Consider the following 115343-nt stretch of genomic DNA (forward strand, 5'->3'; position numbering starts at 1 on the left):
TGAAACGCAAACGCGCCGATGGTAGTGTGGGGTCTCCCCATGTGAGAGTAGGTCATCGCCAAGCGCCTAATTATCTCATTGAGATGCAACGAAGCCAGCTGAATAAGCTGGATTTTTTGCGTCTGTAATTTGTGAAATCCAGCCTAGTGTCTATTTAATTAGTCAGTTTTCCTCCCATTTTTCTCTCCTTAACACTCTCTTTCACTCTTCATGACATCAATAGTAAGTAATGGTTGTCGATTATTTGTTCGGTTATTTTGTCAATGCTCCGATTTTGCTACAGCTATCTTAGTTCTCGATCGAGCCTAGCTATTGCTATTAGTTAAGCGGTTACTTACCTTATGTTTTAATTTATTGGGGTAGATAAGGATCTGAGATGAAGTTAGAGATGATTTGCACTGGGGAAGAGGTGTTGGCGGGACAGATTGTTGATACCAACGCCGCTTGGTTTGCCAGTACTATGATGGAGCATGGTGTCGAGATCCAGCGTCGAGTAACCGTAGGCGATCGTCTTGAGGATCTGATTGCGGTTTTCCAAGAACGTAGCCTACATGCCGATGTGATTCTCGTTAATGGTGGTCTCGGGCCGACGAGTGATGATATGTCTGCTTTAGCGATGGCTAAGGCAAAGGGCGAACCATTGGTTGAGAATGCGGAGTGGCGTGAGCGTTTAGAGGAGTGGTTTACCCGTAATAACCGTGAAATGCCTTTAAGTAATCTCAAGCAAGCTATGCTACCAGCCTCAGCTGTGATGGTTGATAACCCAGTGGGAACCGCTTGTGGTTTTAGAGTTAAGCTTAACCGCGCTTGGTTATTCTTTACGCCTGGTGTGCCTTTTGAGCTGAAGCACATGGTTACAGAGCAGTTTGTGCCCTTTATTCGCGAAGAGTTTAACCTTGATGCTAAGGTCGCATTAAAGAAACTATTGACCATAGGTCAAGGTGAGTCCGCTTTGGCAGATAAGTTAGAACCGCTAGAGCTGCCAGAAGACATTACTATTGGTTACCGCTCTTCTATGCCGCATATTGAGATTAAGATTTTCGCCCGTGGCGATAAAGCGATTGCAGTATTACCTCGCGTCGCTGGGCACATCAAAATGGTGCTGGGTACTGCGGTTGTCGCGGAAGATAAAGCCACTCTTGCCGAAGAAATTCATTATAAGCTACTTAACTCAGGCTTGACCTTAAGCGTTGCCGAGTCTTGCACTGGCGGCATGATCACTAGCCAGTTAGTTGATTTCCCAGGCAGTTCATCTTACTTACAGCACGGATTAGTGACTTACAGTAATGAATCTAAAGTGCGTGTGTTAGGTGTTAATCCTTCAACCTTAGATGATCATGGTGCAGTCTCCATTGCAACTGTGGAAGAAATGGCTAAGGGGGCAAGGCAAATTTTAGACAGTGATTATGCGCTGGCAACCAGTGGAATTGCGGGGCCCGATGGTGGCACAGATGAGAAACCTGTGGGAACTGTGGCGATCGCTTTAGCAACTCGCGGCGGTGTTTATAGTCAGATGATTAAACTACCGAGACGTTCACGGGATCTGGTACGCAGTTTAAGTGCTGCTGTGGCTTACGATATGCTAAGACGTGAGCTTTTAGCTGAAGCTGTGATCGTCGATTATCAGTCTATTGGGCGATTCAGTAAGTAACTCTTATACGGGTATATATCCGTTTATGCCCGCCAACAAAAATGCTCCCGAGGGAGCATTTTAACTTCTACAGAGATACAAAAATGGCAGATTATTTAGTGAACTTAAGCACTAATTTGCCTGGGGCAACTTGAATGCTTTCGGTCATTTTTGCCATTAATGCTTGGTTACTGTCCTTGGTATCCAGCACATAGACTGGCTGGCTTTCTAAGAATTGCCTTAGATAACTCATCACCTGAGGTGTGGCACTGCTAATCGCTTTTTCAATATCCTTGGGCGTTGATTCCACTTTGACTAATTCGAGCTGACGCAGATAGACACTGTGCGTTGCGCTGTCATACCAAGGCTTAGCTTCGAAAGTCGTAGTGAGTTTGGCACTCAATGGAAAGATCGGATTCTTAATTGATACTTGAGTTGCGGCACTTACACTCATAGTGTCAGGTTTTACACCTAGCTTGACACTGATGTCGTTAATGCGCACTTCTGCGCCAACTAATTGATTGCCTTGTTTAATCTCAAAATGGATCTCTTTACTGAGGTACTGCTCCATTTCGTGCTCGCTGATACTGTACTGCGAGACGCAGCCGCCAAGCAGTACAGTCAGTCCCAAGCAAATCGTGCGGGAAAGTTTTTTCATTAACCAGTGTTTCTCATACCCGCTGCCACACCTGCAATGGTCAGCATTAGCGCTAACTGTACATGTTCAGACGCAGGAGTTTCGGTTGTTTCCTTACGTGTCCGCGCTAATAGCTCGGTTTGTAAGAAGTTTAATGGATCGATATACGGATTTCGCAGTTTAACTGATTCGCGATTCCACGGTGTATGCGCCATTAAACTATCTGATTTTGTCAGTTCAAGCACGACTTTAATACCCAGATCCAAGCGTTGGCGCAAGGTTTCGCCTAAGTGATGCAAGTCTTTCGGTACTAAACAGGTTTCGTAGTAGCGTGCTAAATTAGGTTCCGCCTTGGCGTAGACCATTTCCAGCATTGAAATGCGAGTGCTGAAGAAAGGCCATTCCCGTTCCATCTCTTGCAGTAAGCCCATTTCACCGCGTTCACAGGCGGCTTGAAGTGCTTCACCGGCGCCAAGCCATGCAGGTAACATCAAGCGGTTTTGCGACCAAGCAAAAATCCACGGAATTGCCCGTAGGCTTTCAATCCCGCCATCGACACGACGTTTAGCTGGGCGGCTGCCGAGTGGCAGTTTTCCTAATTCCACTTCTGGCGTTGCCGCGCGGAAATAAGCCACAAAATCAGGTTCATCACGCACTATGCCACGGTATGCACCCACTGATTCTTCAGCGATACGTTGCATGCAATTGCGCCATTCTTGTTTAGGCTCTGGCGGTGGTAGTAGGGTTGCTTCCAATACGGCAGAGGTATACAAGGCTAAGCTTTGAACCGCGAGTTTTGGCAAGCCAAACTTGAAGCGGATCATTTCGCCCTGCTCAGTCACACGAATGCGGCCATCTACCGAACCTGGTGGTTGCGATAGGATTGCTTTGTGTGCAGGACCACCCCCGCGACCAATGCTGCCACCACGGCCATGGAATAGCGTAAGCTTGACGCCTGCTTGTTTACAGACCGCCACTAACTGCTCTTGAGCGTGATACTGAGCCCAAGCCGCCGCCATGACTCCGGCATCTTTGGCAGAGTCAGAGTAACCAATCATGACCTCTTGCATGCCTTTGGTATAGCCACGATACCAGTCGATATCGAGCAAATCGGTAATACAGGCCGCGGCGTTGTTTAAGTCGCTTAAGGTTTCAAATAGCGGTACCACGCGCATTGGGTGCGAACAGCCCGTTTCTTTGAGCAAGAGTAAAACCGTTAAGACATCCGATGGCTTACCCGCCATCGAAATCACATAGGATCCAAGTGCTTTAGCCGGATGTTTAGCAATCAAACGACAGGTATTAAGCACTTCGGCCACATCGGCTGAGGGTTGCCAGTTACCTGGGATCAGTGGACGACGGTTGCTGAGTTCGCGTAATAAGAAGGCTTGTTTCTCGGTTTCATCCCAATGGTTGAAATCACCCATGCCGAGATAGCGAGTTAATTCGGCGAGCACATCGCTGTGACGGCTGGCGTCTTGGCGAATGTCGAGTCTGAGCATGTGAATGCCAAAACAGGCGAGGCGACGGAGAATATCAAGCAATAAACCGTTGGCGATTAAGCGCATACCGCAGTCGGTCAAACTCTTATAAAGCATTTCTAACGGCGCTTTGAGATCGCTTTCTTGCCAAATCAGGCTCGACTTATCGACTTCAGGATTGTGGCCTTCGATGCGCGCATTTAAATAATCTATGGTATCGCGCAGTCTTTGACGAATGGAGCGCAACACGTGGCGGTAGGGTTCGCAGCTGTTATTGGTATAAGCCTTTAACTCATCATTGGCTTCTTCCATCGACAGTTCGCCGACCAGCAGCACGATATCTTTTAAGAATAATCTGGCGGCAGCATGGCGGTTACGGTCGAGCACCTCTTGGGTGACTTTTGCGGTAACAAACGGGTTGCCATCGCGATCGCCGCCCATCCAGCTTGAAAAGCGCACTGGCGCGATATCAATCGGTAATTGCTGCCCTGTGCGTTGCTGCACTCGGTCGTTAAGTTGTCTTAAGAAGTCAGGCACTGCATGCCAGAGTGACTCTTCAATGGTGGATAATCCCCAACGAGCCTCATCTACTGGAGTTGGGCGCTCGCGGCGGATCTCATTGGTGTGCCATATTTGCGCGATTAATTGGCGCAGGCGCAGATTGATCTGTTGACGTTCTCTATCCGACAGTTGGTCGTTTTCTTGCTCTGTTAAGCAGTCGACAATGGCGGCGTATTTTTGGATCAGGGTGCGACGGGAAATTTCAGTGGGGTGCGCTGTTAGTACCAGATCGATATCCAGTGTTTTTAGACAGTCGAGCATTTTAGCTTGGTCGACACGACCATTGAGCATGCGGCCTAGGAGTTGTTCTACTGGGTCTGGTACGCAGACAAGTTCGTCACAATTACGACTGATAGTATGAAATTGCTCGGATAAGTTAGCTAAGTTAAGAAATTGGTTAAAAGCTTTTGCAAAAGGGACTAATTCTTCGTCTGGCAAAGCTGTCAGTAACTCGAGCATTTGCTCTCTGGCGGCTTGATCGCCTCGGCGTGAGTCTTTGGCAAGCTTACGGATCTGTTCAACCTTCTCAAGAAAAGAGTCCCCAAGATGGGTACGCATAGTATCGCCAAGGATTTGGCCTAACATACTCACGTTCGATCTTAATGACGCATACATATCTGTCATATTGTCTGCCATGGTTACTGACATAGTTACTCCGAATAGAAAAACATGAAAATTCCGCTGTGCATTTAGCCCGTTAGCACAATACCTATCACTTGGGGCTATGGTCAACAGCAGAACTTATAACTTATACGACTGGCTTATCCGATATGCAACCAATCACGGTATTTGATGAAGAATATTCAATAGAAATGCGAAGTCACGCAATATTTTTTGATGATTAGTGCAAGTGAATATGAAGTGCATCATTTTATGCTTTGCAGACATGTATCTTAGCTGTTAATGAAAAGGACTGATTTTGACTCATGTTGACCCTGGATAACTGTGTTATTAACGAGTTAGCTGAATGGGAACTGTGTCTTCGATATCCTAATTTGAGCTTAAAAGATGAAAATAAATTAAAAATATATATTCACATATATTGCATAAGTAGATCTTTGTGGTAGTCTAGCCATCAGTTGAGATGAGTCACCCCCTGTGACCTGTAGAGTGAATATCATGATGCACAGTATTAGCCTGACAGTGAATAAAATAACAACCTATTACGATTTCCTGCGACGATAGTCTTGTCATCATAGATATGCGCGGTTGCGTGTAAGCTATTCATCTACTCTTTAAGTTTCTTTGATTCGGTTAATAAGACAAAAAACATGAAAAATATCGCCATTATTGGTGCCAGTGGTTACACAGGCGCGCAACTGACCGCTTTAATCCATGCAGAAGCAGATCTGACGATTCAGGGTTTGTATGTTTCTGAAAACAGTTTAGATAAAGGTAAACCTTTAGCGGATTTGTATCCTAGCTATAGCCATATTGCATTAACGCTGTCGCCATTGTCCGATGAAGCTAAGGCAAAAATCGTTGCCGAAGCCGATGCTGTGGTGCTCGCGACTGAGCACTCGGTGAGCCTGCATTTAGCGGCTTGGTTTTATAGCCAAGGGTTAGCGGTATTCGATTTAAGCGGTGCCTATCGTTTCAGTGATGTGGCGCAATATCCGAAGTGGTATGGCTTTGAGCATGAATATCCTGAAGTTTTAGCCAAAGCCGTGTATGGCCTTGCCGAATGGAATGCTAAAGAAATCGCTGCGACTAAGATGATTGCCGTGCCAGGTTGTTACCCGACCGCATCATTGACAGCGTTAAAACCGCTAGCGAGTTTACTGACATCGGCTTATCCGGTGATCAATGCCGTGAGCGGCGTAACAGGTGCGGGCCGTAAAGCGCAGTTACACACCAGTTTTTGTGAAGTGAGCCTGACACCTTACGGCGTATTAGGCCACAGACATCAACCCGAGATCGCCACTCAGCTTGGTCAAGAAGTGATATTTACCCCGCACCTTGGCAACTTTAAGCGTGGCATTTTAGCGACCATTACCGTGCAGCTAAAACCAGGCACTACGACTGCCGATGTGGCAGCGGCCTATAGCGTATATGACCAGGCGCCATTGGTCACCGTGAAGCATAATCAGTTCCCTAAAGTGGACGATGTGGTACTGACACCTAACTGCCACTTAGGTTGGAAGTTTGATGAGAATAGCGGTTACTTAGTGGTAGCCAGTGCCATCGATAACTTGATGAAAGGTGCTGCCAGCCAAGCGCTGCAATGCATAAAGATTCATTTTAACCTTTAATTGTTCATCCTTATTTAAGAGAGTCGTCAAGATGTCTACAAACAACTCAGTATTAGTGCTTAAAGTGGGCGGCGCGCTGCTGCAATGTGAAATGGGGATGGCGCGATTGATGGATACGGCTGCGGCTATGTTAGCCAATGGTCAGAAAGTGTTGATGGTACATGGCGGCGGCTGTCTGGTGGATGAGCAGTTAGCAGCAAACGGTATGGAAACCGTCAAGTTAGAAGGTTTGCGTGTGACTCCGCCTGAGCAAATGCCGATTATTGCCGGCGCATTGGCGGGCACTTCGAACAAAATTCTTCAAGGCGCAGCGACTAAGGCTGGCATTGTGAGTGTGGGCATGAGCCTTGCCGATGGCAATACTGTTTCGGCTAAGATTAAAGATGAGCGTTTAGGCTTAGTGGGCGAAGTCACACCAAACGATGGCACTTATCTTAAGTTTATCCTCGAGCAAGGTTGGATGCCGATTTGTAGCTCCATCGCCATGATGGACGATGGCCAAATGCTTAACGTCAATGCAGACCAAGCGGCAACGGCATTAGCCAAATTAGTGGGCGGCAAGTTAGTGCTACTGTCGGATGTTTCTGGGGTGCTTGATGGTAAAGGCCAGCTCATCCACAGTTTAAATGGCAAGCAGATAGCAGACCTTGTTAAGCAAGGTGTGATCGAAAAAGGAATGAAGGTCAAAGTTGAAGCTGCGCTCGAAGTAGCACAGTGGATGGGGCAGGCGGTACAAGTTGCCTCGTGGCGTGATGCAAGCCAATTAATCGCATTAGCAAAAGGTGAAGCAGTAGGAACACAAATCCAACCATAAGTGGAGTAGGTTATGAAGCATTTACTATCGATAAAAGACTTAACCCAGCAGCAGTTACTGGATCTAATTGCCTTGGCAAAAACGATCAAAGCCAATCCGGCTGAGTATCGTCATGCGCTGGATGGCAAGAGTGTGGTGATGTTATTTGAAAAGCCCTCACTCAGAACACGCGTTAGCTTTGATATCGGTATTAATAAGCTCGGTGGCCACTGTTTATACCTAGACCAGCAAAATGGTGAACTGGGAAAGCGGGAATCGGTTGCTGACTTTGCTTCTAACCTGTCCTGTTGGGCCGACGCAATTGTGGCGAGAACCTATTCACACACCACTATCGAACAATTAGCCGAGTTCGGCTCAGTGCCCGTGATCAATGCGCTGTCGGATCTTTATCATCCTTGCCAAGCCTTAGCTGACTTTTTAACTCTGGCAGAGCAGTTTGAGGATGTCAGTAAAGCTAAATTAGCTTATGTTGGTGATGGTAATAATGTCACTAACTCGCTGATGTACTGTGCGGCTATTCTCGGTGCCACCATGACAGTGATCTGCCCAGCGGGTCACTTTCCTGATGGCTACGTAGTGGCAGAAGTGCAAGAGCTCGCCAAACGATATGGCGGCAAGATAGTGCTGACCTCAGATATCGATGCGATTGAAGGTCACGACGCTATTTATACTGATACTTGGATTTCAATGGGCGATCCAACGCCTTTGTCGGATATCAAAGCGAAGTTTGCACCATACCAAGTAAACAAAGCTTTGATGGCGAAAGCGGGCGCTAACTTCTTTATGCATTGTTTGCCCGCCCACCGTGGTGTAGAAGTAACAGATGAAGTGATGGACGGTGCAGGATCCTTAATTCTGCAACAAGCCGAAAATCGGATGCATGCCCAAAATGCGGTACTGGTAACCTTATTTAGTTAAATTAACCCTGTTTAGCAGCCTGTTTTCTCCCTGAGAGAAACGAGTCATAGGAATTTAAGATGTCTATCGAGATAAAAAATACTGGCGTGAAAAAAGTGGTTTTAGCCTATTCAGGTGGTCTAGATACCTCGGCCATTATTCCTTGGTTAAAAGAAAACTACGATAACTGTGAAATCATCGCATTCTGCGCCGACGTTGGCCAAGGCGAAGAAGAGCTGGTTGGCTTGACTGAAAAAGCCTTAGCTTCAGGTGCTTCTGAATGTCATATCGTCGATCTAAAGGAAGAATTCGTTAAAGACTATATCTACCCAACGATTGCGAGCGGTGCGATTTACGAAGGCACTTATTTACTCGGTACGTCAATGGCGCGTCCTATTATTGCTAAAGCGCAGGTTGAAGTGGCCCGTAAAGTGGGCGCCGATGCTCTGTGTCACGGTTGTACCGGTAAAGGTAACGACCAAGTGCGTTTCGAAGGTTGTTTCGCGGCATTAGCACCTGATTTAAAAGTGATTGCCCCATGGCGTGAATGGACTATGCAGAGCCGTGAAGATCTACTGGCCTATTTAGCTGAACGTGACATCAAGACGTCAGCGTCAGCGACTAAAATCTATAGCCGTGATGCCAACGCTTTCCATATTTCCCATGAAGGTGGTGAGTTAGAAGATCCATGGAACGAGCCAAGCAAAGGCGTATGGACACTGACTGCCGATCCTGAAGATGCACCGAACAAGCCTGAATATGTGTCGCTAGAAGTAGAACATGGCCGTATCACTAAAGTGAATGGTGAAGCCCTAACGCCTTATGCTGCACTGATGACATTAAACGCCATTGCTGCGCCACACGGTGTGGGTCGTATCGACATTACCGAAAACCGTTTAGTCGGCATGAAGTCCCGTGGCTGTTACGAAACACCCGGCGGCACTGTGATGTTTGCAGCACTACGTGCGATTGAAGAGCTCGTACTTGACAAAACCAGCCGTAACTGGCGTGAGCAAGTTGCCGCACAAATGGCGCATTTAGTGTATGACGGCCGTTGGTTCACGCCACTGTGTAAGTCACTGTTGGCAGCATCTGAGTCATTGGCTGAGTCAGTTAACGGTGAAGTAGTGGTTAAACTCTACAAAGGTCAAGCGAGCGCAGTGAAGAAACGTTCACCTAACAGCTTGTACTCTGAAGCGTTTGCCACCTTTGGTGAAGATCAAGTGTACGATCAAAAACATGCAGAAGGCTTTATCCGCCTGTACTCATTAGCGAGCCGCATCCGCGCACTCAACGCTAATGATGTAAAGGGTAAGTAATAGGTCGTTTAAAAGGGCGCCTCGCGCCCTTTTTTGTTTTTAGGTTTTGATTTAGTTTTTGATTCAGATGAGTCGATTTCAAATAAGCAGCGAGTAAGGGGAGTTAGCATGGCTTTATGGGGTGGGAGATTTCAGGGCGAAACGAGCGCGCTATTCAAATTATTCAACGATTCGTTGCCTGTGGATTATCGCTTGTTCGAACAGGATGTGGTCGGCTCCATTGCTTGGGCGGATGCGATTGCCAGCGTGGGAATTATCTCGGCAACTGAATGCCGCGACTTGAAAAAAGCGCTTAATGACTTGCTGGTGGAAGTGCAGGGCGATCCGGCGATTATTCTCGCCTCGGGCGCCGAAGATATTCACAGTTTCGTCGAGTCGGCTTTGATTGCCAAAGTGGGCGATCTCGGTAAGAAATTGCACACTGGCCGTAGCCGTAACGATCAAGTTGCCACCGATTTAAAGCTTTGGTGTCAATCCGAAGGCAAAGCATTACTCGCGCGCCTTCACAGCTTACATGCTGAATTACTGGCGTTGGCTGAGCGTGAATTTGATGCGGTAATGCCGGGTTATACTCACTTGCAGCGCGCGCAACCTGTGACATTTGGCCACTGGTGTTTAGCGTATGTGGAAATGACTGAGCGGGATATCAGCCGTTTAAGCGATGCGTTAACCCGCGCTAATACCTGTCCTTTAGGTTCTGGAGCATTAGCAGGCACAGCTTATAAGATGGATCGACATTCTCTGGCCGCGGCGCTGAATTTTGCCTCGCCAACGCTGAATAGCTTAGATAGCGTATCAGACAGAGATCACGTGGTAGAGCTTTGTTCAACCGCATCGATCAGCATGATGCACTTAAGCCGTATGGCTGAAGATTTGATTTTCTTTAACTCAGGTGAAGCGAACTTTATTTCCCTGAGTGATGAAGTAACTTCGGGTTCATCCCTGATGCCACAGAAGAAAAATCCAGACGCATTAGAGCTTATCCGTGGCAAAACTGGCCGGGTTTATGGCAGCTTAGTGGGCATTCTCACTACGATGAAAGCACTGCCTTTGGCGTACAACAAAGATATGCAGGAAGATAAAGAAGGCCTGTTTGACGTGGTCGATAGCTGGGCCATTTGCCTCGATATGGCGGCGTTAGTGTTGTCAGGTTTGAAGGTCAATCGCCCTAATGCGCTGTTAGCGGCACAGCAAGGTTATGCAAATTCTACTGAGCTTGCGGATTATCTCGTGTCTAAAGGCATGCCGTTCCGTGAGGCGCACCATGTTGTGGGTGAAGTCGTGGTTGCTGCGATAGCGAAGCAAATTCCGCTGGAGGAATTCTCTTTGGCCGAATTAAAAACTTTTGCCGCTATCATTGAAGATGATGTCTATCCAAATCTGACTATTGAAGCTTGTTTAGCGAAACGTGACGTGCTCGGTGGTACTGCATTGCCACAAATTCAGCAGGCGATTGCTGCTAAGAAAGCACGTTAAGCGAGTTATTCAAATCCACAATACAAGCTAATAAAAAACGCGACGTTAGGTCGCGTTTTTTATTGGGCCACAATTAGTGGTAATGACTTTTTAGCATTTGTTTATTGGAATAAATCATCGGTTGGTGCATCGATGAATAAATTGTTTTCATCCTGAGTTTCGCTGATGTATTCCTTCGGCTCTGTACCTGAAATAAAGTACTCGAACGCACTGGTATAGTCGGTTTTACGGGTAAGTTTACCCGTCGCTAAATCGATGCGTACCGAAACTATGCCTTCTGGCGGAATCGAGGTTGTCTCAGGTGTGCCTTGTAAGACACTGTTCATAAACTCGTTCCAGCCCGGACCAGCTGTTTTCGCACCCGCTTCGGCGCCAGTTATCTGATCTTTTTCGCCGTTTGCATTCCATGCGGTTCTGCCCAGTTGGCGACCGTGATCGTCGAAACCGACCCAGAACGTACTGGTGATGACTGGGCTAAAACCACTGAACCAAGTGTCGCGCGATTCGTTGGTAGTACCCGTTTTACCTGCAATATCATGGCGCTTAATCAATTTTGCTGCGCGCCAAGCCGTACCTTGCCAACCCGTGCCTTTACTCCAATCGCCGCCACCCCAGATCACGCTCTTCAGTGCTTCGGTAATGAGGAATGCCGTTTGCTCTGAAATAATTTGCGGAGCGTAGCGACCGGTTTGATTGAAACACTGCGCAACAGGTGCACTAGGCTCAGCACCAGAGTCTCCACTTACGCTGAACGCTATAGAGTCGCTCGGTGTAACTGGTTGGCTAGGCTTACAGGCCAATGTAGGGTTCGCTTTTTCGATAACATTGCCGTAAGCATCTTCTACGCGATCAATATAGAAAGGTTCGAGTAAGAAACCGCCGTTAGCAAATACGTTAAATGCAGTAACTACTTGCAATGGCGTGACGGAAGACGAACCTAATGCAATCGATTCGTTGCGAGGTAAGTCGTTAGGATCAAAACCAAATTCAACGAGTTGAGCAATGGTTTCGTCGAGTCCGACATGTCGCATTGCACGCACAGACATAACGTTAATAGATTGCGCTAAACCCACACGTAAACGAGTGGGGCCGCCATAGATATCGGGTGAGTTTTTAGGGCGCCATGCAGTGCCTTGGCTGATATCGGGTTTATTAATTGGCGCATTATCTATGAGGGTCGCTAAGGTAAAGCCTTTCTCTAATGCTGCGGCATAGATGAAAGGTTTAATATTCGAACCTAATTGACGCTTCGCTTGAGTCACTCGGTTGTATTGGCTTTGGCTAAAGCTATAACCACCAACTAAAGTGCGAATAGCACCATTTTTGGGGTCGAGTGATACTGTTGCGCTGGCGACTTCTGGTACTTGCGATAGTTGCAAATATTGGCCGTTATCACGGATCCAAATACGTTCGCCTACCTTGAGTATGTCAGAAGCTGATTTCGGTACACTGCCTTGACGCTTATCAGTAATAAACTTACGTGCCCACTTCAATCCATCCCAAGTAATGACTTTAGTTTCGCCTTTGGCGGTCATTATACTTGCTTGCTGATCTGCAATGCTGATGACTGCGGCGGGTTGCAATTCTTGTACTGAAGCAATCTTGGCTAGTTCAGTTTTGATTTGAGCAGGTTCAGGTTTTTCGTCCGTCCACAACACGGCAGCAGGACCACGGTAGCCATGGCGTTCATCATAGGCATAGACGTTATTACGCAGTGCCTGTTGAGCTTTAAGTTGTAGATCCGATGAGATAGTCGTATAGACGTTGTAGCCATTGGTATAGGCCTCTTCTTCACCGTACTTCTGTACCATGTAATCCCGAGCCATTTCAGAAATATAAGGGGCATAGAGATCAATTTCAGCGCCATGATATCTGGCCACCAATGGCTCTTGTAGTGCCGCTTGGTATTCGGTTTGGCTGATGTAGCCGACTTCATTCATCCGCATGAGGACGACATTACGGCGAGCCAATGCACGCGAAGGTGATGTGATTGGATTGAGTGTAGAGGGCGCCTTGGGTAGGCCTGCAATAACGGCCAGTTCAGATAAGCTGAGTTCCTGCACGTTTTTACCGAAATACACTTGCGCAGCAGCCCCAACACCGTAGGCCCGTTGGCCTAAGTAAATGCGGTTTACGTAGAGCTCTAAAATTTCATCTTTGGTGAGTAACTCTTCAATATGATAGGAGATAAAAATCTCCTTCACTTTACGAATAATAGTCTTATCTCGGGTTAAGAAGAAGTTACGTGCGACCTGCATGGTAATCGTACTCGCACCTTGCTTTTTCTCACCAGTGGTCAACATCACTAATGCGGCGCGAAGCACGCCAACAGGGTCTATACCACCATGTTCATAAAAGCGGGCATCTTCGGTTGCGATAAACGCCTGTAGCAGAGGTTTTGGCACTTCGTCTAACGTTAGTGGAATGCGACGTTTCTCACCGAATTGAGAAATAAGTTTGCCGTCACTACTGTAAATACGTAAAGGTGTTTGAAGTTGCACATTTTTTAGTGTTGAAACATCCGGTAAATCCGGCAAAACATAAAAGTATGCTGCCACAATGGCGCCTACGCCCAAAAGGGCTAGACTGAATAGTGCTATAACAATACGTTTTAACCACTTCACCAAAATTTATCCTAATGTTCTGTTAAGTGCGACAGTATATAAGGCGCACACGTCTTGGTGAAGTAAAAACGTGAGACTCACAAAATAGCATTTGTAAAATGATGAAACATTCGATACAAGTAAGTATAACAAGTTGATTTTGTGCTAATCTCTTTTACTGAAATATAAATAAAAAAGTGACAATGGATATGCTTTCAAATTTATGGAAGCGTCAGGCTCCGCAGATGGTGGGAATCGATATCGGTTCCCATGAAGTTAAGGCCATTTTGTTGAGTAAGACTGCTGACGGATACAAAATATTGAGTCATGCCGCGGTACCCATTAAGAAGGGAGCCGTTAACGATCATGATATTCGTGATGCTGATGCCGTTGTTGAATGCCTTAAGCAAATAAAACGTAGCCTGCCTAAATCCGTTAAATATGCCGCTGTTTCTGTTTCGGGTTCTGCTGTGATGACGAAAGTGATCTACATGGATGCCTCCCTTAGTGAGGAAGAAATGGAGGCACAGATAGAAATTGAAGCCGATAATCTTATTCCGTATTCACTCGATGAAGTTAGCATAGATTTTGAAACGCTAAACGTAAACAGTACCGATCCTACTAAAGTTGATGTGCTGTTGAGCGCATGCCGCACTGACAATATTGATGTCAGAGTCGATGCGCTGGATAGCGTGGAACTTGAGGCTAAAGTGGTGGATGTTGAAGGTTACGCTTTAGGTCGAGCTGCCGAGTTAATTCTGGCTCAGCTTCCAGAAGGAGCGAAACATAAAGCCGTCGCTATGGTTGATATCGGCGCGAATATGACGACTTTCTCTGTGGTTGAGTCGGGTGAGACGACTTTTATTCGTGAGCAAGCTTTCGGTGGTGAGCAATTTACTCAGTCAATATTATCCTTCTATGGCATGTCTTATGATCAAGCTGAGAAAGCAAAGATTGAAGGCGACTTACCACGAAATTATATGTTTGAAGTTTTGTCACCTTTTCAAACTCAGCTATTACAACAAATAAAACGTACGCTACAGATTTATTGCACTTCCAGCGGTAAAGATAAAGTCGACTACCTCGTATTATGCGGTGGGACATCTAAATTAGAAGGTATGGCTAATTTACTGACAAATGAATTGGGTGTTCACACTATTATCGCCGATCCTTTTCAAGGGTGTTTGCATGCCGATGAGTCGGTTAAAAGTGCGCTGCAACCTACAATCAGCAAATATATGGTTGCTTGTGGCTTAGCATTGAGGAGTTACGGTCAATGGCGAACATAAACCTACTCCCTTGGCGAGAAGAGGCGAGAGAAAAACAAAAGCGCGACTATATTGGTATTTTAGCGGCAGTATTTTTAGCGTCGGCGATTTTAGTCTATGTCGCAGTCTCTTTATTAGATGTTATGACCGATGAGCAAAAAGCACGTAACGCTTATTTGCAATCGGAAATCAGTCTGCTTGAAACACAAATTTCTGAGATCAAGAAAATTACAGAACGTAAGAAAGACATTGAGCGGCGTACAGAAATTATTCTTAATCTACAGCAATCCCGTAATTTGCCTACTCACGTGTTAGATGAGCTTGTTCGAATTGTACCTCCAGGAATATATCTGTCTAGCCTAGAGAAAAAGGGCAGTTTGTTGCTGATTGAAGGGCGTAGTGAATCGAACAATAACGTCGCCAACATGATGCGAAAAGTGAAAACTTCCGAATGGTTAACCGATCCTAATATGCAATCGATCGTGACCCAAAATGAAGAGTTACGGCAATTACAGCGTTTTAGTTTGAGAGTCACTATTAAAGGCGCGAGTGTAGATGAGCCTGAGAAAATGACAAAAGGAGCGAGTAAATGAAACTCGATCTAAGTCAATTTAATGATATCGACTTTGAAAATATTGGTGGTTGGCCAAATCAAGTTAAAACCTTTTTCGCGATCCTTTTAGCACTCTGTGTTTTTGCTGCGGGATATTTATTGGTCGTCTCCGATTCGGTAGATATTTATACCGCAGAGCAAGATAAAGAAGTGCAGCTTAGAGATGATTTCAAGAATAAGTATCAACTTGCGGCAAATTTAAAACTCTACCGAGAGCAGCTAGCGACGATGGAAGTGCAGTTTGCAGAGTTACTGAAGATGCTGCCATCTGAAAATGAAATGCCAGGTTTGCTAGACGATTTAACTTTTGTTGCAACGGATGCAGGACTCAAAATTAATAGTTTGAATTGGGAGGCCGAAATTCAGCGGGATTTCTATATTGAGTTTCCAATTAAAATGTCTGTGACGGGAGATTACCATCAGCTAGGTAGTATGGTGAGTGGTGTCGCTAAGCTGCCGCGTATCGTCAGCCTCCATGATTTCACCATTAAGCGAGATGAAGCCGGCAACTTAGCAATGGATATCTTAGCCAAGACATATCGCTTTAAAGAAGGGGCTGAATTACCGCCTGAAAAACCTGCTAATAAGGGGAAGAAATAATGAAATTCTTACCTTTGTTGGCCTTGAGTCTTTTTTTAATGGGTTGTGTTGGCGATCGTAGTGATTTAGAGCTATTTGTTACTACAACCAAAGCGCAACACGTTGCTCATATCCCGCCCTTGAAAGAGCCGCCAAGATTTGAGCACTTTGCCTATCAAGCCGAGTTAATGCGTAGCCCTTTTGTACCACCTTCGCGTGAGTTAACGGAAGAAGTTGTTGATACCAGCAAAGATTGTTTACAACCGGACTTAAAGCGTCGAAAAGGACGATTAGAAACTTATCCTTTAGATAATTTAAAAATGCGTGGCACCTTAAGTGAAGCCGATACAACTTGGGCGTTAGTTGAAACAAATGACGGCAGTGTTTATCGGATGGGCGTTGGTGAGTATTTAGGTCTGTTTAATGGACGCATTTCTAAAGTTACTTCACAAAATGTCGAAGTAGTAGAATTAATTCCAGATGGTTCAGGTTGTTGGTCCGAAAGGACGAGCAATTTAGAACTTTCTGGAGAATAACGAGCGAAGGATGAGGGAATAATGAAATCTTCTGCCGCGATAAAAGTCCCGTTAATTTCTTCAGGCTTAATCAAGTCTGTTATTGGGATCGCATTGGTATTTGGAATTTTGCCATCGAGTTATGCTGCAAACCGATTAATGGATGTTAAGTACCATGCCTTGGTTGACCATCAGTTAGAGCTAGAGTTGGTATTTGAAGAAGCGGTCACTCCGCCAGTTATTGACTCTAATGCATCGCCTGCAGAGCTCGTATTAACCTTTGATAATAGTATTTCTGGTTTATCTAAGGATCGCTTACCCATTAATCAAGTCGGTGTAACTGACATGATGACTGAGCAGCAAGATACTCGTCTTAAAGTCACCTTAGGTATGTCCAAAGTGAAACCTTACCAAGGTTCAGTCATGGGCAACTCATATCGACTCACTATTAATGATGAGGTTGCAGGCGCTCAGACTCAGGCAGAAAATCCCTTCGTTAACAGCATTAAAAATATCGATTTTCGTCGTAATGAAAATGGTGGCGGTGAGTTATTAGTCTATTTGAATAACCGCTCGGTTGCCGTTAACGTTGAGCAAGTGGGCGCTAAACTCGAAGTTAAGTTATATAACACTGATATTAATAGTGATCTGCTTTATGTTATGGATGTGAAAGATTTTTCAACACCAGTAAAAAGCTTCGAGACATTTAAAGAAGATCTAACAACGCGCATTTTAGTTGATATTGCTGGGGAATATGAGTTCAGTTACAAGCAAGAGGATAATCTCTTTAGACTCTCGATGAATAAAGTTGAGAGAGTTGCCGCCAAGAAAGATGTTAAAAAATACAATGGCCGTACTTTGTCGCTTAACTTTCAAAATATCCCTGTACGTACTGTTTTGCAGATCATTGCTGACTATAACAATTTTAACTTAGTCACGAGTGATACTGTTGAAGGCAACATCACCTTGAGATTGGATGATGTGCCCTGGGACCAAGCATTAGATTTGATTCTACAAACCAAAGGCCTAGATAAGCGTATCGAAGGCAACATCTTAATGGTGGCACCGAGCGAAGAGTTGGCTATTCGTGAAAGCCAAAATCTCAAAAATAGGCAAGAAGTTAAAGAGCTAGCACCTTTGTATTCTGAGTACTTGCAAATTAACTATGCCAAAGCGATCGATATTGCTGAGCTGCTTAAAAGCGCAGATTCTAGTTTACTCTCGCCACGCGGCTCAGTTGCGGTCGATGAACGTACCAACACTGTACTTGTGAAAGATACGGCAGAAACGATTGAGAACATCCATCGTTTAGTCGAAGTACTCGATATCCCTATTCGTCAAGTGCTGATCGAGTCACGTATGGTAACAGTCAAAGATGATGTCTCTGAAGACTTAGGCATACGTTGGGGCGTAACGGATCAGCAGGGCAGTAAGGGAACCTCTGGTACATTAGAAGGTGCTCAGAGTATTGCCAACGGCATCATTCCAACTCCTGACCAGCGTTTGAACGTTAATTTGCCTGCGGCAGTGACCAATCCAACAAGTATCGCATTCCACGTTGCTAAGTTGGCAGATGGTACTATTCTTGATTTGGAATTGAGTGCGTTAGAGCAAGAAAATAAAGGTGAAATTATCGCCAGCCCTCGTATTACTACCTCTAACCAAAAGGCGGCTTATATTGAGCAGGGTGTGGAGATCCCTTATGTGCAGTCGACTTCAAGTGGTGCAACCTCGGTCACTTTTAAGAAAGCCGTGTTGTCCTTGCGTGTTACTCCACAAATTACACCTGATAACCGCGTTATTTTAGATTTGGAAATCACCCAAGACTCTCAGGGCAAGACGGTTGACACACCAACGGGTCCCGCAGTCGCCATCGATACCCAACGTATTGGCACTCAAGTGCTAGTTGATAACGGTGAAACCATAGTCCTTGGTGGTATTTATCAGCAAAACTTGATCAGCCGGGTGAGTAAAGTCCCTATTCTCGGTGACATTCCCTTAGTCGGTTTCCTGTTTAGGAACACAACAGACAAAAATGAGCGTCAAGAGCTACTTATTTTCGTAACCCCCAAAATAGTCGGTGAGAAGATCTAAGCACTTGCTATGTATCGACTAAAGCCAGCAGTGATTGCTGGCTTTATTATTACTGGAATACAATTCTTTGCATAAATAGCGCACATGGCTTGCCATAGTAGACCCTAAGCTGAGATAATCCTCGGTCAAGTCTCATAAGAGCAAGGTAACATATAGGTCGGCTTGATGTTGAGTCGATATAGGCATACTTTTCAATAAGATTCAGACGTACAAGAAATGGCTGAAAAACGTAATATTTTTCTGGTAGGCCCTATGGGCGCAGGTAAAAGCACAATTGGTCGCCATCTGGCGCAAATGCTGCATTTAGAATTCCACGATTCGGATCAAGAGATTGAACAACGCACAGGCGCTGATATTGCTTGGGTGTTTGACGTCGAAGGTGAAGAAGGCTTCCGTCGTCGTGAAGCTCAGGTTATTGCTGATTTGTCTGAGAAACAAGGTATCGTCCTTGCCACCGGTGGTGGTTCAGTACAAAGCAAAGATATCCGTAATCATCTGTCTGCTCGTGGCATTGTGGTTTACCTGGAAACCACTATCGACAAACAGGTTGCTCGTACTCAAAGAGACAAGCGACGCCCATTATTGCAAGTGGATGATCCTCGAGAAGTGTTGGAGAATCTTGCAGAGATCCGTAATCCATTGTACGAAGAAATTGCCGATGTGATTGTCAAAACCGATGATCAAAGCGCAAAGATCGTCGCAAATCAGATCATTGAGCAATTAGGTTTTTAGGCAGAATTTATGAAGCAAATTCAGGTTGATTTAGGTGTACGTAGTTATCCCATTTACATTGGCCAGAATTTGATGAGTGATGGCGAGACCTTGTCTCGCTACCTGCTTAAAAAACGTATTCTTATCGTCACCAATGAAACTGTCGCGCCTTTGTATCTTAAACAGATACAAGAGACGATGGCTTCGTTTGGTGAGGTAGAGAGTGTTATCCTTCCCGATGGTGAACAATTCAAAGACTTAGCACATCTAGATACTATTTTTACTGCATTGCTGCAGCAAAACTATGGTCGAGATTCTGTGCTGGTGGCTTTGGGTGGCGGCGTGATTGGTGATATGACGGGCTTTGCCGCGGCATGTTATCAACGTGGGATCGATTTTATTCAAATTCCGACAACTTTATTGTCGCAGGTGGATTCTTCCGTCGGCGGTAAAACGGCTGTTAACCATCCTCTTGGTAAAAACATGATTGGGGCCTTTTATCAGCCACAAATCGTGCTTATCGATACTTTATGTTTACATACGCTTCCAGCGCGCGAGTTTGCGGCGGGAATGGCGGAAGTCATCAAGTATGGCATCATGTGGGATGCTGATTTTTTTCAATGGCTTGAAGATAATGTAACGGCGCTAAAAACCTTAGATGCCGAAGCATTAGTTTATGCTATCTCTCGTTGCTGTGAGATTAAAGCCGATGTGGTTAGCCAAGATGAAACTGAGCAGGGCGTGCGTGCTTTGTTGAATCTGGGTCATACCTTTGGTCACGCGATTGAAGCCGAAATGGGCTACGGTAATTGGCTGCATGGTGAAGCCGTGTCAGCTGGCACAGTCCTTGCTGCTAAAACAGCTAAGGCACTGGGGCTTATCGATGAGTCAATAGTTTGTCGTATCATACAGTTACTACAAGCTTTTGATCTTCCAGTGAGTGCGCCGGAATCTATGGATTTCGACAGTTTCATTCAACATATGCGACGCGATAAAAAAGTTTTAGGCGGTCAGATTCGACTGGTGCTCCCAACGGCAATAGGCCGCGCGGATGTGTTTAGTCAAGTCACAGAATCTACCCTTGAACAGGTTATTCGCTGCGCATAAAAACTGTGTGGTGGGCGAGTGACGTTTCAGGGTTCTGTCTTGCTTCCTTCTCAGGAAGCCCTCATACAAAGAATGCATCATGTTGCCAGTTATAGCGATCAGCTGCTGGTGCTTTCTGGTGTCAGCGGTTCAGGAAAAACGACCTTAGTTACCGGATTAGCGACCGATTTTGACGAGTCAAATGCGGCATTTGTGATTTGTCCTATGCATGCCGATAACGCTGAGATACGCCGCAAAATTCTAGTCCAGCTAATTTCATCCCCTATTTTTGACGACGACATTCCCCTCGCCGATACTCTGTTGCGGCTTGCGAGTACGCAAACTAAACCTTTACATATTATTATCGATGATGCGCATTTATTACCTAAGGCGCTCTGGGCTGAGTGTATTATTCTCAATCAGATCCAGTGTGCGGGTAAGAATATTGCCGTCACGCTCACGGTTCCACCGGCATTCTTAGCGGACCTATTGCCACAATTACCCGAGCCATTGCGGCGGCAAATATTGCCTATCAGTATTGAGCCGTTAACCATGCCAGAGCGTGAAGCTTTGTATCAAACATTGCTGAGATACAGCGATCAAAACCCTTTTACGCCAAGGGAAATCGTACGCAGTCAGCTTGAGAAGCAAACGGGTACGCCGCAAGAAGTGGTCAATCTGTTAGATAAAGCCTTGCATAGCCCGCAAGAGAAAACATCTTCTTGGATGAAATATAAAGCTGTGATGGTGACAGCTGTGAGCATGTTGTTAGCGCTAGGTATTTGGCTTGGTGTTACTCAACCATTTTCTGAAGAGCAAGCCCTAGAGACTGCGACTTTTCCTGCGATAGATTCCCCCGTTTTCTTGTCCTATGGGCAAAAAATCTTAGCCCCCTATTTTGCTCTGCGCGCTGATCAATTAAAGTTTGCCGCCGTACCCGTGACAGTTAACGAAATAGAAACATCCAAAGCCAAAACAGAACCGGCTGTCGATCCATTAAGTGAATTCCATGGTGAGGCACCACATCCTGAGCCTGATGATGCAGCCTTAGTGAGTGTTGGTGAAGTGAGTAGCAAGTCTTTTGGTGGTGATGAGCCAACTGTGGATGCAGAGCCTCAAGCTAAAACGGTAGGTGTTCAGTCCCCAGCGCCAGAGGTGGCAAAGGTTGATAAAACAGTTTTGGAACCGCAAAAGCCACTCAAAGGTTATACCGTACAAATAGCGAGTGTTGCTCAGCTAGATACCCTGCGTTCGACATTAAAGAGTCTTGAGAATGTCGAGGGCGTTCGAGTCGCAAAGTATAAACAGCGATGGGTTGTCCTCGTTGGTCACTATAGCAGTAGCAAATTGGCTTCGAATGCGGCGGCGCAATTGGTTAAGGAGTATCGTTTTGAGCAACCTTGGGTCAGAAAATGGGCCGATTTGAAAGATTATCAAGTAGAAGAAAGTCTCTCAAATCGTGAAATTTCAGAATAAACAGAGTACAATCATGGCCTTTATTTTTGTCGGCATTCATCAAGTTAAATGATAAAAAAACACAGAGCCTTCCTTAAGTGGGCTGGCGGTAAATTTAAATTGGTGGATGATTTAGCCAGTTATTTACCCGCAGGAGACCGTTTGGTCGAGCCGTTTGTGGGTGCAGGATCCGTTTTCTTGAATACGGATTATCCTAGCTACCTGCTCTGTGACATTAATCAGGACTTGATCGAGTTATATCAGATAGTGAAGCATCAACCGGAAGCATACATTGCCGCAGCTAAAGCATTGTTTGTCGATGAGATGAATCAAAAGGAAGCTTACTATCAGGTGCGTACCGACTTTAATAAATGTCGCGACCCTTTCCAGCGTTCTGTGTATTTTCTTTATTTAAATCGCCATGGTTTTAATGGCTTATGCCGTTATAACCGTAAGGGTGGCTTCAATGTGCCCTTTGGCTCCTATAAAAAACCTTATTTCCCCGAAAAGGAAATCTGGGCCTTTTCTGAAAAAGCGCAACGTGCTGAGTTTAAATGCATTGGTTACGAAAAAGCCTTTGAGCAGACACGCAGTGGCGATGTTATCTATTGCGATCCACCTTACGCACCGTTATCTACTACATCCAGTTTCACGACATATGTTGGTGCCGGTTTTAGTTTAGACGATCAAGCACTACTGGCTCGTCATTCGCGCCATACCGCGTTAGAGCGTGGTATTCCGGTATTGATTAGTAATCACGATATTCCATTAACTCGCGAGTTATATCGCGGCGCGCATTTAGCGAAAATTCAAGTGCAACGCAACATTAGCCAAAACGGCAGTGGTCGTAATAAAGTGGATGAGTTGATGGCGCTATATGATGAAAACTACGATCCAAAAGACGACTAGTTTCAACATAAATAACGTTTAGCTAAGCACTTGTCCTACGAGAAACATCAGACTTGCCACTAAGATGACAGCTAATACTATGCCCATCACTATGTAGGGCAATGGGGAACTGGTTTGAAAATCTTTTTTACGATTTTCGCTAGTTTGTACCCCGAAAAAGGCGGCAACGGTACTGTGGAATACTTGCCAAATGCGGCTAAGCATTAATAGGCGAGATGCGACGTAGTGGGCTTGAGATCATCCATAGGTTTATCTTGATGACCATGTAATAGCTCAAGTAGATCGACAAAGTGGAACTGACTTGAACGGTTTTTACCTGTAAGCCACGTTTTCCAGCTTAAGGTTTGTGCTTGATCGGCGCAGCGATTATTAGGGTGGCTACTGGGCAGCGCATTGTTGTAACGAGTGTCATTGCTACAAGCGCAAGATGCAGTTTCGGTATTTTGCGTAAGTTTTTCAACGCCAAAAGCTAGCGTGGCCACTACAACTGCAGTAAATGCCAACATCATAGATGACTTAAATGTCGCCGACCTAACATAGTGTGAAAACTGACTAAACCGCTCCATCATAACGCTTCCTTTGGAATGAACCAGCACTGCGCCTCGAGTATAACAAACTCGCTTAGTTTATGAACAAAAAATTATCAATTCCAGCCAAAATGCTCGGAAATATTAGCTTATTTTACCGAATCTAAGCCCCAATTTACTGCGATAGCTGCAGAGTGTGCTGCTTTGCTGACATAGGCATAGCGGATCAATTGCCAGAAATGTGGCTTTAGCTATAGAGGCTTAGCTTGGCTCAGGGTAAAATAAGGCACTTTTTATCCAAATAGCAGCGAGTGTTTTATGCGTCCATTCTTGATTGCTCCATCAATTTTATCTGCCGATTTTGCCCGTTTGGGTGACGATGTAAAAGCTGTGTTAGATGCGGGAACCGACGTAGTACATTTTGATGTGATGGATAATCACTATGTTCCTAACTTAACGATTGGCCCTATGGTGTGCCAAGCACTGCGTAACTATGGGATTACCGCTGATATTGATGTGCATTTGATGGTTAAGCCAGTTGATCGTATCGTGCCTGATTTTGCTAAAGCGGGCGCGTCTATTATTACTTTCCACCCAGAAGCTTCTGAGCACGTCGATCGCACACTTCAGCTCATCAAAGAGTGCGGTTGTAAGGCAGGTCTCGTGTTTAATCCTGCGACACCACTGCATTATCTTGACCATGTGATGGATAAGCTCGACGTGATCCTATTGATGTCAGTGAATCCTGGTTTTGGTGGTCAATCCTTTATTCCATCAACCTTAGATAAGCTGCGCCAAGTGCGTGCGCGTATTGATGCCAGTGGTTTTGATATTCGCTTAGAAGTCGATGGCGGCGTTAAGGTCGACAATATCGCCGAAATCGCGGCCGCCGGTGCGGACATGTTTGTTGCGGGCTCGGCTATTTTCGGCAAGCCCGATTATAAGGCCGTTGTTGATGAGATGCGTGCCGAACTTGCTAAAGTTGGGGCATAGCCATGTGGGATAAGATTAAAGCGATTGCGTTTGATCTAGATGGCACGCTGATTGACAGTGTGCCTGACCTAACCGTTGCCACGCAGGAAGCCTTAGCCGAGTTAGGTTTGAAGAGCTGCTCTGAGGCGCAAGTTCGTACTTGGGTCGGTAACGGTGCAGAGATGTTGATGCGCCGTGCTATGAGTCATACTTTGGGTACGGATGTTGAGCAAACAACCCTTGATGCGGCTATGCCGATTTTTATGCATCATTATCAAGAAAATCTTGAAAAGCACAGTGCGCTGTATAGCGACGTGCATCAAGTGCTGCAAACTTTGTTTGATGCAGGCTTTAAGTTAGCGGTTGTCACCAATAAACCCTATCGTTTTACCATGCCATTACTCAATGCTTTTGGGATTAACGACTTTTTCAGCTTAGTGTTAGGTGGCGATACCTTAGCTAAGATGAAGCCCGACCCTTTGCCGCTGCAGCATTTATTGCATGAGTGGCAATTGGAGAAAACTGAGTTATTGATGGTCGGCGATTCTAAAAACGACATTTTAGCGGCGAAAGCGGCTGGGATAGCGTCAATCGGCTTGACCTACGGCTACAACTACGGTGAAGATATTGGGCTCAGTGGCCCAGATGCCGTATGTGGGCAATTTAGTGAGATTCTGAACTGGGTAAAACCTACCAAGTAATGGGGGTTACCTGTTCTTTAGTCGATTTTTTAGTCTTTTTATATATAGATAGTGGAGCAATGACGTAATGACCAAACCCATAGTACTCAGCGGTGCACAGCCGTCCGGCGAATTAACCATAGGTAACTACATGGGTGCATTGCGTCAATGGGTTGCGATGCAAGATAGCCACGACTGCCTGTATTGTGTAGTTGATTTGCATGCCATTACCGTGCGCCAAGATCCTAAAGCGTTGCGCGAAGCGTGTTTAGATACCTTAGCCCTGTATTTGGCCTGTGGCGTCGATCCTAAAAAGAGTACAGTGTTTATCCAGTCACAGGTGCCACAACATACGCAATTGGGTTGGGCATTAAACTGCTATACCCAAATGGGTGAGTTGAGCCGCATGACTCAGTTTAAAGATAAATCACAAAAGCACGCTAACAACATCAACGTGGGTTTATTTGGCTACCCAGTGTTGATGGCGGCGGATATTCTGATTTATCAAGCGAACGAAATCCCTGTTGGCCAAGATCAGAAACAACACCTTGAGTTAACACGTGATATCGCTACTCGTTTTAACAATGCCTATGGTGATACTTTCACCATTCCTGAGCCGTTTATTCCTGAACTTGGCGCTAAAGTCATGTCGCTGCAGGAGCCGCTAAAGAAGATGTCTAAGTCAGACGATAACCGTAATAACGTTATCGGCCTGCTAGAAGATCCGAAATCAGTGCTGAAGAAGCTGAAAAAAGCCATGACAGACAGTGATGAGCCGCCAGTCGTGCGTTTTGATGTGGATAATAAACCGGGTGTTTCTAACCTGCTGAGTCTTATGTCGGGTGTGACAGGGCAAAGCATTGCGAGCCTAGAAGCCGAGTTTGAAGGCAAGATGTATGGCCATTTGAAAGGTGCAGCAGGTGAAGCGGTTGTGAGCATGTTAGAGCCACTGCAAGAGCGTTACCGCGCGATTCGTGCCGACCGTGCTTACTTAGACCAAGTGATGAAAGCTGGTGCACAGAGTGCGCAGGCGCGCGCCGAAGTGACCCTGAAGAAAGTGTATGAGAAGATTGGTTTGTTAGTGTAATCAATCGATCGATAAATTAAGCCGACGTTCGCGTCGGCTTTTTTGTGCCTGTAAATTCATCCTAAGCCTGTGATTTTAGCCAAGATGAGAAAGCGGCAATCGCAGGTTCTGATAAACGGCGTTGCTTACAAAAGAAGGTAAATTCAAATCCGGTATGCACATCGGGCAGATTCAAGGCGACTAAACGCCCTGTGGTGATATCGCCAGCCACCATAAAGTCCGGCGCTAGGGCTAAGCCTTGGCCAGCAATCGCCGCTTCAATCGCCATCACAATATGACTAAACACATGCTGTTGTTCGTTATCGAGTGGTATTTGGTGCGCCGATGACCACTTGTGCCAGTCGAGCCCTAATGGTCCTTCATCAACCACAAGCAGAGCTTGTTGCTGGAAATTACTCAGGCTTATGTCGCGCCATTTAAGGTAAAAACTGGGGCTGCATACAGGAATTAAACGCTCTTTGTGCAGTAACTGTTGCCAATAGCCACGTTGATTTAGCTTACCGGCGATGAAGATATCCGCGGTGCTGGTGCTTAGATCAGGATCTTGGGTGATCATCTCGAGGCGGATTTTCACGCTCGGATATTGGCGGCGAAAATCGGTGAGTCTGGGGATCAACCATTTCACCGAGAAGGAGCTATAAACGGCTAAGCACAGCTGCTGATTGGGCGTGTCGCGAACCTTCAAATTAAGGTCGCTTAACTCGTTGAATATCCGCTCTAACTCTAGAAATAGTCCGTGCCCCTTAGGCGTTAACTGCAGTTTACGCCCCTGACGGTCGAACAGTTGCTCGCCAAAATACTCTTCTAATACTCGCACTTGGTGAGACACTGCACTTTGGGTGATGCACAGTTCATCGGCGGCCTTAGAAAAATGCTGCTGTCTGGCGGCAGCTTCAAACACTTGTAGAGCGCGTAATGGCGGGAGCTTTCTCATGATTTTCAATATCTAAAGGCTTTAGTATGAATTTAATTCATCTAGCATGAGAAAGCATCATTTCAGCTTAAGTTTTGCGAGGATTATCATGCCGCCATTGAGATTTATGGATGTTAAAAAATGCAACGCCCAGTAGTTATTGGTTTGATTTTATTGATAGTAGGTAACCTATTCAGTGCCTTCTATGATGTGTCGATCAAGTGGTTACCGGACGATGCGAGTGCCTCGACTTTCCTCCTTGTCAGGCAAATATCTTCAGTATTTATGTTGTTGCCAGTGTGGCTGTATTCGCAGCGCCCGATGACGACACATATCTCAGTTCACCTTTGGCGTGCCAACATAGGCTCAGTTGGCGCGCTTTTTTTAATTATTGGCTTAATGGCATTGCCGCTCGCGACAGTTAGCTCATTGTTTTATTCCGCACCGCTAATGATTATTTTGATGGGGTATTTCTTCCTGAGCGAGAGGATCACCGCTGCTCAGACAATCTGTACTGGCTTAGGTTTTGTCGGCATCTTGATTATCCTGCGACCGAGTGAAATGAACTGGTACGGCATTGCTGTACTGTTTTCTGCTTTTACTTTTGCAGTGAATCAGTTAGCACTTAAAAAAGTGCCCCATGCTGAGCATCCTGTGCTAACGCTAATGCTATATAACTTACTGGGTATTCCGGCAACGTTAGTGATTGCAGCGTTTCAGGGTATTGAGGGTTTGAGTTGGGAGCTGGTGGGCGTGGCCTTGCTGAGCAACGCATTTTTATTGGTTTATCACTGGTTTTGTGTGCTGGCTTACCGCAAGGCACAGGCGAGTGATATCGCGATTGCGGAATACACAGGCTTGTTGTTTATTGTCTTTTTAGGCTGGTTGTTGTTCGATGAATGGTTGGATAACTTAAGTTGGCTCGGTGCAGCCTTAATCGTATTGCCTTCATTGTTTTTACCTTGGCTAGGTTCGCTCCTATCAAAATCGACACCTAAGATAGCAGATACACTCACGGGAAAATAACAGCGAGGGTTTAAGCCTAAGTGGGCGAGTTGGCTCACCACTTAGGCTTAAGTTTTAAATAGGTAAACTGCAAAATTACTTAGCATACTCAAATACTTTCACCACTTTACGCACGCCAGCAGTATTACGGGCGATATCAACAGCTAAGTCTGCTTGTGAGCGATGAATAACCCCCAGCAGGAAGACTTCACCATTTTCAGTGATGACTTTAATGCGAGTCACATCCAAATCTTTTTCGTTCAGCATGCGGCCCTTCACTTTGGTTGTAACCCAAGTGTCATTGCTGCGGGTGGTGAAAGAGGTTGGATTGCCAATGCGGATTTGATTATGTATTTTGCCGCCGAGCTTAAGATCTTGTACGACCTTGATGGCTTTATCCCTTAACGTAGAGTTAGGGGCTTGGCCTATCATAAGTACATTGCCATTGACGGATACACCTGTGATATTCGTTTGTTTTTTAAGATCTTCTTGCTCTAGCAGTGCGCTGGTGATCTTAAAATCGGTATTGGTATCATCAAGCTGAGTCTTAACAGTACGTTCGTCGTTGGCCATCATAGCGCCACTGACTGCGCCCACCATAACGGCACCGGCGCAGCCTTGAAGCAGCAAGCAAACCATTAACAGCGGGGCAGCGTGTCTCATTGCTGCTCGTCCTGTGGGAAGAGGGTGCGGTCAATATTGTCACACAGGCAATGGATCACCAGTAGGTGCACTTCTTGGATACGTGCAGTGACATTTGAAGGTACGCGGATTTCCACATCGTTCACGCTCAGTAGGCCAGCCATAGCGCCGCCATCTTTACCTGTTAGCGCTACGATAGTCATGTCGCGGCTTAATGCGGCTTCAATGGCTTTAATCACGTTACCTGAGTTACCACTGGTCGAGATTGCTAGCAGAATGTCGCCCGGTTGACCTAAGGCAAAAATCTGTTTTGAGAAAATCTCATCATAGCTATAGTCGTTGGCGATAGCTGTGATGGTTGAAGTATCGGTAGACAGAGCGATGGCTGGTAAGGGTGGACGCTCAATCTCGTAGCGGTTTAGCAGTTCTGCTGAGAAATGTTGCGCATCACCAGCACTGCCGCCGTTACCGCAAGCAAGGATTTTATTGCCACCCAAAAGACAGTGCACCATCATCTCGGCCGCTTTGGCGATGGATTCTGGCAGTGCTTCGGCTGCATCGATTTTTGTCTGGATAGATTCAGTAAAGCTGTCTTTAATGCGTTCTAACATGGATAAATCCTTTCAGGATAAAGTGTTGCTATCATGCCATATTTCCACAAGCGTGTTGAGGCACAGACGTTAAAATAATTTGTGTAGTCACTCTTTCACTATTGGCGCTTAAAAGGCATCGACCAGCCAATGAATTTGATCGGCTTCCATGGCGATGACATCGAAACGACAGGGCACATCGAGTCTATTGAGTTGTAAATAGTGGCTAGCCGCTTTGCGAATTCGCGAAATCTGCGCGCTGCTTAAGGCCTGTAATGCGCCGCCATATTGATTTGCCGAACGATACTTCACTTCGACAAATACCCAATGGTTTTTATGGCGCATGATTAAATCAATTTCCCCAAACGGATAGCGGACATTACGTTCGACAAAAGTTAAGCCTTGTTGTTCAAGGTAACGTTGGGCGTGCGATTCTGCCTGCTGTCCGAGTGTCATAACTGGCGGAAGCTACCTCTTTCATAACGTCCCCAGCTTAATTGGCGGTTGACTATGCCATCTGGACTGACAGATAAAGCACCACTGCGACCATTGAATTGATAACCCGTGAATGAGCGCATTTGCGCCAAACGGCCGATCAAATCCATTGCATCATAACCCATAACAAACAAACGTTTCTGACTGTTATTCCAGCCCGAAAATAGTGTGTTGACCATCAGATTTTCTTCGCCGTTTTGCATTAGCCAAGGTGCGTCGCTTAGGGTCAGGTTATTTAAATCCTGCGCCGTTTGTGTGCTTTCATTTTCAACTCGGCTGCGGCTTGAGGTATATAAAGGCACAGGTTGTGTGAAAACGCTAAAGTTGACGTCGATAAAGGCCTTGAGCAGGGTTAGATCCTGTGGCGTTGAAATCATATAAATGGCATCAATATCTTGGCGTGAACGGAAGTCGGCTTGTACTGAATTGCCTAACAGCTCTTTAATACGGGCGATCCGCTCTTGGCTATCGCGCACGCCAAGGGCATCTTGTACTGTGGTGCGCATTTTATCACCGCCATCGAAGTAGTGAACTTCGACAGGGTTATCGCTCTTCTTTTTCCATGCTTGAATAAAGCTTTCGGCCATGCGTTTGCCAAGGGCATCGTTACTGGCGAGCAGTAACGGCATAGTTACGCCATCTTGATATAAATGCTCCGCCGCATCGGCCGCCTCTTGTGCGGGAGATAATGCAAAGTAGAACCTATTCGGATCGGGGGTGAACTTATCAACTTGATTTAAGAATAGTTGTGGTACAGGCGCAGCAGGTGCTGTTGCTGTATTGGCCGTTTTGTCTGGGTTAGCAGTATTAGTCACCGTATTAGTGACGGCTGTGTTTGCCGCATTGATCACTTGCAGTTGTTCAATTTCAGTAGGCAATAATGGGCCAATAATAAATTCGGCTCCCGCAGTTAGCGCCTGTTGGTAAGCGCTGGCAGCATCGTTTGCCGTGTCATAAAAGTTGACTGCGACTTGGTCATTTTGCTTGGCCATGTAACTGGCTAATATGCCTTGGCGAATTGCATTGGCAGCGTTAGCTCTTGGACCCGTCAGCGGCAACAGCACAGCAATGTTTTTTGGCGTAAATGGCTTAGCGTTTAAGGCTCTGTCAAGATCGGCGGGCAGCTTAGCCGCTGCAGGATGATAAGGATTTTGTTTCTGCCATTCGCCTAAGTAGCGTACTAACTGTGTCGGATCGACAGCATAATGTTTCGCGATATAAGCCAATTGCAACCAACCCGTAAACACAGGAGTCTTAGCATCTTGGGTAAAGGCTTTTAAGGTTTGTTCGTGCATTGGTTGCAGAACTTGCCAAATCGCGTTATTCACCTCGTTGGCTTGGGCGGGGGGCAAGTAAGTCGTCAGTAAACTCAGTTCACGCACTTGCTCAATAGGCTGTTTATTCAATTGATATAAATGCGCCTTGAATTGGTGATAAGCCGTCATCTGCCAGCTTGGCAAACTCCAATTGCTTGGATAATTCAGAACTTTAAGTGCATCACTATAGGTGGACGTGTGTTCAAGCACGCGTGCGGTCAAGTATTTATGTTCGGCCAGAAATGTTGGGCTCTGATTCAAGCTTGGCTGTATTGATTTTAGTAGCTTCTGCGCCGCTGCGTAGTCGTTGGCATTGATGTAGGCATGGGCTGCGAGCAGCAGATTAGTATCGCGCTGCTGCGGATCTTTGCTATTGGCGGCTTGTGCCAAATACACATTGGCCGACAAAGGTGCGGATGCTAAAGAGGTGGCCACTGTGGGTGCAGTTCCGGTCGAGGTGGGCGTTGAAGTGCCACAACCCGCCAAGATTACCGATAAAATGGCCACGGAAACGAACTTAGTTGTATTCAGGCTTTTTAACACTGGGCTTCACTCTGGTAAGATGCAGCCTCTAGTTTAACCTTCTCTCGCGCTTGACGAAAGTCTTGGCACTGTCATTACAGAGGTATATATGGACCAAAGCGTCGCACTCTACATAGTTCCTACTCCCATAGGTAATTTGGGCGATATGAGCTCACGGGCAATAGAGGTGCTGAATCAGGTTTCATTGATCGCCTGTGAAGATACTCGCCACAGCGGTAAGTTATTGAGCCACTTTGGTATTACTACAAAAACTACGGCGCTGCATGACCATAACGAGCGTGCTCGTGCCCAGTGGATTGTCGATCAGCTTGCAGCTGGGCTGTCGATTGCATTAATTTCAGATGCGGGTACCCCGTTGATTTCCGATCCGGGTTATCACTTGGTTTCCCATGTGCGCCAATCTGGGTTTAATGTGATCCCCTTACCCGGCCCTTGCGCGGCAATTACCGCACTGAGCGCCTCGGGTTTGCCATCGGACCGTTTTTCTTTCGAAGGTTTTCTGCCCTCTAAAGAAAAAGCCCGCGCTGATAAGTTATTGGCATTGAAAGAAGATCCGCGCACGCTGATATTTTATGAATCACCACACCGCATTGAGCACAGTCTAACGACTATGGTTGAAGTGCTTGGTGGCGAACGCCATGTCGTCATGGCGCGTGAAGTGACCAAAACCTTCGAAACTTTTTTATCTGGCCCTGTCTCAGAGGTGCTTGCCACTGTTAGTACTGACCCGAATCAGCAGAAGGGTGAAATCGTGCTTATGGTGCATGGCTACCATTTGAGTGATGACGAAGCAATTCCCACCGTCGCCATTAATACGCTCAAACTCTTATGTGAGGAATTGCCATTGAAGAAAGCTGCAGCAATTGCCGCGCAAATTCATGGACTTAAAAAGAACGCTCTGTACAAATACGGCCTAGAGTCTGATTTATAAGCGCTAAAACGGTTACGAGCGGATTATCTGTGGTGCATCAGGGTGGCTTAGGCTATAATCCGCGCCGAGTTGGCCAGACAGTCGCCGCGTTCGCAAGAACGGGGAGGAAAGTCCGGGCTCCAAAGAGCGGGGTGCCAGGTAACGCCTGGGCGGTGCGAACCGACGACAAGTGCAACAGAGAGTAGACCGCCTGCCTGATTTATCAGGTCGGTAAGGGTGAAAGGGTGCGGTAAGAGCGCACCGTGCGGCTAGCAATAGTTCGTAGCAAGGTAAACTCCACCCGGAGCAAGACCAAATAGGGTTCCGTATGGCGTGGCTCGCGTTGGAACCGGGTAGGTCGCTTGAGCCTGTGAGCGATTGCAGGCCTAGATGAATGACTGTCCAAGACAGGACCCGGCTTATCGGCCAACTCACCTCATTCAACAAAAAGCCCGTTTGTCGTAATGACAAACGGGCTTTTTGTTTTTTAATTTATACGGTAATGATAAATTTTATTTGATTAACTCATTAAAAAATCAGAGTTATCTTGTTCTCCCGTACATTCAGTCTATCGCTTATTTAGCTTTCAGTTTAGCCGCCATTACAGCCATTTCTCGCCTTTCTTCGTCGCAGGTAAAAATTACTCAATGCAGGTAACATCTACCGTTAACTGAGAGGGTTAATAGAAATAATGTAACTCTAACATTTTGTTTTTATGCGTTTATATTGTTTGGTATAGCCATTGCATTGGTTTGTACGCAAAGTGCAGCATCTTGTTGCATTGCACAGTGTCCACCAAGGAGGCTTTCTATGGCCAGTTCAAAAAGCGTAGCAGAACAAACTAACAGTAAAGATAGCGGTGCTTTAAATTCACCCACAACAGCGAAAGCAACTGAAGTGACGCACCATGCCGTTGATGCAGTAGCAGAGAAAGCCGCAGTTGCAGAAGACACTTTGCGTAAAACGGCGGCTAGCTCACAGGAAACTCTGGCGCTCAAGCAGGAGGAAATCAAATTACAACTGCAAAGTTCTTATAGCAAAACCCGTGAGTTGGCAGCGCAAAATCCATTGGCCACAGCTGGGATTGCCTTTGCCGCTGGTGTGGTATTAACGGCTTTATTGCGCCGTCGCTAAGGTGGATTTATGCAAAACCGTGCAAGGTCAGAGGCGCCAGAACAAAGGCCCGTCCAGCATAGTGCGCAAACCGCCAAAACTGGGCAGACAGCATCAGCTGCTGCCCAGCATAAAGTTATTGATCAGGCAATGGAGCAACTGGCTGAAATAGCTGTTCTTAGCAGTTCAGTGAAGCAAGCCTATCTCGAGCAGTTGAAGTTGGCCGGGAAAATAGCAACGGCAGAATGGCGGTTAACAGGGCGTAGCCTGATTATCGCTGCGGCTTTAGTCGTCTGTTTTGGTACTGGCATTACGTTATTCTGGGGCAGTATTTTATTGCTGTTGGGCTATATGCTGTTTCAATTGAGCGGTTCGTTATTGGCCACAGTGAGCGCTTTGGTGGTGCTACAGTTTGTTTTATTGCTTTGGTGTTGGCGTAGTCTTGGCTATGTGCTGTCACAAACTGGCTTTTCGAAGACTTGGCAGCAATTACAGCTTTTGCTCTCGACTCGAGAGTCGTAACATCAAAAATAGGGGGCGCGAGTATGCTAATTCAACAGTTACTTAAAAAACAGCAGTTGAAGCTGACTGTGCTGACGGAACAAGGCCAGTTGCAGCATGATTTGTTACTGATGAGGAAACGACAATTAGCACAAAGCAGTCGTGATTTTATAGGGTCGACACCAGGTTTAATCGTCAGTTTTAGCCTTGGCTGCCTGTTTCAAATGCGCCACAACAGCACTGTAAAACTACTGCGTAGCACTTTTGGTTTGCGTTGGATTACCAAACTCATCGCTTGAGAATGTGTAAATGCTGTGATTTTTACCTTAATGATTTCCATTGGTGCAGGTATGGGTTTCGCTGCTATTAGTTGTCGTCAATGCTGCTACAATCATGCCTCGAGTCAGTAAGTGTAAGTATTTTGCTTGTTGTGTAGGACAAGGTGTGGGACTGGCGATAAGTTGTTGAATTTGGCTTAAATAAAGAGCTGCTATGCTATGGGCTAGTGTGTAGCTTGGAATAATAAATTCGTCAGTGTTGAAGGTGTTGATCAATTTATTTTCAATATGTTGCACAAGTTTAGTTTGTAATTGTTTAGTTGCTGCATCGAGGTCGCTACCTAGTCTAAATGACATGGAACGGCGAAACATGCTGTTTCGGCTAAAAGTAATAAGCAGTTTTTCCAATGAGGGTGGTGTGTTGGTTGAAAGCCAGTCTTCGGTTGACCGTAGATCTTCAAAGATATTTTCAAAAATATTTTGATGTAGTGCAATAAGAATATCCAGCTTACGTTTGAAGTAGCGATAAAACGTCGTGCGCCCGACATCGGCTTTGTGCGCAATATCTGCCACTGCAATATCACGATAATCTTGCTGTTTAAGCATTTCCTTGAAAACGTGGAGAACCTTGAGCATCGCTCGCGGGCTTTGTTCTATGCGCATGTGGGGCTTGGTGTGCATACTGGATTTTGCTCCAAATTCAATTCAGGCGTTTGATTATACATTAGCCTCAATGGCTCTTGTGTTGTGATTTTTGCTTAAGTGGAACAGATAGGCTCAGGTGTACCATTTGAAACATTCGGGCGAGTTTGTGCCTGATGGTTAGGAATAATGGGCTTTATAGTGATGATCATAGGGTTAACTGCAACGACAGTGTTACCTGAAATATGAAATTGTCACTACCGATGGAGAATCTGTGATGAGTGAAAATATTGAAACGGCCCAAAGTGATAAAACAAATAATCCAATCAAACACAAATTAAGAGTAGGTATTTTTCTTTATCCCGGCATGACGATGCTCGATGCCTATGGGCCACTACAGTTTTTAGCCTTTGTGCCATCTTTTGAAACCTTCACTTTTGCGAAAACCAGCATGCTATTACCCTGTGATGCGGGCGTTAACTTACAACCTAATTACGATTTCGATAATTGTCCGCCGATAGATATCCTGTTAGTGCCTGGGAGCGCAAATCCTTTGGCGCAAATACAGGATGAGCAAGTCATTTCTTTCTTAAAACGCAAGGGGGAGCAAGCGCAATACATTACATCTGTATGCACTGGAGCCTTGATTCTTGCGGCAACAGGTTTACTTAATGGTTATCGCACGACCACTCACTGGGCTTATGCTTCAGTATTGGCACAATATCCTCAAATTACTTTTGAAAATAAACGTATTGTGATTGACCGTAATCGGATCAGTGGCGGCGGTATTACTGCAGGGCTCGATTTTGCTTTGGCACTCATTGCCAATATAGAGGGTGAACAACAGGCTAAAACTCTGCAGTTATTGTTTGAATATGATCCTAAACCGCCCTTTAATTGCGGTTCTCCCATATTGGCAGACGCTTCTCTGGTACAGAGGGTTGAGCAGGAGGTTAGGCTGATAGCGTCAGGATTATTTTAGGCCACAAGGCGCCAAAGATTGTCTTAAAAAGTACATAGTTCATACGATTGTTATGTACCTTAGGTTTAAAAACTGCTTTTCACTAGGAATCGCCATTCCCAGCTGTTTACTGACTCGCCGCCCGTGTAAGGGAGTGAAAAATCGATATGGGCTACGTTGCCATAGCTGGATCGAGAGGAATAAATCCGTGCGCCTATACCTATGCTACCCAGTGGACCGCTGACTTCGTTATTCTCGGCGAGTTGGCCGCCGGAGGCTTGACCCAGATCGGCAAAGACTGCCCAGCCTAATTCAGCCAGTTGGTATAAGTTGATATTGGGGTAGTTGCGTATCTCGGCGGTCAGTAACCACTGATTATCCCCTTGCTGGTATTCGTTTGGATAACCGCGCACGCCAGTTTCATCCCCTAATCCTTTTGTTAGATCCAGATAAGTGTTCTGTGAAAGGCTAGCCCAAGCTTTGCCATAAGCCGTCCACTTAGGATGAATTTGATAGAAGTATTCGGCTTGAATATCAACCTTATAAGTATCTTTTTGGGTGGTGCCGATAGTGCTTGTTCCCCCCATTTCTAACAGCCACAGTTGATCGTTAAACTTATACCCGCCAGTGCTTTGCCAGTTAACGTGGTAGCCTAAGGGATTATTATCACCTATATCATTGGTTTCTATTCCGAATTTTACATAGTGATGCCAACCTAAGTTAAAGTCTTCATTGTTGGTGATCAGGTGAACATTATTCAGTACGTGGAAATCATCTTCGATAAACTCGTAGGCGACCCAAGGGTACATAAAGTCCCTGTCTTGAGGGAGCATGGAAGTAGGATAGCGCTCAGAATGGGCAAACTCGTGCTTGTCTTGGGTGACACCAGTAATAAAGCGAGAAAGGTGCTGACTGTTTTTATTAATTAACCAGCCGTATTGCAGATTGAGATAGTCGACTGTGTGTGTGAACTCATTCACCTCTTGCCCATTTTGTCTGAGGGTATCTGTACGGTTATCGTCTAAAAACTCCGCCGAATACATAGTACTCGTATTGAGGGAATAGAAGGGCTTACTCACATAAACGTGTTTAGCTTGGCCGTCGCTATTGTCGTAGAACTCAGCGGCAACTGTGCCGTGTTCAATAATGCTGAGCGGCGCTTCGAAAGCAAATTTATAGCCATTCCGGGATTCATTAGATTGATATTTAAGTCGAGTGCGGATCCCCGTTCCAAGCAAGTTGTCTTCTTTGAGCCCGAAGGAGTAACGGGTGTCGCCACCTGAACTACTCAAACTCGCTGTCGGTAATAATGACCAATTATCCCAGGTCTCCACCACCACGGACTCAACGGATGGATCGACATCGGCTTGGGGATCTTTTTCTGCGATATAAATTTTGGCGTCGCGAATGTAAGGCACTGCGCGTAACAGGCGTTGGGATTCGTCGAGATCTTTCTGGGTGACAGTATCATTTTCGCTGAAAGTTAAATTATCGAGAACCACATATTCTTTGGTATTGATATGCAGGGCGTTAGCCCAGCGGTGAATGAAAAAAGCATCGGGATCTGACTCATCAAAAATAGGGTTGTTGACCACCACAATCTTGCTGACTTTTTGTTTTGTTTGATCTTGGTTTGCGGGATCGGCGAGCTTAGCCTCTTCTGCTTGGGCAACTCTGATTAGGTTGCCAACACAACAAGATAGGATGCATGCATACTGAAAAAATTTCTGCATAAAAGGCCACTCCCATGAAATCGACGACTGCAGCGAAAACAATTTCACGTTGCAATTCACAATTTAATAACACATGGAAAGCGAGTGTTAGTCAAGGAAACATTTTAATAAGTTTCTTATTTTACTTAAGGTTAGCTTAAGATTATCTTGAGGTGGCGGCTGGGCGCGGGCTCCAGCCGGATTAGCGATTGTTACAGTGTACGCCTAGGTGGGACTGCGACGTTAGCAAAGATGAGCCCCGCAATTAGCGACATAAAAATCAAAAAGATTTGCGAGCCTATGTGCGACTGATTGAGCATGGTCTCACCTGAGATCAGTGCATTGAGTCCGATATAGGTTTTACTGCCGGGGACTAAGATCACTATTCCCTGCAACAAGGCGATGGAGGCAGGCGCCTTCATCCAGCGGGCGAAGAGGTTAGAATAAATTCCTACTGCCAAGGCACCAAAGAAGATCCCCACCGAATCACCAAAATAATGTCCGCCGAGCATGGCTGAGAAAAACGCCACTATCCCAGCCAATACGCCCCAAGGCGAATCTTGCATCCTTGCTTTGAAGATAAAAACCAGCGCCATAGATAGAATCGGAACCGCCGACCAAATTGCCCAGCGAGGTAAACCCTCTGGTTCAATATGAATCGCTTCGCCGAACATAGCTTTACCGATTGCCATGCCGAGCACTGCGCCAAAGTACAGCTTAAATAATTGCATGCTCGCATCCATGATGCGCGCCGTGCCAGAAATTAAATCCCGTGCGGCGAGTTCGGCTAAACCTAAGGTTAAGGCTAAGCCGGGAATAAAAATAATAATGGAGGAGAGGATCACTACTGGGATATTAATATTTGGATCGATACGCGCTATGCCACAGGCTGCGATGGCGCAAAGGATAGTGGCGAAGGGTTCGAGCACTTCGGCCATGCGGGCCGAGCGTTCGGCACGGTATACCAAGCCATAGACGAATAAGCCTAATAATCCTGACCAAAATACATCGTTCCAACCCGTGCCCATCAGCATAGCGAAAGCGGCGGCAGAAGTTCCAAAAGAAAAGCAAGTTAATACAGGGCCATAGGGATTGGGTTTATTGGCAATTTCTTCTAAGCGATCTAAGGCCTCGGCCAAAGTGCGTTTGCCTGAGGTTAACTCATCGACCAATTCATCGGTGCGGGCGAGTGAGCCTAAATCGAGTTCACCAGGCTTAACGCGAGCGGCATGGTTATATTCTTGATCGGTATCATGTTGCAAAACGAAGGTCATCGACGTCGGAGAAATAAGGAAATAGCCTTCGATACCTAAGGTGCGAGCAACGGTTTGTAAGTGGGTTTCTAGACGATAAGCGGGTGTGCCAAACTTATGCAAGGCTTTGCCTAGCTTTATGATAAATCTACGTTTTTCGATAAACTCGTCGTTATCCAATCGGGGTATTCACTGTATAAAAAGTTGTAGGGAATGACGCGCGCATATTAACCTATCTTGTCTATAAAAGGTTAATGGCTTTTAACCTTAATACAAATAAATTGCTGATTTTTTGCAGCTCGGGCTATAGTCAGCTTTTTGATAAGGGGAAATAGGCATGTCTTTGATGGTAACGGGTCTTTACGCTAGCCTCACAGGGCTATTAATTGTCGCTTTGGCTTATCGAGTAGTGAAATTAAGGCGAGGTCAGAAAATCGGCCTAGGGGATGGTGGTAACAGCGCCTTAGCTTTGGCTAATCGAGTGCATGTTAACCTGATCGAAAATGCGCCTATCGTATTGATTTTAATGCTGGTGGCCGAAGCGGGTGGCTTGTCTGCATTTTATTTACACTGTTTTGGGACTGTGTGGATAGTGGCGCGCTTACTTCATGCTATTGGCTTAACTCAAGGCCAAGGTGGTTACCATTTTGGTCGTTTTTGGGGCGTATTGCTCACTTGGCTAGTGATTATCAGTTTGGCGTTGGTGAATTTGCTGCATTTTGCTCAAGGTTTAGGAAAGGGTCTCTAGGCCCGCAGGTTTGGGCGGTCAATTCCGCCCTAAGCCATATCCATAGCGGATTTAGGGGTATTACGCTTCCGGCTCAAATACCCCTGAAAATGCCTCGAGTGGTGTTTTTTTAATCGCATCTATCCTCCATTCCCTGCTATACTCCGCGTCCCTAAATTGGCGTAACTTATTTTCGTGGCGCCTTTATTTGACATTACGTTTTCGGGTCACAATCCATGCAAGTTGAATCCACACTCTTTAGTCATCCCAAGTATTGGGCCACGGGCGACAGCACTGCGCCTTTCTTACCTATGTCTCGCAAGGAGATGGATAAGCTTGGTTGGGATAGCTGTGACATCATCATAGTCACAGGCGACGCTTATGTGGATCACCCAAGCTTTGGCATGGCGGTGATCGGCCGTATGTTAGAGGCTCAGGGTTACCGAGTTGGGATTATTTCCCAGCCAGATTGGTCGAGCAAAGACGCCTTTATGCAATTGGGCCGCCCGAATCTGTTTTTTGGCGTCACCGCCGGTAACATGGATTCGATGATCAACCGTTACACTGCCGACCGTCGTTTACGCTCCGACGATGCTTATACTGCGGGGGATATTGGTGGTAAGCGCCCAGATCGCGCCGTGACTGTGTACACCCAGCGTTGTAAAGAAGCCTTTAAAGATGTGCCTGTGATTATTGGTGGTATCGAAGCCAGTTTACGCCGCATCGCCCATTACGATTATTGGTCGGACAAAGTGCGTCGCAGTGTGATTTTCGATGCCAAGGCCGACATTTTGATGTACGGCAACGCCGAGCGTCCTTTAGTCGAAGTGGCACGCCGCTTAGCTGCCGGTGAACCGATAAGCTCGTTGCACGATGTGCGTGGCACAGCCGTTATCCGTAAAGAGCCGCTGCCCGAATGGCGCGGTATGGACTCGCGCAAGATTGACCAACTGCACAAGATAGAGCCGCTGCCGAATCCTTACGGCGCCGATGATGTGGGTTGTGCTAACTTGTCCGGCCCGTCGGATGTGAAGATATTCGATAACGAAGCCCCTAAGCCTATTAGCGTTCAACCGCCTAAACCTAAGCCATGGGATAAAACCTATGTGCTGCTGCCAGCGTTTGAAAAAGTGTCCGAAGACAAATATTTATATGCCCATGCTTCACGGATTTTGCACCAAGAGCAAAACCCAGGTTGTGCCCGTGCGTTATTTCAACCCCATGGCGACCGCGCCGTTTGGGTGAATCCGCCCGCATGGCCGCTCAATACCGATGAGATGGATGCGGTATTCGATTTACCCTATCAGCGCATTCCTCATCCTATCTATGGCAAGGAAAAAATCCCTGCCTACGACATGATCAAGACGTCTATCAACATCATGCGTGGTTGCTTTGGTGGCTGTTCTTTCTGCTCGATTACCGAGCATGAAGGCCGAATCATTCAGAGTCGTTCACAAGAGTCGATTGTTAAAGAAATCAAAGATATTCAGGAAAAAGTGCCAGGCTTTACTGGGGTTATTTCCGATTTAGGCGGCCCAACCGCCAACATGTATCGTTTAGGTTGTACCAGCGAAAAGGCTGAAAAAACCTGTCGTCGTTTATCCTGTGTGTTTCCATCGATTTGCGGCCACTTAGGCACAGATCATAAACATACAATCGACTTGTATCGCGCTGCGCGTGCGGTACCTGGCATCAAGAAAGTATTGATTGCCTCTGGCGTGCGTTACGACTTGGCGATCGAAGATCCAGCTTATGTGAAAGAGTTAGTGCAGCATCACGTTGGTGGCTACTTAAAAATCGCCCCTGAGCATACCGAAGAAGGTCCGCTCAGCAAGATGATGAAGCCCGGCATGGGCGCCTATGATAAGTTTAAAGAATTGTTCGACAAGTTTTCTAAGGAAGCGGGCAAAGAGCAGTTCCTGATCCCTTACTTTATTTCGGCGCATCCAGGCACGACCGACGAAGACATGGTGAACTTAGCGTTGTGGTTGAAGGAGCGTAAGTTCAAGCTCGACCAAGTACAGAACTTTTATCCGTCACCGATGGCGAATGCGACTACGATTTATCATACCGAGTTAAACTCGCTGAAAAACGTCAAGCACACCAGCGAAGTGGTATCTGTGCCGAAGAAAGGGCGTCAACGTCGCTTGCACAAGGCATTGCTGCGTTATCACGATCCTGCAGGTTGGCCATTGATCCGTGAAGGCTTAACCGCCATGGGGCGTGAAGACTTGATTGGTAATAGTCCGCATCAGTTAGTGCCGCCAGAAGGTCGAAATGAGCGCGGACCTAAGTGGATGAAAGATGCTAACCAAGGCCAAAAAGCCTTTACGCGCTTCTCGGGTAATCAATTTGATGACCGCAAGGGCGATGGCAAATCTAAAAGTCCGGCTAAAGGCGGTGCGCAAGCTCAGGCTGGTGCTGAGTCAAAACCAGCCGCTAAAGGCGGAAAACCCGCAGCGAATGGCGCTAAACTAACTGGTGCTAAGCCAACTGACTCTAAACCAACTGGCTCTAAACCTAGTGGAGCCCATTCGAGCCGTCCGGGAGCGAAAGCGCCCTTCGGCCAGTCTGGTTTTAAGGCCGGAGGCTCTCAGGCTAAAGGTGGAAACCCATCAAAAACGGGTGGTAAACCTGCAGGAAAGCCCTCTCAGGGTCGCCAACAGGCTAAGTAACACTTTTCGCCATCACAAATAATGTTCAAAGGCCGCTCCAGATATGAGTTTGGAGTGGCCTAGCTAGCATGGTCATGCCGCTAAAATAGTCCTCAACTGGTATCGCTGGGCGAACTATTATAAGATCCCTGTCTGATGTTTATGTCTACTATTTGTTTATATTCGATATTTTAGCTATACATCTCACCCATATCCGCGGTTCGTTAACTAACATTAGATACTATGAATAAAAAGCGTAGACCCAGTCTTCAAGACGTTGCCGATCAAGTTGGGGTCACCAAAATGACGGTGAGTCGCTATTTAAAAAATCCAACAAGGGTGGCGCAAAGCACTCAAGAGAAGATTGCTGTTGCACTAGAAACCTTAGGTTATATTCCTAATCGCGCGCCGGAAATTTTAGCGCAAGCAACCAGTCGCGCTATTGGCGTGTTAGTGCCTTCGTTAACCAACCAAGTATTTGCTGAAGTGCTGCGCGGTATCGAGAATGTGACCGGCAAACGCGGTTATCAAACCATGCTGGCTCACTACGGGTATCAGGCCGAATTAGAAGAAGAGCGGGTGGCATCACTGCTCTCTTACAATATCGATGGCTTACTCTTGTCCGAAAGTTACCACACGCCGCGTACCGTGCGAATGATTGAAACGGCGGGCATTCCGGTCATCGAAATGATGGATAGCGTGTCGCCTTCGATTCAACAGTGTGTGGGTTTCGATAATACAGCGGCCGCATGTGAAATGGTTAAGGCCATGATTGCACAAGGCTATCGCCACATTGCTTACCTAGGTGCGCGCATGGATATTCGCACTCAGCTTAAGATGCGAGGCTACGAGTTAGCGATGCAGCAAGCTCAGCTTACACCTTTGGCGATGACCACAAATGAGGCATCGTCGTTTTCCTTGGGGGCGTCGTTATTGCAACAAACATTAGCGAAATATCCCTATGTGGATAGCTTTTTTTGCACCAACGATGATTTAGCGGCGGGGGTGATATTTGAGTGTCAAAGACAAGGCATCAAGATCCCTGAACAAATTGGCGTTGCAGGGTTTCATGGCCATGATATTGGCCAATCTATGACGCCAAAATTGGCGAGCATTATTACGCCAAGAAAAGAGATTGGTCGAATTGCTGCCACTGAGCTATTAGACAGGCTAAATGGCAAAGAGATAGCAGAATCGGTTATCGACCTGGGCTATCGTATTGATTTAGGGGAAACACTCTAGACTTCCCCTCGTTCTTTCGCTTAACGGCTAATGCCTAATGTTTGTCATCACAGGTTATCGTTAGAGAAACGCAGAGATGATGACTGCGACTATGCCGCCCGTCGTACCGATAATGGTCTCCATTACAGTCCAAGTTTGCAGTGTTTGTTTTTCTGACAATCCAAGAAAACGGTTAGCGAGCCAGAAGCCTGAGTCATTGACGTGCGAGAGCACAATCGAACCACCACCAATGGCAATCGTAATTGCCGCCAATTGAGCACCATCTAAGTTTAGTGGTTCAAGTATTGGGATGATAAGGCCGCAAGCCGTTAACATGGCCACGGTTGCCGACCCCTGGATCACGCGCACCGAAGCCGACAAAATAAATGCTAGTATTACAATCGGTAATCCCGAACCTGCCAACATATTGCCTAATGCATCGCCGACACCTGAGTCAATCAGCACTTGCTTAAACACGCCGCCAGCACCGGTGACGAGAATAATGATCCCAGCAGGTTGGAGCGCACTGCTACAGATTTCCATGATGCGCTCATTTGGAATATTGCGTCTAACGCCCAGTACATAGAATGCGATTAAACAGGCTAGCAAAATGGCGGTGAATGGATGACCTATCAAGGCGAGCCAATTATGCAGATCGGATTTTTCATCAATAAAGCGTGACACAACTGTCTTTAAACCGATAAGCAGCAGTGGGAACACCACAATACTGATTGATAGCGCGAATGAGGGGATCGGTCCGCCTTCTCGTTCACCTTTTTCCTGCTGCTCGTGGGCAGGCAGCTCAACATGGACTTTTTGGGAGATAAGGCTGGCAAAGAGTGGACCGCCTAGAATCATCGCCGGAATCGATGCCAATAAACCGAAAACTATCATGTAGCCAAAGTCGGCATTGAGCTGGGAAGCGACCAAAATAGGCCCTGGTGCAGGGATGAGAAATGCCTGACAGGTGGCAATACCCGCGAGCAGTGAAATACCAATTTTAACGACGCTGCCGCCCCCTTTACGAACCACGGCAAAGGCGATGCCAATCAGCAGTACCACAGCAACGTCGAAGAAGAGGGGGAGCGCACAGATAAAGCCTGTAAAGGTCATGGCCCAGTGAGCTTTGTCGTTACCAAATTTATTCAGCAGTGTATGGGCTATCTGATCTAGCGCGCCAGTCTCTTCCATTACCCGGCCAAACATGGCTCCCAAAGCGACCACCACCGCCACAAAGCCCAGTGTTCCCCCCATACCTTGTTGAATTGTATTGGTAATATCAGCTGGGTTCATACCAGAGAAAAGGCCGGCAATGATCGACACCAGTATCAGTGATACTACTGCATGTAATCTCACTTTCATCACTAAGAACAGTAGCAGGGCAATTGAACCCAGCGCTGTCAGAATCAATGACATATCAGACATAAGAGGACTTTTCCTTGTTAGTTAAGTTGTCCACATTTTTGTAGGTTACCGGTAACATGTTACCCGTAATATGGTAGAGTGGGAAGTGACTAAATTCGAGAATTGGCATGAGGTTAACAAAGTGACTGAGAGAAAAAAAGGCAATAGCTATGTGTTCATGGGCGTCTCTAGTTGTGGCAAATCTTCGATTGGTGCCGCGGTCGCAAAGGCGTTAGAGACGAAATTTATCGATGGTGATGACCTGCATCCTAGATCCAATATTATCAAGATGAAATCTGGCTCACCGCTTAACGACAGCGATCGCGCTCCTTGGCTTGAGCGCATCAACGATGCTGTGTATAGCATTGAGCAAAAGGGGGAGCAGGGGGTTATTGTCTGCTCTGCACTGCGTCGTCAGTATCGTGACTTAATCCGTCAGAACAACAGCAAGCTGGTGTTCATTCATCTATACGGAGATTTTGAATTAGTCAAAGAACGCATGTTTGCCAGAAAAGCCCACTTTATGCCGATTGAGCTACTCAAGAGTCAGTTCGACACGCTGGAAATGCCCGCGACCGATGAAGCTGACGTTATCCAAGTGAGCATAGATGGCACTTTCGAAGAAGTCGTACAACGCTGTATTAATGCGATAAATGGCGAAGGGTAGGGTAAACGTTGGCCATTGAAGTCAAGCGCAAAGTCGTAATGCACATCGGCTTAAACCGCTCAATTTTTTAGAAAAAAAGCCACTCCAGAAACTAACTTGGAGTGGCGTAGAGATAATGGTAAGCCAGCGGTACCATCCAATGAGTGTTACGGCGAGCGTTTGTAGACGGAACGTGCGCCGCACCTCAGTCTCAAATAAGCTCACGCATATGAGCGATGACGCGAGCTGCCTATCCTGCTAAACATGATTTAACTCAACATGTGATTAGAACGGTCACTGAAGACTGTTACTCAAAATTGTCCTGCTTCATGCGACTAAGCAATGCCAAAGTAGAATGAGCGCTTTAGAAACCTTAGCTAACATCTCCTTTAGTCCTAAAAGAAGTAGTTGATCCCCACTGCGAAGCTGTTGTCTTCCTGTGCTTCGAGTGCAGGATCATCCATATCACTGAAATCTAGCTTCATCTCGGCAAACATCACAGTGTCGTTACTGTAGCGATAATGCAGCCCCAGCATGGCAAATTGGCGAGTCCATTGACCTTGAATCGGCGTAGCTGCATCTGTGTCTAAATCTAAATAACTGAGTACAACCATGGGCACAAAACCGTTGTCGAATTGATAGGCCGTCATCAACTCGGCACCTGTGGCGTCGTAGAGATCGCCGTTGACCAGTTCATTATTTTTACTTTTGTGAGCGTTAAAGCCCACATAGAGACCGTTGGCCTCACGTCCTTCGGCATAGTGATAGTAGTCACCATACATGGCACCAATGCCGACAATTTCATTGGTTTCATCGACTTGAGTATTGCCTAAGTGGCCTTCAAAATCACCGCGGTTAAAACCTGCGAGTAGCTTAAATTTATCGGTTACCGCATAAGTGATACTGGCGCCGTAGCTGCTGTCAAAACTCAGTTCTGAGTTGGTCATCTCGCTACCGTCATCGTTTTTTAGGCTGACATCACCATTGGTTTTGGCTGCATATTGCAGGGCGATTTGTACTGGGCCTAAATGATTACGGTAAATGAAGGCGGAATCGGCACGGCCTGTACCTGTGAGACTGCCATCACCGAAGGTGTAAGCGCCAACGCTGTAACCTGCAAATACGTTCGGTAAATCTGTAGTGCCTGCGACATCGTAATAGGCGCCCCATTGTTTACCGAAACTCAGGTTGCCCCATGTATCATGGGACATGCCAACATAACCTAAGCGGTTATAGAGAAAATCATCGGTTTTTTCGGCGGCGAGTTTGCCCCCTTGCATCACTAGCCCATCGTCGCTGGAGACCATGTTGATCCCCCATTCTGTGGTAGCAAAAGCGGTCCAGCCATTTTTCTCGCTGCGCTCGAAGCTGAATCTTAGGCGTGATGAGTCGTCGATAACTGAAGTATCGTGGCTGTCATTTAATGCTGCAAACCCTAACCAACCCGTTAAATCTAAAGTGTTTTTTTGATCTTTATAGAGTTCAACCGCCTGACTGCTGGTGGCCGTTAATAGCATAGGTAACACTAAAGCGAGACAAGTCTTATTCATAAATCCCCCGATAATGAGCAAGTATTCTCCAGGGGATCATAGGCTTGGCCTATGATCCCAGAGTTATCGTTAGTCTTGATGTGGATGTTGGTATTAATTGTTTCCGATCATGCGTTAGCCGTATTTAGGCTGGACGTGTGTCGGCAACAGGCGCTTGGTTTGAGATCACGCCGAAAATAGTCCAACCGAAGAAGGTGGCTATGGCGCCAAGCATCACTGCGGTTTCGCCAGAGCTGTACAGAGCATAGAAGCTATACAACGCACCGATTACGGCGATCACGTTGGCAACGCGGGCTTTATTGATAGGCACTTTTTGCTGTCTTTGCATTATGCCAAGCGCGGCCATAGATAAGATATAAGGCACAATGTTGGTGACGACGGCGAGGTTAACGAGTGCTTCGAACTGCTTACTCAGTGATGGGCTAATGGTCATCAGCGATAATGCTGTCTGGATCGAGACGATAATAGTCATGCCCCAAATTGGCGCATCGGCTTTACTGACTTTAGAGAATATTTTAGGAAAAAATCCTTCATCAGCAGAGGCTTTAAACACTTGGGCAATAGTGAACTGCCAACCTAAGAGTGATCCAGTACAGGAGATAATGGCGCAGGCCATCACGATTTTACCGACTACTGGATTAAACATTTGTGCAAAGGCTAAACCGAATGGCGCATTCGACATGGCAAGCTCGGCATTTGGCACAATACCGGCAATGACGTTAGTGGAAACGATATAAATCACTGCTGCACCTAAGGTACCGCCCATCACGGCGATAGGTACGTTTTTTTCTGGGTTATCGACGGCTTCTGAGTTTGCACAGGCCGATTCTAAACCGAGGAACGCCCACAAAGTCATAGCGATAGAACCGCCTAACGCTTTGAAGAATGGCATATCATGCGGGTTCCATGCACCTTTATAGAGGTCGATGTCAAACCAGAACCAACCAATTAAAGATACGCCAATCACAGGCAGAATAATCCCCCACACAGTCACGCTACTGACGCGACCCGTGATGCGGGCACCACCGAAGTTAGCAATGGTTGCCAACCAAAGTACGCCAATGGTCGCAAGACAAATTGCCATCGGGCTTAAGTTAACTTCCAGCAACACGGCAGCGTAACCCACGGCAGAGATAGCAATCGCGACGTTGGCGATTAACAGCGAGACGGCATAGGTGTAGTTGGCCATAAAGTTGCCAGAACGGCCGAAGGCATACTCGGCATAACCGCCCATACCACCGGATTTTTTACTGAACATACCGCACTTAGCAAAGGCGAAGGCGAGGGCCGTTGACCCTGCAGCTGTTACTAACCAAGATAAAATGGAGATAGTACCGACTTGAGCTAATTGGGTTGGCAGCATAATAATGCCCGAACCCATCATGTTGACTATGGTGATAATAGTTAATTGGACGACGCCAATTTTATTTTCTGATTTACTCATACTAATAACCTAATTTAGGTGACTTATTATAGGAGGCATGAATTTGACTGCAGAGTGGGGTTAATAAACTCTGCAGTCAGTCTTCATTATTTATTTAGTACATAGCCCATTGCTTGAATTTTGCCGTCTGCGGTATTTTCGAGATAAACACCTTGCAGTTCTGGTGAGAATCCAGGCAATAGGTTGATACCTTCTTCAAGGGCAAGGAAATAACGCTGAACAGAACCGCCCCATATTTCACCTGGCACCATACATAACACGCCTGGTGGGTAAGGGAGTGCGCCTTCTGCTGCAATTCTTCCTTCAATTTGCGAGAGTGGGACTAATTCTACTTTGCCACGAATAAACTCTAGGTTTGCTTCCTGCGGGTCCATCACTTTTGTAGGGAAATGCGCTTTACGGAACATTTCTTTCTGCAGTTGTTTTACGTCATGGCTGACATAAAGATTGTGCATTTCTTGGCAGAGTTGACGGATAGAATAGTCTTTATAACGGGCTTTATTGGCGTTATAAACGTTAGGTAATACTTCAGATAATGGCGCATCTTCATCGACTAATTTCTCGAAACGAGATATTTGTGATACCAGATGTTGCATCTTGGCCATATCTTCCGCAGGTGTCATCAGGAATAAAATCGAATTTAAGTCGCACTTCTCTGGAATAATATTATTTTCCCGTAAGAAGTTAGCCAGAATAGTCGCTGGAATACCAAATTCGGTATATTTGCCAGTTTCAGCATCTATGCCCGGTGTTGTTAATAAGAACTTACAAGGGTCAACAAAGTATTGGCCTTTTTCATAACCTTCGAAGGAGTGCCATTTCTGACCAGGTTCGAATTCGAAGAAGCGTAAGTCATCGGCCATTTGTTCGGTTTCATAGTCTTGCCATAGGCGGCCGTCGATCATTGTTGGCACGAATGGTTTGATATATTTACACTTTTTGAGCAATAGCTTACGTGCTTCGATACCCGCTTTTACCGCTTCGCGCCACAGATAACGACCACTTGCGCCTTCATGCATTTTCGCGTTTACATCTAGCGCCGCAAATAAAGGATAGAAGGGACTGGTAGAGGCATGCATCATAAAGGCGTTGTTGAAGCGTTTATGGTTGCAATATCTATCTTGGCCTTTGATATGTTTATCTTTTTTATGGATTTGTGAGGTTTGTGAGAAACCCGCCTGTTGTTTATGCACCGACTGAGTCACGATAATGCCTGGATCTTCAGCAGTCAGTTCGAGTAAGAGTGGTGAGCAGTCATTCATCATAGGGATGAACTGTTCATAACCCACCCAAGCCGAGTCGAATAAGACGTAGTCACAAAGATGGCCAATTTTATCAATCACTTGGCGAGCATTGTAGATAGTGCCGTCATAGGTGCCGAGTTGGATTATCGCCAAGCGGAACGGGCGTTTTTCATCGGCTCTTTCTGGCGCGACTTCACGAATTTGCTCTCTTAAATAGGACTCTTGAAAACAGTGGGCATCAATGCCACCAATAAATCCGAAGGGATTACGTGCCGTTTCTAAATAAACAGGTGTAGCACCTGCTTGAATTAATGCGCCATGGTGGTTTGATTTGTGGTTATTGCGGTCGAATAACACGAGGTCGCCTTTCGCTAACAGCGCATTAGTCGCGACTTTATTTGATGACGAAGTGCCGTTAAGTACGAAATAGGTTTTATCGGCATTAAAAACTTTGGCAGCGTATTTCTGTGCTTCCAGTGGAGCGCCTTCATGGATCAGTAAATCACCCAGTTTCACGTCGGCATTACACATATCTGCGCGGAAAATTGTTTCGCCAAAAAAGTCGAAGAATTGGCGGCCCACAGGGTGTTTACGGAAGAATTGTCCGCCTTGGTGACCAGGACAGGCAAAGGTAGAGTTACCCATTTCGACGTATTTTTTTAACGTACCGAAGAAAGGTGGCAATAGCGCTTGTTCATATTTACTTATTGCAGTCTCAACCTGTTTTCCGTAGAAGTCAGTGTTATCACCGCAGAGTTCAAATACCCCTGTAATCGATGAGCAAACATCATCAGGGAAGGTTTCTTCACAGCAAACTGAAACGAAAATGGGCAGTTTCAATCCGGTGTTTTTAATCTTTTCAACAATACCATTTCTAACATCATCAACAGAGACGACAGCCGCGCCCACATCGCAAAAATCTGTGGTTAATACATTGACAACTTCTCTGTCGATATCGAAACAAGATCTAACAGATAAGCTAGCGGCTACTTTTAATGATTTCATAGTTAATTTCCCTTTTACTTTATAAAAAATAGATACAAGTGTGCCTATACCTAATTAAAAACATTAATGGTATGAAAATTAGATATAGCTATTCCGTGCGCAGATTAAATGTGGTTATGCCAAAGTTACGAAATAAATATAAGTAGAAATATATTTATTGAGCGTATGAATAGCTTAGCCGCAGTAAAACTGCACTGATAAAAGAATGCTTTGATTAAGGTGTTAGATAATAAACCAAATAAAAACAGTACGATAAGTGTTTGCACCTATTAGGGCAATAGCACTTTAGACCTGTTAATTGGCCTACTACCTACGCTAAGGTTAGCGGAGGAAGATAAAGGAGTGATCGAAATAGTCACGTTGACTAGGCATCATGATATGCCGTGTGCGCCTGATATGCGCCATAATTTTAGATTTCCTCTTCATATACGACTCCATTATGACTTAGAGAAAATGGTTAGGTTTTTATTACGTAATGAAGTTTATATGCGAGTTATAAATAAAATCATGACCTATGTCTTATTTTTAAATAATTAGCACGTCAATTTAACTTAATTTATCGATATTAAATGGAGTCAATCATGCTTAAGTATCTTTATCTAAATTATGAAAGTAAATATTGTCAGAATTATTTAAATAATATTATTTGCATAAAATATCTTATTTCAAATATCTAATCTTAATTTAAAGGCTGCTGTAATCATCATTCTGATTTATACCGCATTTCATATTTGCATTGTTATGCAGATATTTTCGTTACAAAATCATTTTCCCGCTTGAAAAATGCAAAAATGATAACTTTTTTCTCACATTTGAGCATTTGGGGCAGAAAGTTGTCGTTTTAGGGCAGATGTTATTTTTTTGATTGACGTAAAGTGAGTCAGGTCGAACATGAATAGGAGATAGACATGAATAAAGGGTGGTTAGGGACGAGTTTAGTGCTTGGGTTATTCGTTGGACAAGCAAGTGCTATGACATTAACGAGCAAAGATATGAGCGAGGGCAATAAACTGACATCGCAATTAGTGTTTAATGGCTTTGGTTGCCAAGGGGAAAATATTTCGCCGCAACTGACTTGGACTGAGGTGCCCACAGGAACTAAAGCATTTGCAGTGACAGCTTATGATCCTGATGCGCCAACGGGCAGCGGTTGGTGGCACTGGGCCGTATATAACTTACCCGTAGCGCAAACTTCGCTCGCACAAGGTGCGGGCTCGCATGTTGATGCACTACCAAAAGGTGCTATTGCCTTGAAGAACGATTTTGGCACTACAAATTTTGGTGGCGCATGCCCGCCCCAAGGTCATGGTGTTCACAGGTACGAATTTACTGTGTGGGCATTACCCAGTGCTTTAGAATTGCCAAAGGATGCTAGCCCTGCCTTATTGGGCTTTATGCTCAGGGCACAAGCGCTCGGCAACGCCAAGTTGACTGCGGTATATAATCGATAATCCATTGATAATTAGGCTGGTGTCATGATCCGTATGTTTGAATATGATTCGAAGCAGGCACAATCTTTATCTCAAGTCCCTGTACATCAGCCGTCGATTATTCGGGTTATCTATGGTGAAAAGTCTCTGCTCTGGCAAGATGAATCTGTTTCAGTAGGCCAAGGGCAGTTACTGTTAATTCCTGCTGGTTCGCATATTAGCTTTGTTAATCGACCTTTTCTTGGGCGTTATCGGGCGGTGCAGTTATTACTCCCCCATGATTTACCCCAAGGTATTTTATCAAGTGCAACCGATTGGCGTGACCCTATGCCAGTCCAAAATATATCACGCGCTGTGGACTTAGCTTGGAATGCGCTATTACAGAGTTTGATCTTGTCTCTGGCCGATCCTGTTCAACTACATTATTTGGCCGCGTTACTGTTAAGTTTGCCGGATAAACGCAGTGTGAACTGGTTGTATGGACACACCCAACGCAGCGTGACTCAAGCGGCCTTGGCCTTGATGAGTGTGAGTCCTTCGGCGTCATGGCAGCAGGAGGATATTGCCGACAAGTTACACATGAGCACGGCAAGCCTTAGGCGTAAATTGGCCTTAGAAGACACCAGTTTTAGGCAGTTACTGGTAGAAGTGCGGCTTTGTCATGGTTTAGCCATGTTGCAGAATTCGAGTGAGCCAGTATTACAAGTGGCTTTGGCCTGTGGTTATCAATCTGCGGAAAAGTTTTCCTTACGTTTTAAGCAACAATTTGGCCTGACCCCTGCGGCTTATCGTCGTACACTGTGAAGTGGCATGGGTGTATACCCAAACAACTTTAGGGTATTGGAGAAATATGATGGCGGATGATCAATTTACTGACAGCGGATTTTGGAACAAGATCAAACTCTTTAGTCGTCAAGCAGGTAGAGAGGTCATCGAGCGGGCACTATGGCTTTATTATGCAGCGCAACAACCCAATACGCCTAAGTGGGCTAAGTCAGTCATCTACGGCGCGTTAGCGTATTTTATTTTGCCTTTAGATGCGATTCCCGATCTGACTCCTTTAGTTGGCTTTACCGATGATTTAGGTGCCCTTGCCGCTGCCCTGACTATGGTGACCTTATATATCGATGATGAAGTGAAATCCCTTGCAGCGGATAAACTCGCACTGTGGTTTGGAGATAAGCCGAGCGAACCTAAGACTTAAGCCTATTGCGAACGCAATCGCCTAAGTGATGCAAAATTGTGCTAAAAATATGATTTCATTAGGAGTCGTTGATTTGGTTTTGACTGAGATTTTCTGGGGTAAAAATATTTTTTTGCAAATGTTTCACTATTGCTTGATTGCGCTATATGCTAGCGCTGTTTTGTAAACCCCTTGTGTTTGTTTAGGCAGATAAATGAAAAATATTATGGTAGTGATCCTATGGCTTTTAGGTGTCTCTGCCGCTACCCCCGCGTTTGCCGATGAGGCCTCTCCGGAACAACTCGCCCGTCTTTACCTCGATTTTATGGCACAGAATAGTCGCCAGAGCGAAGCTTTGTGGCCCGGTTTTCGCCTTGAAGATAAAGTACACCTCTTTAGTTATGGTGGTAATGTCTGGCTTCGACAGCCTGGTGGCGAAATAATCCAAGATAACAGTGTGTTAGAGTCGGTCAATCTGCACTCGGGTCTATCGGTGAGTTTCGGCTTTCCGCAATATAATGGCCAGCCGGGCGTATTGATCCAGCTCGAAGTGCCTAACATCCAATTTACTCGCGACACTAAGCCAACGGATTTAGCTTTTTTAATCTGGGCGAGCAATGGCTTGCATGAAGCCTTCCATTTTTATGCCCAATCCGAATGGCGAGTATTAGAAGACGGTAAGCGTTATGAGGGCGAGGTCTTTCCGCTCAACTTCGATGCTCGCTATTATCGTTTACAGTTATTTGATGCCTTAATGGCGGCGCTGGCACAACCCGAGCAACAGTCATTACACCTTAGTTATGCAGCCTATTGGTTGCAGCAATGGCGCCAAATTGCGCCGAATGAAGATAAAGTCGGTTACATCAATGATCTAGTTGAAGGCAGCGCTAAGTATGTGGAATTGGTCGCTGGTGCGCGTGTATTGAGTCAAAATCAAACTTTACTTGGTTATCAGCAAATACTGACAAAATATGTGTATGACTATTATCAACAGCAGAAGATGTGGGTTGGTTGGACGGCTGAGGCGGCAAATATTGGCGCTCTGGCGGGCATATTGTTGGATAGCACTCAAGACCCTTATGTATGGAAAGAGTCGGTCATGTCGGGTATGTTGCCTGTGGATTTACTACTGAACCGTGTAAAGCCAGTATCCCCGCTAGACAAGAAAGACACTAAACAGAAGAAACAGCTGCAGGAGATGCTAGCGTATTACCCTGCCACTCAAGCAAAATTGTCTCAGTTGTTGTTGAATGTGCAGGATCCAAAAGTGCCGTTATTGGTTATGCCGAGCGTGAGCGATAGCAGCAGTTTTATCGATGTGGGTGACGTACGTTCTGGCTTTTATGTGGTGCCCTATCAAGAGGAAATGACTCAAGCTTATTTAGGGATGAGTGCGCAATTTAGTAACTTGTCAGTGAGTGGCAGTCCATTACTCGATGTTCCAGTACAAAATTTTTGTGAGGGCATTGAGGCGGCAACTCTGTTACCTTTAGCATTCCCCTTTCAGCGTGAGGGTCAGTATCTGGTATTCAACGAAGCGGAAGTCCATGGAACTATTAGGGTTTCTGCGAGTGTTGTTGATGGAAGAACCCTCTACTGTGCGATGAATTAATAATGAGAAAAAATCAGCTCGAATTTACCTACATGCGTGGCATTGCGATTATCTTTATCGTGCTTGGCCACAGTATTTACAACTCTGGTGAAGGTTTCCCGCTGTTGCTGGAAAATCTATTGCGTGGTGGCACGGCGTTATTTGTGTTTATCTCGGGATACTTTTTCCATCGCATTTTTTATAGGGATTTCGACTACAGCAAGTTTATGAAGAACAAAGTACAAAACGTACTTTATCCTTTTTTAGTTGTGTCATTGATTGGTCTATTTTGTTTGTGTTTGCGCTGGATATTTATGGAGCATCAGCCGCTCGATAATGTCTTACTGAGTATTTTTTATACTGTGCGTAACGGTTATATTCTGTATCCGCACTGGTACATTCCCTTCATCATGGCGGTGTTTTTATTCTCGCCGATTTTTTTATGGTTTATCCGTTGCTCGCAGCAGATGCGTTGGACACTATTTGTACTGAGTTGTGTGGTAGCAATTCTATTGCATAGACCTATAGGTAACGTCAATTTCATTCACTCAGTCGTGTATTTTGTACCTTTCTACTTGATTGGTATTTTATATTCGCAAGATGAACATATTGTGACGCGCTTTGGCTCTATTTTCACCGCACTAGCGATGATTTTTTTAGTGGTGAGCTTAGTCGAACAAACTTACATAGTGCAGCATATTGGTAACTATCATAAGGCACCATTTGAGTACAACGGTATCGATTGGCAGTTTATTCAGAAACTTTGTTTATGTGTATTAGTACTGAATTTCTGTGAATGGTTGTCGGGACGAAGTCGTTTGCCTTGGTTAGTCGAAGTCGCTGAGATGAGTTTTGCAATTTTCTTTATTCATCCACTCTTCGATATGCTATTTAACACGGCTGCAACCGTAATGCGTTTCCGCTTCCCACCAGGTTCTGCTGTGACTAGCGTGCTCTTTTCCGCTGGGATTTTCATTTTCATGATGGTAGGCAGTATTATGACGGCTCGCTTTATCAAAAAGCGTCTGGGTAATCGTTCGCGTACTTATATCGGCTGGTAATCACTTTGGTTTATCATCACTAACACTAGGTGAAATTCAGTTTGAATTTATTTCCTAGTGTTAGGGTGTTTTCCATCTAAAAAAGTGGAGAACATAATGAATCCCAACATTACCCTACCGAGCCTTGGGCTTATCAGTTTGTCTTTTATCGCTTTGCCATCCATCGCCGCTCAAGTTGAGTCGCTATCCACCAAGACGCAGAATACTTTTTTCGCACAAATTGCGGCCCATTGTGGCCAAGCCTTTGCGGGAAAAGTGGTATCGGGTGACAGTGCCGATTCGGCCTTTAGCGGCAAGTCGTTAATTATGCACGTGCGTGAATGTAGCGACACTGAGCTCAAGATCCCGTTCCATGTGGGTGATGACCACTCGCGTACTTGGGTGCTGACTAAAACGCAGCAAGGGCTTAAGTTGAAGCACGACCATCGCCATCAGGATGGAAGTGAAGATGCTGTGACCATGTATGGCGGCGACACTATGAATGATGGGACAGTACAGAAACAGTCATTTCCAATCGATAGGGAATCTATCGATAACTTCGTCAAGAATGGACTCACTCAGTCGATTACCAATGTGTGGCACATGGAAATTACGCCAACGATTTTTAGTTACCAACTCACGCGAGAACAACGCAATTTTAAAGTCGATTTTGATCTTACCCAGCCAGTAGCATTACCACCCAAACCTTGGGGGCACGACTAGTATTGTTATTAAGCTAGCTCAAAATGGTGTTCATCACCTGCTAATGTTGCCCGTTTATGTGGATAACGACACTACACGGGCTCAGCCTCGCATCAAATCCAGTCAAATCGTTGTGATATCCTCGTCAGCAAACCTTAGTGCGGTAAGTTCTTCGTCTAGTATCACTGCTATGTAATGACGCCATTAACCGGCAATAAGCCAACAATTCCATTATGTCTAAAAGGATTAATAATAGATTTTTTCAGTTTTAAGTGTTCTTTTTATTCATTTTATTGTGTTGCGGAATACTAGAATTGCGGTTCATTTAATACTTAATTTTTATGGATAAACAAGATGGTTATACCTAAAAATAGGTATTTATGTTTTGAGGATAATTTTTTAAATATTCACCTAAATTAAACATAAATCTGAGATTTAAACCGGATTTAATCACTACTTCTGCTAATTTATAGTCTAGGCTAGAAAAGTGCAGTTGAAAGATGGGGCACCTAGGTCTAGACTGAAAAATTAAAGGACTGATTCACTAATGATTATAAAGTTAAGTGACCCAAAGGGAAGAGGTGAACTATGCGCTTTTATATGGCAAGACAGCCTATACTGAATAGAAATAAAAACGTTGTTGCTTATGAGTTGCTCTTTAGAAATAGCCGGGATAACTATTTCCCACAGGGTGTTACAGACAATGTTGCTACAGCTAAAGTGTTTGTAAATAGTTATTTAAGTATGGATCTAGAGGATTTAACCGAAGGGAAGCCAGCATTAATTAATTTTCCATCTCATTTCTTGCGAGACCATTTATTATACATGTTTCCATACAAAAATATTATTGTTGAGGTATTGGAAACTGTTAGCCCAAGCGAGGATAACTTTATTTTAATTAAAGAGTTATTTAACTTGGGTTATTATCTTGCTTTAGATGACTTTGTTTATTCTCCTGAGTGGGAACGTTTTTTTCCTTTTTTTAAACTTATAAAAATTGATATAATTTCAACGCCTTTAGATAGTGTTTCTCATCTGATACCTAAATTTAGACAGTATAATTTAAAGTTACTTGCAGAGAAAGTTGAAACATTGGAAGAGTATAGGCTAGCTAAGTCACTCGGTTTTGATTATTTTCAAGGTTATTATTTTTATAAGCCAGAACTCATAGAGGGGAGTGAAATAGGTGCTACACAACATTTTGTTATGTCTATTTACAATGAGGTTTTTAAGTCTGATTTTAGTTATAAAAAACTTGAACATTATTTTTCTCAAGATTTAGATCTTACCTATAAATTACTAAGGTATGTCAATTCAAGTCAGTTTGAGCATGTGAATGAATTTACCTCTATTAAGCAGACTATGGTTTTTTTAGGTGAAAATAAACTTCGTAAGTTTGTAAGTCTCATTATTTTGGCTGAACTTAACCCCAATAAACCAGTTGTGTTAATTAATAATACTATAATCAGGGCTCGGTTATGTGAAGAGTTAATATCATTAATGGGATTTCCTTTGTTGAAAGAGTCAGCATTTTTGACTGGATTATTATCTACTTTAGATGCCATTTTAGATAAACCGATGAACAGAGCGATAGAGCCGCTTCCTCTTGAACAGCAAATAAAGCGTGCTTTACTTAATAATCATGGATACCTAGCTCATTGTTTACAACTTACTCTGGCGTATATGGAAGGTGATTGGGTTACTGTCGATTATTTCATTGATAATTATAATATTGATCCTGAGAGGCTCATCTCAGCGTGTGATAAAGTGTATAGCTGGTTTAATCAGTATAAAAATTCAGTTCAGTAGTAATGAATGCTAGTTTGCAATAAGGATATGCGATGATGAATGGTATTGATTTAGACTTGTTTGATTCTTGTGCATTTATGTTATCACCTGAGGGGGAGTGGTTAGGCGAGAATAAAATTTTCTCAAATAATAATTTTTTAAAAAATGCCAAGAAAAAAATAATTCAGCATTTTGAAAAGATTAAACAGAATATCACGCCTAATGAATGCTTAATGATAGGAAGTAACTGTTTAAAGTTTAGCCTATTAAAGATGGCAAATAAAAATTTTATTGTGCTCTGTGTTGTAGAGCATGATGCGTCAATAACAAAAAATTTCGAGTATAGCCAATTTAGGTGTGAGAATCCTGCGGGTGATGACTCTAGATATCAGAAAATTACTTCAGACGGTGTTCTTGTCATAAATGTTCTTGGCAATATTGATTTTATTGGTGGCGGGGTTAAATACTTTTTCCCATATTTACATTTTGATAATTATATTGGCAAGTCATTTTTTAGTTTAATTAAAGATATTGTTAGCTATGAGGTTGTTGGTAGAAATAATTATAGAATTATGAAGTGGTTTAGATATAAATGTGCAACTAATAAAAAAATATGTCTATCTTTTAAAACTAAATCAGGGTTGTATTTTGAGTATAGAGATTTCTTCCTTGATGATAAAACTCGGTTTGGGTTAATTATAGATGAATCTAAACGATATGAGAAAGAAAAAGTATTAATAGAGAAATGTTCAGAGCTGGAACAATTGAATAGCTTTCAAAGTGATTTTATTGCCACTCTAGGTCACGAGATTAGAACACCATTAAATGCAGTGCTAGGCTTAATTGAGCTCAGTTTAGGTAATGTAAGGGCACAGGATAAGAAGTTATTATCTGTCGCATTCAGTACTTCAAAACAAGTTTTATTACTCATTAATAGTATGTTGGATTTTAAAAAGACAAATGAGAGTAGTGCAGATGTTAAAAATGACTCGGTAGATGTTAGGTTGTTAGGCGAATCTGTTGTTGATGCGTTTAGCCTTCAAGCAGATAAAAAAGACATTAATTTAGACTTTTTTATGCCATTAAATTTTAATCGCAGGGTTATTTGTGATGAAGTTAAACTAAATCAAGTTATCTATAATTTAATCTCCAATTCAATTAAGTTTTCCAATAAAATTTACTCGTCGATTCTATTAGAAGTAGAAGTTCTGGAACAGTCATTCGAAAATGTAAAACTAAAGTTTTCTGTTATTGATAATGGTATCGGTTTAACTGAAGAGGAACAATCAAAAGTGTTCGGTAAGTATGAGCAGGCATCATCAAATTCTTACCGTCAGTATGGTGGTGTTGGCTTAGGGCTATACATAAGTAAAAGTATATGTCGTTCAATGGGAAGTGATCTTCAGGTTATTAGTCGTATCGGTGATGGTAGCGTTTTCTATTTTGTTATTGATTTTGCTTTAGATAGTCACTTTACGGCGCATGATGTAAGCGGCTCCTATCGTTATGATATTGATTCTTCAGTAACAGCATATACTAACAGTTCGATTTTTCACGAATCAGTTTCAAGATATTCCAAAGAACTTGATTTCGAGTTGCTATATTTACCAAGTAATGAATTACTGGAATTTGAAACTGAAAGCTCAATACTTTTTATTGACTTGAATCAAAATGATATTATCTCAAAGAATGAATTTGTAACTAGTCTTTTTACAAGAAAAGAAAGAGTTGCAGAGTTGAGGAGAGTGTCACTTTCTAAGTCTAACTCCGACTACGAAGTGATTTCATATCCACCACTCAGAATTCAATCAGTAACTGATTTCGTTAATGTTAAAAATTATTTGAATATTATTGACGAGCAGGCTTCGGATAGTGCTGATTATAGTAATATTAGTGTGTTAGTTATTGATGATTGTCAAGAAAACTTATTTGTCATCGAAAAGCAGTTATTATCTGTTGGAGTCATAGTTTCCTGTGTTCAAGATCCGATGCAAGCAATTGAGCTTTTTAAGACAAATAAATTTAATGTCGTTATTTCTGATGTGATAATGCCAACTATATCGGGCTCAGACCTCATTGGCGTCATTAGAGAAGTTGAAGGATATCGGGAATTAGCGCCATCGATTATTGTGATGTTGACCGCTGATAATGGCGACATATGTAAAGATGAATGTTTGCAGGCTGGAGCAAATCGCGTACTTGTAAAGCCTCTGACGTTGAATGATTTGATTGGCCTTTTAGATGAAGTAAAAGTCACTTTGTCAAATAATGCAAGTTTAAAAAAGTCTACAGTTAAAACTGATAATACTTCTTTTGATAATAGTTTTTTCTGTTGTGATGAAGCACCGCAGGAATTAGTGAATATCTTACAGATAGTCAACTTATCAGATATATATAACTTTGTAGGTGAAGATATAAGCGATGAAGAATTATCTATTTTTTTAGAGCAATATTACAGTAATTTACTTGTTAAGCGTGAAGCATTAAGGTCTGCAATTGTGGATAATGATCTTCGTATTATTACTGCAATTAGCCATACCCTTAAAAGTAATTCTCTTTACATAGGAGCAAAAAAATTAAATTTATCTTGCCAAGAACTAGAGCGTGTTTCGCGTAACAATGCTATTGATTACAAAGTTATCTTAAAATGTTGGCAAGAGGTTGATGATGATTTATTTGCGCTAATTGAGTTTTTTATGCAAAGGAGTAATGCTAGTGGATAGAGTCAATTTTGAGCATATCGTTCTCTATACGAACGACCAAGATAATGATAGATTATTGATAAGTGTTCTAATCCGTCACTTTTCTCGTATTCATGTGATTAAAACGAATGCTGAGCTTGTTGAGCAAATCAAACAATCAACCCCAAAAGTGATTCTTGTTGCTGCTGAAACTTTACAAGAAACTTTACTTATTTATTACGAAGCCATAGAGGAATTGCAGGCTGTAGAAATATGTGAGCATGCTGTTGTTTCTCTTATTCCAAAACATCAAGAAAGAGAAGCGTACGAGGCTTATCGTAGTGGAGTGATTAATGATTATTTAATTGCTAGGCCAATGTATGAAGTGCATAGAGCAATTATAATATGTACACATTTATTGCGGGAAATTGGGTTAAGAGGAAAATATAAAAAAGTAGAAGAGTTTGTAAATGTGCAAGATAACTACTCTTCGCATATCAAGGAGATTGTCCTTAAAGGTGTTCAGCGCAAGAAGGATTTAGAACATAGCTTTGAATTAAGTTTGATTGAAATTGAGCAATCATTAGATAAGGCAGAAGCGCACCTTGCAAGTAATAGAACCGCTGAGTTAGATCTGGCTTCATTGAAGAAGATATTATCATTTATTCGTTCTAATGAAATTAGACCAGCTTTGTTGAAACTACAAAGTAAGGCGTTGCACTTACTTGAACTTGTTGTTACTGATGTATCAAATGTGGCGACGGTCGCAGAAGCCCCTTTGCCAGAACAGGAGCATATTGAGGTTAGCAACAAGGCAGCTCCAACCATGCCTGATACTAAATACACGTATAATCGATTGTATTCGGAGGCAAAAAATTCTCTTGTATCAGTTGAAGTTCCTGTAGTGCCAAAGATGTTAATTGTTGAGGATGATCACATTAGTTTGAATTTAACTATTATGCTTCTTAGAACGTATGCCATTGAACTTGATACATCATTGTCTGGACGTATGGCGTTAGATTTACTTTCTAAGAAAAAATATGACGTTATTTTAATGGACATAAATCTTCCTGATACTAATGGGTTTTATATTATTAACCACATTAATAAGTCTAATGGAATAAATGCAATTACGCCCATTGTTATGTTGACTGGGAATAAAAATAAGTCATCAGTTCAGCAGGCAATAGCTGCAGGAGCTAAAGGTTACATTATCAAACCACTATATAAGGATTCGATAATCAAGCTTTTTAGGAAGTATGATATTCCATTGCATTTGCGTTAGTTCTATAGTCATGGGTTTTAATAGTGCTTGCATATTTTTATTTTAACCTCACAGGTATGGGCTTATATCCTTACCCGTAATATCTACCTTTTTAGGTATTTAAATTATGTTTTTTTTATGTTTTGTAGGTAGAGGCTTTATGTCAGCATGGCTGATTCAGCACTCATCTTATTGGTGTGTTAAAAATGCGATGTGGTGACTGAGTTCCTAATGATTTACGCCGGGGATTTTAGATTGTCATCGCACTGTGAGCCAGATATGCTGTGCATTAACTTAGAAAATTTACTGTAAATTAGTAATATACGGCGTTCTATCGTTAATGATTGAACGCTCAATAATCATTTTTAGATACTGTTTGCAGTTTAATATCTGATAGCTATATTTTTAGTCATGTATTTGATTTGCATTTTTATGTTGTACATTGTTCTTTCGGGTTTTTATTAGATTATACTGATGTTTTTTAAGTTATAGTCTTTAGCTTAAATATGATGTTCATCTGTGGAATGACCACCTATTGTTGGCTGGCGTTAGTGCCAATCATAGATCAAGGGAGTCGTTTTGATGGCGCTAGTTGTGATGGAGTTAGGATGGTTGACAATACTGTACATAATCATAAATCTCGGACTCAATATATTATTTTAGCTGTGGCTATTTATGCGCTTGCAGCGCTTGGATGGATCTTTTTATCCGATCAATTGTTGCTTGTATTTACGGACACAGAAACTGTGTTTCGTTTATCCCTCGCTAAAGGTTTTTTCTTTGTATTTACCAGTGCCTTTATCCTACTTTTTGTTCTGAATGCCGTTCCTGACCGTCATAATGCTCCATCGGGTAATTTGCTTGAAATAACCTTTGCTCGCTCTGTAGCGATAAGTAATATCTCATGGCTTAAATACATTGCGATATTGAGTTTTACGCTGATAACGCTATGGTTTGCCAATTCACTTTCAGCTGAGCAGCACCAGCGTTTACTATTGCTGATTTTTATGTTGCCCATTTCATTAAGCGCTATTGGTGGCGGATTCGCCCCTGGATTAGTCGCGACATGTCTCTCTGTTCTGTGTGTCTATTATCTTCATCCAACCGCCGATAGTCTCGACAATATTCATTCGGTAGATTGGTTACAGCTTATTAGTCTAAGTGTTTACGGCATAGTGATCAGTGCACTAAGCGGCTATTTACGTGCCTCATTACAGAAATTGGATGTGAATCATCAACTGCTCGATTCTGTGGTTTCTCAAACAACCGATGGTATTTTTGTGAAGGATTTGGCGGGGCGTTATATCTTGGTCAACCAAGGTGCCGCTACCTTTGTCGGCAAGAGTATGAGTGATATCTTGGGCAAAGATGATACTGATATTTTTGATGCTGACTCTATTGATATTATCCAAGAAAAAGATCGCACTGTATTAGTGTCCGCAATGGTCACCACACATAAAGAGTATTTACATATTCAGGGTGAAGCAGCCATTTTTCAAGTGACCAAAGGTCCTGTGTTTGACGCTCAAGGTGCAATTTGTGGCTTATTTGGAATAGCAAGGGATGTCACGACTCAAGAAAAAAATGCTGAACATTTACTCATTAGTGAGTTGGGATTAAAACAAGCACAACAATTATCAGGGATTGGCAGTTGGGAGTGGGATTTAGTTACTGATTCGCATACTTGGTCTGAACAGGTTTTTGTGATTTATGGCTTGCCATATAAAGAAGCAGCCCCTTCGATAGAACAAGTGCAGAAATTATTTACTCCTGAGAGTTGGCAAGCGTTAAGTACGCTGGTGATGCGATGTGTGCATACGGGAGAAGAGTATGAATGCGAAGCTGAGTTGCTAGATCCTAATCGTGCCCATCGTTGGATTATGGCTAGGGGTCAAGCACAGCGTGATCCGCACGGTAAGATATTTAAATTGCACGGTACAGTGCAAGATATTACCCAGGCGCGACAGCTTCAACAACAACTAGCGGCTCAAACAGCACAATTGCAAAGGGTTATTCAAGGTTCTGAACAAGGATTCTGGGACTGGAATGCTGTTACTGGAGAAGTGCAAATCAGCCCAAGATTTGAAGCCATTTTGGGATATCAAGCTGGTGAGATGAAGCTGACGGTTAATAATTGGCGTCAATATGTGTATGTCGAAGATGTGCAAAATATAGAGCAACAGGTTCTACAGCATCTCATCCATAAAACAAGCAGTATAGAGTTGGAAGTGCGCTGCATTAAAAAGACTGGCGAGCTGTGCTGGATATTGTGTAAGGGGCGGGTCGTTGAAGAGGATAGTCAAGGTCGAGCGTTGATGATTTCGGGAACCCAAGCCGATATCACGTTATTAAAGACCCATGAGACTGAGTTAGATCGCGTGGCAAATTATGATGCACTTACAGGATTACCAAATCGTCGCTTACTTTTAGACCGTTTTCAGCAAATGATTGCCCATGTTCAACGTAATGGCAGTATCTGTGCAGTGTGTTTTATGGACCTTGACGGGTTTAAGGTGGTCAATGATCGTTATGGCCATGAGGTTGGTGACCAACTGTTGATTGCGATTGCAAATAATGTGTCTGTGGTGATTCGGCAGCAAGATACGTTGGCTCGGGTAGGAGGCGATGAGTTCGTTATCTTATTTGAGATGATGTCTGAGGAAGAATGTACTCAAGTATTATTACGAATACTGGCGGCGGTCGATCAGCCGATATCAATCGGCGATATAAATCTTTGTTTAACGGCTTGTATTGGCGTGAGTTTGTATCCAGAGGATAACGTTGACCCCGACATTTTATTGCGCCATGCCGACCAAGCCATGTATATGGCAAAATCGGCAGGTAAGAATCGTTTCCAAATGTTTGATCCTGACATTGATCGTAACATTATTGCTCGGAGAACTTGGTTAGAAGAACTTAAGTCAGCTTTTGAACGTCATGAATTTGTGATGTTTTACCAACCTAAAGTGAATCTCGCTACCGGTAAAATTATTGGCGCGGAAGCCTTAATTCGCTGGCGTCATCCACTGCGAGGCATAGTCGGTCCGAGTGAGTTTTTACCGGATATTGCAGGCAGTGATCTTGAAATTGCTTTAGGTGAATGGGTTATCAATACTGCAGTAGCGCAATGGCAGAATTGGCAACAGAGTGGTCGTCCGATAGCAGTAAGTATTAACGTAAGCGCTCGGCAGCTATTGGCTGAACACTTTAGCGCGTTCTTAAAATCGACGTTAATGCAATATCCCGATTTGACGGCTTCGGATCTAGAATTGGAAATTTTAGAGAGTGCCGCCATTGAAGATATGACATTGGCAATTGATATCCTTCAGGAATGTAAGCGTTTGGGAGTCCATTTTTCCCTAGATGATTTTGGTACAGGTTATTCGTCGTTAACGTATTTACGCCAATTACCCATATCGACGATAAAAATTGATCAGAGTTTTGTGCGAGGTATGCTCGATAGCGAAGATGATTGGCGTATCGTGGAGGGTGTTATCCGCTTAGCGTCAGTATTTAATCTTAATGTGATTGCTGAAGGTGTTGAAACCATTGCCCATGGTAAAAGTTTAGCTGAATTGGGCTGCCAATTGTGCCAAGGCTATGGCATTGCTCGACCTATGCCTGTAGAGGAGTTTGCTCTTTGGTACGACGAATGGCCATCGCAATACCAACAGATTAAAAATGAATTCAAGCAAATGGACGAATTGCATCTTTAATAGCAAGTTACAGAGAGTTTTTAGCTGGCTTTAAGGATTTAGGTGCTCACTCGTGTATTTGGAATGGACTTATTTGGCGTGATGGTTCTTATCTGGAGCAAAAGTTGGCGCTGGGCTAATCTTTTGCTCCATAGTTCAGAATACTTTTAGTGTTTAATCTATATTTCTTTTTGATTTACTCGGGTTGATAGCTCTGAAGCGCTTTCTTTGCGTTCGCTATATCGGTTCGTGAGGAAATCAACATTGCCCCTCAGGAGTAAAGTGAACTTCATCAATTCCTCTATAACATCAACTACGCGATCGTAGTAAGGCGAAGGTTTCATTCGGCCTGCCTCGTCAAACTCTAACCAAGCTTTTGCGATTGAAGATTGGTTGGGTATGGTGAACATGCGCATCCATCGGCCCAATATTCGCATTTGGTTTAGTGTGTTGAAGGACTGTGAACCACCACTCACCTGCATTATTGCTAATGTCTTACCTTGTGAAGGCCGGACTGCACCTTCAGCCAAAGGGATCCAATCAATTTGAGCTTTCATAATACTGGTCATCGCACCGTGGCGTTCTGGTGAACACCACACCATACCTTCGCACCAACGTACCATTTCTCTTAGTTCCATGACTTTGGGATGACTGTCAGGCGCATCATCAGGAAGTGGAAGTCCAGAAGGGTTAAAAATACGCACCTCTGCGCCCATGTGTGTTAATAGTCGAGCGGCTTCTTCCGTCGTCAGTCGGCTATAGGAGCGCTCTCGTACTGAGCCATAAAGCATCAGTATTCTAGGCGGATGGGTTAAAGGAGTTAGATTAAAACAGTCCATATCCATATTATTAACCATTAATTCTTGTTTGAGCGCTGGCATATCGTGGTTTAGTGGTTTCATGTGCGAACTCTTTGTCCCTGTTCATTAATGATGATTTCGCCATCTTCTTTGGTGAAAGGGCCTTGTTGTGCTTTGGTTAAAATATCAAGCACTGTCTCAGATGGGCGACAGAGTTTTGTGCCTCGCGGCGTAACGACGATAGAACGGTTAATTAAAATGGGATAAGTCAGCATAAAGTTAACCAGTTCTTCATCAGTAAATGTGTCTTCAGAAAGTCCTAGTCGTTCAAATGGTTCAACATTGTTGCGTAACAATGAACGCACAGAGATTTTCATCTCATTAATTAAATTAAGTAATTCATTGCGGGAGGGTGGCGTTTCTAAGTAGTGGATGATTTGGGGTTCGACTCCACTATTACGGATCAATGCTAAAGTGTTGCGCGATGTACCACAGGCTGGATTGTGGTAAATCTTAATGCTGTCATCAATCATATTAGTCATAACATGTCTCTGATAAATAATCGCTTATAAATTTATCCATAGGCACTAAACAGATGCTCTAGTGCCCATGGACGAAGATTAGAAGGAGAGGCGCAGTGCCAGTGCCGCTAGGGTGACAAATAGCACAGGTAGCGTCATCACTATGCCGACGCGGAAATAATAACCCCAGGTAATATTAATATTTTTCTGCGCCAGTACATGCAGCCATAGCAGGGTTGCTAAACTGCCGATGGGGGTGATTTTAGGACCTAAATCGCTACCAATCACGTTAGCGTAAATCATGGCTTCTTTAATCACGCCGGTGGCATTGCTACCGTCTATCGACAGGGCGCCAATTAACACCGTTGGCATGTTGTTCATGATGGACGATAAAAAGGCGACCAAGAAGCCTGTGCCCATAGTGGCAGCCCAAAGCCCTTGTTCTGCCAAGCTATTTAATACGCTTGATAGGTAATCGGTTAAGCCTGCGTTGCGAAGACCATAAACCACTAGATACATGCCTAATGAAAAGATCACTATCTGCCAGGGCGCGCCGCGAAGTACCTTAGTGGTATCTATGGCATGGCCTTTTTTCGCGACAATAAACAGGATCAGGGCACCCACGGCAGCGACTAAACTCACGGGCACACCGAGGGGTTCTAAGCCAAAAAAGCCCACCAAGAGTAAGACTAATACTCCCCAACCGGTTTTAAAGGTTTGAGGGTCGCGAATGGCGGTCTTAGGTTCGCGCAGTTTTTGCAAGTCGTAGGTCGCGGGAATATCTTTGCGGAAAAACAGATGCAGCATGACTAAGGTGGCACTAATAGCTGCAATATCGACGGGCACCATCACAGAGGCGTATTCGTTAAAACCTATGTTGAAGAAGTCTGCTGAAACAATATTGACTAGGTTAGAGACAATTAACGGCAAACTTGCGGTATCGGCAATAAAACCCGCCGCCATCACAAAGGCTAAGGTTGCTCCGGCGCTAAAGCCCAGAGCCAGTAACATCGCAATTACGATCGGGGTGAGGATCAGCGCCGCGCCATCATTGGCGAACAATACGGCAACAGTAGCGCCGAGTAACACTATGTAAGTAAAGAGTAAGCGGCCACGACCTTTGCCCCAACGGGCCACATGTAGCGCGGCCCATTCGAAAAATCCTGACTCATCCAATAATAAACTGATAATGATCACGGCAATAAAGGTGGCGGTCGCATTCCAGACAATATTCCACACCACAGGAATATCCCCTAACTGCACCACACCCAGTAGTAGGGCTAATACGGCGCCCAAGGTAGCACTCCAACCTATGCCTAACCCCTTAGGTTGCCAAATTACTAACACTATGGTGAGAACAAAAATTGCCCCTGCTAACCACATACAAGCTCCTCAAAGAGTAGAGATTGTCTACCCGTAACCATAAAATAATGCCCTCACCTAACGATATTGTCGGTGGGTTTGAATGATTTTTTATATGTGAATTTTCGTATGTATCTTAGTGTTGAACACTATACTCAAACACCATTTTGATTAATGCGTGAAACTTAAGGTGATCTTATATACGGATATTTACATATATGAAAATTCGTATATATTGTACAAGGTCTTTCCAAAAGATCCATAGCCATGAAAAACGAGTGTTGTTTCTTACCGCTCACAGCTTGCTGTTTGAATGAACCTTTAGGAAAGTTAACAAAAGGATCAAAATGTTTGTATTAGTTCAGTCTAAGGGCATCAATGATTAATCCAACCCAGTTTTTTAAATGTTTAGCCGATGAAACCCGCTTGCGTTGCATGATGTTGATCCAGCAAGAGGGAGAGCTCTGTGTCTGTGAATTGACCGAGGCATTGCAAGAGACCCAGCCTAAGATTTCGCGACATTTGGCCCAATTACGTAAATGCGGTTTATTAGTTGATCGCCGTCAGGGGCAATGGATTTTCTATCGTATCAATAATGACTTACCCGAATGGAGTCAGTTAGTGCTGAGTGAAGTTACCAACCAAAACACTGTATTCCTTGAAGAAAATATGCGTAATTTGTGCAAGATGGGCGGGCGTCCTGACCGTGCTAAAGCTTGCTGCTAGAAGACTAGCAGCAAAAATTTAACCTCAAATATACGTTTTTTCATATGTTTAAGTGTCTAAAGTTTTGCTTAATATTAAGGTGGCGTAACAATGCTGCAAATATTTTCAGATTTAGCGAGCTGGTTAACTTTTGATTTGATGGGTTTAGAGCCCAATACTAAGCTCGCCGACGCCATCCATTTTTTTATTGAAGATACCACTAAGATTTTTGCGCTCCTGTTGCTGATGATTTATGGCATCGCTTTGGTGCGGGCCTCGCTCAATGTCGAGCGTGTTCGGGATTACTTGGCGGGTAAAAATCGTTTTGTCGGTTACGTTATGGGATCGGGTTTTGGCGCTGTTACCCCATTCTGCTCATGTTCGAGTATTCCGGTTTTTTTAGGTTTCACTTCCGCGGGGATCCCCGTTGGGATCACTATGGCATTTCTGATCACTTCGCCGTTAATTAATGAAGTTGCCGTTCTGTTGCTTGTGAGTCTGCTGGGCTGGCAGTTCACTGTGATATACGTGCTAGTCGGCATGTCAGTGGGTATGTTGGCGGGGGCATTTTTAGACACGATTCGCGCTGAGCGTTGGCTGCAATCCTTTGCCGCCAAAGCACTCGAGCAAGGTCAGGCGCAAGCAAGTCGCGATAATAGCGAGGGTATGACATCGACATCCATGACGTTAACCGAGCGACATGAATTTGCGAAAGGCGAGACCCTAGAGATTTTTGGCCGAGTGTGGAAATGGGTCATTATTGGGGTTGGGCTTGGCGCCGCACTCCATGGATTTGTGCCTGACGGTTGGATCGAAGCCCACTTAGGCGATGGTCAATGGTGGTCGGTTCCTGCGGCGGTATTGATTGGTATTCCTCTGTATTCCAATGCCACAGGGGTTATTCCTATCATGGAGAGCCTTATCACTAATGGCTTGCCCGTAGGGACGACATTAGCATTTTGTATGTCTACGGTTGCCGCCAGTTTTCCCGAGTTCATTTTGCTCAAGCAGGTGATGCAATGGCGTTTGCTGGCCATCGTTTTTGCCATTTTATTGATTTCATTCACCTTAATCGGTTGGATCTTTAACGCTATAGGTCCCATTCTGTGAGAATTATAAAAATGTTAAATATCAAAGAATTAGGTGGTGGATGCGCTAAATGCACTAAAACCGCTGAGATTATTACCGCCATTGCCAACGAGAAGGGCATCAACGCGGTTATATCGAAGAGATAACGCTGTAATCTTAAACAAATAATATAAAACACCTAATATAAAACTGAGTGTGAAGGATGCAGGTATGACAATCAAAATCGGGATAAATGGCTTTGGCCGTATGGGACGTTTAGCATTACGCGCTGCTTGGGGCTGGGAAGAGGTTGAGTTTGTGCAGATTAATGATCCCGCTGGGGATGCGGCGACCTTAGCCCATTTGCTGACATTCGACTCTGTGCATGGTCGCTGGCAGTACGAAGCCAATGCCGAGGGCGATGACATTATTATCGATGACAAGCGTATTCGCTGTACACGCAATAAAACCATCGCGGAAACCGATTGGTCCGCCTGTGATGTTGTGATTGAAGCTTCGGGTAAGATGAAAACCAAAGCAGTGCTACAAGCTTATTTAGATCAAGGTGTTAAACGCGTTGTGGTCACAGCGCCTGTTAAAGAAGAGGGCGTGTTAAACGTTGTCATGGGAGTGAATCATCAACTCTATGACAAAGCCATTCATCCGATTGTCACTGCAGCCTCCTGTACGACTAACTGTTTGGCGCCAATCGTCAAAGTGATCCACGAAAACCTCGGCATAGTGCATGGTTCCATGACGACCATTCATGATATTACCAACACTCAAACGATTTTAGATGCGCCGCATAAAGATCTCCGCCGGGCGCGGGCCTGTGGTTTAAGCTTAATCCCCACAACGACGGGCTCTGCGACGGCCATTACCCATATTTTCCCTGAACTCAAAGGTAAGCTCAACGGCCATGCGGTGCGGGTGCCATTAGCGAACGCCTCATTAACCGATTGCGTGTTCGAGGTGAGTCGTAAAACGACCGAAGCTGAAGTCAATCGCCTGTTAAAAGAAGCGGCAGACGGACCGCTAAAAGGCATTTTAGGTTATGAGGAACGTCCATTAGTCTCGGTCGATTATAAAACCGATCCGCGTTCGAGCATTATCGATGCGTTATCGACCATGATTATCAATGGCACTCAGGTCAAACTCTACGCTTGGTATGACAACGAGTGGGGCTATGCCAATCGCACCGTCGAACTGGCCCGCATGGTCGGTCTGATGGATAAGGCATAAGCTTTATGGGTAAGCTGACAGGGTTCTTGTCTAACATATCACCCGAGATCCGCCAGTATTTGGTGGTCACAGGCAACTATTGGGCATTCACGCTCACCGATGGCGCATTACGTATGTTAGTGGTGCTCCATTTTCATGGCTTAGGTTATAGCCCACTGCAAATTGCCATGCTATTCCTCTTCTATGAAATCTTTGGGGTGGTAACGAACTTAGTTGGCGGCTGGCTCGGGGCGCGTTTAGGCTTAAATAAGACCATGAATGTGGGCCTATTTATGCAGATTGTTGCCCTTAGCATGCTGCTTGTGCCTAGCGGTATGCTGACGGTTGCTTGGGTGATGGCGGCGCAGGCCTTGTCGGGTATCGCTAAAGATCTCAATAAAATGAGCGCTAAAAGCAGTATCAAGTTGTTGGTGCCTAGTGATGCTCAGGGGGAGCTGTATAAGTGGGTTGCCATGCTCACTGGATCCAAAAATGCGCTAAAGGGCGCGGGGTTCTTCTTGGGCGGCGCCTTACTGACCCTGTTTGGATTCCAGCAGGCCGTGTTAGGCATGGCGATTGGCCTATTGCTGGTGTGGATTTTTAGTCTGTTAAGTTTGCAGCGCGATTTAGGTAAAGCCAAAAACAAACCTAAGTTCACGGAAATTTTCTCTAAGAGTCCGGCGGTAAACACGCTTTCTGTCGCACGCATGTTTTTGTTTGGTGCGCGGGATGTGTGGTTTGTGGTGGCTTTACCCGTTTATTTGGCCTCAACCTTTGGTTGGGATCATTGGTATGTCGGCGGTTTTCTCGCACTCTGGGTGATAGGTTATGGCATAGTGCAAGGCTTCGCACCTCGATTGACGGGGACAAAGTCGGCGAGCCAAAACAAGGTTCCCGATGGACGTAGCGCCTTAGGTTGGGCGGCGATATTGAGCATAGTGCCGGCAGGCATTGCGCTGGCGATAAGTTATGACTTCCATGCCGCGAATATACTGATTTGGGGATTGATGCTGTTTGGCGCCTTATTCGCGATCAACTCTTCATTACACAGCTATCTTATCGTCAGTTATGCCGACGAAGACGGTGTATCGTTAGATGTGGGTTTTTACTACATGGCTAATGCTATGGGACGCTTGATCGGGACTGTGTTGTCTGGCTGGGTGTATCAAGTGTATGGCATGGCGGCTTGTCTGTGGATATCGGCGGCATTTATTGCGTTAGCGGCGCTTATCTCAATCAAACTGCCTCGGCATAAAGCGATATCAGATGGTGCTTAATACTTACCTAAGCTATCCCTGAGTTGTTGCGGTTGTTTTTATTCAATACCCACCAAAGTATGGTGGGTATTTTAATCACTCTGATGTTAACTGAAGTTTTTTGATTTTGAGCAAACAACTCTCTATACTCCTGCCTGTTTTATACACGTCATTATGTCGCTATTCCCAATAGCACAACTATTTTAATGCAGTCAAATTTGAGTTGGCTCATATAAGTGAGGTTATTTTTCGGTGATGAGCATTAAGCCGCATTAGTTTAATCCTTCCTTCTTGGATCGTTAAGATCCGTCCTTAGTAGCTACCGACTCGGTAGTTGTTTTGCAGTACCCCATAATCCCAATTGCATTCCGTCACCTTGACGCATAAGTACCTTATTGGCTATGCGCTGACATTTGAGTCAAGTGTTGATATTAGCTATTGGAAGATATGATTAAATTTCAATCAGAGTGAGTGACATGATACAAACCATGAAAAAAGAGTGGTTCTCCAACATACGCGGAGATCTGTTAGCCGGTATTGTGGTTGCACTGGCGTTAGTCCCTGAGGCGATTGCCTTTTCTATTATTGCAGGCGTCGATCCTAAAGTCGGCCTGTATGCTTCATTCTGTATCGCAGTGGTCATCGCGTTTACAGGCGGCCGTCCTGGTATGATCTCTGCCGCAACGGGTGCTATGGCGTTGTTGATGGTGACCTTAGTGAAAGAACACGGCCTCGAGTATTTACTCGCGGCGACCCTATTAACTGGTGTGCTGCAAATTGCCGCGGGTTACTTAAAGCTAGGAAGCTTGATGCGTTTCGTCTCCCGCTCTGTGGTGACGGGCTTTGTGAATGCACTGGCGATTCTGATCTTTATGGCCCAGTTGCCCGAACTGACCAATGTGACTTGGCACGTATATGCGATGACGGTAGCTGGCCTCGGTATCATTTACCTATTCCCACTCATCCCTGTGATCGGTAAATCCGTACCTTCGCCTCTCGTGTGTATTGTCGGATTAACACTTTTTGCGGTTTATATGGGGTTAGATATTCGTACTGTCGGTGACATGGGGCAACTACCTGATACTTTGCCTATTTTCCTCTGGCCTGAAGTGCCATTGACCCTTGAAACTCTGATGATCATCTTCCCTTATTCGGCCGGCCTTGCCGTGGTGGGTTTGCTGGAATCTATGATGACTGCCACCATAGTCGATGATTTAACCGATACCCAAAGCGATAAGAATCGCGAGTGTAAGGGCCAAGGTATTGCCAATATCGGCGCGGGTTTAATGGGCGGTATGGCTGGTTGCGCTATGATTGGTCAGTCGATCATCAACGTTAAATCGGGTGGTCGCGGACGGTTATCGACCTTTTCAGCGGGGGTATTTCTACTCATATTGATTGTATTCCTCGGCGAATGGTTAAAGCTCATCCCTATGGCGGCACTGGTTGCCGTGATGATCATGGTGTCTATCGGTACTTTCTCTTGGGATTCAATTCGTAATCTTAAGCATCATCCAATATCAACCAACCTTGTGATGGTGGCGACCGTTGCTGTGGTGGTCGCTACCCATAACTTAGCTATGGGAGTATTTGTGGGGGTATTACTCGCGTCCCTGTTCTTTGCTAATAAAGTGGGCCGTTTTATGGTGGTTAAGAGTGTAACGGCTGCTGCCGACGCAGGTCGCCATTATCAAGTTATTGGGCAAGTCTTTTTTGCCTCGGCAGATAAGTTCAGTAATTCATTTGATTTTAGGGAAGTGGTTGATAAGGTGACTATCGACTTATCTCAAGCGCATTTTTGGGATATTACTGCGGTATCGGCCCTAGACAAGGTAGTGATTAAATTCCGTCGCGAGGGAACTGAAGTGGAGTTAATTGGCCTTAACCAAGCCAGTGCAACCATAGTCGATAAATTTGGGGGGCACGATAAGCCTGAAAACGTTGAAAACATGATGTCTGGTCACTAAGCCCTTAGCAACACAGGAAAAGGAAAAAACGATGACAAATGTGATTGCCTGTATCGACGGTTCAAAAGTGACACTCGCCGTATGTGACGCCAGTACCTGGGCCGCTCAGCAACTGGATGCCTCAGTAACCCTATTACATGTATTGGATAAGTCAGCCTATCCGATAGAGTCAGATCTGTCGGGAAATATTGGCCTAGGTACACGGGAGCACTTGCTCAATGAAATGGTTGAGCTTGAAGCGCGTCGAGGCAAACTCGCACTCGAGCAGGGTAAGTATATGTTGCAAGATGCGCAAACGCGCATCGTGGAGGCACAACCCGCAGTCGTGGTTGAAACCTTGCAGCGTCACGGCGATTTAGTCGAAACTCTGTTAGAGCAAGAATCCCATGCCAGACTGGTGGTGATGGGCCGTCAAGGGGAGCAGCATCAAGATCAGACGCAGGCCATTGGCAGCCATTTAGAAAATGTCATTCGCACGCTTAAGCAGCCTATTTTAGTGGTGATGGACGAGTTTACTGCACCGAAGCGATTTATGATCGCCTATGATGGCAGCATTACTGCGAAAAAAGCCCTTAATCAAGTGCTAACGAGTCCGCTCTTGAAAGGGCTCGAATGTCATTTAGTGATGGTGTCTGATGATCAATCGCTGGCGACAGCTGAACTGGCGTTGGTGACCGAATCTCTGATTGCGGCGGATTTCAATGTGGTTACCGCCGTTTGTCAGGGAGAAGTGCAAACGGCCCTTGAGATCTATCAACTTGAGCATCAAATCGATCTTATGGTGATGGGCGCCTATGGTCATTCGCGTATTCGGGAGTTTTTTGTGGGTAGTAATACCACAAGGATGATCAGTAAAAGCCATATCCCCTTGTTATTACTTCGCTAAGTTAAATATGCATTTCAACTTATTTCGCTCAATCCTAATGACTTGGTTTTAGTTAGAACATCCGAGTCAGAAGCTTGAGGTAATCATTTAAGAAAAAACGGCGAGTATTTAGGCTCGCCGTTTGATATCACAGCCGAATGGCTCGTGTTAGTTAGCTTTAGGCTCAAAGCTAAAGGCTTGACCTGCAAGAGCGGCTTCAAACATTAAGCCGCCTTTTGCTGCGGTAAATACTGCCATGCCGTTGATGTAAGAGCCGCTCGCCGAGCGATTACCACCCGATTGGCCTGCGCCTGCTGAGTTGCCTGTGGTTCCTGCTTGAGCGCTTGCTCCCATGTTGATGGCAACTGCCGACGCTTGGGCGTCAAACTCGAAACTGCCGCTCGTGAAGGCTTCATAGGCTTTGGCATCTTTAAAGAAGATGATCTCGCTGTAGGCCTGCCCACCTAATTGAAAACCGATAGATAATTGAGTCAGACTCGAATCACCCATATAGGCACCGCCTTGGTAGACTCGGCCCTTGCCATAGGCTGCACCGATCCCAATTCCGCCTTTACCCACAGTTGGGAATAAAGCATAGCCATAGGCTGTGTCGAAAAATTTACTGGTTTCTTTCGCTTTTTGGAAATTGACTACTGCCTGATCGTAGCTTTCATCTGCATGTACAGTTGGGGCAGCAAATAGGCTCACAATAAGGCATGTTGATGCCGCAATGGCTGTTAAAAATGATTTCATGGTAACGCCTCTTCAAGTCTTTAGTTGTTCCAGACTAGCCTTTATCGACACAAATGACAGCCAAAAGTGACATATGTGTCAGCTTAGGTTCAGTGTTCGACTTAATGGTTGGAGTGATATTGGTGGTGATGATTGGAGTGCGATTTCGCCAATTAGTTCTTAGGTGGCGAAGAACCTTGATTTTTTTCTGCATCGTCCTGCTGAACTTGATGCAAAAATTCATACTCCTCTGGGGTGAGAATATTTTCAATGACGAGTGGGCGTTGCTCTAGCTGTGGTTCGGCCATGCGGCCTTTTAAGTAGGCAGAGCGGGTGATTTGCTTTAGCCCATACACCGCCAGCATATACATGCTCAGTAGTAAGGTCAGCCTTGGCAATGCGTGGGAAAGTAGCGATAGATTATCACCAAGATAGAAAGGCAAAATCACCACAAATACGCGGATTAACCAATTCAACAACATGGCCAAGGTCAAGCTTATCAGCCAACGAAACCGAATGGTGCCGAGCGCCTCTTGGGTTTGAGTGACATCTCTTTGATTGCGTTTATGTCGACGAAACAACATCCACAGTGCGATAAAGTAAAAACAGGTTTGTACAGATAACAGCGCTGGGAGTAGAGCGCCCCATTGGCTGATACTCATTTCTTTAAGCATCAGAGCTATGGGTTGCCACTCGTTAATGGGATGCGCAGTTAATCTTAGGGCAATATCTAAAATGGCGAAAACTAATGTTAATGCAGATGGCCAATAATGCTTTGAAAACCCTAGCGGTTTATTTGTCGGTGCTAAACTGCGTTTGCAATATAGATAGAGCAAAGGCATGAGCAAAAAATAGATAGGGTTAATCAGATTGAATAGGATATGAATGGGAATTGGACTGTTATCGCGGTTCAACATACCCGTGAGGAAGTATAGAGCAATAAGACTTAAGAAAGCGGCGAGGAGTTTTTGGTTAGCGTCTGGGTGATAAAAATAGCGAATATAAATAGCTAACGCGAGGCAATGTACGCCTCCAAATAATGACAACCACCAGTAAGCTTGAGTGAAAAAACTATGAAACTCGTTCATATGCGATACCTCGAGCCCTGTTATATCAGGGAAATCGGCTCGGTAAAAGTATCGCCGTTAGTTTTTCTGCTGGCTTGCTATGCGCCGATGACGATTTGAAGCCGCCTCTGGCACAACGCTGGGAACGGGAACGCGTTCTGCGAGTAAGTGTTTGATTGCACGAATGGGATGCGGTAACAGCATTCTAGGACCGGAGAAGATCATGATCTCTTTGACGATTTGTTTTTGCACGGGTTTGTAACAATGCACAGGGCATTTATTACAGGTAGGTTTGCTTTGTCCGTAGGGGCAGCGATCTAGGCGTGTCGCGGCATAATCCAATAGCTCGATGCAATCTACACATAGACCTGTTGAGTCTTGGCCTTGGTGTTTCGCTTTGCAATAAATCGCCACCATAGCGGCAATGGTTTGGTGTTCGTACAGGAGTTTGCCCGTAAGCAGTGTGGCTGTGCCCATTAGAATACCTTAGCTTGTCACTCGGATATCCCATCATAGGCAGTGAAATTGGCGCTGACAAAACGAAAGCGCCAATTTATGAAGGTGCGCACAAAATGGGGCTTTAAATAATCCAACTATCCCCAATGTCACACCTAAAAATAAATCTTAGATATGCATCACTTTGTCGGCGGCCAGTGTCCAGCGAGTTAAATCTTGTAGTGTGCCTATGTGCGCACCTTCGATAATCATTTCCGCTGTGACGCCTCGTGCTTGAGCGCAGGTCTTGCAAAGTAGAATCGGAACTTGCTGTGCGCAGAGAATTTCAAACATCTGCTGCAGGTTGTAGCTTAAGTCAGGTGTGGTTTGATTTTTGAGTGCGCCAAACACGGCATCTGACATGAGAAAAAGTTTAAGATCGACCGCTTGCTCGTTCTGATCCTTCAGGGCTAATGCGATGCGTAAGCTATTAAATAGCTTTTCTGTTCCGTAGGGACTGGCATGGGCCACGATAAGAATACTTTGCATCAGGTTTTCCTTATGTTTGTTATAAGCAGGTGGATGGGGGGATTAGGGAACTCGATTGTGCCAGTCTAGCGCAATTGGCTATAACTATTTGAGCGCAAGATCGTATAAAAAGGCATAAATACTTGATTTGCACCGACACAATGGACTTTAATAGCGGTTAATCTCTGCTCAATTTTTAGCTAGACTCGGTTGCCATGGACACTGTCCTGATGGACGTTGGCAAACCCATTGACACGGCTTCTGATGAGAAGCGGCCATCAAAGGTGAACAAGAATGAAGATCTTAGTCGTATTTATACTGATTGCTGTCGGGGTGTTTTTATTCCTTCGCGCGCAGCGATTGGCGAAAGAAGAACAAGAGGCGATGAAACCCAAGCCGACCTCGGTAAAACCTGTAGTTCCCACCGAAGAGGCACCTATTTTCTCCGCTGCTGAGCCCGAGCGTGTAGAACCTGAGCCAGTTAAAAGGGTTGAGGATACTGGCGTGGCTGAAGTAGAGCCCGTTATCGAAGTTGAAGCCGAATTAATGCCCCGTGAGACCGAAAGCCCTGCGAGCATTTCGGTGGCGCTAGACACAGATATCATCGAAGTCGATATTCCTGCGGCCCATAATGAAGAGGCGGTGATCATTTTAGGCACCACGCCTGCAGATGAACAAGATGATGTTAAGACTGAAGCTGAGCCTGCATCGAGCACGCGTTCAGAGGTCGGTGCACCAGGGGCTTGGGCGAATGTGACCTTAGTTCGGGCCTTTGAGGAGTATCAAGGAGCGACGTCAGCCAGTGCTCGCTATACCGCGCTGCAAAATATGATTGCTGAATGCTACAAACAGCGTAAATCGGCGGATTACCTCAACTATGGTGCTCAATTAGCGGAAGAGTATATTGCACTGTTCCAAGCGGCTAGCGCCGAGCAAGGCAAAGATACTGAGCTTAAATCTTCCGGTTTCCTGCATTTAGCCACCTTGCTAAATGATACCCAAGCCTTCGATGCCGCCATTGTCATCTGTCGTAAAGCACTCGAGCTTGGGCTGAGCGATGGCACTGTCACTGGCTTTGAGGGCCGAATCAACCGGATTGAGAAAGCACAGACTAAAGCAACCACGGCTTGATATGTTGTAGGGAGCGCTTAGCGGGTAAACCCTTAAACGAAAAGCGGTTATTTCCCTCGTCTAAGCAGTGTAGAATCCCTGCTAACTGAATGCGCAAAAGGCGAACTAAGGTTCGCTTTTTTTATGGGCTTAATAGGGGAAAAATGAAACTAAGCTATGCCTTACCGAATGTCTTATTCGGGCTTGGATTATTGCTACTCAGTGGCTGTACTAAAACCCCAGAATGGACCCTATTTTATTATCCCGATGTGAGTGCCATTCCGGTGACGCCTTTGCAGGCCGAAGATATAAATGGTTACTACGATACTCTAGAGCAATGCCAGAGCAAGGCTCATGGTATGCAACGTCTAAGTCGTTCTGGCGTGAGTGGTTTTGGCCTTGGATCTTATCAATGTGGGCACCTATGCGAGTTCGACGATAAATCGGTGCTGGTTTGCAAGACCATGAGCCAATAGGTGGACAAGATGAAGTTTAAACAGGATTTTTTTACTCAGCTGCCTGAGTTTTACTCGCAAGTATATCCACAAGGGATAACTAAGCCTGAATGGCTGGCATGGAGTAATGACGCCGCCCAATTGATTGGCCTGAGCCAACCCACCGATGAGTTGTTATTGGGCTTATCTGGCAATGCTGCCGTCGATGGCGCGACCTACTATGCCCAAGTGTATAGCGGCCACCAATTTGGCGGTTACACGCCGCGCTTAGGGGATGGACGTTCGATCATTTTAGGTGAAGCGATTGGTCCAAATGGCGCATGGGATGTCGCCCTTAAAGGCGGCGGTCCGACGCCTTATTCGCGTCGTGGTGATGGCCGCGCTGTGATGCGCTCCGCGGTGCGCGAGTTTTTAGTCTCTGAGGCGCTGCATCATCTGCACGTGCCGACGACCCGCGCCTTGGCTGTGATTGGCTCTGACTTGCCCGTATGGCGTGAGAGCCAAGAAACCGCAGCCATTACCGTACGTTTAGCCCGCAGCCACATTCGTTTCGGTCATTTCGAGTTTTTCTGCCACAGTGAGCGCGGTCGTGCCGACAAGCTGACTCAATTACTCAACTTCACTATTACTCAGCATTATCCCCATTTGAGTTGTGATGCCGCAGGCTATAAAGCGTGGTTTTTACAGGTAGTGCAAGATACCGCTAAGATGATTGCCCACTGGCAGGCGGTCGGTTTTGCCCATGGCGTGATGAACACAGACAATATGTCGATTCTGGGCGACAGTTTTGACTTCGGTCCCTTTGCGTTCCTCGATACATTCCAAGAAGACTTTATCTGTAATCATTCTGATCCCGAAGGTCGCTATGCCTTTGGTCAGCAGCCGGGCGTCGGTTTGTGGAACTTGCAACGTTTAGCGCAGGCGCTCACACCAGTGATCCCATCCGATGACTTAATTGCCATTCTTAATCAATACCAAGAGGCGCTAGTGCAGCCTTATTTGCGCTTGATGCGGGCAAAACTAGGTCTATCAGCAGTTGATGTTTCGTCGGTAGAGCAGGACAAACAGGATCTCGAACTCATAGGTCGATTTACTGTGCTGATGGAGAAAAATCAACTCGATTACACTCAGACTTGGCGTCAATTAGGTAAGTTAGATCCAACCAGCAAATACAGTGCGCTGCGGGATGATTTTATCGATGTCAGTCAGTTTGATGCTTGGTATCAAGCCTATCAACAGCGATTGGGCGCAGTAGCGGATATCCCTGCGTGGCAAACTGAGCGCAATAGTGTGAATCCCAAATATATTTTGCGTAACTATTTAGCCCAAGAGGCGATAATCGCAGTAGAAGAGGGTAATCTTGCGCCGCTGCATTTGCTGCAAAAAATCTTAACTCAGCCCTTTGCCGAACACGCAGAGCATGAAGACTTAGCCAAGCGTCCACCGGACTGGGGCCAAGGTTTGATCATGTCATGTAGTAGTTGATGGGATAACAAGCATGAAATTACCAAGCACACATTTAAAAGCCATGAGCTTAGATACCATTAGTTTAGATACTATTCGCTTAGATAGAAGTGCCTTAAGTTTAGCGGTCAGTGCGGATATCGATTTTGATCGTTTCGCTGACTTTGCCGAACCTTTAGCAGCGGCGCTCGATTGCACTGTGCGCGAGCGTCAGTGGGGCGCCGACAGGCATCAATGGTTATTAGAATTTGAAGGCAGCCAGTTATGGCTCAATTATGAGTTTTACGGCAACATTTGCTGGCTCTCGACCGAACGAGAAGCCGATTTTGAGGTGCTGGAATACTTAGCCACTTTGCTGCAACCTCACCTAAGAGTGAACTGAATATGAGTCAGAATATGACGCCACCGACTACGAGTTCCAGTGGTGCAGAGTTCCATTTTCAAGCCCTAACACCGGATTTGATCTTAGATGCGATTGAAAGTCTGGGCGTGTACCCGGAAACGGGCTTACTCGCGCTGAACAGTTACGAGAACCGCGTGTATCAGTTCCGTAGCGATGAAGGACTGCGCTATGTGGTGAAGTTCTATCGCCCAGACCGTTGGAGCGATGCGCAGATCCAAGAGGAACATGATTATGCGCTCGCACTCGCGGCAGAAGATATCCCGATTGCCGTACCTGTAATTATCGAAGGCCATACGTTACACAAGTACCAAGGTTATCGATTTACCCTGTTTCCTTCCTTAGGTGGTCGCGCCTTCGAAGTCGATAATTTAGAGCAGCTGGAATTAGTGGGGCGGTTCATCGGTCGGATACACCAGTACGCGGCACAAACGGTATTTGCTGAACGTGAACCACTGAATCCGCAGATTTTAGGCGCCGAGCCGCTCGCGTGGTTAAAGCAATCTAATCTGGTGCCTAATAGCCTACGCTTGCCGTTCTTTACCGTAGTAGAGCAGGTGCTGGCTAAGGCGAATGCGATTTGGGATCGCCAAGATTTTGCGGCCATTCGCTTACACGGCGATTTACACCCAGGCAATATTTTGTGGACGCCAGACGGTCCCGGATTCGTCGATTTAGACGATGCTCGCATGGGACCGGCGATTCAAGATTTATGGATGATGCTAACCGGGGATAGAGCGCAGCAAATGATGCAGCTTGAGATCTTACTCGAAGCCTATGAAGAATTTTGTGAGTTTGATACAAGGCAGTTAGCCTTGATTGAACCGCTGCGGGCGCTGCGTATGGTGCATTACAACGCGTGGATTGGCCGTCGCTGGGACGATCCGGCCTTCCCGATGAACTTCCCTTGGTTTGGGGATGAAAAGTATTGGGAACAGCAGATTTTGGCGTTCAAAGAGCAATTATTTGCCCTTAGCGAACCACCACTGAGTCTAGTGCCGTATTAGCATTGAGCAAAATATGATTTCACAGACGTATCTTGTGACATTAGATTGAACTCTTAAGCTTGAGTTACACTCAAAAAATGGAATATGTTAGTCTCCAGCCAATTTATCAAAATGATTTAAGGAATTTTCATGAAAAAAGTATTACTCATGGCCGCGGCTCTGTTACTGGCGCCACTGGCAGTATCGGCTGTGGAATACCAAGAAGGTGTGCATTACACAGTGATTAACGATGGCCCAGCAACTGCGAAGCCTGAGATTACTGAGTTTTTCTCTTTCTATTGTCCGCATTGTTTTACTTTCTCTAAAACCGTAGTGCCAAAAATTCTCGCCGATAAGCCAGAAGGCGTTGCGTTTAACCAAGCACACGTTGATTTTATCGGCAAAGAGATGGGGGTTGAAATGTCACGCGCATTTGCAGTCGCACATCAGTTAAACGTCGATGAGAAAATGGATGCGGCGTTATTCTCTGCTATTCATGAGAAGAAACAGCATTTTACTAATCGCGATGATGTTCGTGCTGTGTTTATTGCTAACGGTGTCGATGGTAAAACCTTCGATGCGGCTGCAGAGTCTTTCATGGTAAAGGCGCAAATGGCAAAGATGAAGCGTGATACTGAAAACGCTAAGCTGACGGGTGTACCTGCTCTGGTTGTTAACGGTAAGTACCGTGTTGAAACAGGGGCAATCAAATCCTACGACGAGCTGTTAGAAATTGCTTTCTACCTAGCAAAAAAATAGTTCGATAGGCGTTACCCGCACTGCTGTCATATGAGCGGATGATAATGCTGTATCGATTGCATGTTAAAGAGAGCCTAAGGGCTCTTTTTTATTGGGGCGGTTGGCAACAACAAGGCAAATAGCGCTTTGATAGGGAGTTTAACGTACTGAGTTAGGCCTCTGTAGGCTAGTCGTTTGAACTTATGGAATAAAGACGAGGCAAAAAATGGGCAAAAAAAACCGTACTTCTTGTAAAAGAAAGTACGGACTTGAGCCAGAGGACTCATTTTTACCCTGAGTAACGTTAATAATTTAGCAGAGTGTCAAAAAATTGGCAAGTGACATTATTATGGCGATCTTCTTTTTTACTCACAGGGTGACATATTCATAGTTTAACTAAATCAAACGATTAAGTATTTTTGGCGATAAAAGATGAAAAATACCACTCTAACGATGAAACTCAAGTGGCAAAGCTTCTGTCAAACAACTGTAATCAATAACAACAAGAATGCTTGTAGGTGGTCATATGAGAGTTTTTCCTGTCTACGCACCTAAGCTTATCGTTAAGCACGCGCGTATTTTTCTCACTGGTGTTATTTGGGTTAAAGATTTAGGACGATTGGAATTTGAGAAGGGACGGTTTTTACTGCCAAGAAAAAGCCTGCCAAAAGTGAAGCAGGCTATTTTAGAATTGAACGAACTGATCGAAGCGCAGCATCATCAAACTAATGCAGTTTAGATTTCGCTGTTTAACAAGCCAACAAGGCCAGTCACTTTTTCGTTCCAAGAAGTGAGTTCTTCTTGTAGTTGCTGGTTTTGCGCATTCAATTGTTGATTGTGCTCACTCAGCGTAGACGCTTTTTGCTTCTCTTCTTCAAGCTCCATTTTTAGAAGCTCGATAGTTTCGAGTGCAGCCTGGATTTTGGTTTCCAGTTTGGACAGTAATTCAAGGCTCATCTGGAGAGTCCTATGGTTTCTGGATGGGACTGTGATTCTAGCAGTGCCTAGAACTTAAGGAATAGCGATTCTTGCCGTTTGGTTAAAAAACACCCTATTACTGGGTTCTAAATTAAGTTTTTTTGCATTTGTTATTAACTCGTTAGTATTCTTGGTTTTATTTTTTATCGGAATGGTCCATGTCGCCTAGTCTGCTCGCCATACTCCCGTTACTGTTGACCTTAACCTTAGCCCTGTTTTTACGCCGCACGCTGGTGGCGTTAGGCGTTGGTATCGTCTCTGGCGCCCTATTGATCGCCCAATTTGACCCGCTGCAAACGGGGTTGTATTTGCTTGATATCGGTGTAAAACAATTTTATGCCCAAGGTGCTTGGCAAGCGTGGCATCTCAATGTGCTGTTCGCCATGTTACTGCTCGGTAGCATGACGCAATTGTTAGCACGTGGCGGTGCCGTGGGTCAGTTTGGCGATTGGCTGTATAGCCGTATTCGTACTGAGCGTCAGGCGCGTCTTGGGGTCGTATTTCTTGGTTGGTTAGTGTTTATCGATGGGATTTTCAGTTGTCTTGCTGTCGGCCATGTGTGTCAGCCGCTCAGCCAGCGTTATGGTATTCGCCATGAGCAGCTCGCCTATTTAGTTGATTCCAATGCTTCGCCTTTATGCGCGCTATTGCCTTTCTCCAGTTGGGGCCCTTATGTGATGGCGCTTATCGCGGGGATCAGCTTTTTGCCCGTGTCGCCGTTGGAAGCCTTTATTGAGGTGGCCTTATTTAACTTTTACGCCATAGTGACCTTAGGCTTGTCTGTGCTCGTCGCTTGGTATGGCGTAGGTTTTCACTCTTTTGTTGCTGCTACTGCTGTGGAATCTTCCAATACGGTCGAGGTTAAGGGAAATCCTTGGCTGCTCGCAATCCCTATGCTGACTCTGCTGTCTGCTTCAGTGGGATTAACTTTGTGGTCGGGGGCTCAGCAGGTCTCTTCTTGGGATGTGTCACTTTGGCTTGCTAAGGCTGATATTGGCGCTTCTATGCGCGATGCTTGTTTGTTGGCAACCTTAGTCACTCTTGCCATGTTAGGCTTGTCTGGGCGACGTTTAACGGCATTAGTGGGGGATTTGAGCCACGGAGTTCGCATGATCGCCTTCGCCATTGCGATTTTACTCTGCACTTGGATGATTGGCGCTGTGATCCAAGATCTTGGCGTCGCTAAATTATTGGCAGCTTGGGCTAAGGCTTATCTTTCCCCGCACCTGCTGGTAGCGGGAATGTTTTTACTCTGTGCGATAATGGCTTTTGCGACGGGTTCAAGCTGGGGAACATTTGCAATTATGATCCCTATTGGCGCAGAGATTGCCCATAACTTGGATCCTCATTTGTTGTTACCTGTACTGAGCGCTGTGATGGCGGGGTCGGTATTTGGCGACCACTGCTCGCCCATTTCAGATACCAGCGTGCTCAGTGCGACCAGCTCAGGTTGCGCTCCCCATGACCATGTGGTGACTCAGTTGCCCTTTGCTTTGATCGCGGCATGTGCAGCCTTAGTCGGATTTCAATTAGTCAATTTAGCCGTGGCGACACCGTTAGTGTGGCTGGCCGTGGTGAGCTGTAGCCTAGGATTATTTGCCTTGATGGCACGTTTTTATTCACCTTTGCCCAGATTCGTGGCGCAGACATAAAGCCAGTTTATCGCTAAAATGGCCGATTCGGTTCTTGCTGAGCCATTTATTTAAGTGCATCTGATTTAAGAGATTATCAATATGAGTATTACCCGTTTAGATGTAGGTACCCGCATGAGCAGTATAGTGATCCACCAAGGTACTGTGTATCTGTGTGGTCAAGTGGCGAAGGACAAGTATCAAGGTATCACCGAGCAAACTGTCACTATGCTTGAGGAGGTCGATACCTTGTTAGCGCAGGCGGGAAGTTCGCGTGAGTATTTACTGTCAGCGACTATTTATCTGAAAGATATGGGTGATTATGATGCAATGAATGCGGTATGGGATGCTTGGGTGCCTAAAGGCCATGCGCCAGCCCGCGCGTGTGTGCAAGCCGCTATTGCCGAGCCAGAATATTTGGTTGAAGTTTCTGTGATTGCGGCGGTTGCGGTTTAAGCGCTAAGCTATTTTTCGTCCAGTTAAGAAGCCTGTTTCGATCCCTATTTCGAATCCTGTCACCGAGTGTCATGACTCGGTGAAGCTTTTCCGCAATACACCTCGCTAACTAAGCCTGTATTGTTCAGCAGGTCCACTCTCTTCTAACAAAACCCTTTAGCTTTAACCTAATAAGTATTCCATTAAATGTGCAGGGACAAGCGGCGGATGATCCCCATATTGTTCTGAGAGTGCGGTGGCGATAGTCTCAATATCTTGTTGGGCTAGGCCTTGTTCGATAATGGCAAACGCCCAAGGAGCCTCGGTTTTGAGTTTGAGGAAATAAGGCGTTTCGACAAATTGTGCGAGTGAGTAAGCGAAGCCTCCTAAACCATGCCCCCAACCTTCGCTGACCTGAAAGGGTCTATCCAGATGCGCCATATCAAATTCAATGAGATGGGGGTATTGGCCGTTATGCCCACCGATCCAGTGACCGATATCAACCGATAAAATCATAGTTGCCATGTTATATCCTTTGCTTGGCCGCAATGAGTACTCGACCAAATTCAGCATTAGGCTCGAGGGGGGTGATGGCGGCGATATGGTCGAGTCTAAGGGATTGTTTAGTTTGTTGCAGTTGGATGATAAGCCACTCAGTTTTGTCGGCTCTTGTCTGCGTGGTGATGGCTTTACCTTGGCACTGGGTGCCATCAATAAGCTCAATGTTGAGTTGATAACCACGCAGGCAGGCGAGTTCGAGATAGTCGTAGTGGGCGCAGGGGATCATTTTATAATCTGACATAGGATCATCTCATTGGAAGTTCGACCCTATTGTGGCAAAAATACTTGCCATTGGCATTATGTGTGACCCAATGCGGATTGTTTTATCCTGTCTCTGAGGCCGTGTGAAAAGTTGAACCAAGCGTGTTAGCGAGTTTTTTATTTGCTTAGACCTTTAGATATGCGCGCCCCTCTTGACTTTATTCCTGTCGCTCCCTAGTCTGCTTGTTCAGTAATCAAGGTGGTATGCGATGGAAATAACCTACAATTTAAAACCTGCGTCCGAGCGCCGTACTGAGCAATTCAAGCCCGAGGGGAATGTGGGCTTTGGTAGCCTCAGAACCGATCATATGTTTTTGATGGATTATCATGATGGACAATGGTGCGATCCGCGCATCGTTCCTTATGGACCATTTGAAATGGCACCGGGTGCAATGGCGTTGCATTATGGCCAGTCGATCTTCGAAGGCGCTAAAGCCTTTATGCATGAAGACGGCGAGATTTATACTTTCCGTATTAATAAGAATGCCGAGCGGATGAATCGCTCCGCCGATATCGTCTGTATTCCCAATATCGATGAACAAATGCAGATGGATGCGATCAATGCGTTGATCGATGTCGATCGCCTCTGGTTCCCGATGCAAGAAGGCGCGTGTCTGTATATTCGTCCTTTTATTTTTGCGACCGAAGACCGCCTCTCTGTGAGCCCAAGTTCGCGTTATACCTTCTGTGTGGTGTTAAGCCCAAGTGGCGCTTATTACGCGGCTGGCGTGAACAAAGGCATACGCTTGCTGATCAGCAAAACTTTCCATCGTGCAGTATCGGGTGGCACTGGCGCCTCAAAAGCCGCGGGTAACTATGCGGCTTCGTTGCGTGCGGGTAAAGCGGCGGCAGCCTTTGGTGCATCGCAAGTGTTATATCTCGATTCAACCAATCAACAGATTGAAGAAGCGGGCGCGATGAATCATTTCCACATTCTGAAAGATGGCACTGTGATTATTCCAACCTTCACAGATACTATTTTGAAGTCGATCACCTCGCAATCCATTATGGAATTGGGAGAGATGCTCGGTTGTGAAGTGCGCCAAGAGACTGTCATGCTTGATAAATTTATCGCTGATATTGAATCAGGTGAAATTATCGAGGCGGGTGGTTTTGGGACGGCGGCCGTGGTTTCTGCTGTGGGCTCATACATTTTTGAAGATGGCCATGTTGTCACTGTCGGTAATGGTGAAGTGGGCGAGCATGTTCAGCGCATCTATAAACTGTATACCGAAATCCAAAAGGGCCATATTAAAGGTCCTGAAGGCTGGGTTAAGCGTGTTGAACGTTTAGCAAAGTAAGGAATTTGTGGTGATGTTTAAAGGCTCCTAGGAGCCTTTTTTATTGGCTTTTTTTGTCGATAATGCCTTAAATCAAAGTGGCTGTGGCTTAGATTGATTTTTGAGTAAGGTTAAACAATCTTCGGCATTTAAGGGTTTACTCAGTAAAAAACCTTGTACTTGATCGCAGCCTTGCATCGCCAAGAAGTTGAGCTGTTCTTGGGTCTCTACGCCTTCGGCGACGACATTCAGTTCTAAGCTGTGAGCGAGGGCAATAATGGCGCTGGTGATGGCGGCATCGTCGGGATCGTTGGTGATGTCTCTGACAAATTCTCGATCGATTTTGAGTGTGTCTATCGGGAAGCGTTTGAGATAGCTTAGGCTCGAATAACCCGTACCAAAATCATCCACGGCTATGGTCAATCCTAGGGCCTTGAGTTTTGACAAAATACTGACCGACTCTTGCGGATTGCCCATGATCATCGACTCTGTCAGTTCAAGCTCAAGGGATTGTGCTGGTAGACCAGAAACTGCCAAGGCCACTTCTATGGTTGAGATAATATCGGCTTTAAGTTGGCGCGCCGATAGGTTAACGGCAATAGTGATCCCGTTAAATCCTAGGCTATTCCATTCGGCTAATTGCTGGCAGGCGTGGTTGATCACCCAATGGCCAATTTGAGTGATGATACCCGTTTCTTCCGCGAGTGGAATAAATTCCACAGGTGAAATAGGACCAAGTTCAGTGTGATACCAACGTAAAAGTGCTTCCAGTCCTGTGAGTGAACCATTTCGTAAACAGAATTTAGGTTGATAAACCAAGCTTAGTTCTTTGTGTTGGATAGCTTCCTTTAAACCGCTTTCGAGTTGTACATGACGGGTGGCGATTTCATTTAACTTAGAGGTATAAAACTGAAAGTTATTTCGACCTGATGATTTTGCGTGGTACATGGCGGTATCGGCAAATTTAATCAGTGAGTCGGCATTGTCCGCATCGTTAGGGTATAAGCTGATACCAATTGAGGTCGAAATGGTCAGCGTTTTATCGTCCAATAAAAAGGGCGTTTGGAATGCTCTGAGCACTTTTTCTGAGATCAGGGTTGCGGCTTTTGTTTTCGCAACACCTTCTAAAATAATAGTAAATTCATCGCCACCTAAGCGTGCGACAGTATCGCCATCACGCACCGCATTTTGCAGTCGTCTTGCCACGGCTTTCAGTAACAAATCCCCGACATGATGACCCATAGAGTCGTTGATATGTTTAAAGCGGTCGAGGTCTAAGAACAGCAAGGCAACGATATTATTCGCTCTGTGCGCTTGAGTAATCGCGTGATTGAGCCTGTCTTGAAATAAGGTTCGGTTCGGTAAGCCAGTTAATGTGTCGAAGCTGGCGAGGAAACGCAGATCTTCTTCGGCTTTTTTCCGCTCTGTGATGTCAGTAAATACTGCAACGAAGTGACTGGTTTCACCTTTGATATCGATCACTTGGTTGATTTCAAGCCAGACTAAAATGGCCTGACGTTGTTTATTGCGGATCCACAGTTCTCCGACCCAATGTTTGTGACGCAGTAGCTGTTGTTCAATCGTATTGAACAATTCCCTCTGTTGGCGACTAAAGGCTAAGTGAATGAAATGCCTGTCGGTTATTTGGCGTTCTGTGTACCCTGTAATGGCACAAAATGCTGGGTTGACCGAACGAATTCGATAGTTTAATCCTCCCACTACAACGGCTTCGTTCATACTGTTGAGCACTTGTGATGACAGTACCAACTCGTTTTCAATCAGTTTGCGCGAGGTAATGTTACGGTTGGTCCCTGTCATGCGGATTGGATTATCTAGGCTATCTTTTTCCACCACTTTACCGCGGTCTAAAATCCATACCCAATTACCGGGGGAACGTTCGACTCGGTACTCTGCTTCGAAGAAAGGCGAACGACCTTGAAGGTGTTCGTTAAGCTCAAATTTGAATCTTTCTCTATCCTCTGAGTGCATGCTCTCATGGGCTATATTGCTGCTATTCCAATGGGGGACTGAAGAATCCATATTGGTACGATAGACGCGATTTTCTGGTATGTTCCAGTCCCACATGCCATCGCCAGAGGCCCAAAGTGCAAGTTTGAGTCGCTCCTCTGAGGCGCGGATACTGGTTTCAAATTCGCGCTGTTGCTGGCGTTTTCTTTTACGCCAGATAATGATCCAAGCCAACAGCCATAGAGAGAGCAAGCTATAGAGGGCGTAGGCGAACTGAGTTCGATAGAAGGGCGCTTTTACATGAAGATCGACAGAAAGGGCGTAGTCACCTTGAGTGTTGTATTGCAGCCCATGGCGAACATGCAGTTGGTAGTGACCAGGATTAATATTAGTGAAGGTGATTTCATTACCTGTGGGGAGCTCATGCCACTCGTTATCAAATCCCTCAAGAAAATAGCTGAAGCGGTTTTTACCCGTATAGCTGAAATCCAATGAGGTCACCTCAAAACTGATCAGCTGATCGCTATAGTCCATTACTATGCTAGGTGGATGACTTAAATCGAGAATAGTGTGCCCTTTACCCGCAATACTATAGCCAGTGAGTGCGACTTTAACATCGGGTCGTTGATCTGGAATTGACTTTGGATTGAAACGATTTATGCCATTAATGCCACCAAACCAGAGATCGCCATCGCTGTCTTCAAGTTTTACGCCACCGTTAAACTCCAGTGCTTGTAGCCCTTCTTGTTCGTTAAATATGATGACACGATTGGTTTTAGGATTGAGCTTTCCTATCCCCGCATTACTACTAAACCAAATGTTGTGTTCTTGATCTTCGAGTAAGGCATAGATGGTATCACTTGGTAATCCCTGATTGCGGGTATAGTGGCTAAAACCTGCATCAGTCTCTTGGGACGGTAACTTGCTGATCCCACCATGGGTGGCAAACCATACCTCGCCCGACTTTGTGACTAAAATATCGCGGACACGGTTGTTGATCAGGCTGTTTTTGTTAGAGGATTGATGGAAATAGGATTTACCTGTGCCTGTTTTCATATCCAGCTTAAGCAGGCCATCGAGAGTACCTATCCATAGCGTGTCTTTGTGTGTTCTGAGGATTAAAAACTGGTTTTGTGCTGGATAGAAATTATCAATATGTGCCAATGAGATAAAAGTAAATTCATCGGTATCTATCGCCTTACGGTAGAGGGCATTGGTTGTTGCCACCCAGAGGTGACCTTGCTCATCAATATCTAAACTACGGATATAATTGGTTTCTGAGCCTTGATCAGTGCGTTCTGTCACCTTGAGTAACTGGAATTGGCCATCTAGCGCCAGTCGACCTAACCCATAGTTAGTGGCAAACCAAAGCACGCCATTTTTGTCTTGGTCTATATCTCGCAGGATAAGATTCAAGTTGCGTTGATGCATCCCTAAGGCGTTAGCAAAGAGTTCCGTGTAGTGTTCATATTTTCCATTGGCCAACATGCGTTTAAGCCCAGCACCTTCGGTGCCTATCCATAGCGCATTATCTTGGCTGCGGAACAAGGTGCGAATGTTGTTACTTTGTTGCGACAGGTTAGGAGTGGATTCGTAAATATGCTGAAAATACTGACGACGGGTATTAATTTTATCTAGACCAGAATAACTGGCACCTAACCATAAATTGCCAAAGGGATCTTGCAGTAAGCTCAGTATGTTATTTTCACTGATGCTGTTGGTGCGCTTAGGATCATACCTGTGGTAGGTCGCAGTAAATGCCTTATCGCTTCTCTCGAGTTGAATGAGACCGGCTTCTGGCCCAACAACCCAAAAGTCACCCTGCTCAGTTTGGATAAAATCTTTAATGTAAGGCACATTATCGTCTGTCTGCCAGAGGATTTCGCCCTGTTGTGAGGCCAAGTTGTAATGCCATAATTGCTCTCCCAGAGCTAAAGTTATCGCATTAGCGGAATGTGCCCTAATTTGATGTGCAGTGAGATTCTGCGGGACATTTAAGCGAGTGATAGTATTGGCACTGACAGCAAAGGTGCCGCTATCTTGTGTTCCTGCCAGAAGGTAAGTGTCTTCAACATTGGCTAAGCTGGTGATGTGGGGTTGAACACTATTACCTAAGTTTACTTGGGTAATGCGTTTGGTTTTGGTCGATAGGGAAAATAGTCCTGCTTTAGTACCAATCCAGAGTGTATTGCCTACAACGCTGAGTTTGGTTGTGCGTGGATCGGTAAGCCCTTGTTCTTGGCCAAAGTGTTCAAAGGTCCCTGTGCTCAAATCGAGTCGATTTACCCCTTGGCTGAAAGTTGAAACCCAGATATTACCTTCTGAGTCTTGAATAATGTCAGAGACATAGCTCTCAGAAATACTCCTCGGATCATTGGGTGAATGGGGGAAAATATTGAAGCTGTGACCGTTATAAGCATGCAAACCATCTTGAGTGCCAATCCATAACATACCTGCATTATCCATAAACAGGCTAGTAATCGTATTTTGGGTAAGGCCATCTTCACTGCGAATATGTTCAAATTTGAGCTGTGTAGAAGCCGCGCTCAATGGTTGAGCTAATCCATTGCACGAGATCCCCCACAAACTTAGGATAAAAAGCGTACTTAACATTAGCTTGTGGATTAGTTGACTCAAATTTTCCCCTACCAAAAACGGACCCATCCTGATTAGGTTTCTATTTAGTTTAGTTCTTAGCCTAGACCTTACATGCCATTTTGCTGTAAAAATGCGACTTAAATTGCTGACTTGGTTTAAAAATAACCAAAATCGATGGGCGCGATTCTGTAATAGATCATGCAATATATTAACTGTACCGTTTCACTGCCAATATTCTTTTTATGACGAGTTTGTATTCTGGCGTTTTTGCTAAAGGATCTTAGCATTGTTTCAGGTATGTCAACATATCATGCTAAGACAAATACGGGCGAAGCAGATTAAAATGATGGGCGAGAATAGAAAAAAGACCTTGCCGGAAGGGGGAGAAGCAAGGTCTTTGGTTGAACTGTTTACTTAGATAAAATTACGCAGCGGGCACCCGCACAAAACCTTCCATCAGTACGCGAGCGCTGCGGCTCATAATGGCTTTAACGACTGTCCATTCACCATTCACTAAGTTTGCCTCGGCGCCAACGCGCAAGGTGCCAGAGGGATGACCGAAACGTACCGCATCTATTTTGTCCTTAGTGTCTCCGCCTGCGGCTAAGTTGACTAAAGTGCCGGGAATTGCCGCCGCCGTACCAATCGCAACGGCAGCCGTGCCCATCATAGCGTGGTGCAGTTTGCCCATAGACAAGGCGCGTACCAGTAGGTCAATTTCATCTGCATTGACGGTTTTACCGCTCGATGACACATAGGCTTTAGGCTTAGCGACAAAGGCGATCTTAGGCGTGTGTTGGCGTGCAACTGCTTCATCAATATGCGAAATCAAGCCCATACGCACGGCGCCATAGGCGCGAATGGTTTCAAATTTGGCAAGGGCGGCATTGTCACTATTAATATCATCTTGTAGCTCTGTGCCCGTGTAGCCTAAGTCTTCTGCGTTGATAAAAATGGTGGGAATGCCCGCGTTGATCATAGTAGCGTTAAAGCTGCCAATGCCCGGCACTTCTAGCACATCGACAACATTACCCGTAGGGAACATGTTGCCCCCTTCACCGTCTTCATCGGCGGCGGGGTTCATAAACTCGATTTGCACTTCGGCGGCGGGAAAGGTCACACCATCGAGCTCAAAATCACCGGTTTCTTGTACTTCACCTTGGGTGATTGGCACATGGGCGATAATCGTTTTGCCTATATTGGCTTGCCAAATTCGGACTGTGCAGACGCCATTGTGTGGAATGCGCGCCGTATCAATTAGGCCATTACTGATGGCAAAGGCACCGACGGCGGCAGTTAAGTTGCCACAGTTACCGCTCCAATCGACAAAGGGTTTATCGATGGCCACTTGGCCGAAGAGGTAATCGACATCGTGATCGGTTTGGGTGCTAGGGGAGAGGATTACAGTTTTGCTGGTGCTCGAGGTTGCTCCGCCCATGCCATCGATTTGTTTACCGTAAGCGTCTGGGCTGCCTATCACTCGCAGTAACAAGGCATCACGGGCGGCACCTGCAACTTGTGCGGCCTTAGGTAAATCCTGCAGACGGAAAAACACGCCCTTGCTGGTGCCGCCGCGCATATAAGTCGCGGCGACTTTGATTTGTGGCGCGTGGGTTGTTGAAGCATTCATTCATTAACTCCAAAAGAACTCCCAATGGAGTCCAAATGAGCGCCAGTAACTTAATGGTGAAGTCGCTGGCGCTCGGTTTTGCTAGCTGATATTTAAGCGTCGTCTCTAACCAGACACGGGCGTCGATTCAAATCTCGACTCAAGCCTGATTTGATTCGAGATTCGATTTAAGCCTGATTTGATTCAAGAAAGTCCTGCGCGAAGCGTTGCAATACGCCGCCCGCCTCGTAGATAGACACTTCTTCGGCGGTATCGAGGCGACAGGTCACTGGCACTTCGATGCGCTCACCGTTTTTACGGGTGATAACGACAGTTAAGTCCGCTCTTGGCGCTGGCGTGCCGAGGACATCGAACACTTCTGTGCCGTCTATACCGTAGGTTGCACGGTTTTCGCCCGCCTTAAATTCCAGCGGCAACACGCCCATACCGACTAAGTTAGTGCGGTGAATACGCTCGAAACCTTCGGCAACTATGGCCTCTACACCCGCTAAACGCACGCCTTTGGCTGCCCAGTCGCGGGACGAACCTTGGCCGTAATCTGCGCCCGCTATGATGATCAGCGGCTGCTTACGTTCCATATAGGTTTCAATCGCTTCCCACATACGGGTCACTTGACCTTCTGGCTCGATACGCGTCAGTGAACCTTGTTGCACTTTACCGTCAACGATTGCCATCTCGTTTTTAAGTTTAGGGTTGGCAAAGGTCGCACGTTGGGCGGTTAAGTGATCGCCCCTGTGGGTGGCGTAGGAGTTAAAGTCTTCCTCCGGCAAGCCCATTTTGTGCAGATATTCGCCCGCGGCGCTGTCCATCATAATGGCGTTAGAGGGCGATAAATGGTCGGTGGTGATGTTGTCACCCAGTACCGCCAGTGGTCGCATACCCTTGAGTGCGCGCTCTCCGGCCAATGCGCCTTCCCAGTAAGGTGGGCGACGAATATATGTAGATTGCGGACGCCAATCGTACAGCGGGCTGATTTTTTCGCCATAATCGACGGCTAAATCGAACATGGGCTCGTACACTTTACGGAACTGCTCAGGTTTAACACTGGTCGCAATCACGGCATCGATTTCTTCATCCGATGGCCAAATGTCGAGAAGTTTGACGGGGTTGCCGTCTTTATCTAGTCCCAGCACATCCTTTTCGATATCGAAACGTATGGTGCCTGCAATCGCGTAGGCGACGACCAATGGCGGCGATGCTAAGAAAGCTTGTTTAGCATAGGGATGAATACGGCCATCGAAGTTACGGTTACCCGATAACACAGCGGTGGCGTACAAGTCGCGGTCGATCACTTCTTTTTGAATCACAGGATCCAGCGCGCCGCTCATACCGTTACACGTCGTACAGGCAAACCCAACAATGCCAAAGCCGAGTTGTTCAAGTTCAGGTAATAGCTTGGCTTCTTCCAAATACAACTGCACCGCTTTTGAGCCGGGTGCGAGTGAGGTTTTGACCCAAGGTTTGCGGCTTAAGCCTTTAGCGTTGGCGTTGCGGGCAATGAGACCTGCGGCAATCACGTTGCGTGGGTTACTGGTGTTAGTGCAGCTGGTAATCGCTGCAATAATCACAGCGCCATCGGGCATTAAGCCGGGCTCGTTTTCGACTACGCCACTAATACCACGTGCCGCGAGTTCTGATGTTGGCACCCGCGCATGTGGGTTTGATGGCCCTGCAATGGTGCGCACCACCGAAGATAAATCAAAATGCAGTACGCGTGGATAGTGCACTTCGGTCAAGCTGTCGGCCCACAAACCTGCGGTTTTGGCATAGGTTTCAACCAGTTTAACTTGCTCGGCTTCGCGGCCAGTTAAGGTCAAATAATCTAAGGTTTGCTGGTCGATGTAGAACATGGCCGCAGTGGCGCCAAATTCAGGTGTCATGTTCGAAATCGTGGCGCGATCGCCTAATGTCAGTGCCGCTGCGCCTTCACCGAAGAACTCTAAGTAAGAGGAGACGACTTTTTGTGCGCGTAGAAACTCGGTCAAGGCTAATACGATATCGGTAGCTGTAATGCCGGGCTGTGGTCTGCCCGTGAGCTCAACACCGATAATGTCCGGTAGACGCATATAGGATGCGCGGCCCAGCATCACGCTTTCGGCTTCTAAGCCGCCGACACCTATGGCGATAACGCCGAGCGCATCAACGTGCGGTGTGTGGCTGTCGGTGCCAACTAAGGTATCTGGGAAGGCCACGCCATTGCGTGAATGCACCACAGGGGACATACGCTCTAAGTTAATTTGATGCATGATGCCGTTACCCTGAGGGATAACATCAATGTTTTTAAAGGCTTTTTGCGTCCAATCAATAAAGTGGAATCTGTCTTCGTTGCGTCTGTCTTCGATGGCGCGGTTTTTGGCGAAGGCGTCTTTATCAAAACCACCAAATTCGACAGCGAGTGAGTGATCCACAATTAATTGTGTTGGTACAACAGGGTTCACTTTGGCCGGATCGCCACCCTTAGCGGCAATAGCGTCACGCAGACCTGCAAGGTCAACTAAGGCGGTTTGCCCCAAAATGTCGTGGCACACCACGCGGGCAGGAAACCAAGGAAAATCCAGTTCTTGCTTAGATTCGATAATCTGTTTTAGCGAGTCGGTCAAAACGGCCGGATCGCAGCGTCGGACTAAGTTTTCAGCTAAAACGCGCGAGGTGTAAGGTAGCTTGGCATACGAGCCAGCTTGAATGGCTTCTACGGCTTCGCGGGTATCGAAGTAATCGAGTTGAGTGCCGGGTAAGGGCTTGCGATATTGGGTATTCATAGCAGTGCTCATAACATCATCCATTTCGGAAAATGAAGTTGGCGCAAGACTTACATTGAGTGAAATCTCGCGCCAAGTGTGGTCAATTTTGCTTAACGGTTGGCAATCGGTACCACTTTGCGCGGCGCAACGCCCACATAATCGGCACTCGGGCGGATGATGCGGTTGTTAGAGCGTTGCTCCATCACGTGCGCCGCCCAGCCTGTGACGCGTGAACACACGAAGATTGGCGTAAACAACTTAGTCGGAATATCCATGTAGTGGTAAGCGCTGGCGTGGAAGAAGTCAGCATTACAGAAGAGTTTTTTCTGTTCCCACATCAAGGCTTCACAGGCCACTGATACGCGGTATAGGCGGTCGTCACCGTTGGCAGCAGCCAGTTTTTCTGACCATTCTTTGATGATGGCGTTACGTGGATCGCTGTCGCGGTAAATCGCGTGACCGAAGCCCATGATCTTATCTTTACGCTCGAGTTTGCCCATTAAGATGTCGCGCGCATCGGCTTCATCTTTCATATCTTGAATGAGTTCCATCGCCGCTTCGTTCGCGCCGCCATGCAGCGGACCGCGCAGTGAACCAATCGCCCCAGTGACGCATGAATGCATATCTGACAGGGTGGAAGCACATACGCGAGCGGTAAAGGTTGATGCGTTAAATTCATGTTCTGCATAAAGAATTAACGATACGTCCATCACTTTAGCATGCAGTGCCGACGGTGCTTTGCCATGCAATAAGTGCAGGAAGTGTGCGCCAATTTGATCGTCATCGGTTTCAGTATCGATACGCACGCCATCGTGGCTAAAGCGATACCAGTAACAGATGATCGATGGGAATGCGGCGAGTAAACGGTCGGTGATTTCACTCTGTTCGCTAAAGCTGTGCTCGGCTTCTAAGTTGCCTAGCATAGAGCAGCCAGTACGCATCACATCCATAGGATGAGTGTCGGCTGGAATGCGCTCCAATACTTCTTTTAATGCTTGCGGCAGACCGCGAAGGCCTTTGAGTTTGGTTTTGTAGGCATCAAGTTGGGCTTGAGTGGGCAGCTCGCCGTAAAGAATAAGGTAGGCGACTTCTTCGAAGGTGGCATTTTCACCGAGATCTTTCACATCATAACCGCGGTACGTTAGGCCCGAGCCTGACACGCCCACTGTGCTCAATGCGGTTTCGCCTGCGCTCTGGCCACGTAATCCTGCACCGCTTAGTTTTTTAGCTTCTGACATAATCCTTCCCTTCCGTTAACTCTGTTTGGTTATTGCTGGCGGATTTCAGTGCTCGTTTCAGAGCACTTATTCGCCGACATTTATTGGTTAAGGCTGCACTTTTTATTTAATTTGTTTAACGCTAAATCTGTTTTAACGCCAAACCCTGTAGGGTTGCAGCTTTTCGGTTATTTATCTTGGCTGAACAGTTGATCTAACTTGTCTTCAAAGGCGTGGTAGCCCAAGTATTTATACAAGTCTTTACGGGTCTGCATAGTGTCTAGTACGTTGCGTTGATGACCATCATTCATCAGCGCTTGCATGACGTTCAGTGCGGCTTGGTTGGCTGCACGGAAAGTACCGAGTGGATAAAGCACCATGTCGGCACCCGCCTCGGCGAGTTCTTCTTTATTGAACAATTGGGTTTGACCAAATTCAGTCATGTTCGCCAAAATCGGTGCTTTTACCTGTGCTTTAAAATGGCGATATTGGTCTAGCTCAGTTAAAGCTTCTGCGAAGATCATGTCGGCACCGGCGGCGATATACGCTTGAGCACGTTCAATTCCCGCTTCTAAACCTTCCACGGCAACCGCATCCGTACGCGCCATGATCACAAAGTTAGGATCGGTACGGGCATCGACGGCCGCTTTAATGCGATCGACCATTTCTTCAATGCTCACGACCGCTTTGTTAGGTCTATGGCCGCAACGCTTTTGCGACACTTGGTCTTCCATGTGCACAGCAGCGACGCCGATTTTTTCGAATTCTTTGATGGTACGAGCAATGTTGAATGCGCCGCCCCAGCCAGTATCGATATCTACCAATAAAGGCACCTGCGTGGCAGAGGTGATGCGGCCTGCATCAATCAGCACGTCATTCATTGAGGTCATGCCCAAGTCAGGCAAACCGTAGGAAGCATTGGCAACGCCAGCGCCCGAAAGATACAAGGCTTGGAAGCCAGTTTGCTCTGCCATTAAGGCAAAATAGGCATTGGTGGTGCCAACGATTTGTAACGGTTTGGCCTTAGCAAGAGCTTGGCGAAAACGTAATCCTGCGCTTTGGGTCATGGTTTTATCCTTTTCCATTTTATGGGAAGTGGGCATATTGAGCCGTAAGAACTTAGCTAATGTTGGCTAAGGTTTCTTTTGCGGCTGCATTGGCTTGCAATTCAATTAAGCGTAATTCGGTATTTTTACGCCCCTGTTCGATATGGCGGCGCATCAGCAAACTGGCCAACTCACCATCGCGCTGGGCAATGGCTTCGACTATGCGTCTGTGTTCGGCAATCGCTTTCACGGGACGATTTTTATTAGTGCACTGGTAGCGATACATACGCAGCAAGTGATACAGCCCGCCGACTAAGGTTTCCTGCAGATGCTTGTTACCGCTGGCTTGAATAATTTGGTAGTGGAAGTCGACATCGCCTTCCTCTTGGAAGTAAGTATCGCCCTTGGCGAGCGCCGCTTCTTGAGTTGCGAGCAGATCTTCTAGCTTGGCTAATTGTTCTGGGGTAATACGGCTGGCGGCGAGTTCGCAGGCCATGCCTTCAAGTACGCTACGTAGTTGATATAAATCGTTAAGTTCACTCACTGTTAGCTGGGCGACGCGGGCACCAACATGGGGCGCACGCACCACTAAACGTTGTCTTTCTAAGGTTTGCAGTGCTTCGCGGGTAGGGCCGCGGCTGATGCCGTATTTTTCGGCCAGTGCTTGCTCGTTAATCTTGCTGCCTGCAGGCAGTTCGCCCTTGATAATGCTGGTTTGGATCTGCACCAAAATTTGATCGGCTAATGTGGTCGACGTCTTATCTGCCGAGGTCGATTTGACCTTGTGCAGGTGGGGAACTTGAGTGTCATCAGAAACGAACGTCGTGTCTTGCTTCAACATAGAGCGCATCACTATTAATAGGATTGTCGACAATGGGTAAAAAATAGCCCTCCCTTGGTGGATTGTCAACAATGTGTTTACTTAGACGTAAGTCTATATTTCAATGGCTTTCTATTTTTATAATTGATTTTTATCATTTTATTTTTATTATCTCGTTATTAATATTTTATGTTATGAATATTTAAATATTAAATTGTCAACAATAGCGTGATTTTAACCTTCCAACCTCGTTGCGGATGTTGATGGTTTTGGAGAAAATCGTCCAAATGCATTTGGCATGTTTATCCTTCGCGTTATGCTATGGGCGGAATGAGACATTTGGGGATGACAGTGGAAAAAGTGTTAGTGAGCAGTTGTTTACTCGGACAAGCGGTGCGCTACGACGGTGGCCATAACTTGATGGAGAGCGAGCTGGTGCAAACGTGGCTCGAGCAAGGGCGGATTGTGGCAATTTGTCCCGAATGTGCAGGCGGTTTGCCAACACCTAGACCGCCAGCGGAGCGGATTGGACAGCGCATCTTAACTGCCCAAGGTGAGGATGTGACCCACGCTTTTAGTCTGGGAGCCGATCTCGCGCTTAAGCTGGTGCAGCAACACGGGATTAAAGTGGCGATTTTAAAAGCCCGCAGTCCATCCTGTGGTAATAGGCAGATTTACGATGGTCAATTTGTAAAACAGTTAATTGCGGGACAAGGATTAACAGCTGAAAAACTCAGCGCCGCAGGAATAACCGTATTCAATGAATTGGAGTTATCCGCTGCAGCGGCATGCGTTGCTGAACTAGAGCAAAGCTAGAGACGAGCTAGCTTGCTTGAGTGTGATTGGGGCTGGTGGCCTTATTGTTCACACTTTGATGTGTTTGGAGTAAAGCATGAATTTGTTGATCTTTTTCCGCCCACACTTGGTTTAACCAGCGTTGGAATTCGACGCGGTACTCAGACTCAGAGAAATAACGCGCCGCATCGACCTGAGGCACGGGCAGGGCGTTAATTCGCACAATAATCTTACTGACCTTACCATTCATCACCCCAAACAGAATATCTTCAGGCGCATCTGGGTAGACGATTGTCATATCCAGCAGGTTAGTAAATTGTTCGCCCATGGCTGATAAGGTAAAGGCGATACCACCCGCTTTAGGACGTAACAAATGTTGATAAGGCGAGTTTTGGCGCTGATGTTTATCTTGGGTAAAACGGCTGCCTTCAACATAGTTAATGATTGACGTGGGCATATTGCTAAACTTGGCACAGGCGCGGCGTGTGGTCGCTAAATCTTTGCCCTTAAGCTTTGGATTCTTTTTAAGTTTTGCCGGGCTAGTCCTGTTCATGAAAGGCATATCCAGCGCCCAACAACCCAGTCCCATAATCGGCACATAGGCGAGTTCTTTTTTGAGGAAGAACTTCAGCATAGGGATGTGGTTACGTAACACGTAAGTTTGCGCGGCGATATCGAATCCACTGAGGTGGTTGCTGATCAGCAAATACCAGCTGTTTTTATCGAGTCCTTCGAGCCCTTTGACATCCCACTCAATTTTAGCGATCAAATACAAGATGCCACCGTTGCAGCAGGCCCAAGCCCACATAAAACGGTTCATGACCGTAGTCACCGCATTGCGCGCATTTTGTGCTGGCATCACAATTTTCACTAATCCGCCAATGCTGATAAGCGAGCCCCAAACGGCGGTATTAATGATCAGCAAGCTTAAGCTCAGCATAAACAACACTGAACCAGGCAGGAAATTCAACATAGTGGCGTTACCTTTATTCTTTATTCGCTTGGCTAGCGAGTTGGCTTAACACTTGATCCTTAGTGAGCCAGAGTTGATTCAGTTGTTCTTGGAAGCCAATTTTAAAATCGCGGTCATTCATATAATCGCCGCGCATTGCAGGATCAATATCGGAGACCTTGATGTGTACTTTAACGCTTGGCAACTTGCCTGTCAGGTAGTCCCAATAGCTCGGTACTGCGTCTGGGTAGTAAATGGAGACATCGACTAGTTTGTGGATCTGTTCACCCATGGCTGATAGCGCGAAGGCCATACCGCCCGCTTTAGGTTTTAGCAAATGTTGGAACTGTGAGTTTTGTTTTTGATGCTTAGCCTTGCTGAAGCGCGTGCCTTCGACAAAGTTCATCACACTCACAGGCTTAGCCTTAAACTTAGCACAGGCTTTACGTGTAATTTCAATGTCTTTGCCCTTTAACTTAGGATTCTTACGCAACTGCGCTGTGCTATAACGACGCATAAAAGGAAAATCGAGTGCCCACCAAGCTAGGCCTAATACAGGTACAAAAATCAGCTCTTGCTTGAGGAAAAACTTTAAGAAAGGGATTTTTCGGTTAAAAATCCGCTGCAGGATCAGGATATCGACCCAAGACTGGTGGTTGGCAATCACCATGTACCACTCTTTAGTGGAAAAGTCGGTGTCACCACTCAGTTCAATCTTAACGGGATGTAAGCAGCGTTCAATTACGCCATTAACACTGATCCAAGCGCTGGCACAAAAATCGAGTACATGGCTAGTCGCAGTCCTTAATGGACTGATAGGTATCAGTTTTATAAAACTGATTAACACGATTGGGATAGTCCAAAAGACGGTATTTATAACGTAACCTAAAAATGCAATACAGCCTTTTATCTGTGAAAACAGCATTCCCATCCGAGCCCCCTGACAAAAATTGGAGGCCTATGTTACTCGGTGTAGGCGTTTGGCTCAATCTTAGGCACAGCTGGTCGGTGCATTTGTTCATCTTCACTGTAAAGCGGCTGACTCAATATTGCTGGGATAGTCGTGCCAGCAACCTATCCATAGCACGATAACCCAGTGCTTGGGCAAGATGGCGGCGTTCGGTGTTAGGTGCTTGTTCAAGATCGGCGATAGTGCGGGCGACTCTTTGTATACGATGAAAACTGCGAACCGAAAGGCCAAGCTTCACCACGCTTTGCTCTAAAAACACTAAATCAGCATCACTGAGTCCGCTGAAGCGTTTCAATTGTTTCCCTGTAAGTTCGCTATTGAGCACACCAGCACGGGCGAGTTGTAGCTCACGTGCTAGCTTCACTCGTTTGGCGATATCTTGGCTGGTTTCTGTCTGCGGCGCGGCTTGAGTCAAAGTGCCCGCGGGAAGTTTGGGCACTTCTATGGTCAAGTCGAAACGATCGAGAAACGGACCTGAAAGCCGCGAAAGGTAACGTTGGATTTGTTCAGGGCTGGATCTATGATGGCTATCCAAGTCGCCACTAGGGCTAGGATTCATCGCTGCGATTAATTGGAATCGACTCAAAAATGTCAGCTTAGCGGCGGCGCGGGAAATCACCACTTCGCCGGTTTCCATCGGTTCGCGCAGGCAATCTAAGACTTTACGCGGAAATTCAGCCACTTCATCCAAGAATAATACACCGCGATGGGCGAGGGAGATCTCCCCAGGTTTTGGGATACTGCCACCGCCAACGAGGGAAATCGAAGAACTCGTGTGGTGCGGCGCCCTAAATGGTCGCTGTAAAAAATGCTGCGGTTTAATGTCGAGCCCAGCAACGGAATGAATTGCCGCCACTTCTAACGCTTCCTCATAATTGAGCGCGGGCAATAGCGCCATCATGCGGCTGGCAAGCATGGTCTTGCCAGTACCTGGCGGGCCTAGCATCAAGAGGTTGTGGTTACCCGCAGCGGCAATTTCGAGAGCTTGCTTGGCTTGATATTGGCCAATCACATCGCTCAGGCAAGTATGAGACTCGGGTGTCTCTTGGCTTACCCATTCTAACTGTGGCGCCAGTGTTGGTAGTTGGTTTTGCCCTTGTAAATACGCGGCTAGACTTTGCAGATGCGAACCAAATAACACATTGGGATAGCCGACTAGCTCTGCATCGTGGCGGTTATCTAGCGGTAAGACCAAGGTATGGTCTTGGCGCTTCGCCGCGATAATCGCGGGCAATAACCCTTGGCAGTAACGTATGTGCCCTGACAGTGCCAGCTCGCCGACAAACTCGATATTTTTTAAACTGTTAATGGGAATCTGTTCCGAAGCGGCCAATATGCCCACGGCGATGGGTAAGTCGTAGCGGCCACCTTGTTTAGGTAAATCAGCTGGCGCGAGATTGACGGTGGTATACTGTAGTTAGTTTACAACTCAGGCTTTTGCAATGACAGCTTATTCATATATCAGATTTAGTACCAAAGACCAGATCAACGGTGACTCACTAAATCGACAGCTAATAGCGGCTCGGGAGTGGTGTACTAAGCATCAAATCGAGTTATCAGACAAGGGATTCCGCGACCTAGGCATATCTGGTTACTCAGGTAAAGAACGTCCCGATTTAAGCGCGATGTTGATTGCTATTGAAAACGGTAGCATCAAAGAAGGTGATTATATCATCTTAGAAAACCTTGATAGATTGTCACGGCAAGGTATCGACAAGACACAAGAAATCATACGCCAGATTTTACGCAAGGGCGTTAATATTGAAAGTCTGCAAGACGGTATATCACTCAATAAAGATAGTTTAAACGATTTGCTATCGGTTATCAGAATAGCGATTTCCGCTGATTTAGCTCATAAAGAAAGTGTTAAGAAATCTGAGCGAGTACAAGCCGCTAAGAACAGACAAAAAGAAGATGCACTCAAGGGATTGGTCATTAAAAAACGATTACCTTATTGGCTAAAAAATGACGGTGATAAGTACGTTTTTAATGAAAATGTTGGTGCCATACAGACCATGATAGAAATGCGTAAACAAGGGTATGGCTATAAAAGTATATCTATGGCGCTGAATAAATCTGAGTTTGCTCCACGAGGTGGTAAGCAATGGAGCGGAACGACCATAGCCGATATTTTAAGACACCCTGCGCTATATGGTACTTATGAATTTGGGACTACAAACGACAACGGCAAGTTTATAGCGCAAAATAGTGTTGATAATTACTACCCTGCATTATGTACATACAGTGAGTACAAATCATTCCAATCCAACTTTACAAAATCCGCTGGTGGCATTACCAAACATAATCATTTGTATCGTTTGGTAAGGTGCCAATGTGGATCGGCTATGAGTAAGAAAGTAGGTAAGCGGTCTGTAGGTGGGACAATCAAACACTATAACCAATGGATTTGCGTTAGTAGTTTATCTGGTGGTTGTGACCAAAAATCTGCAATGCTTGATTTAGATAAATTGGTGTTTAAAGCCACCAATCATTTGAGTATTGATGAAATAAAGGTTGGTGATAGTGACAAAATTATTCTACAGATTGCCACAAAGGAAACTCGGGTAAATGAGTTGTCAGCGATACTAGGTATGGCTGATTTTACAGGCGCAGTTGTTGAGATTGCGAGCGCTATTAGTAAGATTAAAAGTGAGATATCGGATCTAAAATCTCAATTGGTTATGGCCGTTACTACAAAAGAAGATATCCAAAAACTTGTGACATTGGTCGACAACCCCGAGCAATTTAACATGCAACTGCGTAGGTTGGTTAAGCACATTATTGTATACCCTAAAGCCAAAAACGTTTGGAAAGTTAAAATAGTCCAACATAACGGACATCTAATAAACGTCACCACATCTAGGAAATCTCAGCGTAACCCTTGGATATACTTTTTTGGTAAGACCGAGCAAATACTGGCATTGGCAAAAGAGAGTGAATTTGACGATTTTGACGACTAATCAACGTTCAATAAAAAAGTACGTTGATCAACGTACTTGTGTTATTAGGGATTGTCAAATAGAGTTGGGCAGGGCAATCATAATGTTTATAAGGGGATGTTTTTGAATAACAAATCGTTGATAGCTTCGCTCGCTTTGGTGTTGTCGGTCTTTTCACCATCATCAAAAGCAATCTCAACAGGGGAAGAACTTTATACGAAATGCAAATCTGTATTCATTCCCAAATCGGAACTGACCGAACCAATGCAGATAGTTGGTCTTTCTAGGTGTATTGGTTATGTAAGTGGGTACGCTGATGCTAGTGTGATTTACGAGCATTTACTCAATGGTAATACTGCTACTAATATCAATTACCACCCTTTTGCATGTGGGCTAGAAAAAGTCGATAAAGTTGAATTAGTTAAGGATGTTGTCAGATACATGGATCAGAAACCAAGCACTATAGAAAAACACCCGTCACTAATTATGATGACAGTATTAGGAGTTAATTATCCGTGTGTTAAGTCAAATTAGTTCTTGTTTTAACTCACGACTAACTTGCTGGACTAGATACGGTGAGCACCCTATAACTTGTTGAATGCTTGAATAGGTATCACCAGCTAGCAACAGTTTTTTGATTGCCTCACGCTTGGTATTGTCTTTACTACGCCCTTTATACTTTCCCTGTTCCTTTGCTTTCTCGATCCCTTGCTGTGCGCGATTGCGTCTAGTTTCGTAATCGTCCCTTGCTTGGTTAGCAGCAAGGTCTAGTATGAAGGCCGTAAGGATCTTAGCTGTAAAACTATCATTATCTGATTCGGTAAAAGCACTGTGAGTCATAGGCTGATCCATAACAACAACCACTAACCCTGAATCTCGTAATTTTGATTTTAGAGATTCCCATTGCTGATATGGTAGTCTGGTAAGCCTATCCAATTTTTCAACAAACAAGATATCGCCCGATTCACTATCGTTTATCAATCTAGTTAACTCAGGTCTTTCTAATTTAGTACCTGATATGTTTTCAACATACCAACCCGCAGCCCGATGTCCTTTTGAATTTAGAAAATCCTTTATTGATTGCCTAGCACGTTCGGCGTCTTGTGAGTCGGTACTAGCTCGCATGTAAACTCGGATCATAAAAACCTCAGCACTATGTTTTAAGTACTATGAATATTAAGCTATGATTTAAGTGGTGTAAATAAGTTTTCATAGTGAAATTCATAGTATAACGAGGCATACCCGATCACTATGCTTAGGGTATAGTCTATTCATATTGAAATTTTGGATAAAAAAAAGCCAACTGTTAATTCAGTTGGCTTTTTTTGCTTAATGCCCTCTTATCGGCATATGTATTTAGAGTATAGATTTTATGCTTGCTCGTGATTTGTTGAAAAAGGACTCGATCGAGTTAATTATGTACGGGTTGCTGGTTGGCTTAGGATTAGATATACGGTGATTGAGCGCAGCGATATTACGAGCATAGCGAGTATAAAATAGATGGTTAATTAGTGAGCGTAGAAATAAAGGTATTATAAATATTATAAGAGATCTATTTCTACGCTGATTTAAGTTAAGTTATTGATTAGACTCGTTACACTCGTCATTGCTTCGCAATCTATGATTTTAAGCAATAGTTTGATCAACACACCAAAAACACGGTTTTAGACCACTGCTAAATACATGTATGGGAGAGATAATTACCATTGCCAATCCCTTTGCTTGATGTTGAGTCCTCCGCTTAATATCGACGCCTTGCACTAAACTAAACAGACCACATAACGATAATGGACATATTATCAAAATTCCTTAAAAGCGATTCCCTTGGCAACAGGGGTTATCGTTATGTGGTTTAGGCGATATTGTGATATTAGTTTAATGGACTCAATATCAAAATTCCTGATGTATGATGCCCTTGGCAACAGGGGATATCATAATATAGCCTGTTAGTTTAGACCGCGCTTTAACCGTGTTATAATAGATTTACAAACAAACAGCATAATGATAGTCAGTTTTGAATTGCTTACTTATCATTTTTTTGGGTTGCCTTTATAGTCGCTTACGAGTGACTATTATTATGGTGTTTGTGTTTGTGTTTGTGTTTGTTGTTTGGGACTCGTTATCAATGTCTGATCCACTTGGTAACGAGATTCTTTTAAAATAAAATAGATTATATTAATTTATCATTAGTGGAACCGTACTATTACTTCTTATAACTGTGGAGAAGAAATAGTTTGGTAATCCGATTTGCTGAGACGATTATCGACTCTAATGATAAATTAATATGATTTTAACAAGGCCATGACTGCATATAACCCTCAAATTATTGCAATAGTCATGGCCTTATTAAAATGCACAAGTAAAAGCCGAGCTATTGAATACGATATTTACTAAATACATATATAAGAAAGAAATCCTTTCTACATTAACTTAAACCGACAGCAAATCAGTTTAATGAACACAGTTTTGTACAAATATCTTTATTACCAATATCTTTATTAGTCCATTTCATAATTCATTTACTCGTTTGACGTCTCTTACAAAAAAGAGAAATAAAATGAACAACAAACAACTTTTTATCCACGAACATAACGCTGGATCAGGCAAATCACATTCAATGATCAATCTAATGAATAGACTGATTGAAGTAGAACAAGCTGATTTAGACGTTCTAATCGCAGTACCAACCAAAAAACTACAAAATCAATATCTAGCACAGTTACCAAATGCATTAGTATTAAATGAAGATACATGCGGTGGGTCTGTTACTCAGTACATTATCGACAACCAAACTAAAATAAAAAATACTCGTATCGTTATCATTACTCATGCGTGTTTACTATCAAACGGTAATATGTTTGGTGAAAGGTGCTTAGTTATAGATGAGTTACCTAGTGGATTGATCCAACTAAATCATTTAAAAACAACTAAATTCGATTCAGTTTTATTTGAGGATGTTATTAATCGCCCTAACGCAAAATTACAATTGATTATCGATCAACATTGCGACCAAAAAAGTGAAGAGTTTTCAGTAGGTAAAATTAATTTACTTAAATGTAAAGTAAATAACGATTATTTTGCATATAAAAAAGACGAGCCATTAGGTGGTTTTGATTATTTTCATTACTTATTCCATACTAGCCCAACAATGTTTGATAATTTCGAGCATATCCACTTAATGAGTGCAAACGCAATGGGTTCTGTTGCTGTTGGGTACTTCACTAAATTATGTGGTTATGAACTAGCTAATATCCATCCAAGCCGCCTTAATATCCGTGGCAATGCTATGGAGCAAAAGGTAACTATTATACCTTTAATTAAATTTGAGAACCGTGATTTTATTAGTAATGAATCAATGATGGAAAACTTTGATAAGATGCTTGATGTTGTTAAAGCAAACTCAGAAAAAGGTATCATCATTGCAGTAAACAACGACAATAAAAAAATAATCGAAGCAGTTGATCATTTTGAGTTGATTAGTGCAAAGTCACACGGTATTAATGAGTATAGCGATCGTACACAAGCAGCGATTATATACTCTAGCAACCCAAATCCACATGATATTAAGTTTATGAATCTGTGTAGTGAGTTATTAGGGTTTGATCAAGATTTTTTAGTTGATGCGTTTGTGTTTGAGAATATGCTGGACGTGGCTTACCAGACTATGACAAGAACCGCAATACGGAATCCAAATTATACAGGTGAATTAAAGTTTTTTGTATCTGATATGCGTTGTGCTAAGTTTTTAGCAACCAAATTTCCAAATGCAACAATTGATGAAAGTTTAGCGATAAATGTAGAGGTTGATACTGGTGGTGCACCTGTTGGTAATACAAACAATAAAGGTAAAACTGGTAGCGGTTGTCCAGTAGTTGCCGCATTGGTCAAAGCTGGTGCAACAAACAACAAAGCCGCACGTTTAATAGCTAATTTTACGAATGTAAATGGTAAACCAAACGAGTTAGAGCCAAAACACATGGTTTTATTATTATCAGCGTTAAAATACAAACGTCTTCCTAAATATTTTAGTTTTAAAGTTTAAGAAAAAAGGGATATCATTAATTTGGTATCCCTTTTTGTTATTAATAATCTTATGGTAAAAACGGATTCATAACAATACCAAACCAAATAATAGTAATTATCGTCGGTTCCCGACGCAGTAATAACCCCTTACGGTAAAAGTTAAGATCTAATAAAGGTTTTTGTTTATTACAAGTTGACTTTTCCCATAAGAGAATTAATTAAATCAATTGATGCGAAGCATCGTGGCGAAGCCACCTATCAATAGGATGATTACAGATTGCTATTGATTGGGACGCTGCGCGTCTTGCTCGCTGCGCTCGCCAATTTGTTGATCCAATACTATTACTTAAAATCAGAGGATGGAGCGCAGCGACATCGTGGCGTTAGCCACTAAATCATTGCTATTGATAGTCGGGAACTGTGCTGAATCCGTTTTTACCATAACCAGTACCCCGCATACCATTTAACACCACAGTACCCCGCATACTTGCTTTAAACCAGACAATCCACCAGCACTCGTACCTGTTAAACAATGATTCGCCAACACCCCTAAATACCTTATATAAACAAAAGGAATTATATGCTAACAACTAAAGACCGTAGTGAGTATTTTAAAAAATACCACATAGAACATGGCGATCGCATTAGAGAAATAAAGTTACAAATTTACACAGAAAAGAAAGTATTATCGAATTTTGATAAATATTTCGATAAGGACTTAATCGGTATTGCTGGATCGATCGAACGTGAAAAGTTTGTCGCAAAAGAAATCGCTAGGCCAATAGGTGAAAGAACCGCACCTTGCGATTATCAACTGGTTCTAGATGCTCATAAAAAATTGATAACGGCATTTGCAGATCAATCGTTTAGACCACTAGAATTTTTTACCACTACACCAATGTTACTAAGTAGGTTTTATAAGTTTTGTTCAGAGCTTCCCGAGTTTAGTAAATATAAAGAAAAACTCACAGGAATGTATACAAAAATCGAAAATCAGCATGCGGCTGATTTAGCGACTGTGCTCTAAGGAATATATGGAATCAATTAAGTTTATTCAAGAAATCGCTAATACACTCGGTATAAAAACAGTGGTTAGCGAGTTCAAAGGACGAGGTATCAAATTTATTATGATATCCGAAAATGGGTTATCGGTGATTTCAAAAGACAATGCAGTCCTCGTTAGTTACCAGTCGCCCGACGGTGAGACATATTCTAATATGGCTGTAGTGAGTGATGAATTAAAAACTCTCATTATAAACGCCTATAAGAGTGGTCGTATTGAAATCGAAGAATACCATAATCAACGACGATTAAAACAGATGAATAATATCAGCGGAGTTTAGATGATTAATATCCACTTAGAGAACGCGATCCGTGAGTTTACGTCGGCCTGTTACTTATCTAGACAAGATATTGGAGGGGACTCCAACCAGACAAAAATCGCTTGTCTTATTGATGTATTGGGGCGTGGTGGTCGTTGTAATCTCGGGGCCATGACTGGATTACAAACTGACGAGCTACTGCCAATAATAAAAGACGAGCTTATAAAAATTGGGCTTGTTGTACAACGAAAAAACGACTTAGAGAATATTAGATTAGGAAGGACATTGAAATATGAAAATTGTAAAGCAGCTAAGTAACGCATCCCATGGTGGACTAGTATTTTTTGATGAATACAGCGCCAAGCAAAGAAACTTGAGTAATGTCGTCGGTCGCTATGACAAAGATACAAACGAGTTATTGCTACTGATCCATGGTGACGCCATAACAACAAAAATACGTGCTCTGATCGACTGTGGTGCCCATACAAAGATGATTGCAGTGGGTAGTAACTATTATTGCTCATTCGATGGTCGGGATAATGAACCAGTAACAGAAGCAGTAGTATCAACTCACCTACCAACTACTATCGATAGCCCAGCGCCTAAGGCGAGACGAGTTATTTACAAAGACCAGTGCGTCGGTGTGATGGAAAACGACGAGTTTTATCTAGATCCAGATTTTGAATCGGCATTGGATCACGAGTTTGAGTTCTATGACGAAGGTGACGATAGTGATGTATACATCGACCCAGATTTTCAAACAAGTGGCTTAGATATCCTATCCACAATCATTGATAAACGTCTTGCCGATAAAATCAAAGAGCAAAAGGCAGTTATTGAATCAGTATTTTCAAACGTACTCGATGAAGAAACCAGAATACAACAAAACCAACAACGACAACGCGACAAGCTAATCGCGGATACACTTAAGGAATTCCAACAATGAAGCCAATTTACGACACAGCCATTGTTGGCGTCGACAACAAAACAAAAATATACCAGACCAGCAAAGCGATCGAGATTTTTAGCCTGTGTGTTGACACCGGCTCAAACGCCTTTGCTGATACGTTACTCGGATTTGGTAAGACTGTTACCGAAAACCAAATTAAGCTGGCTGAAAAGGCTTACGACGACGTGCTAATGGACATCGAACATAAGAAACAACGTGAGATCGAAAAACAAAACGAACTCGATTTGATCAATGCCTACCGTGAATCGCTAATTGATATCCGTACTTGCCTCGTCAATACCAATAACAACAAAGTGTTTCTATTATCAGACTCACACAAGTTGGTTGGTCGTTACCACTCATATCAAGACGTGTTTAATAGCGCAGATAAGAGTTTTATCGAACTAATCAATTTACACAGTCTTCCGAGCGATAAGTACGTTCTCGAACCAGTATCAAGCTTGACCGTTGATCGTTTACTGGAAGTAGAGGACTAAAAAAATGAAAGGATTTGACGCGCATACAGCATCACTAGCAGGTACAAAATCAGCTCAAGCTCGCAGAACTATGAAAGTGTACAAAGAGCAGCACAGAGCAGCAATGATCGATAAAGCTGAGTCCCTTGTTTCGGACTTTATGGATGGTAAAGCGGTATTAGGAATTACTTTATCACCAGAAATCAGAGCCAAGATTATCGAGAATGTAATTTCCGAAGTAACAACACAGAGCCTTATAGGTGCGTTAAAACACCGTGACGAACTCGATTTGATCATGCTTAAACATGAGCTAATGGCAGGTGATAGTACAACAGGTAATATTATCGACGGTGATACTGATGATAATGCTGCAATGCTCACAAACACTGAGTTAATGGCTTTACTAGGAACTAGTTATGAGCAAAGAAACGGCAATGAAAAGCCTGAACATTCAATATCAGACGAATCTTTCTTTGATTGGTTTAATCGTCAATCATTCACTTGTCGTCAGTCAATTCTAGATATTAACTTTGATTCTAACATTGATGTAATGATGAACTATGCTGGACAAAGCGCCAAGTCAGTTACGGCTAAATTAAAAATTACAAATGTAGCGGACATATAATATGGAAATCTGTAAGAAGTTATCGATGCCTGACTTCCTTAGCATTTTAGGTACAATCGTAGGTGTAGTTTTGGTATTTGGAGCTATGGGAAGTACGATTAGTAGTAATACTAATTCAATAAGTGAAATTAAAACAAAAGTCGTCATCTTGGCAGATAAATACAATTCAATTGACATTTTCAAATCCAATCAGAACTTGACAAATGAAAACCAAAAACTGGTCAATGAAAGGCTTGAAAAAGCATTGATAGAAAGTAGTCATGTTACACAGGAACTTACTAATGCAGTTGGTAAATTGCAAGTTTACCTTGAGAAAAATAAGTAGAATAAAAACCCGACATATTTACTTAAACTATGTCGGTTTTTTATTTTTTCGTCTTTAGAATTTTGTAATTTAAAATATCGGATTGATGCTAATTTCACTTAAAGAATGATCTGTGAAAGGTATGTCAGTTTGGAATTGTTAGCATATTTCCCCCAATCCATTTCAGTTACTTTATCTTTACTATATGGTTCAGCAACTGTAAGTGCATATCGCACCATTGAGCCATAGCTTGGGTGCATAGATGTGCTTTCGCGATTAAATAACATTTCAATACCAGCATCTTGGTCGTTACCTAGTGGATCAGGTATGATAAGAGGACTATAATACAGACTTGATTGCTCAACCTGATTGCGCCCTGCACAACCTACTAAGACATAATCTAGTGCGCTTTTGGTATCACATATGATCTCAAGATCATATCCATTAATGACGTTATCTGAAGTTTGCCCACTTGCTTTTAAAATTGCCTCAACCTGTGGTGTGCATAAAACGAAAGTCGGGATGGCAGTTGTTCCTTGTTTAATGCCAGCCGCCATGCGACCTAAAACACAGATTAGCTCTCGGCCTTTATAATACGATGTTTCGTGATTGGTTAAGTCTGTAGGCTTATCTTTTTTTGCTATAGTGATTAGCTTAACAATAATGTCACTGTTAATACTTTCTGAAACAGTTGTTGCAATCACATCATCAACCAAATCAATTGAATCCATACCAGACCTTCCAAGATCCTCAAGTAGCTCTGTACTTGCATCTAGCTTAATCAGCCTTGCCGTTACTGGTGATTTCCAACGTATAATTTCAAATTTACTGTC

At 44.8% G+C, this 115343-nt stretch carries 102 protein-coding genes, 1 other RNA gene and 1 pseudogene (1 of these 104 running past the window's edge); 66 read left to right on the forward strand and 38 right to left on the reverse strand.

The genetic code is table 11. From position 1 onward, the window contains the following. The first annotated feature begins 376 nt into the window (after window positions 1–376). A complete protein-coding gene (locus KO533_RS11210) occupies window positions 377–1651 on the forward strand; it encodes a CinA family nicotinamide mononucleotide deamidase-related protein (protein WP_168826077.1) in 1275 nt (424 codons plus the stop codon). Window positions 1652–1742: 91 nt separating this feature from the next. On the opposite strand, the gene KO533_RS11215 is transcribed toward KO533_RS11210, so the two are convergent. Both KO533_RS11215 and ppc read right to left on the reverse strand, forming a co-directional pair. Continuing rightward, window positions 1743–2288, reverse strand: coding sequence for a DUF1439 domain-containing protein (locus KO533_RS11215; RefSeq protein WP_168826075.1), 546 nt, complete (start codon window positions 2286–2288; stop codon window positions 1743–1745). Then, complete coding sequence (gene ppc / locus KO533_RS11220) at window positions 2288–4957, reverse strand: phosphoenolpyruvate carboxylase (RefSeq protein ID WP_219254160.1); 2670 nt, start codon at window positions 4955–4957, stop codon at window positions 2288–2290. Before ppc ends, KO533_RS11215 begins: the two co-directional genes overlap by 1 nt. A gap of 623 nt (window positions 4958–5580) precedes the next feature. Between ppc and argC the strand changes: the two genes are divergently transcribed. The 5 genes from argC to argH all read left to right on the forward strand — a co-directional run bounded on the left by argC (window position 5581) and on the right by argH (window position 11067). After that, window positions 5581–6561 carry an N-acetyl-gamma-glutamyl-phosphate reductase gene (argC, locus tag KO533_RS11225; RefSeq protein WP_219254162.1) on the forward strand — a complete coding sequence of 327 codons (981 nt, stop codon included), beginning with the start codon at window positions 5581–5583 and terminating at the stop codon, window positions 6559–6561. 31 nt (window positions 6562–6592) lie between these two features. Continuing rightward, complete coding sequence (argB, locus tag KO533_RS11230) at window positions 6593–7375, forward strand: acetylglutamate kinase (protein ID WP_219254164.1); 783 nt, start codon at window positions 6593–6595, stop codon at window positions 7373–7375. A 12-nt stretch (window positions 7376–7387) separates the two neighbouring features. Further along, the gene (locus KO533_RS11235; RefSeq protein ID WP_219254166.1) at window positions 7388–8293 is read left to right on the forward strand and encodes an ornithine carbamoyltransferase; all 906 of its coding nucleotides are present in this window, start codon (window positions 7388–7390) and stop codon (window positions 8291–8293) included. A 59-nt stretch (window positions 8294–8352) separates the two neighbouring features. After that, window positions 8353–9591 (forward strand): argininosuccinate synthase, encoded by a 1239-nt coding sequence (locus KO533_RS11240; protein WP_168826067.1) that lies wholly within the window; start codon window positions 8353–8355, stop codon window positions 9589–9591. Window positions 9592–9699: 108 nt separating this feature from the next. Next, window positions 9700–11067 (forward strand): argininosuccinate lyase, encoded by a 1368-nt coding sequence (gene argH, locus KO533_RS11245; protein WP_219254168.1) that lies wholly within the window; start codon window positions 9700–9702, stop codon window positions 11065–11067. A 101-nt stretch (window positions 11068–11168) separates the two neighbouring features. Here the strand turns inward: argH and KO533_RS11250 are convergent, their stop codons facing one another. Next, window positions 11169–13691, reverse strand: a complete 2523-nt coding sequence (locus tag KO533_RS11250) for a PBP1A family penicillin-binding protein (protein ID WP_198573224.1) — start codon at window positions 13689–13691, stop codon at window positions 11169–11171. A gap of 188 nt (window positions 13692–13879) precedes the next feature. Between KO533_RS11250 and KO533_RS11255 the strand changes: the two genes are divergently transcribed. From KO533_RS11255 to KO533_RS11295, 9 genes are all read left to right on the forward strand, one after another. Continuing rightward, complete coding sequence (locus KO533_RS11255; protein ID WP_105253014.1) at window positions 13880–14959, forward strand: pilus assembly protein PilM; 1080 nt, start codon at window positions 13880–13882, stop codon at window positions 14957–14959. After that, complete coding sequence (locus tag KO533_RS11260; RefSeq protein ID WP_105250539.1) at window positions 14947–15531, forward strand: PilN domain-containing protein; 585 nt, start codon at window positions 14947–14949, stop codon at window positions 15529–15531. Before KO533_RS11255 ends, KO533_RS11260 begins: the two co-directional genes overlap by 13 nt. Beyond that, window positions 15528–16151, forward strand: a complete 624-nt coding sequence (locus KO533_RS11265; RefSeq protein WP_131525851.1) for a type 4a pilus biogenesis protein PilO — start codon at window positions 15528–15530, stop codon at window positions 16149–16151. Before KO533_RS11260 ends, KO533_RS11265 begins: the two co-directional genes overlap by 4 nt. Continuing rightward, entirely contained in the window at window positions 16151–16666 is a 516-nt protein-coding gene (locus tag KO533_RS11270) for a pilus assembly protein PilP (protein WP_105250537.1), read from the forward strand. The genes KO533_RS11265 and KO533_RS11270 overlap by 1 nt, the downstream gene beginning before the upstream one ends. 21 nt (window positions 16667–16687) lie before the next feature. After that, window positions 16688–18739: a type IV pilus secretin PilQ family protein gene (locus KO533_RS11275; protein ID WP_113941458.1), complete on the forward strand. Its 2052-nt coding sequence runs from the start codon at window positions 16688–16690 to the stop codon at window positions 18737–18739. Between the two features lie 216 nt (window positions 18740–18955). Then, window positions 18956–19471, forward strand: coding sequence for a shikimate kinase AroK (gene aroK / locus KO533_RS11280; protein ID WP_006083542.1), 516 nt, complete (start codon window positions 18956–18958; stop codon window positions 19469–19471). Between the two features lie 9 nt (window positions 19472–19480). After that, the gene (aroB, locus tag KO533_RS11285; protein ID WP_113941457.1) at window positions 19481–20557 is read left to right on the forward strand and encodes a 3-dehydroquinate synthase; all 1077 of its coding nucleotides are present in this window, start codon (window positions 19481–19483) and stop codon (window positions 20555–20557) included. A gap of 18 nt (window positions 20558–20575) precedes the next feature. Beyond that, window positions 20576–22012, forward strand: coding sequence for an AAA family ATPase (locus KO533_RS11290; RefSeq protein WP_173248106.1), 1437 nt, complete (start codon window positions 20576–20578; stop codon window positions 22010–22012). Between the two features lie 48 nt (window positions 22013–22060). Then, entirely contained in the window at window positions 22061–22900 is an 840-nt protein-coding gene (locus tag KO533_RS11295) for a Dam family site-specific DNA-(adenine-N6)-methyltransferase (RefSeq protein ID WP_131525404.1), read from the forward strand. Between the two features lie 18 nt (window positions 22901–22918). On the opposite strand, the gene KO533_RS11300 is transcribed toward KO533_RS11295, so the two are convergent. Together KO533_RS11300 and KO533_RS11305 are read right to left on the reverse strand one after the other, a co-directional pair. Further along, entirely contained in the window at window positions 22919–23104 is a 186-nt protein-coding gene (locus KO533_RS11300) for a DUF2970 domain-containing protein (protein ID WP_105250532.1), read from the reverse strand. Further along, window positions 23104–23469 (reverse strand): hypothetical protein, encoded by a 366-nt coding sequence (locus KO533_RS11305; RefSeq protein ID WP_219254171.1) that lies wholly within the window; start codon window positions 23467–23469, stop codon window positions 23104–23106. Before KO533_RS11305 ends, KO533_RS11300 begins: the two co-directional genes overlap by 1 nt. 276 nt (window positions 23470–23745) lie before the next feature. Between KO533_RS11305 and rpe the strand changes: the two genes are divergently transcribed. From rpe to trpS, 3 genes are all read left to right on the forward strand, one after another. Beyond that, the gene (gene rpe, locus KO533_RS11310; protein WP_012090481.1) at window positions 23746–24420 is read left to right on the forward strand and encodes a ribulose-phosphate 3-epimerase; all 675 of its coding nucleotides are present in this window, start codon (window positions 23746–23748) and stop codon (window positions 24418–24420) included. A gap of 2 nt (window positions 24421–24422) precedes the next feature. Beyond that, the gene (locus KO533_RS11315) at window positions 24423–25100 is read left to right on the forward strand and encodes a phosphoglycolate phosphatase (RefSeq protein ID WP_219254173.1); all 678 of its coding nucleotides are present in this window, start codon (window positions 24423–24425) and stop codon (window positions 25098–25100) included. A gap of 67 nt (window positions 25101–25167) precedes the next feature. Then, a complete protein-coding gene (gene trpS, locus KO533_RS11320; protein WP_131525401.1) occupies window positions 25168–26166 on the forward strand; it encodes a tryptophan--tRNA ligase in 999 nt (332 codons plus the stop codon). A gap of 61 nt (window positions 26167–26227) precedes the next feature. Here the strand turns inward: trpS and KO533_RS11325 are convergent, their stop codons facing one another. Next, a complete protein-coding gene (locus KO533_RS11325) occupies window positions 26228–27100 on the reverse strand; it encodes a LysR substrate-binding domain-containing protein (RefSeq protein WP_219254175.1) in 873 nt (290 codons plus the stop codon). A 120-nt stretch (window positions 27101–27220) separates the two neighbouring features. Between KO533_RS11325 and KO533_RS11330 the strand changes: the two genes are divergently transcribed. Then, window positions 27221–28105 carry a DMT family transporter gene (locus KO533_RS11330; protein WP_219254177.1) on the forward strand — a complete coding sequence of 295 codons (885 nt, stop codon included), beginning with the start codon at window positions 27221–27223 and terminating at the stop codon, window positions 28103–28105. Window positions 28106–28180: 75 nt separating this feature from the next. Here KO533_RS11330 and dolP read toward each other — a convergent pair whose 3' ends face one another. The 4 genes from dolP to KO533_RS11350 all read right to left on the reverse strand — a co-directional run bounded on the left by dolP (window position 28181) and on the right by KO533_RS11350 (window position 31670). After that, window positions 28181–28747: a division/outer membrane stress-associated lipid-binding lipoprotein gene (gene dolP / locus KO533_RS11335; protein ID WP_105250526.1), complete on the reverse strand. Its 567-nt coding sequence runs from the start codon at window positions 28745–28747 to the stop codon at window positions 28181–28183. Continuing rightward, window positions 28744–29337, reverse strand: a complete 594-nt coding sequence (locus KO533_RS11340; protein ID WP_105250525.1) for a phosphoheptose isomerase — start codon at window positions 29335–29337, stop codon at window positions 28744–28746. Before KO533_RS11340 ends, dolP begins: the two co-directional genes overlap by 4 nt. A gap of 108 nt (window positions 29338–29445) precedes the next feature. Further along, complete coding sequence (locus KO533_RS11345) at window positions 29446–29772, reverse strand: YraN family protein (protein WP_105250524.1); 327 nt, start codon at window positions 29770–29772, stop codon at window positions 29446–29448. Further along, complete coding sequence (locus KO533_RS11350; protein WP_219234831.1) at window positions 29769–31670, reverse strand: penicillin-binding protein activator; 1902 nt, start codon at window positions 31668–31670, stop codon at window positions 29769–29771. The genes KO533_RS11345 and KO533_RS11350 overlap by 4 nt, the downstream gene beginning before the upstream one ends. A gap of 88 nt (window positions 31671–31758) precedes the next feature. Here KO533_RS11350 and rsmI point away from each other — a divergent pair, with 88 nt between their 5' ends. The 5 genes from rsmI to KO533_RS11375 all read left to right on the forward strand — a co-directional run bounded on the left by rsmI (window position 31759) and on the right by KO533_RS11375 (window position 34493). After that, window positions 31759–32601: a 16S rRNA (cytidine(1402)-2'-O)-methyltransferase gene (rsmI, locus tag KO533_RS11355; RefSeq protein ID WP_105250522.1), complete on the forward strand. Its 843-nt coding sequence runs from the start codon at window positions 31759–31761 to the stop codon at window positions 32599–32601. A 65-nt stretch (window positions 32602–32666) separates the two neighbouring features. After that, window positions 32667–33018: RNase P RNA component class A (gene rnpB / locus KO533_RS11360), an RNA gene on the forward strand. Window positions 33019–33390: 372 nt separating this feature from the next. After that, on the forward strand, window positions 33391–33714 hold the full coding sequence (locus KO533_RS11365) for a DUF883 C-terminal domain-containing protein (RefSeq protein WP_113941447.1): 324 nt from the start codon (window positions 33391–33393) through the stop codon (window positions 33712–33714). 9 nt (window positions 33715–33723) lie between these two features. Continuing rightward, window positions 33724–34215 (forward strand): hypothetical protein, encoded by a 492-nt coding sequence (locus KO533_RS11370; protein ID WP_219254179.1) that lies wholly within the window; start codon window positions 33724–33726, stop codon window positions 34213–34215. A gap of 23 nt (window positions 34216–34238) precedes the next feature. Next, window positions 34239–34493, forward strand: coding sequence for a hypothetical protein (locus KO533_RS11375; protein WP_113941445.1), 255 nt, complete (start codon window positions 34239–34241; stop codon window positions 34491–34493). A gap of 27 nt (window positions 34494–34520) precedes the next feature. Here the strand turns inward: KO533_RS11375 and KO533_RS11380 are convergent, their stop codons facing one another. Continuing rightward, window positions 34521–35153 (reverse strand): TetR/AcrR family transcriptional regulator, encoded by a 633-nt coding sequence (locus tag KO533_RS11380; RefSeq protein WP_219254181.1) that lies wholly within the window; start codon window positions 35151–35153, stop codon window positions 34521–34523. A gap of 238 nt (window positions 35154–35391) precedes the next feature. On the opposite strand from KO533_RS11380, the gene KO533_RS11385 reads away from it, so the two are divergent. After that, window positions 35392–36096, forward strand: a complete 705-nt coding sequence (locus KO533_RS11385) for a DJ-1/PfpI family protein (protein ID WP_219254183.1) — start codon at window positions 35392–35394, stop codon at window positions 36094–36096. A 65-nt stretch (window positions 36097–36161) separates the two neighbouring features. Here KO533_RS11385 and KO533_RS11390 read toward each other — a convergent pair whose 3' ends face one another. After that, entirely contained in the window at window positions 36162–37808 is a 1647-nt protein-coding gene (locus tag KO533_RS11390) for a hypothetical protein (protein WP_219254185.1), read from the reverse strand. A gap of 191 nt (window positions 37809–37999) precedes the next feature. Beyond that, a complete protein-coding gene (locus KO533_RS11395; protein WP_105250515.1) occupies window positions 38000–39220 on the reverse strand; it encodes a threonine/serine exporter family protein in 1221 nt (406 codons plus the stop codon). A 157-nt stretch (window positions 39221–39377) separates the two neighbouring features. On the opposite strand from KO533_RS11395, the gene KO533_RS11400 reads away from it, so the two are divergent. The 3 genes from KO533_RS11400 (at window position 39378) to gntR (ending at window position 43663) form a co-directional block, all read left to right on the forward strand. Beyond that, window positions 39378–39788, forward strand: a complete 411-nt coding sequence (locus tag KO533_RS11400) for an MAPEG family protein (protein ID WP_219251805.1) — start codon at window positions 39378–39380, stop codon at window positions 39786–39788. A 215-nt stretch (window positions 39789–40003) separates the two neighbouring features. Beyond that, window positions 40004–42442: a YgiQ family radical SAM protein gene (locus KO533_RS11405; protein WP_219254187.1), complete on the forward strand. Its 2439-nt coding sequence runs from the start codon at window positions 40004–40006 to the stop codon at window positions 42440–42442. 222 nt (window positions 42443–42664) lie between these two features. Next, window positions 42665–43663: a gluconate operon transcriptional repressor GntR gene (gntR, locus tag KO533_RS11410; protein ID WP_113941439.1), complete on the forward strand. Its 999-nt coding sequence runs from the start codon at window positions 42665–42667 to the stop codon at window positions 43661–43663. A gap of 60 nt (window positions 43664–43723) precedes the next feature. On the opposite strand, the gene gntU is transcribed toward gntR, so the two are convergent. Next, window positions 43724–45067 carry a gluconate transporter gene (gene gntU / locus KO533_RS11415; RefSeq protein ID WP_105250511.1) on the reverse strand — a complete coding sequence of 448 codons (1344 nt, stop codon included), beginning with the start codon at window positions 45065–45067 and terminating at the stop codon, window positions 43724–43726. Window positions 45068–45152: 85 nt separating this feature from the next. Here gntU and KO533_RS11420 point away from each other — a divergent pair, with 85 nt between their 5' ends. Then, the gene (locus tag KO533_RS11420; RefSeq protein WP_219254189.1) at window positions 45153–45713 is read left to right on the forward strand and encodes a gluconokinase; all 561 of its coding nucleotides are present in this window, start codon (window positions 45153–45155) and stop codon (window positions 45711–45713) included. Window positions 45714–46087: 374 nt separating this feature from the next. On the opposite strand, the gene KO533_RS11425 is transcribed toward KO533_RS11420, so the two are convergent. From KO533_RS11425 to speF, 3 genes are all read right to left on the reverse strand, one after another. Then, window positions 46088–47242: a porin gene (locus KO533_RS11425; protein WP_219254191.1), complete on the reverse strand. Its 1155-nt coding sequence runs from the start codon at window positions 47240–47242 to the stop codon at window positions 46088–46090. Between the two features lie 124 nt (window positions 47243–47366). Then, complete coding sequence (potE, locus tag KO533_RS11430) at window positions 47367–48686, reverse strand: putrescine-ornithine antiporter (protein ID WP_105250509.1); 1320 nt, start codon at window positions 48684–48686, stop codon at window positions 47367–47369. Between the two features lie 86 nt (window positions 48687–48772). Next, on the reverse strand, window positions 48773–50935 hold the full coding sequence (gene speF, locus KO533_RS11435; protein ID WP_105250508.1) for an ornithine decarboxylase SpeF: 2163 nt from the start codon (window positions 50933–50935) through the stop codon (window positions 48773–48775). Window positions 50936–51843: 908 nt separating this feature from the next. Between speF and KO533_RS11445 the strand changes: the two genes are divergently transcribed. The 10 genes from KO533_RS11445 to KO533_RS11490 all read left to right on the forward strand — a co-directional run bounded on the left by KO533_RS11445 (window position 51844) and on the right by KO533_RS11490 (window position 66330). Beyond that, window positions 51844–52386 carry a YbhB/YbcL family Raf kinase inhibitor-like protein gene (locus KO533_RS11445; RefSeq protein WP_219254193.1) on the forward strand — a complete coding sequence of 181 codons (543 nt, stop codon included), beginning with the start codon at window positions 51844–51846 and terminating at the stop codon, window positions 52384–52386. A gap of 24 nt (window positions 52387–52410) precedes the next feature. Beyond that, window positions 52411–53169: an AraC family transcriptional regulator gene (locus KO533_RS11450; RefSeq protein WP_219254195.1), complete on the forward strand. Its 759-nt coding sequence runs from the start codon at window positions 52411–52413 to the stop codon at window positions 53167–53169. A gap of 49 nt (window positions 53170–53218) precedes the next feature. After that, complete coding sequence (locus tag KO533_RS11455) at window positions 53219–53569, forward strand: YkvA family protein (protein WP_105250505.1); 351 nt, start codon at window positions 53219–53221, stop codon at window positions 53567–53569. A 193-nt stretch (window positions 53570–53762) separates the two neighbouring features. Then, window positions 53763–55160 (forward strand): hypothetical protein, encoded by a 1398-nt coding sequence (locus KO533_RS11460; protein WP_219254197.1) that lies wholly within the window; start codon window positions 53763–53765, stop codon window positions 55158–55160. Window positions 55161–55162: 2 nt separating this feature from the next. Next, entirely contained in the window at window positions 55163–56200 is a 1038-nt protein-coding gene (locus tag KO533_RS11465) for an acyltransferase (protein ID WP_219254199.1), read from the forward strand. A gap of 96 nt (window positions 56201–56296) precedes the next feature. Then, window positions 56297–56902: a hypothetical protein gene (locus tag KO533_RS11470; protein ID WP_219251800.1), complete on the forward strand. Its 606-nt coding sequence runs from the start codon at window positions 56297–56299 to the stop codon at window positions 56900–56902. Window positions 56903–57469: 567 nt separating this feature from the next. Continuing rightward, window positions 57470–58690, forward strand: coding sequence for an HDOD domain-containing protein (locus KO533_RS11475; RefSeq protein ID WP_219254201.1), 1221 nt, complete (start codon window positions 57470–57472; stop codon window positions 58688–58690). Window positions 58691–58722: 32 nt separating this feature from the next. Then, window positions 58723–61392 (forward strand): ATP-binding protein, encoded by a 2670-nt coding sequence (locus tag KO533_RS11480; RefSeq protein ID WP_219254203.1) that lies wholly within the window; start codon window positions 58723–58725, stop codon window positions 61390–61392. Then, the gene (locus KO533_RS22850) at window positions 61385–62635 is read left to right on the forward strand and encodes a response regulator (RefSeq protein ID WP_219254205.1); all 1251 of its coding nucleotides are present in this window, start codon (window positions 61385–61387) and stop codon (window positions 62633–62635) included. The genes KO533_RS11480 and KO533_RS22850 overlap by 8 nt, the downstream gene beginning before the upstream one ends. 587 nt (window positions 62636–63222) lie before the next feature. Further along, the gene (locus KO533_RS11490; protein ID WP_219254207.1) at window positions 63223–66330 is read left to right on the forward strand and encodes an EAL domain-containing protein; all 3108 of its coding nucleotides are present in this window, start codon (window positions 63223–63225) and stop codon (window positions 66328–66330) included. A 158-nt stretch (window positions 66331–66488) separates the two neighbouring features. Here KO533_RS11490 and arsH read toward each other — a convergent pair whose 3' ends face one another. The 3 genes from arsH to KO533_RS11505 form a co-directional block, all read right to left on the reverse strand. Then, the gene (gene arsH / locus KO533_RS11495) at window positions 66489–67211 is read right to left on the reverse strand and encodes an arsenical resistance protein ArsH (protein ID WP_275956784.1); all 723 of its coding nucleotides are present in this window, start codon (window positions 67209–67211) and stop codon (window positions 66489–66491) included. Then, entirely contained in the window at window positions 67208–67642 is a 435-nt protein-coding gene (gene arsC, locus KO533_RS11500; protein WP_219254308.1) for an arsenate reductase (glutaredoxin), read from the reverse strand. Before arsC ends, arsH begins: the two co-directional genes overlap by 4 nt. A gap of 87 nt (window positions 67643–67729) precedes the next feature. Then, the gene (locus tag KO533_RS11505; RefSeq protein WP_219254209.1) at window positions 67730–69013 is read right to left on the reverse strand and encodes an arsenic transporter; all 1284 of its coding nucleotides are present in this window, start codon (window positions 69011–69013) and stop codon (window positions 67730–67732) included. Window positions 69014–69370: 357 nt separating this feature from the next. Between KO533_RS11505 and KO533_RS11510 the strand changes: the two genes are divergently transcribed. From KO533_RS11510 to KO533_RS11535, 6 genes are all read left to right on the forward strand, one after another. Next, window positions 69371–69718 carry a metalloregulator ArsR/SmtB family transcription factor gene (locus KO533_RS11510; protein WP_105250495.1) on the forward strand — a complete coding sequence of 116 codons (348 nt, stop codon included), beginning with the start codon at window positions 69371–69373 and terminating at the stop codon, window positions 69716–69718. Between the two features lie 90 nt (window positions 69719–69808). Further along, window positions 69809–70807, forward strand: a complete 999-nt coding sequence (locus tag KO533_RS11515) for a permease (RefSeq protein ID WP_173248056.1) — start codon at window positions 69809–69811, stop codon at window positions 70805–70807. Between the two features lie 189 nt (window positions 70808–70996). After that, window positions 70997–72007 (forward strand): ArsJ-associated glyceraldehyde-3-phosphate dehydrogenase, encoded by a 1011-nt coding sequence (locus KO533_RS11520; protein ID WP_219254211.1) that lies wholly within the window; start codon window positions 70997–70999, stop codon window positions 72005–72007. Window positions 72008–72012: 5 nt separating this feature from the next. Beyond that, a complete protein-coding gene (gene arsJ, locus KO533_RS11525) occupies window positions 72013–73263 on the forward strand; it encodes an organoarsenical effux MFS transporter ArsJ (protein ID WP_219254213.1) in 1251 nt (416 codons plus the stop codon). Window positions 73264–73718: 455 nt separating this feature from the next. Further along, a complete protein-coding gene (locus tag KO533_RS11530; RefSeq protein ID WP_219254215.1) occupies window positions 73719–75209 on the forward strand; it encodes a SulP family inorganic anion transporter in 1491 nt (496 codons plus the stop codon). A 31-nt stretch (window positions 75210–75240) separates the two neighbouring features. Next, window positions 75241–76095 carry a universal stress protein gene (locus KO533_RS11535; RefSeq protein ID WP_219254217.1) on the forward strand — a complete coding sequence of 285 codons (855 nt, stop codon included), beginning with the start codon at window positions 75241–75243 and terminating at the stop codon, window positions 76093–76095. 147 nt (window positions 76096–76242) lie between these two features. On the opposite strand, the gene KO533_RS11540 is transcribed toward KO533_RS11535, so the two are convergent. From KO533_RS11540 to KO533_RS11555, 4 genes are all read right to left on the reverse strand, one after another. Next, window positions 76243–76827 carry a YSC84-related protein gene (locus KO533_RS11540; protein WP_105250489.1) on the reverse strand — a complete coding sequence of 195 codons (585 nt, stop codon included), beginning with the start codon at window positions 76825–76827 and terminating at the stop codon, window positions 76243–76245. 152 nt (window positions 76828–76979) lie between these two features. Then, window positions 76980–77894: a hypothetical protein gene (locus KO533_RS11545; RefSeq protein WP_173248045.1), complete on the reverse strand. Its 915-nt coding sequence runs from the start codon at window positions 77892–77894 to the stop codon at window positions 76980–76982. A gap of 57 nt (window positions 77895–77951) precedes the next feature. Beyond that, entirely contained in the window at window positions 77952–78350 is a 399-nt protein-coding gene (locus tag KO533_RS11550; protein ID WP_219254219.1) for a nitrous oxide-stimulated promoter family protein, read from the reverse strand. 147 nt (window positions 78351–78497) lie between these two features. Then, complete coding sequence (locus KO533_RS11555; protein WP_219254221.1) at window positions 78498–78857, reverse strand: DsrE family protein; 360 nt, start codon at window positions 78855–78857, stop codon at window positions 78498–78500. Between the two features lie 273 nt (window positions 78858–79130). On the opposite strand from KO533_RS11555, the gene KO533_RS11560 reads away from it, so the two are divergent. The 7 genes from KO533_RS11560 to KO533_RS11590 all read left to right on the forward strand — a co-directional run bounded on the left by KO533_RS11560 (window position 79131) and on the right by KO533_RS11590 (window position 84728). Next, a complete protein-coding gene (locus KO533_RS11560; protein WP_219254223.1) occupies window positions 79131–79967 on the forward strand; it encodes a hypothetical protein in 837 nt (278 codons plus the stop codon). 143 nt (window positions 79968–80110) lie between these two features. Continuing rightward, a complete protein-coding gene (locus KO533_RS11565; protein WP_113941607.1) occupies window positions 80111–80422 on the forward strand; it encodes a hypothetical protein in 312 nt (103 codons plus the stop codon). A 9-nt stretch (window positions 80423–80431) separates the two neighbouring features. Further along, window positions 80432–81886 carry a protein adenylyltransferase SelO gene (locus KO533_RS11570; RefSeq protein WP_219254225.1) on the forward strand — a complete coding sequence of 485 codons (1455 nt, stop codon included), beginning with the start codon at window positions 80432–80434 and terminating at the stop codon, window positions 81884–81886. 13 nt (window positions 81887–81899) lie between these two features. Further along, entirely contained in the window at window positions 81900–82247 is a 348-nt protein-coding gene (locus tag KO533_RS11575) for a DUF3630 family protein (protein WP_219254227.1), read from the forward strand. Window positions 82248–82249: 2 nt separating this feature from the next. Then, a complete protein-coding gene (locus tag KO533_RS11580; protein ID WP_219254229.1) occupies window positions 82250–83272 on the forward strand; it encodes a serine/threonine protein kinase in 1023 nt (340 codons plus the stop codon). Between the two features lie 129 nt (window positions 83273–83401). After that, window positions 83402–84010 (forward strand): thiol:disulfide interchange protein DsbA/DsbL, encoded by a 609-nt coding sequence (locus tag KO533_RS11585; protein ID WP_173248033.1) that lies wholly within the window; start codon window positions 83402–83404, stop codon window positions 84008–84010. Between the two features lie 505 nt (window positions 84011–84515). Beyond that, complete coding sequence (locus tag KO533_RS11590) at window positions 84516–84728, forward strand: DUF1107 domain-containing protein (protein ID WP_006083486.1); 213 nt, start codon at window positions 84516–84518, stop codon at window positions 84726–84728. Here KO533_RS11590 and KO533_RS11595 read toward each other — a convergent pair. Beyond that, a complete protein-coding gene (locus KO533_RS11595) occupies window positions 84725–84946 on the reverse strand; it encodes a cell division protein ZapB (protein ID WP_006083484.1) in 222 nt (73 codons plus the stop codon). The two genes, KO533_RS11590 and KO533_RS11595, sit on opposite strands and share 4 nt — an antisense overlap. A 179-nt stretch (window positions 84947–85125) precedes the next feature. Between KO533_RS11595 and KO533_RS11600 the strand changes: the two genes are divergently transcribed. Both KO533_RS11600 and KO533_RS11605 read left to right on the forward strand, forming a co-directional pair. Beyond that, window positions 85126–86619, forward strand: coding sequence for a Na+/H+ antiporter NhaC family protein (locus KO533_RS11600; protein ID WP_173496157.1), 1494 nt, complete (start codon window positions 85126–85128; stop codon window positions 86617–86619). Between the two features lie 81 nt (window positions 86620–86700). Then, on the forward strand, window positions 86701–87054 hold the full coding sequence (locus KO533_RS11605) for a RidA family protein (protein WP_219254231.1): 354 nt from the start codon (window positions 86701–86703) through the stop codon (window positions 87052–87054). Window positions 87055–87216: 162 nt separating this feature from the next. On the opposite strand, the gene KO533_RS11610 is transcribed toward KO533_RS11605, so the two are convergent. Together KO533_RS11610 and KO533_RS11615 are read right to left on the reverse strand one after the other, a co-directional pair. Continuing rightward, complete coding sequence (locus tag KO533_RS11610; RefSeq protein ID WP_219254233.1) at window positions 87217–87558, reverse strand: hypothetical protein; 342 nt, start codon at window positions 87556–87558, stop codon at window positions 87217–87219. 1 nt (window position 87559) lies between these two features. After that, entirely contained in the window at window positions 87560–87835 is a 276-nt protein-coding gene (locus KO533_RS11615) for a Rho-binding antiterminator (protein ID WP_219254234.1), read from the reverse strand. Between the two features lie 229 nt (window positions 87836–88064). Between KO533_RS11615 and KO533_RS11620 the strand changes: the two genes are divergently transcribed. Further along, window positions 88065–89156 (forward strand): branched-chain amino acid aminotransferase, encoded by a 1092-nt coding sequence (locus KO533_RS11620; RefSeq protein ID WP_131524942.1) that lies wholly within the window; start codon window positions 88065–88067, stop codon window positions 89154–89156. A 72-nt stretch (window positions 89157–89228) separates the two neighbouring features. Here KO533_RS11620 and KO533_RS11625 read toward each other — a convergent pair whose 3' ends face one another. From KO533_RS11625 to KO533_RS11650, 6 genes are all read right to left on the reverse strand, one after another. Continuing rightward, complete coding sequence (locus tag KO533_RS11625; protein WP_219254310.1) at window positions 89229–93755, reverse strand: EAL domain-containing protein; 4527 nt, start codon at window positions 93753–93755, stop codon at window positions 89229–89231. Window positions 93756–94125: 370 nt separating this feature from the next. Next, window positions 94126–95331 (reverse strand): 2-methylaconitate cis-trans isomerase PrpF, encoded by a 1206-nt coding sequence (gene prpF / locus KO533_RS11630; RefSeq protein WP_219254236.1) that lies wholly within the window; start codon window positions 95329–95331, stop codon window positions 94126–94128. Window positions 95332–95498: 167 nt separating this feature from the next. Next, window positions 95499–98102 (reverse strand): Fe/S-dependent 2-methylisocitrate dehydratase AcnD, encoded by a 2604-nt coding sequence (acnD, locus tag KO533_RS11635; protein ID WP_219254238.1) that lies wholly within the window; start codon window positions 98100–98102, stop codon window positions 95499–95501. Window positions 98103–98182: 80 nt separating this feature from the next. After that, window positions 98183–99310, reverse strand: a complete 1128-nt coding sequence (gene prpC / locus KO533_RS11640; protein WP_014611487.1) for a 2-methylcitrate synthase — start codon at window positions 99308–99310, stop codon at window positions 98183–98185. 167 nt (window positions 99311–99477) lie between these two features. Then, window positions 99478–100356, reverse strand: a complete 879-nt coding sequence (gene prpB, locus KO533_RS11645; protein ID WP_006084450.1) for a methylisocitrate lyase — start codon at window positions 100354–100356, stop codon at window positions 99478–99480. Between the two features lie 52 nt (window positions 100357–100408). Further along, on the reverse strand, window positions 100409–101176 hold the full coding sequence (locus KO533_RS11650; RefSeq protein ID WP_006084449.1) for a GntR family transcriptional regulator: 768 nt from the start codon (window positions 101174–101176) through the stop codon (window positions 100409–100411). 300 nt (window positions 101177–101476) lie between these two features. Here KO533_RS11650 and KO533_RS11655 point away from each other — a divergent pair, with 300 nt between their 5' ends. Next, the gene (locus tag KO533_RS11655; RefSeq protein WP_251073422.1) at window positions 101477–101971 is read left to right on the forward strand and encodes a DUF523 domain-containing protein; all 495 of its coding nucleotides are present in this window, start codon (window positions 101477–101479) and stop codon (window positions 101969–101971) included. A gap of 7 nt (window positions 101972–101978) precedes the next feature. Here KO533_RS11655 and KO533_RS11660 read toward each other — a convergent pair whose 3' ends face one another. The 3 genes and pseudogenes from KO533_RS11660 to KO533_RS11670 form a co-directional block, all read right to left on the reverse strand. Further along, a complete protein-coding gene (locus tag KO533_RS11660) occupies window positions 101979–102923 on the reverse strand; it encodes an acyltransferase (RefSeq protein WP_219254240.1) in 945 nt (314 codons plus the stop codon). A 13-nt stretch (window positions 102924–102936) separates the two neighbouring features. Continuing rightward, window positions 102937–103833 carry an acyltransferase gene (locus tag KO533_RS11665; RefSeq protein ID WP_105250476.1) on the reverse strand — a complete coding sequence of 299 codons (897 nt, stop codon included), beginning with the start codon at window positions 103831–103833 and terminating at the stop codon, window positions 102937–102939. A 112-nt stretch (window positions 103834–103945) separates the two neighbouring features. After that, window positions 103946–105277: pseudogene (locus tag KO533_RS11670) on the reverse strand (YifB family Mg chelatase-like AAA ATPase); the annotation flags it as partial. 37 nt (window positions 105278–105314) lie between these two features. On the opposite strand from KO533_RS11670, the gene KO533_RS11675 reads away from it, so the two are divergent. Beyond that, on the forward strand, window positions 105315–106832 hold the full coding sequence (locus KO533_RS11675) for a recombinase family protein (protein ID WP_219254242.1): 1518 nt from the start codon (window positions 105315–105317) through the stop codon (window positions 106830–106832). Between the two features lie 102 nt (window positions 106833–106934). Then, on the forward strand, window positions 106935–107345 hold the full coding sequence (locus KO533_RS11680) for a Rap1a/Tai family immunity protein (protein ID WP_219254244.1): 411 nt from the start codon (window positions 106935–106937) through the stop codon (window positions 107343–107345). On the opposite strand, the gene KO533_RS11685 is transcribed toward KO533_RS11680, so the two are convergent. Continuing rightward, on the reverse strand, window positions 107337–107936 hold the full coding sequence (locus tag KO533_RS11685; protein WP_251073423.1) for a recombinase family protein: 600 nt from the start codon (window positions 107934–107936) through the stop codon (window positions 107337–107339). The genes KO533_RS11680 and KO533_RS11685 overlap by 9 nt on opposite strands. Before the next feature lie 1402 nt (window positions 107937–109338). Here KO533_RS11685 and KO533_RS11690 point away from each other — a divergent pair. From KO533_RS11690 to KO533_RS11725, 8 genes are all read left to right on the forward strand, one after another. Next, complete coding sequence (locus KO533_RS11690; protein WP_346014701.1) at window positions 109339–110853, forward strand: DEAD/DEAH box helicase; 1515 nt, start codon at window positions 109339–109341, stop codon at window positions 110851–110853. A 561-nt stretch (window positions 110854–111414) separates the two neighbouring features. Beyond that, window positions 111415–111861, forward strand: coding sequence for a hypothetical protein (locus tag KO533_RS11695; protein WP_219254250.1), 447 nt, complete (start codon window positions 111415–111417; stop codon window positions 111859–111861). A 7-nt stretch (window positions 111862–111868) separates the two neighbouring features. Continuing rightward, window positions 111869–112177: a hypothetical protein gene (locus KO533_RS11700; RefSeq protein ID WP_219254252.1), complete on the forward strand. Its 309-nt coding sequence runs from the start codon at window positions 111869–111871 to the stop codon at window positions 112175–112177. Then, complete coding sequence (locus KO533_RS11705; protein WP_219254254.1) at window positions 112178–112474, forward strand: hypothetical protein; 297 nt, start codon at window positions 112178–112180, stop codon at window positions 112472–112474. It abuts the gene before it with no gap. Further along, window positions 112449–113102 carry a hypothetical protein gene (locus KO533_RS11710; RefSeq protein WP_219254256.1) on the forward strand — a complete coding sequence of 218 codons (654 nt, stop codon included), beginning with the start codon at window positions 112449–112451 and terminating at the stop codon, window positions 113100–113102. The genes KO533_RS11705 and KO533_RS11710 overlap by 26 nt, the downstream gene beginning before the upstream one ends. Further along, window positions 113099–113602, forward strand: a complete 504-nt coding sequence (locus tag KO533_RS11715) for a hypothetical protein (protein WP_219254258.1) — start codon at window positions 113099–113101, stop codon at window positions 113600–113602. The genes KO533_RS11710 and KO533_RS11715 overlap by 4 nt, the downstream gene beginning before the upstream one ends. A 4-nt stretch (window positions 113603–113606) precedes the next feature. After that, complete coding sequence (locus KO533_RS11720) at window positions 113607–114206, forward strand: hypothetical protein (RefSeq protein WP_219254260.1); 600 nt, start codon at window positions 113607–113609, stop codon at window positions 114204–114206. Between the two features lie 25 nt (window positions 114207–114231). Then, window positions 114232–114531, forward strand: a complete 300-nt coding sequence (locus KO533_RS11725; protein WP_219254262.1) for a hypothetical protein — start codon at window positions 114232–114234, stop codon at window positions 114529–114531. Between the two features lie 98 nt (window positions 114532–114629). On the opposite strand, the gene KO533_RS11730 is transcribed toward KO533_RS11725, so the two are convergent. Continuing rightward, window positions 114630–115343, reverse strand: the 3' portion of a protein-coding gene (locus tag KO533_RS11730; RefSeq protein ID WP_219254264.1) for a hypothetical protein. Its footprint extends 396 nt past the window's final position; the window shows 714 of its 1110 coding nt (coding positions 397–1110); the start codon falls outside the window, past its right edge; its stop codon occupies window positions 114630–114632.

It is taken from the genome of Shewanella sp. NKUCC05_KAH (assembly GCF_019345585.1).
Lineage (GTDB): Bacteria > Pseudomonadota > Gammaproteobacteria > Enterobacterales > Shewanellaceae > Shewanella > Shewanella oncorhynchi.

Coding starts and splice junctions, on each gene's coding strand:
- KO533_RS11600 (WP_173496157.1), top strand. CDS start 85,126: ATGTCGCCTAGTCTGCTCGCCATACTCCCGTTACTGTTGACCTTAACC.
- KO533_RS11520 (WP_219254211.1), top strand. CDS start 70,997: ATGACAATCAAAATCGGGATAAATGGCTTTGGCCGTATGGGACGTTTA.
- gntR (WP_113941439.1), top strand. CDS start 42,665: ATGAATAAAAAGCGTAGACCCAGTCTTCAAGACGTTGCCGATCAAGTT.
- KO533_RS11450 (WP_219254195.1), top strand. CDS start 52,411: ATGATCCGTATGTTTGAATATGATTCGAAGCAGGCACAATCTTTATCT.
- KO533_RS11215 (WP_168826075.1), bottom strand. CDS start 2,288: ATGAAAAAACTTTCCCGCACGATTTGCTTGGGACTGACTGTACTGCTT.
- KO533_RS11605 (WP_219254231.1), top strand. CDS start 86,701: ATGAGTATTACCCGTTTAGATGTAGGTACCCGCATGAGCAGTATAGTG.
- KO533_RS11275 (WP_113941458.1), top strand. CDS start 16,688: ATGAAATCTTCTGCCGCGATAAAAGTCCCGTTAATTTCTTCAGGCTTA.
- KO533_RS11530 (WP_219254215.1), top strand. CDS start 73,719: ATGATACAAACCATGAAAAAAGAGTGGTTCTCCAACATACGCGGAGAT.
- KO533_RS11550 (WP_219254219.1), bottom strand. CDS start 78,350: ATGGGCACAGCCACACTGCTTACGGGCAAACTCCTGTACGAACACCAA.
- KO533_RS11590 (WP_006083486.1), top strand. CDS start 84,516: ATGAGAGTTTTTCCTGTCTACGCACCTAAGCTTATCGTTAAGCACGCG.
- KO533_RS11615 (WP_219254234.1), bottom strand. CDS start 87,835: ATGTCAGATTATAAAATGATCCCCTGCGCCCACTACGACTATCTCGAA.
- KO533_RS11265 (WP_131525851.1), top strand. CDS start 15,528: ATGAAACTCGATCTAAGTCAATTTAATGATATCGACTTTGAAAATATT.
- KO533_RS11545 (WP_173248045.1), bottom strand. CDS start 77,894: ATGAACGAGTTTCATAGTTTTTTCACTCAAGCTTACTGGTGGTTGTCA.
- KO533_RS11295 (WP_131525404.1), top strand. CDS start 22,061: ATGATAAAAAAACACAGAGCCTTCCTTAAGTGGGCTGGCGGTAAATTT.
- potE (WP_105250509.1), bottom strand. CDS start 48,686: ATGAGTAAATCAGAAAATAAAATTGGCGTCGTCCAATTAACTATTATC.
- KO533_RS11705 (WP_219254254.1), top strand. CDS start 112,178: ATGATTAATATCCACTTAGAGAACGCGATCCGTGAGTTTACGTCGGCC.
- KO533_RS11725 (WP_219254262.1), top strand. CDS start 114,232: ATGCCTGACTTCCTTAGCATTTTAGGTACAATCGTAGGTGTAGTTTTG.
- arsH (WP_275956784.1), bottom strand. CDS start 67,211: ATGAAACCACTAAACCACGATATGCCAGCGCTCAAACAAGAATTAATG.
- KO533_RS11300 (WP_105250532.1), bottom strand. CDS start 23,104: ATGCTTAGCCGCATTTGGCAAGTATTCCACAGTACCGTTGCCGCCTTT.
- KO533_RS11380 (WP_219254181.1), bottom strand. CDS start 35,153: ATGCACACCAAGCCCCACATGCGCATAGAACAAAGCCCGCGAGCGATG.
- argC (WP_219254162.1), top strand. CDS start 5,581: ATGAAAAATATCGCCATTATTGGTGCCAGTGGTTACACAGGCGCGCAA.
- aroK (WP_006083542.1), top strand. CDS start 18,956: ATGGCTGAAAAACGTAATATTTTTCTGGTAGGCCCTATGGGCGCAGGT.
- KO533_RS11340 (WP_105250525.1), bottom strand. CDS start 29,337: ATGTTAGAACGCATTAAAGACAGCTTTACTGAATCTATCCAGACAAAA.
- KO533_RS11400 (WP_219251805.1), top strand. CDS start 39,378: ATGTCTTTGATGGTAACGGGTCTTTACGCTAGCCTCACAGGGCTATTA.
- KO533_RS11715 (WP_219254258.1), top strand. CDS start 113,099: ATGAAGCCAATTTACGACACAGCCATTGTTGGCGTCGACAACAAAACA.
- KO533_RS11720 (WP_219254260.1), top strand. CDS start 113,607: ATGAAAGGATTTGACGCGCATACAGCATCACTAGCAGGTACAAAATCA.
- trpS (WP_131525401.1), top strand. CDS start 25,168: ATGACCAAACCCATAGTACTCAGCGGTGCACAGCCGTCCGGCGAATTA.
- KO533_RS11610 (WP_219254233.1), bottom strand. CDS start 87,558: ATGGCAACTATGATTTTATCGGTTGATATCGGTCACTGGATCGGTGGG.
- KO533_RS11710 (WP_219254256.1), top strand. CDS start 112,449: ATGAAAATTGTAAAGCAGCTAAGTAACGCATCCCATGGTGGACTAGTA.
- prpC (WP_014611487.1), bottom strand. CDS start 99,310: ATGTCAGAAGCTAAAAAACTAAGCGGTGCAGGATTACGTGGCCAGAGC.
- KO533_RS11465 (WP_219254199.1), top strand. CDS start 55,163: ATGAGAAAAAATCAGCTCGAATTTACCTACATGCGTGGCATTGCGATT.
- KO533_RS11345 (WP_105250524.1), bottom strand. CDS start 29,772: ATGACACTCGGACAGCAGGCAGAATCGCACGCCCAACGTTACCTTGAA.
- aroB (WP_113941457.1), top strand. CDS start 19,481: ATGAAGCAAATTCAGGTTGATTTAGGTGTACGTAGTTATCCCATTTAC.
- KO533_RS11260 (WP_105250539.1), top strand. CDS start 14,947: ATGGCGAACATAAACCTACTCCCTTGGCGAGAAGAGGCGAGAGAAAAA.
- KO533_RS11575 (WP_219254227.1), top strand. CDS start 81,900: ATGAAATTACCAAGCACACATTTAAAAGCCATGAGCTTAGATACCATT.
- KO533_RS11570 (WP_219254225.1), top strand. CDS start 80,432: ATGAAGTTTAAACAGGATTTTTTTACTCAGCTGCCTGAGTTTTACTCG.
- KO533_RS11370 (WP_219254179.1), top strand. CDS start 33,724: ATGCAAAACCGTGCAAGGTCAGAGGCGCCAGAACAAAGGCCCGTCCAG.
- KO533_RS11555 (WP_219254221.1), bottom strand. CDS start 78,857: ATGCAAAGTATTCTTATCGTGGCCCATGCCAGTCCCTACGGAACAGAA.
- dolP (WP_105250526.1), bottom strand. CDS start 28,747: ATGAGACACGCTGCCCCGCTGTTAATGGTTTGCTTGCTGCTTCAAGGC.
- KO533_RS11560 (WP_219254223.1), top strand. CDS start 79,131: ATGAAGATCTTAGTCGTATTTATACTGATTGCTGTCGGGGTGTTTTTA.
- KO533_RS11585 (WP_173248033.1), top strand. CDS start 83,402: ATGAAAAAAGTATTACTCATGGCCGCGGCTCTGTTACTGGCGCCACTG.
- KO533_RS11375 (WP_113941445.1), top strand. CDS start 34,239: ATGCTAATTCAACAGTTACTTAAAAAACAGCAGTTGAAGCTGACTGTG.
- KO533_RS11480 (WP_219254203.1), top strand. CDS start 58,723: ATGATGAATGGTATTGATTTAGACTTGTTTGATTCTTGTGCATTTATG.
- prpF (WP_219254236.1), bottom strand. CDS start 95,331: ATGAATGCTTCAACAACCCACGCGCCACAAATCAAAGTCGCCGCGACT.
- KO533_RS11655 (WP_251073422.1), top strand. CDS start 101,477: ATGGGCGGAATGAGACATTTGGGGATGACAGTGGAAAAAGTGTTAGTG.
- KO533_RS11235 (WP_219254166.1), top strand. CDS start 7,388: ATGAAGCATTTACTATCGATAAAAGACTTAACCCAGCAGCAGTTACTG.
- KO533_RS11460 (WP_219254197.1), top strand. CDS start 53,763: ATGAAAAATATTATGGTAGTGATCCTATGGCTTTTAGGTGTCTCTGCC.
- KO533_RS11695 (WP_219254250.1), top strand. CDS start 111,415: ATGCTAACAACTAAAGACCGTAGTGAGTATTTTAAAAAATACCACATA.
- KO533_RS11385 (WP_219254183.1), top strand. CDS start 35,392: ATGAGTGAAAATATTGAAACGGCCCAAAGTGATAAAACAAATAATCCA.
- KO533_RS11470 (WP_219251800.1), top strand. CDS start 56,297: ATGAATCCCAACATTACCCTACCGAGCCTTGGGCTTATCAGTTTGTCT.
- rsmI (WP_105250522.1), top strand. CDS start 31,759: ATGGACCAAAGCGTCGCACTCTACATAGTTCCTACTCCCATAGGTAAT.
- KO533_RS11510 (WP_105250495.1), top strand. CDS start 69,371: ATGATTAATCCAACCCAGTTTTTTAAATGTTTAGCCGATGAAACCCGC.
- gntU (WP_105250511.1), bottom strand. CDS start 45,067: ATGTCTGATATGTCATTGATTCTGACAGCGCTGGGTTCAATTGCCCTG.
- prpB (WP_006084450.1), bottom strand. CDS start 100,356: ATGACCCAAAGCGCAGGATTACGTTTTCGCCAAGCTCTTGCTAAGGCC.
- KO533_RS11240 (WP_168826067.1), top strand. CDS start 8,353: ATGTCTATCGAGATAAAAAATACTGGCGTGAAAAAAGTGGTTTTAGCC.
- KO533_RS11315 (WP_219254173.1), top strand. CDS start 24,423: ATGTGGGATAAGATTAAAGCGATTGCGTTTGATCTAGATGGCACGCTG.
- arsJ (WP_219254213.1), top strand. CDS start 72,013: ATGGGTAAGCTGACAGGGTTCTTGTCTAACATATCACCCGAGATCCGC.
- arsC (WP_219254308.1), bottom strand. CDS start 67,642: ATGATTGATGACAGCATTAAGATTTACCACAATCCAGCCTGTGGTACA.
- KO533_RS11455 (WP_105250505.1), top strand. CDS start 53,219: ATGGCGGATGATCAATTTACTGACAGCGGATTTTGGAACAAGATCAAA.
- KO533_RS11565 (WP_113941607.1), top strand. CDS start 80,111: ATGAAACTAAGCTATGCCTTACCGAATGTCTTATTCGGGCTTGGATTA.
- KO533_RS11330 (WP_219254177.1), top strand. CDS start 27,221: ATGCAACGCCCAGTAGTTATTGGTTTGATTTTATTGATAGTAGGTAAC.
- KO533_RS11390 (WP_219254185.1), bottom strand. CDS start 37,808: ATGCAGAAATTTTTTCAGTATGCATGCATCCTATCTTGTTGTGTTGGC.
- KO533_RS11535 (WP_219254217.1), top strand. CDS start 75,241: ATGACAAATGTGATTGCCTGTATCGACGGTTCAAAAGTGACACTCGCC.
- speF (WP_105250508.1), bottom strand. CDS start 50,935: ATGAAATCATTAAAAGTAGCCGCTAGCTTATCTGTTAGATCTTGTTTC.
- KO533_RS11540 (WP_105250489.1), bottom strand. CDS start 76,827: ATGAAATCATTTTTAACAGCCATTGCGGCATCAACATGCCTTATTGTG.
- rpe (WP_012090481.1), top strand. CDS start 23,746: ATGCGTCCATTCTTGATTGCTCCATCAATTTTATCTGCCGATTTTGCC.
- KO533_RS11325 (WP_219254175.1), bottom strand. CDS start 27,100: ATGAGAAAGCTCCCGCCATTACGCGCTCTACAAGTGTTTGAAGCTGCC.
- KO533_RS11445 (WP_219254193.1), top strand. CDS start 51,844: ATGAATAAAGGGTGGTTAGGGACGAGTTTAGTGCTTGGGTTATTCGTT.
- KO533_RS11665 (WP_105250476.1), bottom strand. CDS start 103,833: ATGGGAATGCTGTTTTCACAGATAAAAGGCTGTATTGCATTTTTAGGT.
- KO533_RS11475 (WP_219254201.1), top strand. CDS start 57,470: ATGCGCTTTTATATGGCAAGACAGCCTATACTGAATAGAAATAAAAAC.
- argH (WP_219254168.1), top strand. CDS start 9,700: ATGGCTTTATGGGGTGGGAGATTTCAGGGCGAAACGAGCGCGCTATTC.
- KO533_RS11650 (WP_006084449.1), bottom strand. CDS start 101,176: ATGTTGAAGCAAGACACGACGTTCGTTTCTGATGACACTCAAGTTCCC.
- KO533_RS11660 (WP_219254240.1), bottom strand. CDS start 102,923: ATGTTGAATTTCCTGCCTGGTTCAGTGTTGTTTATGCTGAGCTTAAGC.
- ppc (WP_219254160.1), bottom strand. CDS start 4,957: ATGTCAGTAACCATGGCAGACAATATGACAGATATGTATGCGTCATTA.
- acnD (WP_219254238.1), bottom strand. CDS start 98,102: ATGAGCACTGCTATGAATACCCAATATCGCAAGCCCTTACCCGGCACT.
- KO533_RS11515 (WP_173248056.1), top strand. CDS start 69,809: ATGCTGCAAATATTTTCAGATTTAGCGAGCTGGTTAACTTTTGATTTG.
- KO533_RS11210 (WP_168826077.1), top strand. CDS start 377: ATGAAGTTAGAGATGATTTGCACTGGGGAAGAGGTGTTGGCGGGACAG.
- KO533_RS11580 (WP_219254229.1), top strand. CDS start 82,250: ATGAGTCAGAATATGACGCCACCGACTACGAGTTCCAGTGGTGCAGAG.
- KO533_RS11675 (WP_219254242.1), top strand. CDS start 105,315: ATGACAGCTTATTCATATATCAGATTTAGTACCAAAGACCAGATCAAC.
- KO533_RS11700 (WP_219254252.1), top strand. CDS start 111,869: ATGGAATCAATTAAGTTTATTCAAGAAATCGCTAATACACTCGGTATA.
- KO533_RS11595 (WP_006083484.1), bottom strand. CDS start 84,946: ATGAGCCTTGAATTACTGTCCAAACTGGAAACCAAAATCCAGGCTGCA.
- KO533_RS11365 (WP_113941447.1), top strand. CDS start 33,391: ATGGCCAGTTCAAAAAGCGTAGCAGAACAAACTAACAGTAAAGATAGC.
- KO533_RS11405 (WP_219254187.1), top strand. CDS start 40,004: ATGCAAGTTGAATCCACACTCTTTAGTCATCCCAAGTATTGGGCCACG.
- KO533_RS11255 (WP_105253014.1), top strand. CDS start 13,880: ATGCTTTCAAATTTATGGAAGCGTCAGGCTCCGCAGATGGTGGGAATC.
- KO533_RS11305 (WP_219254171.1), bottom strand. CDS start 23,469: ATGATGGAGCGGTTTAGTCAGTTTTCACACTATGTTAGGTCGGCGACA.
- KO533_RS11620 (WP_131524942.1), top strand. CDS start 88,065: ATGGAAATAACCTACAATTTAAAACCTGCGTCCGAGCGCCGTACTGAG.
- KO533_RS11505 (WP_219254209.1), bottom strand. CDS start 69,013: ATGTGGTTAGCAGGGGCAATTTTTGTTCTCACCATAGTGTTAGTAATT.
- KO533_RS11685 (WP_251073423.1), bottom strand. CDS start 107,936: ATGCGAGCTAGTACCGACTCACAAGACGCCGAACGTGCTAGGCAATCA.
- KO533_RS11490 (WP_219254207.1), top strand. CDS start 63,223: ATGGTTGACAATACTGTACATAATCATAAATCTCGGACTCAATATATT.
- argB (WP_219254164.1), top strand. CDS start 6,593: ATGTCTACAAACAACTCAGTATTAGTGCTTAAAGTGGGCGGCGCGCTG.
- KO533_RS11425 (WP_219254191.1), bottom strand. CDS start 47,242: ATGAATAAGACTTGTCTCGCTTTAGTGTTACCTATGCTATTAACGGCC.
- KO533_RS11270 (WP_105250537.1), top strand. CDS start 16,151: ATGAAATTCTTACCTTTGTTGGCCTTGAGTCTTTTTTTAATGGGTTGT.